This window comes from Streptomyces sp. NPDC001536 (assembly GCF_042894505.1).
GTDB lineage: Bacteria > Actinomycetota > Actinomycetes > Streptomycetales > Streptomycetaceae > Streptomyces.
Genome location: NZ_JBIAVQ010000004.1, coordinates 113,513 through 224,834 on the forward strand (window position 1 = coordinate 113,513; position 111,322 = coordinate 224,834).

107 protein-coding genes, 2 tRNA genes and 5 pseudogenes (2 of these 114 cut by a window edge) are annotated in these 111,322 nt (G+C 70.0%); 55 read left to right on the forward strand and 59 right to left on the reverse strand.

Features of this window, described 5'->3' with window-relative positions:
• The 4 genes from ACFY0U_RS13355 to rsmI form a co-directional block, all read right to left on the reverse strand.
• On the reverse strand, positions 1-844 hold the 5' portion of the coding sequence (locus tag ACFY0U_RS13355; protein ID WP_388634599.1) for a ubiquitin-like domain-containing protein. Its footprint begins 500 nt before the window's first position; 844 of the gene's 1,344 nt are visible here — the first part of the coding sequence; its start codon is at positions 842-844; the stop codon falls past the left edge of the window.
• A 96-nt stretch (positions 845-940) separates the two neighbouring features.
• The gene (locus ACFY0U_RS13360) at positions 941-1,831 is read right to left on the reverse strand and encodes a TatD family hydrolase (protein ID WP_388634601.1); all 891 of its coding nucleotides are present in this window, start codon (positions 1,829-1,831) and stop codon (positions 941-943) included.
• A gap of 51 nt (positions 1,832-1,882) precedes the next feature.
• The gene (locus tag ACFY0U_RS13365) at positions 1,883-2,284 is read right to left on the reverse strand and encodes a hypothetical protein (protein ID WP_388634603.1); all 402 of its coding nucleotides are present in this window, start codon (positions 2,282-2,284) and stop codon (positions 1,883-1,885) included.
• A gap of 242 nt (positions 2,285-2,526) precedes the next feature.
• Positions 2,527-3,381 carry a 16S rRNA (cytidine(1402)-2'-O)-methyltransferase gene (rsmI, locus tag ACFY0U_RS13370; protein ID WP_388634605.1) on the reverse strand — a complete coding sequence of 285 codons (855 nt, stop codon included), beginning with the start codon at positions 3,379-3,381 and terminating at the stop codon, positions 2,527-2,529.
• A gap of 62 nt (positions 3,382-3,443) precedes the next feature.
• Here rsmI and ACFY0U_RS13375 point away from each other — a divergent pair, with 62 nt between their 5' ends.
• Positions 3,444-5,195, forward strand: coding sequence for a dolichyl-phosphate-mannose--protein mannosyltransferase (locus tag ACFY0U_RS13375; protein WP_388634607.1), 1,752 nt, complete (start codon positions 3,444-3,446; stop codon positions 5,193-5,195).
• 51 nt (positions 5,196-5,246) lie between these two features.
• Here the strand turns inward: ACFY0U_RS13375 and ACFY0U_RS13380 are convergent, their stop codons facing one another.
• A complete protein-coding gene (locus tag ACFY0U_RS13380) occupies positions 5,247-5,681 on the reverse strand; it encodes a hypothetical protein (protein WP_388634609.1) in 435 nt (144 codons plus the stop codon).
• 204 nt (positions 5,682-5,885) lie between these two features.
• Here ACFY0U_RS13380 and ACFY0U_RS13385 point away from each other — a divergent pair, with 204 nt between their 5' ends.
• Together ACFY0U_RS13385 and ACFY0U_RS13390 are read left to right on the forward strand one after the other, a co-directional pair.
• Positions 5,886-7,514 carry a penicillin-binding transpeptidase domain-containing protein gene (locus ACFY0U_RS13385; protein WP_388634611.1) on the forward strand — a complete coding sequence of 543 codons (1,629 nt, stop codon included), beginning with the start codon at positions 5,886-5,888 and terminating at the stop codon, positions 7,512-7,514.
• 97 nt (positions 7,515-7,611) lie between these two features.
• Positions 7,612-9,285, forward strand: coding sequence for a penicillin-binding transpeptidase domain-containing protein (locus tag ACFY0U_RS13390; protein ID WP_388634613.1), 1,674 nt, complete (start codon positions 7,612-7,614; stop codon positions 9,283-9,285).
• Here the strand turns inward: ACFY0U_RS13390 and ACFY0U_RS13395 are convergent.
• Complete coding sequence (locus tag ACFY0U_RS13395; protein WP_388634615.1) at positions 9,282-9,632, reverse strand: SsgA family sporulation/cell division regulator; 351 nt, start codon at positions 9,630-9,632, stop codon at positions 9,282-9,284. The genes ACFY0U_RS13390 and ACFY0U_RS13395 overlap by 4 nt on opposite strands.
• Positions 9,633-9,799: 167 nt before the next feature.
• On the opposite strand from ACFY0U_RS13395, the gene ACFY0U_RS13400 reads away from it, so the two are divergent.
• The 3 genes from ACFY0U_RS13400 to ACFY0U_RS13410 are packed head-to-tail and all read left to right on the forward strand — an operon-like array spanning position 9,800 to position 12,367.
• A complete protein-coding gene (locus tag ACFY0U_RS13400; RefSeq protein ID WP_388634617.1) occupies positions 9,800-10,849 on the forward strand; it encodes an energy-coupling factor ABC transporter permease in 1,050 nt (349 codons plus the stop codon).
• A 1-nt stretch (position 10,850) separates the two neighbouring features.
• Positions 10,851-11,612, forward strand: coding sequence for a cobalt ECF transporter T component CbiQ (gene cbiQ / locus ACFY0U_RS13405; RefSeq protein WP_388634619.1), 762 nt, complete (start codon positions 10,851-10,853; stop codon positions 11,610-11,612).
• Positions 11,600-12,367 carry an energy-coupling factor ABC transporter ATP-binding protein gene (locus ACFY0U_RS13410; protein WP_388634621.1) on the forward strand — a complete coding sequence of 256 codons (768 nt, stop codon included), beginning with the start codon at positions 11,600-11,602 and terminating at the stop codon, positions 12,365-12,367. Before cbiQ ends, ACFY0U_RS13410 begins: the two co-directional genes overlap by 13 nt.
• A gap of 78 nt (positions 12,368-12,445) precedes the next feature.
• On the opposite strand, the gene ACFY0U_RS13415 is transcribed toward ACFY0U_RS13410, so the two are convergent.
• Positions 12,446-12,646 (reverse strand): helix-turn-helix transcriptional regulator, encoded by a 201-nt coding sequence (locus ACFY0U_RS13415; protein ID WP_388635344.1) that lies wholly within the window; start codon positions 12,644-12,646, stop codon positions 12,446-12,448.
• Here ACFY0U_RS13415 and ACFY0U_RS13420 point away from each other — a divergent pair.
• From ACFY0U_RS13420 to ACFY0U_RS13435, 4 genes are all read left to right on the forward strand, one after another.
• Positions 12,614-13,201: an RNA-guided endonuclease InsQ/TnpB family protein gene (locus ACFY0U_RS13420; protein WP_388635346.1), complete on the forward strand. Its 588-nt coding sequence runs from the start codon at positions 12,614-12,616 to the stop codon at positions 13,199-13,201. The two genes, ACFY0U_RS13415 and ACFY0U_RS13420, sit on opposite strands and share 33 nt — an antisense overlap.
• A 111-nt stretch (positions 13,202-13,312) precedes the next feature.
• Entirely contained in the window at positions 13,313-13,780 is a 468-nt protein-coding gene (locus tag ACFY0U_RS13425) for a MarR family winged helix-turn-helix transcriptional regulator (RefSeq protein WP_388634623.1), read from the forward strand.
• A gap of 106 nt (positions 13,781-13,886) precedes the next feature.
• Positions 13,887-14,333: an organic hydroperoxide resistance protein gene (locus ACFY0U_RS13430; RefSeq protein ID WP_388634625.1), complete on the forward strand. Its 447-nt coding sequence runs from the start codon at positions 13,887-13,889 to the stop codon at positions 14,331-14,333.
• Positions 14,334-14,369: 36 nt separating this feature from the next.
• On the forward strand, positions 14,370-15,524 hold the full coding sequence (locus ACFY0U_RS13435; protein WP_388634627.1) for a serine hydrolase domain-containing protein: 1,155 nt from the start codon (positions 14,370-14,372) through the stop codon (positions 15,522-15,524).
• Positions 15,525-15,581: 57 nt separating this feature from the next.
• Here the strand turns inward: ACFY0U_RS13435 and ACFY0U_RS13440 are convergent, their stop codons facing one another.
• From ACFY0U_RS13440 to ACFY0U_RS13450, 3 genes and pseudogenes are all read right to left on the reverse strand, one after another.
• The gene (locus ACFY0U_RS13440; protein WP_388634629.1) at positions 15,582-15,857 is read right to left on the reverse strand and encodes a DUF1876 domain-containing protein; all 276 of its coding nucleotides are present in this window, start codon (positions 15,855-15,857) and stop codon (positions 15,582-15,584) included.
• Positions 15,858-15,912: 55 nt separating this feature from the next.
• A complete protein-coding gene (locus tag ACFY0U_RS13445; protein ID WP_388634631.1) occupies positions 15,913-17,376 on the reverse strand; it encodes a toll/interleukin-1 receptor domain-containing protein in 1,464 nt (487 codons plus the stop codon).
• A gap of 57 nt (positions 17,377-17,433) precedes the next feature.
• Positions 17,434-17,556, reverse strand: a pseudogene (locus ACFY0U_RS13450) (EamA family transporter); the annotation flags it as partial.
• Positions 17,557-17,608: 52 nt separating this feature from the next.
• Here ACFY0U_RS13450 and ACFY0U_RS13455 point away from each other — a divergent pair.
• Positions 17,609-19,030: a recombinase family protein gene (locus ACFY0U_RS13455; protein WP_388634633.1), complete on the forward strand. Its 1,422-nt coding sequence runs from the start codon at positions 17,609-17,611 to the stop codon at positions 19,028-19,030.
• 91 nt (positions 19,031-19,121) lie between these two features.
• Here the strand turns inward: ACFY0U_RS13455 and ACFY0U_RS13460 are convergent, their stop codons facing one another.
• Both ACFY0U_RS13460 and ACFY0U_RS13465 read right to left on the reverse strand, forming a co-directional pair.
• Complete coding sequence (locus tag ACFY0U_RS13460) at positions 19,122-20,492, reverse strand: exopolysaccharide biosynthesis polyprenyl glycosylphosphotransferase (protein ID WP_388634635.1); 1,371 nt, start codon at positions 20,490-20,492, stop codon at positions 19,122-19,124.
• Entirely contained in the window at positions 20,489-21,124 is a 636-nt protein-coding gene (locus ACFY0U_RS13465) for a hypothetical protein (protein WP_388634637.1), read from the reverse strand. Before ACFY0U_RS13465 ends, ACFY0U_RS13460 begins: the two co-directional genes overlap by 4 nt.
• A gap of 170 nt (positions 21,125-21,294) precedes the next feature.
• On the opposite strand from ACFY0U_RS13465, the gene ACFY0U_RS13470 reads away from it, so the two are divergent.
• Positions 21,295-21,981 carry a maleylpyruvate isomerase family mycothiol-dependent enzyme gene (locus ACFY0U_RS13470; RefSeq protein ID WP_388634639.1) on the forward strand — a complete coding sequence of 229 codons (687 nt, stop codon included), beginning with the start codon at positions 21,295-21,297 and terminating at the stop codon, positions 21,979-21,981.
• Between the two features lie 130 nt (positions 21,982-22,111).
• Here ACFY0U_RS13470 and ACFY0U_RS13475 read toward each other — a convergent pair whose 3' ends face one another.
• From ACFY0U_RS13475 to ACFY0U_RS13505, 7 genes are all read right to left on the reverse strand, one after another.
• The gene (locus ACFY0U_RS13475; protein ID WP_388634641.1) at positions 22,112-22,912 is read right to left on the reverse strand and encodes a glycosyltransferase; all 801 of its coding nucleotides are present in this window, start codon (positions 22,910-22,912) and stop codon (positions 22,112-22,114) included.
• A gap of 2 nt (positions 22,913-22,914) precedes the next feature.
• Positions 22,915-23,406, reverse strand: a complete 492-nt coding sequence (locus ACFY0U_RS13480; RefSeq protein WP_388634643.1) for a hypothetical protein — start codon at positions 23,404-23,406, stop codon at positions 22,915-22,917.
• A gap of 330 nt (positions 23,407-23,736) precedes the next feature.
• On the reverse strand, positions 23,737-24,513 hold the full coding sequence (locus ACFY0U_RS13485; RefSeq protein WP_388634645.1) for an EamA family transporter: 777 nt from the start codon (positions 24,511-24,513) through the stop codon (positions 23,737-23,739).
• Entirely contained in the window at positions 24,510-25,049 is a 540-nt protein-coding gene (locus tag ACFY0U_RS13490; protein ID WP_388634647.1) for a YbaK/EbsC family protein, read from the reverse strand. Before ACFY0U_RS13490 ends, ACFY0U_RS13485 begins: the two co-directional genes overlap by 4 nt.
• Before the next feature lie 28 nt (positions 25,050-25,077).
• Positions 25,078-25,653: a cysteine hydrolase family protein gene (locus ACFY0U_RS13495; protein ID WP_388634649.1), complete on the reverse strand. Its 576-nt coding sequence runs from the start codon at positions 25,651-25,653 to the stop codon at positions 25,078-25,080.
• A 121-nt stretch (positions 25,654-25,774) separates the two neighbouring features.
• Positions 25,775-27,985 carry an MMPL family transporter gene (locus tag ACFY0U_RS13500; RefSeq protein ID WP_388634651.1) on the reverse strand — a complete coding sequence of 737 codons (2,211 nt, stop codon included), beginning with the start codon at positions 27,983-27,985 and terminating at the stop codon, positions 25,775-25,777.
• Positions 27,986-28,109: 124 nt separating this feature from the next.
• On the reverse strand, positions 28,110-28,712 hold the full coding sequence (locus ACFY0U_RS13505; protein WP_388634653.1) for a TetR/AcrR family transcriptional regulator: 603 nt from the start codon (positions 28,710-28,712) through the stop codon (positions 28,110-28,112).
• A gap of 164 nt (positions 28,713-28,876) precedes the next feature.
• Between ACFY0U_RS13505 and ACFY0U_RS13510 the strand changes: the two genes are divergently transcribed.
• Positions 28,877-32,116: a S41 family peptidase gene (locus ACFY0U_RS13510; RefSeq protein ID WP_388634655.1), complete on the forward strand. Its 3,240-nt coding sequence runs from the start codon at positions 28,877-28,879 to the stop codon at positions 32,114-32,116.
• Between the two features lie 170 nt (positions 32,117-32,286).
• Here the strand turns inward: ACFY0U_RS13510 and ACFY0U_RS13515 are convergent, their stop codons facing one another.
• From ACFY0U_RS13515 to ACFY0U_RS13530, 4 genes are all read right to left on the reverse strand, one after another.
• Entirely contained in the window at positions 32,287-32,478 is a 192-nt protein-coding gene (locus tag ACFY0U_RS13515) for a hypothetical protein (RefSeq protein ID WP_388634657.1), read from the reverse strand.
• Positions 32,479-32,567: 89 nt separating this feature from the next.
• Positions 32,568-33,452 carry an SDR family oxidoreductase gene (locus tag ACFY0U_RS13520; protein WP_388634659.1) on the reverse strand — a complete coding sequence of 295 codons (885 nt, stop codon included), beginning with the start codon at positions 33,450-33,452 and terminating at the stop codon, positions 32,568-32,570.
• A complete protein-coding gene (locus ACFY0U_RS13525) occupies positions 33,449-34,366 on the reverse strand; it encodes an alpha/beta fold hydrolase (RefSeq protein ID WP_388634661.1) in 918 nt (305 codons plus the stop codon). The genes ACFY0U_RS13520 and ACFY0U_RS13525 overlap by 4 nt, the downstream gene beginning before the upstream one ends.
• On the reverse strand, positions 34,363-35,877 hold the full coding sequence (locus tag ACFY0U_RS13530; RefSeq protein ID WP_388634663.1) for a flavin-containing monooxygenase: 1,515 nt from the start codon (positions 35,875-35,877) through the stop codon (positions 34,363-34,365). The genes ACFY0U_RS13525 and ACFY0U_RS13530 overlap by 4 nt, the downstream gene beginning before the upstream one ends.
• A gap of 159 nt (positions 35,878-36,036) precedes the next feature.
• Between ACFY0U_RS13530 and ACFY0U_RS13535 the strand changes: the two genes are divergently transcribed.
• Positions 36,037-36,657, forward strand: a complete 621-nt coding sequence (locus tag ACFY0U_RS13535; RefSeq protein ID WP_388635348.1) for a MerR family transcriptional regulator — start codon at positions 36,037-36,039, stop codon at positions 36,655-36,657.
• A gap of 246 nt (positions 36,658-36,903) precedes the next feature.
• Positions 36,904-38,124 (forward strand): recombinase family protein, encoded by a 1,221-nt coding sequence (locus ACFY0U_RS13540; RefSeq protein WP_388634665.1) that lies wholly within the window; start codon positions 36,904-36,906, stop codon positions 38,122-38,124.
• A 58-nt stretch (positions 38,125-38,182) separates the two neighbouring features.
• Here the strand turns inward: ACFY0U_RS13540 and ACFY0U_RS13545 are convergent, their stop codons facing one another.
• Positions 38,183-38,986, reverse strand: a complete 804-nt coding sequence (locus ACFY0U_RS13545; RefSeq protein WP_388634667.1) for an exodeoxyribonuclease III — start codon at positions 38,984-38,986, stop codon at positions 38,183-38,185.
• A gap of 66 nt (positions 38,987-39,052) precedes the next feature.
• On the opposite strand from ACFY0U_RS13545, the gene ACFY0U_RS13550 reads away from it, so the two are divergent.
• The gene (locus tag ACFY0U_RS13550; protein WP_388634669.1) at positions 39,053-39,529 is read left to right on the forward strand and encodes a GNAT family N-acetyltransferase; all 477 of its coding nucleotides are present in this window, start codon (positions 39,053-39,055) and stop codon (positions 39,527-39,529) included.
• Between the two features lie 14 nt (positions 39,530-39,543).
• On the opposite strand, the gene ACFY0U_RS13555 is transcribed toward ACFY0U_RS13550, so the two are convergent.
• The gene (locus tag ACFY0U_RS13555; protein WP_388634671.1) at positions 39,544-40,203 is read right to left on the reverse strand and encodes a response regulator; all 660 of its coding nucleotides are present in this window, start codon (positions 40,201-40,203) and stop codon (positions 39,544-39,546) included.
• On the reverse strand, positions 40,176-41,456 hold the full coding sequence (locus ACFY0U_RS13560) for a sensor histidine kinase (RefSeq protein WP_388634673.1): 1,281 nt from the start codon (positions 41,454-41,456) through the stop codon (positions 40,176-40,178). The genes ACFY0U_RS13555 and ACFY0U_RS13560 overlap by 28 nt, the downstream gene beginning before the upstream one ends.
• A 176-nt stretch (positions 41,457-41,632) precedes the next feature.
• Here ACFY0U_RS13560 and ACFY0U_RS13565 point away from each other — a divergent pair, with 176 nt between their 5' ends.
• Complete coding sequence (locus tag ACFY0U_RS13565; protein ID WP_388634675.1) at positions 41,633-42,430, forward strand: ABC transporter ATP-binding protein; 798 nt, start codon at positions 41,633-41,635, stop codon at positions 42,428-42,430.
• Positions 42,424-44,808, forward strand: a complete 2,385-nt coding sequence (locus ACFY0U_RS13570; protein WP_388634677.1) for an ABC transporter permease — start codon at positions 42,424-42,426, stop codon at positions 44,806-44,808. Before ACFY0U_RS13565 ends, ACFY0U_RS13570 begins: the two co-directional genes overlap by 7 nt.
• Positions 44,809-44,825: 17 nt before the next feature.
• Here ACFY0U_RS13570 and ACFY0U_RS13575 read toward each other — a convergent pair whose 3' ends face one another.
• Positions 44,826-45,560: an SDR family oxidoreductase gene (locus tag ACFY0U_RS13575; RefSeq protein ID WP_388634679.1), complete on the reverse strand. Its 735-nt coding sequence runs from the start codon at positions 45,558-45,560 to the stop codon at positions 44,826-44,828.
• A 144-nt stretch (positions 45,561-45,704) separates the two neighbouring features.
• Here ACFY0U_RS13575 and ACFY0U_RS13580 point away from each other — a divergent pair, with 144 nt between their 5' ends.
• Entirely contained in the window at positions 45,705-46,529 is an 825-nt protein-coding gene (locus ACFY0U_RS13580; protein ID WP_388634681.1) for a helix-turn-helix transcriptional regulator, read from the forward strand.
• 92 nt (positions 46,530-46,621) lie between these two features.
• Here the strand turns inward: ACFY0U_RS13580 and ACFY0U_RS13585 are convergent.
• From ACFY0U_RS13585 to galU, 7 genes are all read right to left on the reverse strand, one after another.
• Positions 46,622-46,695, reverse strand: a tRNA-Ala gene (locus tag ACFY0U_RS13585).
• Positions 46,696-46,899: 204 nt separating this feature from the next.
• Positions 46,900-48,198: a gephyrin-like molybdotransferase receptor GlpR gene (gene glpR, locus ACFY0U_RS13590; RefSeq protein WP_388634683.1), complete on the reverse strand. Its 1,299-nt coding sequence runs from the start codon at positions 48,196-48,198 to the stop codon at positions 46,900-46,902.
• Positions 48,199-48,408: 210 nt separating this feature from the next.
• A complete protein-coding gene (locus ACFY0U_RS13595) occupies positions 48,409-49,077 on the reverse strand; it encodes a GNAT family N-acetyltransferase (RefSeq protein WP_388635350.1) in 669 nt (222 codons plus the stop codon).
• Entirely contained in the window at positions 49,074-49,580 is a 507-nt protein-coding gene (locus ACFY0U_RS13600) for a molybdenum cofactor biosynthesis protein B (protein ID WP_388634685.1), read from the reverse strand. The genes ACFY0U_RS13595 and ACFY0U_RS13600 overlap by 4 nt, the downstream gene beginning before the upstream one ends.
• Positions 49,577-50,056 carry a cyclic pyranopterin monophosphate synthase MoaC gene (gene moaC / locus ACFY0U_RS13605; protein ID WP_353695155.1) on the reverse strand — a complete coding sequence of 160 codons (480 nt, stop codon included), beginning with the start codon at positions 50,054-50,056 and terminating at the stop codon, positions 49,577-49,579. The genes ACFY0U_RS13600 and moaC overlap by 4 nt, the downstream gene beginning before the upstream one ends.
• A gap of 86 nt (positions 50,057-50,142) precedes the next feature.
• Positions 50,143-51,465: a gephyrin-like molybdotransferase Glp gene (gene glp, locus ACFY0U_RS13610; RefSeq protein WP_388634687.1), complete on the reverse strand. Its 1,323-nt coding sequence runs from the start codon at positions 51,463-51,465 to the stop codon at positions 50,143-50,145.
• 5 nt (positions 51,466-51,470) lie between these two features.
• A complete protein-coding gene (gene galU, locus ACFY0U_RS13615; protein ID WP_388634689.1) occupies positions 51,471-52,373 on the reverse strand; it encodes a UTP--glucose-1-phosphate uridylyltransferase GalU in 903 nt (300 codons plus the stop codon).
• A 132-nt stretch (positions 52,374-52,505) separates the two neighbouring features.
• Here galU and ACFY0U_RS13620 point away from each other — a divergent pair, with 132 nt between their 5' ends.
• Positions 52,506-53,090 (forward strand): 5-formyltetrahydrofolate cyclo-ligase, encoded by a 585-nt coding sequence (locus ACFY0U_RS13620; RefSeq protein WP_388634691.1) that lies wholly within the window; start codon positions 52,506-52,508, stop codon positions 53,088-53,090.
• Between the two features lie 118 nt (positions 53,091-53,208).
• On the opposite strand, the gene ACFY0U_RS13625 is transcribed toward ACFY0U_RS13620, so the two are convergent.
• Positions 53,209-56,001, reverse strand: a complete 2,793-nt coding sequence (locus ACFY0U_RS13625; RefSeq protein ID WP_388634693.1) for a penicillin acylase family protein — start codon at positions 55,999-56,001, stop codon at positions 53,209-53,211.
• Positions 56,002-56,231: 230 nt separating this feature from the next.
• Here ACFY0U_RS13625 and ACFY0U_RS13630 point away from each other — a divergent pair, with 230 nt between their 5' ends.
• The 6 genes from ACFY0U_RS13630 (at position 56,232) to mscL (ending at position 62,052) form a co-directional block, all read left to right on the forward strand.
• The gene (locus ACFY0U_RS13630; RefSeq protein WP_388634695.1) at positions 56,232-57,767 is read left to right on the forward strand and encodes a potassium/proton antiporter; all 1,536 of its coding nucleotides are present in this window, start codon (positions 56,232-56,234) and stop codon (positions 57,765-57,767) included.
• A 401-nt stretch (positions 57,768-58,168) separates the two neighbouring features.
• Positions 58,169-59,431 carry an MFS transporter gene (locus tag ACFY0U_RS13635; RefSeq protein WP_388634697.1) on the forward strand — a complete coding sequence of 421 codons (1,263 nt, stop codon included), beginning with the start codon at positions 58,169-58,171 and terminating at the stop codon, positions 59,429-59,431.
• 67 nt (positions 59,432-59,498) lie between these two features.
• Positions 59,499-59,804 (forward strand): FmdB family zinc ribbon protein, encoded by a 306-nt coding sequence (locus ACFY0U_RS13640; protein WP_388634699.1) that lies wholly within the window; start codon positions 59,499-59,501, stop codon positions 59,802-59,804.
• Between the two features lie 99 nt (positions 59,805-59,903).
• Positions 59,904-60,737, forward strand: a complete 834-nt coding sequence (locus ACFY0U_RS13645) for an S-methyl-5'-thioadenosine phosphorylase (RefSeq protein WP_388634701.1) — start codon at positions 59,904-59,906, stop codon at positions 60,735-60,737.
• Between the two features lie 157 nt (positions 60,738-60,894).
• A complete protein-coding gene (locus ACFY0U_RS13650; RefSeq protein WP_388634703.1) occupies positions 60,895-61,440 on the forward strand; it encodes a hypothetical protein in 546 nt (181 codons plus the stop codon).
• 138 nt (positions 61,441-61,578) lie between these two features.
• Positions 61,579-62,052: a large conductance mechanosensitive channel protein MscL gene (gene mscL / locus ACFY0U_RS13655; protein WP_388634705.1), complete on the forward strand. Its 474-nt coding sequence runs from the start codon at positions 61,579-61,581 to the stop codon at positions 62,050-62,052.
• Positions 62,053-62,095: 43 nt separating this feature from the next.
• Here mscL and ACFY0U_RS13660 read toward each other — a convergent pair whose 3' ends face one another.
• From ACFY0U_RS13660 to ACFY0U_RS13670, 3 genes and pseudogenes are all read right to left on the reverse strand, one after another.
• Positions 62,096-62,272: a hypothetical protein gene (locus tag ACFY0U_RS13660; protein ID WP_388634707.1), complete on the reverse strand. Its 177-nt coding sequence runs from the start codon at positions 62,270-62,272 to the stop codon at positions 62,096-62,098.
• A 25-nt stretch (positions 62,273-62,297) separates the two neighbouring features.
• Positions 62,298-62,783: pseudogene (locus tag ACFY0U_RS13665) on the reverse strand (4Fe-4S cluster-binding domain-containing protein); the annotation flags it as partial.
• Positions 62,774-62,965 (reverse strand): annotated as a pseudogene (locus ACFY0U_RS13670) (glycine radical domain-containing protein); the annotation flags it as partial. The pseudogenes ACFY0U_RS13665 and ACFY0U_RS13670, both read right to left, overlap by 10 nt.
• A 114-nt stretch (positions 62,966-63,079) precedes the next feature.
• Between ACFY0U_RS13670 and ACFY0U_RS13675 the strand changes: the two are divergent.
• From ACFY0U_RS13675 to ACFY0U_RS13690, 4 genes are all read left to right on the forward strand, one after another.
• Entirely contained in the window at positions 63,080-64,309 is a 1,230-nt protein-coding gene (locus ACFY0U_RS13675; RefSeq protein WP_388634709.1) for a low temperature requirement protein A, read from the forward strand.
• Positions 64,310-64,349: 40 nt separating this feature from the next.
• On the forward strand, positions 64,350-65,378 hold the full coding sequence (locus ACFY0U_RS13680) for a P1 family peptidase (RefSeq protein WP_388634711.1): 1,029 nt from the start codon (positions 64,350-64,352) through the stop codon (positions 65,376-65,378).
• A 270-nt stretch (positions 65,379-65,648) separates the two neighbouring features.
• Entirely contained in the window at positions 65,649-66,869 is a 1,221-nt protein-coding gene (locus ACFY0U_RS13685; protein WP_388634713.1) for an Ig-like domain-containing protein, read from the forward strand.
• Between the two features lie 233 nt (positions 66,870-67,102).
• Positions 67,103-67,849, forward strand: a complete 747-nt coding sequence (locus ACFY0U_RS13690; protein WP_388634715.1) for a DUF6227 family protein — start codon at positions 67,103-67,105, stop codon at positions 67,847-67,849.
• 45 nt (positions 67,850-67,894) lie between these two features.
• Here ACFY0U_RS13690 and ACFY0U_RS13695 read toward each other — a convergent pair whose 3' ends face one another.
• The 5 genes from ACFY0U_RS13695 to ACFY0U_RS13715 all read right to left on the reverse strand — a co-directional run bounded on the left by ACFY0U_RS13695 (position 67,895) and on the right by ACFY0U_RS13715 (position 74,333).
• The gene (locus ACFY0U_RS13695; protein ID WP_388634717.1) at positions 67,895-68,146 is read right to left on the reverse strand and encodes a hypothetical protein; all 252 of its coding nucleotides are present in this window, start codon (positions 68,144-68,146) and stop codon (positions 67,895-67,897) included.
• Between the two features lie 203 nt (positions 68,147-68,349).
• Positions 68,350-70,485, reverse strand: coding sequence for a fructose-specific PTS transporter subunit EIIC (locus tag ACFY0U_RS13700; RefSeq protein WP_388634719.1), 2,136 nt, complete (start codon positions 70,483-70,485; stop codon positions 68,350-68,352).
• Positions 70,486-70,771: 286 nt separating this feature from the next.
• Complete coding sequence (gene pfkB / locus ACFY0U_RS13705; protein ID WP_388634721.1) at positions 70,772-71,719, reverse strand: 1-phosphofructokinase; 948 nt, start codon at positions 71,717-71,719, stop codon at positions 70,772-70,774.
• Positions 71,716-72,477, reverse strand: coding sequence for a DeoR/GlpR family DNA-binding transcription regulator (locus ACFY0U_RS13710; protein WP_171145537.1), 762 nt, complete (start codon positions 72,475-72,477; stop codon positions 71,716-71,718). The genes pfkB and ACFY0U_RS13710 overlap by 4 nt, the downstream gene beginning before the upstream one ends.
• A gap of 278 nt (positions 72,478-72,755) precedes the next feature.
• The gene (locus tag ACFY0U_RS13715; protein WP_388634723.1) at positions 72,756-74,333 is read right to left on the reverse strand and encodes an MFS transporter; all 1,578 of its coding nucleotides are present in this window, start codon (positions 74,331-74,333) and stop codon (positions 72,756-72,758) included.
• Positions 74,334-74,395: 62 nt separating this feature from the next.
• Between ACFY0U_RS13715 and ACFY0U_RS13720 the strand changes: the two genes are divergently transcribed.
• Positions 74,396-75,361: a helix-turn-helix transcriptional regulator gene (locus ACFY0U_RS13720; RefSeq protein ID WP_388634725.1), complete on the forward strand. Its 966-nt coding sequence runs from the start codon at positions 74,396-74,398 to the stop codon at positions 75,359-75,361.
• A 443-nt stretch (positions 75,362-75,804) separates the two neighbouring features.
• Here ACFY0U_RS13720 and ACFY0U_RS13725 read toward each other — a convergent pair whose 3' ends face one another.
• Positions 75,805-76,800, reverse strand: a complete 996-nt coding sequence (locus ACFY0U_RS13725; protein WP_388634727.1) for an RNA polymerase sigma factor RpoD/SigA — start codon at positions 76,798-76,800, stop codon at positions 75,805-75,807.
• Positions 76,801-76,984: 184 nt separating this feature from the next.
• On the opposite strand from ACFY0U_RS13725, the gene ACFY0U_RS13730 reads away from it, so the two are divergent.
• Positions 76,985-77,503, forward strand: coding sequence for a GNAT family N-acetyltransferase (locus ACFY0U_RS13730; protein ID WP_388634729.1), 519 nt, complete (start codon positions 76,985-76,987; stop codon positions 77,501-77,503).
• Positions 77,504-77,524: 21 nt separating this feature from the next.
• On the opposite strand, the gene ACFY0U_RS13735 is transcribed toward ACFY0U_RS13730, so the two are convergent.
• Positions 77,525-78,310 (reverse strand): dioxygenase, encoded by a 786-nt coding sequence (locus ACFY0U_RS13735; RefSeq protein WP_388634731.1) that lies wholly within the window; start codon positions 78,308-78,310, stop codon positions 77,525-77,527.
• Positions 78,311-78,410: 100 nt separating this feature from the next.
• Between ACFY0U_RS13735 and ACFY0U_RS13740 the strand changes: the two genes are divergently transcribed.
• The gene (locus ACFY0U_RS13740) at positions 78,411-78,935 is read left to right on the forward strand and encodes a MarR family winged helix-turn-helix transcriptional regulator (protein ID WP_388634733.1); all 525 of its coding nucleotides are present in this window, start codon (positions 78,411-78,413) and stop codon (positions 78,933-78,935) included.
• A gap of 115 nt (positions 78,936-79,050) precedes the next feature.
• On the opposite strand, the gene ACFY0U_RS13745 is transcribed toward ACFY0U_RS13740, so the two are convergent.
• Positions 79,051-80,592 carry an MFS transporter gene (locus tag ACFY0U_RS13745; RefSeq protein WP_388634735.1) on the reverse strand — a complete coding sequence of 514 codons (1,542 nt, stop codon included), beginning with the start codon at positions 80,590-80,592 and terminating at the stop codon, positions 79,051-79,053.
• A 120-nt stretch (positions 80,593-80,712) separates the two neighbouring features.
• The gene (locus tag ACFY0U_RS13750) at positions 80,713-81,354 is read right to left on the reverse strand and encodes a TetR/AcrR family transcriptional regulator (RefSeq protein WP_388634737.1); all 642 of its coding nucleotides are present in this window, start codon (positions 81,352-81,354) and stop codon (positions 80,713-80,715) included.
• A gap of 273 nt (positions 81,355-81,627) precedes the next feature.
• On the opposite strand from ACFY0U_RS13750, the gene ACFY0U_RS13755 reads away from it, so the two are divergent.
• The 3 genes from ACFY0U_RS13755 to ACFY0U_RS13765 all read left to right on the forward strand — a co-directional run bounded on the left by ACFY0U_RS13755 (position 81,628) and on the right by ACFY0U_RS13765 (position 84,793).
• Positions 81,628-82,908 (forward strand): M6 family metalloprotease domain-containing protein, encoded by a 1,281-nt coding sequence (locus tag ACFY0U_RS13755; RefSeq protein WP_388634739.1) that lies wholly within the window; start codon positions 81,628-81,630, stop codon positions 82,906-82,908.
• 55 nt (positions 82,909-82,963) lie between these two features.
• Entirely contained in the window at positions 82,964-84,637 is a 1,674-nt protein-coding gene (locus ACFY0U_RS13760; RefSeq protein ID WP_388634741.1) for an IclR family transcriptional regulator C-terminal domain-containing protein, read from the forward strand.
• An 80-nt stretch (positions 84,638-84,717) separates the two neighbouring features.
• Positions 84,718-84,793 (forward strand) — tRNA-Arg (locus tag ACFY0U_RS13765).
• A gap of 54 nt (positions 84,794-84,847) precedes the next feature.
• Here the strand turns inward: ACFY0U_RS13765 and ACFY0U_RS13770 are convergent.
• The 3 genes from ACFY0U_RS13770 to chvE all read right to left on the reverse strand — a co-directional run bounded on the left by ACFY0U_RS13770 (position 84,848) and on the right by chvE (position 88,187).
• The gene (locus ACFY0U_RS13770; protein ID WP_388634743.1) at positions 84,848-86,071 is read right to left on the reverse strand and encodes a PP2C family protein-serine/threonine phosphatase; all 1,224 of its coding nucleotides are present in this window, start codon (positions 86,069-86,071) and stop codon (positions 84,848-84,850) included.
• Positions 86,072-86,170: 99 nt separating this feature from the next.
• A complete protein-coding gene (locus ACFY0U_RS13775) occupies positions 86,171-86,932 on the reverse strand; it encodes an IclR family transcriptional regulator (RefSeq protein WP_388634745.1) in 762 nt (253 codons plus the stop codon).
• Positions 86,933-87,095: 163 nt separating this feature from the next.
• Positions 87,096-88,187, reverse strand: coding sequence for a multiple monosaccharide ABC transporter substrate-binding protein (chvE, locus tag ACFY0U_RS13780; RefSeq protein WP_388634747.1), 1,092 nt, complete (start codon positions 88,185-88,187; stop codon positions 87,096-87,098).
• A 329-nt stretch (positions 88,188-88,516) separates the two neighbouring features.
• Here chvE and ACFY0U_RS13785 point away from each other — a divergent pair, with 329 nt between their 5' ends.
• The 5 genes from ACFY0U_RS13785 (at position 88,517) to ACFY0U_RS13805 (ending at position 91,433) form a co-directional block, all read left to right on the forward strand.
• Positions 88,517-88,738, forward strand: coding sequence for a hypothetical protein (locus ACFY0U_RS13785; RefSeq protein ID WP_171145551.1), 222 nt, complete (start codon positions 88,517-88,519; stop codon positions 88,736-88,738).
• Positions 88,739-88,810: 72 nt separating this feature from the next.
• Positions 88,811-88,954, forward strand: coding sequence for a hypothetical protein (locus ACFY0U_RS13790; RefSeq protein WP_388634749.1), 144 nt, complete (start codon positions 88,811-88,813; stop codon positions 88,952-88,954).
• 240 nt (positions 88,955-89,194) lie between these two features.
• The gene (locus tag ACFY0U_RS13795) at positions 89,195-89,875 is read left to right on the forward strand and encodes a glycoside hydrolase family 11 protein (RefSeq protein ID WP_388634751.1); all 681 of its coding nucleotides are present in this window, start codon (positions 89,195-89,197) and stop codon (positions 89,873-89,875) included.
• Positions 89,875-90,549 (forward strand): polysaccharide deacetylase family protein, encoded by a 675-nt coding sequence (locus ACFY0U_RS13800; protein ID WP_388634753.1) that lies wholly within the window; start codon positions 89,875-89,877, stop codon positions 90,547-90,549. The genes ACFY0U_RS13795 and ACFY0U_RS13800 overlap by 1 nt, the downstream gene beginning before the upstream one ends.
• 119 nt (positions 90,550-90,668) lie before the next feature.
• Positions 90,669-91,433 carry a hypothetical protein gene (locus ACFY0U_RS13805; RefSeq protein WP_388634755.1) on the forward strand — a complete coding sequence of 255 codons (765 nt, stop codon included), beginning with the start codon at positions 90,669-90,671 and terminating at the stop codon, positions 91,431-91,433.
• Positions 91,434-91,517: 84 nt separating this feature from the next.
• Here the strand turns inward: ACFY0U_RS13805 and ACFY0U_RS13810 are convergent, their stop codons facing one another.
• The 3 genes from ACFY0U_RS13810 to ACFY0U_RS13820 are packed head-to-tail and all read right to left on the reverse strand — an operon-like array spanning position 91,518 to position 92,770.
• On the reverse strand, positions 91,518-91,901 hold the full coding sequence (locus tag ACFY0U_RS13810) for a peptidase inhibitor family I36 protein (protein WP_351682887.1): 384 nt from the start codon (positions 91,899-91,901) through the stop codon (positions 91,518-91,520).
• A gap of 45 nt (positions 91,902-91,946) precedes the next feature.
• Entirely contained in the window at positions 91,947-92,408 is a 462-nt protein-coding gene (locus ACFY0U_RS13815) for a hypothetical protein (RefSeq protein ID WP_388634757.1), read from the reverse strand.
• On the reverse strand, positions 92,405-92,770 hold the full coding sequence (locus tag ACFY0U_RS13820) for a hypothetical protein (RefSeq protein WP_388634759.1): 366 nt from the start codon (positions 92,768-92,770) through the stop codon (positions 92,405-92,407). The genes ACFY0U_RS13815 and ACFY0U_RS13820 overlap by 4 nt, the downstream gene beginning before the upstream one ends.
• 125 nt (positions 92,771-92,895) lie before the next feature.
• Here ACFY0U_RS13820 and ACFY0U_RS13825 point away from each other — a divergent pair.
• From ACFY0U_RS13825 to ACFY0U_RS13835, 3 genes and pseudogenes are all read left to right on the forward strand, one after another.
• Positions 92,896-93,010 (forward strand): annotated as a pseudogene (locus ACFY0U_RS13825) (cold shock domain-containing protein); the annotation flags it as partial.
• A gap of 259 nt (positions 93,011-93,269) precedes the next feature.
• A complete protein-coding gene (locus ACFY0U_RS13830; RefSeq protein WP_388634761.1) occupies positions 93,270-93,626 on the forward strand; it encodes a hypothetical protein in 357 nt (118 codons plus the stop codon).
• 7 nt (positions 93,627-93,633) lie between these two features.
• On the forward strand, positions 93,634-93,873 hold the full coding sequence (locus tag ACFY0U_RS13835; protein WP_388634763.1) for a hypothetical protein: 240 nt from the start codon (positions 93,634-93,636) through the stop codon (positions 93,871-93,873).
• Positions 93,874-93,939: 66 nt separating this feature from the next.
• Here ACFY0U_RS13835 and ACFY0U_RS13840 read toward each other — a convergent pair whose 3' ends face one another.
• Entirely contained in the window at positions 93,940-95,178 is a 1,239-nt protein-coding gene (locus ACFY0U_RS13840) for a DegT/DnrJ/EryC1/StrS family aminotransferase (RefSeq protein ID WP_388634765.1), read from the reverse strand.
• A gap of 111 nt (positions 95,179-95,289) precedes the next feature.
• Positions 95,290-96,399: a GNAT family N-acetyltransferase gene (locus tag ACFY0U_RS13845; RefSeq protein WP_388634767.1), complete on the reverse strand. Its 1,110-nt coding sequence runs from the start codon at positions 96,397-96,399 to the stop codon at positions 95,290-95,292.
• 184 nt (positions 96,400-96,583) lie between these two features.
• On the opposite strand from ACFY0U_RS13845, the gene ACFY0U_RS13850 reads away from it, so the two are divergent.
• The 4 genes and pseudogenes from ACFY0U_RS13850 to ACFY0U_RS13865 form a co-directional block, all read left to right on the forward strand.
• Positions 96,584-97,570 carry a TIR domain-containing protein gene (locus tag ACFY0U_RS13850; RefSeq protein ID WP_388634769.1) on the forward strand — a complete coding sequence of 329 codons (987 nt, stop codon included), beginning with the start codon at positions 96,584-96,586 and terminating at the stop codon, positions 97,568-97,570.
• Between the two features lies 1 nt (position 97,571).
• On the forward strand, positions 97,572-97,991 hold the full coding sequence (locus ACFY0U_RS13855; protein ID WP_388634771.1) for a hypothetical protein: 420 nt from the start codon (positions 97,572-97,574) through the stop codon (positions 97,989-97,991).
• Between the two features lie 149 nt (positions 97,992-98,140).
• Positions 98,141-98,974, forward strand: a complete 834-nt coding sequence (locus ACFY0U_RS13860) for a Scr1 family TA system antitoxin-like transcriptional regulator (RefSeq protein WP_388634772.1) — start codon at positions 98,141-98,143, stop codon at positions 98,972-98,974.
• A pseudogene (locus ACFY0U_RS13865) lies at positions 98,971-99,081 on the forward strand (DUF397 domain-containing protein); the annotation flags it as partial. The gene ACFY0U_RS13860 and the pseudogene ACFY0U_RS13865, both read left to right, overlap by 4 nt.
• On the opposite strand, the gene ACFY0U_RS13870 reads toward ACFY0U_RS13865, so the two are convergent.
• On the reverse strand, positions 99,046-100,284 hold the full coding sequence (locus ACFY0U_RS13870) for an MFS transporter (RefSeq protein WP_388634774.1): 1,239 nt from the start codon (positions 100,282-100,284) through the stop codon (positions 99,046-99,048). The pseudogene ACFY0U_RS13865 and the gene ACFY0U_RS13870 overlap by 36 nt on opposite strands.
• A 70-nt stretch (positions 100,285-100,354) precedes the next feature.
• Between ACFY0U_RS13870 and ACFY0U_RS13875 the strand changes: the two genes are divergently transcribed.
• The 3 genes from ACFY0U_RS13875 to ACFY0U_RS13885 all read left to right on the forward strand — a co-directional run bounded on the left by ACFY0U_RS13875 (position 100,355) and on the right by ACFY0U_RS13885 (position 102,786).
• Entirely contained in the window at positions 100,355-101,338 is a 984-nt protein-coding gene (locus tag ACFY0U_RS13875) for a winged helix-turn-helix domain-containing protein (protein WP_388634776.1), read from the forward strand.
• A gap of 9 nt (positions 101,339-101,347) precedes the next feature.
• Positions 101,348-101,854, forward strand: coding sequence for a glutathione peroxidase (locus tag ACFY0U_RS13880; RefSeq protein ID WP_388634778.1), 507 nt, complete (start codon positions 101,348-101,350; stop codon positions 101,852-101,854).
• Positions 101,855-101,937: 83 nt separating this feature from the next.
• Positions 101,938-102,786, forward strand: coding sequence for a MerR family transcriptional regulator (locus ACFY0U_RS13885; protein WP_388634780.1), 849 nt, complete (start codon positions 101,938-101,940; stop codon positions 102,784-102,786).
• A gap of 6 nt (positions 102,787-102,792) precedes the next feature.
• Here the strand turns inward: ACFY0U_RS13885 and ACFY0U_RS13890 are convergent, their stop codons facing one another.
• Positions 102,793-104,652 (reverse strand): MFS transporter, encoded by a 1,860-nt coding sequence (locus ACFY0U_RS13890; protein ID WP_388634782.1) that lies wholly within the window; start codon positions 104,650-104,652, stop codon positions 102,793-102,795.
• Positions 104,653-104,857: 205 nt separating this feature from the next.
• Positions 104,858-107,482, reverse strand: coding sequence for a D-alanyl-D-alanine carboxypeptidase (locus ACFY0U_RS13895; RefSeq protein WP_388634784.1), 2,625 nt, complete (start codon positions 107,480-107,482; stop codon positions 104,858-104,860).
• A gap of 217 nt (positions 107,483-107,699) precedes the next feature.
• Between ACFY0U_RS13895 and ACFY0U_RS13900 the strand changes: the two genes are divergently transcribed.
• From ACFY0U_RS13900 to ACFY0U_RS13910, 3 genes are all read left to right on the forward strand, one after another.
• Positions 107,700-108,455, forward strand: a complete 756-nt coding sequence (locus tag ACFY0U_RS13900; protein ID WP_388634786.1) for a GPP34 family phosphoprotein — start codon at positions 107,700-107,702, stop codon at positions 108,453-108,455.
• Between the two features lie 348 nt (positions 108,456-108,803).
• Positions 108,804-109,661 (forward strand): helix-turn-helix domain-containing protein, encoded by an 858-nt coding sequence (locus ACFY0U_RS13905; RefSeq protein ID WP_388634788.1) that lies wholly within the window; start codon positions 108,804-108,806, stop codon positions 109,659-109,661.
• A gap of 230 nt (positions 109,662-109,891) precedes the next feature.
• Complete coding sequence (locus ACFY0U_RS13910) at positions 109,892-110,083, forward strand: DUF397 domain-containing protein (protein WP_266825761.1); 192 nt, start codon at positions 109,892-109,894, stop codon at positions 110,081-110,083.
• A 120-nt stretch (positions 110,084-110,203) separates the two neighbouring features.
• Here the strand turns inward: ACFY0U_RS13910 and ACFY0U_RS13915 are convergent, their stop codons facing one another.
• The gene (locus tag ACFY0U_RS13915) at positions 110,204-111,043 is read right to left on the reverse strand and encodes a hypothetical protein (RefSeq protein WP_388634790.1); all 840 of its coding nucleotides are present in this window, start codon (positions 111,041-111,043) and stop codon (positions 110,204-110,206) included.
• Between the two features lie 93 nt (positions 111,044-111,136).
• Between ACFY0U_RS13915 and ACFY0U_RS13920 the strand changes: the two genes are divergently transcribed.
• Positions 111,137-111,322, forward strand: the beginning of a protein-coding gene (locus ACFY0U_RS13920; RefSeq protein WP_388634792.1) for an SDR family oxidoreductase. It continues 600 nt past the right edge of the window; the window shows 186 of its 786 coding nt (coding positions 1-186); the start codon lies at positions 111,137-111,139; the stop codon falls past the right edge of the window.

Consider the following 111,322-nt stretch of genomic DNA (forward strand, 5'->3'; position numbering starts at 1 on the left):
GCAGCACGGTGACGGTCTGCCCGTCGCGCGGGAAGCTCCCCGGCGGGACCGACGTGGTGTCCTGTCCGCGCAGGGTGATGCCGGCCTCCTCGACGACCTCCCCCACGGTCGCCGCGTTCGTGCGCACGACGCGCGACCGGCCGTCCGCCATGACCGTGACCGCGCGCTCGGTGCGCACGTCCAGGGTGAGCCCCTCGCGCCCGATCGGCCGGGAGCGCGAGGTCGACACATACGCGCCCTCCGCGCGCACCCCCAGCTGCTTGAGCGCCCCGTCCACCGTGCGCGCCGTCGTCCACACCTCGCGCCGCTCGCCGTCGAGCGTGAGCCGCACCGGGCGCCCGTAGTGCACCGCGATCTCGTCGCCGCTGGAGAGCGCCGTCCCGGGCGCGGGCGCGACCACGTCGTGCGCCCCCACGTCGACCCCCTCGTCGGCGAGCAGCTCGGTCACGTCGTCGGCGAAGGTGTGCAGGGTGCGCGGCTTGCCGTCGACGGTCAGCTCGATCGCCTTGTCCTTGGCGACGAACGCGGTGGTGCCGCCGGCGAGGAACGCGACGACCAGCGCCTGCGGCAGCAGCCGGCGCATGGCGCTGTCCGCGCGCTCGGCGCCCCGCGCCTTCCGCCGGCGCGCGGCCCGCCGGTTCGCGCCGGGGTGCGGGGCGGGCGCGGGCGCCTCGGCCAGGTCGTAGGCCGGCCGGTACGTGTCCTCGTACGACACGGGCATCGGCAGCGTCGGCGCGACCTGGACGCCGTACGCCACCGTCTCCGCGGTGTGCGGGTCGTAGGCCGCGCCGTACGGATCGTCCGGGCCGTACGTCTCGTACGTCTGGTACTGGGAGTTGCTCACGCCGACACGCTCCAGGGTCCAGAGAGACCCAGAACCTAGCGGAGCGGCCGTCACTCTCCAAAGCGACGCGACTACGGGGGGTGACAGCCGATCGGGTCAGTAACCGAACGCCCGCGCGGTGTTCGAGGCGAGTGCGGTGGCCAACGCGTCCTCGTCGATCCCGCGTACGGCGGCCATCGCGCGCACGGTGACCGGAATGAGATAGGGCGCGTTGGGCCGTCCGCGGTACGGCGCGGGCGTCAGGAAGGGCGCGTCGGTCTCCACGAGGAGCAGCTCCGACGGGGCCACCGCGACCGCGTCCCGCAGGTTCTGGGCGTTCTTGAAGGTGACGTTGCCGGCGAAGGACATGAAGTATCCGGCGCGGGCGCAGATCTCCGCCATCTCGGCGTCGCCGGAGTAGCAGTGGAAGACGGTGCGCTCGGGGGCGCCCTCCTCCTTGAGCACGCGCAGGACGTCGGCGTGGGCGTCGCGGTCGTGGATGACGAGGGCCTTGCCGTGCCGCTTGGCGATCTCGATGTGGGCGCGGAAGGAGCGCTCCTGCGCCTCCTTGCCCTCGGGCCCGGTGCGGAAGTAGTCGAGGCCGGTCTCGCCGACGCCCTTGACCTGCGGGAGCGCGGCCAGGCGCTCGATCTCCGCGAGCGCCTCGTCGAGCGCCTGCGTGCCCCCTGGCTGCCGCGCGCCCTGCCGGGACCAGCCGTCGGGGTCGCCGTGGACGATGCGCGGCGCCTCGTTGGGGTGCAGGGCGACAGTCGCGTGGACGGCGTCGTACCGTGCCGCCGTCTCCGCGGCCCACCGGGAGCCCCGTACGTCGCAGCCGACCTGCACGACCGTCGTCACGCCCACCGACGCGGCCTTCGCGAGGCCCTCCTCCACCGTCCCGGACTGCATGTCGAGGTGGGTGTGGGAGTCGGCGACGGGCACCCGGAGGGGTTCGGGCAGCGGCGGCGCCGCGTTCTTCTCGCGAGCGCTGGAGCTTGAGGAGGGCATGCCCCGATCCTACGAAAGGGGCATGCCCTTTCCCCGGGGGGAGGCGGGGCTTCAGCCGGCCTTGCGGTGGTGGAACGGGTGCAGGAGATCGGACAGCTGCCAGTGGTGGCGTTCCCCGGCCTGCGCGGGCACCTCGGGCGCCTCGGCCAGCGGGGCGCGGCGCTGCTGTCGGTGCACGGCGTCGAGCACCGAGGACACCTGCCCCGGCCGCATGATCCGCACCACGTGCCCGTCGCAGTTGTGGCACGTGGGCCGGCTCAGCGGCGACGGCACGACCTGGCCGTCGGCGACGTAGATGACGAAGTCGTGGCCGTCGGCACCGGTGTGGTGCTCGATCTCGTACGACTGCTCCCAGCCGTGCCCGCAGCGCATGCAGGCGAAGGAGTACGACTCGTGGACGACGGCGGTGGCGCCGCTGCGCAGTGCGGCGGTCTGCCCTGCGATCTCGCTCATGCCAGCTCCTCTGGTCCGCTGGACACCGGGACGGGTGCGTCCCTTCCACCAGTGGACGCCTCCGCGGGAGCGAATGCATCAGCCCTGTCGAGTGTTGGCACCGTCTTGGACTTTCCTTGCCGAAACGGCCCTTACGGCAGGGGCTGCGCTTTGCCGTCGGCCCTCCCCCTTTGCCTGCCCGTGGGGCGCACGCTCAGAAGACATGCGCCCTGCTCAGAGGGCATGTGCGCTGGGTCACGCTCCTACTTCTCGGAGGCCGCGTTCTTGGCCGCCACCACCGCGTCGAAGACCTCCCGCTTGGGCAGCCCCGCCTCCGCCGCGACCGCCGCGATCGCCTCCTTGCGCCGCTCGCCCGCCTCCTCGCGCACCCGGACCCTGCGCACCAGTTCGGCGGCGTCGAGCTCCTCGGGCCCCTTGTCCGGCGCGCCCTCGACGACGACGGTGATCTCACCCCGTACGCCCTCGGCCGCCCACGCGGCGAGCTCCGCCAGCGGACCGCGCTTGACCTCTTCGTACGTCTTGGTCAGCTCGCGGCAGACGGCGGCCCGCCGCTCCGCGCCGAACACCTCGGCCATCGCGGCGAGGGTGTCGTCGAGCCGGTGCGGGGCCTCGAAGTACACGAGGGTGCGCCGCTCGCCTGCGACCTCCCGCAGCCGGGTCAGCCGTTCGCCCGCCTTGCGCGGCAGGAACCCCTCGAAGCAGAACCGGTCGACGGGCAGGCCGGAGAGGGCGAGCGCGGTGAGGACGGCGGAGGGGCCGGGTACGGCGGTGACGCGGATGTCCTTCTCCACCGCGGCCGCCACCAGCCGGTAGCCGGGGTCCGACACCGACGGCATCCCGGCGTCCGTGACGAGCAGCACGCGCGCGCCGCCGACGAGCTCCTCGACCAGCTCCGGCGTACGGGCGGCCTCGTTGCCCTCGAAGTACGACACGACCCGCCCCTTGGGCGTCACCCCGAGCGCCTGGGTGAGGCGCCGCAGCCGTCGGGTGTCCTCGGCGGCGACCACGTCCGCACCGGCCAGTTCCGCGGCGAGCCGGGGCGGGGCGTCCGCGGTGTCGCCGATGGGGGTGCCTGCCAAAACTAGGGTTCCTGTCACGTTTCCATCCTCGCAGGACCCATCCACGGGACTCCCACAGCCGTGTTCCCTACGATGGCGCGGTGACCAGTACAGCGTCGTCCATGGACTCCACGGACACCCGGCAGGCCCAGGCACCGCAGGACCAGCGGCCGTCGTGGCAGCAGCGGCTGCGCCGTTTCGGCTATACGGCGGGGCCGGGAAGCGACGTGCGCGACCGGCTCGTACCGCCGTACACACGGCCCAACCCGCGGATGTGGGCGGCGCTCGGGCTGCCGAAGGCGCTGGTCGACCGGATCGTGCGCTGGTCCGGCTGGGGCGGTCCGCTGCTCGTCACGCTGTTCGCGGGCGTCATCCGGTTCTGGAACCTGGGCAGCCCGAAGGCGGTGATATTCGATGAGACGTACTACGCCAAGGACGCTTGGGCGCTCGTCCACCGCGGCTTCGAGGTCAACTGGGACAAGAACGCCAACGACCTGATCCTGGACGTCGGCGGCAAGGTGTCGATCCCGACGGACCCGTCGTACGTCGTGCATCCGCCGGTCGGCAAGTACGTCATCGGGCTCGGCGAGCTGATCTTCGGGTTCGACCCGTTCGGCTGGCGGTTCATGACGGCGCTGCTCGGCACCCTGTCGGTGCTGATGCTGTGCCGTATCGGCCGCCGGATCTTCCGCTCGACGTTCCTGGGCTGTCTGGCCGGCGCGCTGATGGCGGTGGACGGGCTGGCCTTCGTGATGGCCCGCACCTCGCTGCTCGACGGCGTGCTGATGTTCTTCGTGCTGGCCGCGTTCGGCTGCCTGGTCGTCGACCGGGACAGGGCCCGGGAGAGGCTCGCGGCCGCGCTGCCGCTCGACGCGGACGGCCGGGCCCGCCCGGACGCGCGCGTCGCCGAGACGACCCGCTTCGGATGGCGCCCCTGGCGCTGGCTGGCCGGTCTGATGCTGGGCCTGGCCATCGGCACCAAGTGGAACGGCCTCTACATCCTGGCCGCGTTCTGCGTCATGGCCGTCCTGTGGGACGTCGGCTCCCGCAAGGTCGCCGGCGCCCGCCACCCGTACGAGGCGGTCCTCAAGCGCGACCTGGGCCTGACCTTCCTGGCGACCGTGCCGGTGGCGATCGTCACGTACCTCGCCTCGTGGATCGGCTGGATCCTCTCCCCCACCGACGGCACCGGCGGCTACTACCGCAACTGGGCCGCGACGGACGGCAGGAACAGCGACTGGTCCTGGCTGTTCCCGGACTGGTGGCGCAGCCTGTGGCACTACGAGCACCAGGTCTACGAGTTCCACGTCGGCCTGCACTCGCCGCACACGTACCAGTCCAACCCGTGGAGCTGGATCGTCGACGGCCGCCCGGTCTCGTTCTTCTACGAGTCCCCCGCGCCCGGCAACGACGGCTGCCCCGTCGACGCCGGCGAGAAGTGCGCCCGCGAGGTCCTCGCCATCGGCACCCCGCTGCTGTGGTGGGCGGCCGCCTTCGCGATCGCCTACGTCCTGTGGCGCTGGCTCTTCCGCCGGGACTGGCGCGCGGGCGCGATCGCCTGCGGCATCGCGGCGGGCTACCTCCCCTGGTTCATGTACCAGGAGCGCACGATCTTCTTCTTCTACGCCGTCGTCTTCCTGCCGTTCCTGTGCCTGGCCGTCGCGATGATGCTCGGCGCGATCATCGGCCCACCGGGGTCGAGCGACACCCGGCGGGTGGCGGGGGCCACGGGGGCGGGCGTGCTGGTGCTGCTGATCGCCTGGAACTTCATCTACTTCTGGCCGCTGTACACCGGGACGGCGATCCCGATCGACGACTGGCGGTCACGGATGTGGCTGGACACCTGGGTCTAGCCGCGAGCCCCCGCCCCCCTGTGAGCGGGGGGACAGGGGCTCGCCGGCGGGTCAGGCCACGCCGCGCTGGCCGCCCTGCGTGAAGTCGCAGTCGTGGCCGGTGCCGAGGTAGCCGTCGCCGCTGTTGGAGTAGTTGTCCTCCACGCTGCCGCAGGCCCGCACCCACACGGACGCGCCCTCGGGGATGTTCCACGGGTGCCGGGTGTCCTCGATGTTGCACCCGGACGTGTTGCGGACCGTCCGGTAGTGCCAGCCCTCACCGGACTTGTACCAGGTCAGCTGGGCCCAGACGGTGTCGCCGTCGCACTTGCCGTCGTAGACGATGAAGTTGTCGCCGTCGGCCACGAAGTACGCGTAGCCGTCACCGTTGCTCGCGTTGGAGATGGGCGAGTTGGTGCCCGCGCTGGCAGTCGTGGCCGTTCCGATCACCAGGCATGCCGCCGCGGCGGCGACTGCCGTAAGACGACCCCGTGATATTGCATTCATCTCGGTGATTTTCCGATCTGGAGAATGTCAAGGAGCGCGCAGGCTCTCACGCAGAGTCCGTAACGATCAAGAGAAATATATGATTCCGGTTACGGTCGGCCCGGGACCCGATCTCCCTTCGGTCAACAAAAGGAAACAGGTCTCACAGGATTCCCCCACGCCCCATACAGTGCGAGGACTGATAACGGGGAGGGGTTCGGTTCCATGGGCAAGGGGGTCAAAACCGCCGTCATAGGCAGCGTGTTCGCCGTGATGGTGGGTGGTGCCGGTTACGGCGCGTTCAACATCGTGTCCGCGCTGAACGGTGACGGGGGGTCGGGCGGGTCCGAGGTGAAGTCGGGGCCGCCGAGCGGTGACGAGGTGAAGGAGACCTCGGAGAAGTTCTTCGCCGCCTGGGAGAAAGGCGCCGCGGCCTCCGCGGCGGCGTACACGAACAACGACGGCGCGGCCCGGATCCTGCTGACGGCCTACGCCGACGAGGCGCACATCACGGACGTGAAGATCACGCCGGGGGCCGCGCAGAAGACCACCGTGCCGTTCACGGTGAAGGCGAAGGTGTCGTATCAGGGCGACTCCAAGCCCCTGACGTACAAGAGCAGTCTGAGAGTCGTGCGCGGTCTCACCACGGGCAAGGCGCTGGTCGACTGGAAGCCGACCGTGGTCCATCCCGAGCTGAGGACGGCTCAGGACACCCTCGTCACCAGCCAGTCGGCGACCCCGCCCATCGAGGCGGTGGACCGCGACGGCAAGGTGCTGACGAAGGACAAATACCCCTCGCTGGGCCCGATCCTGGACGCCCTGCGCGCCAAGTACGGCGCGAAGGCGGGCGGCACCCCTGGCGTCGAGCTGTTCGTCCGGCACGACGGCGACGGAGCGCCGGACACCCCGCTGCTGACCCTCTCCCAGGGCAAGGCGGGCAAGCTGCAAACCACGATCAGCGCGAGCGCGCAGGCGGCGGCCGAGACCGCGGTGACGAAGTACGCCAACTCCTCGGTGGTGGCGGTCAAGCCGACCACGGGCGAGGTGCTGGCGGTCGCCAACCACCGCGACGACGGCTTCAACGCGGCCTTCGAGGGCGCGCAGCCGCCCGGTTCCACGATGAAGATCATCACCTCGGCGATGCTCATCGACAACGGCGTGACCTCGATGAACGGCCCGGCGCCCTGTCCGGACGACGCGATGTGGCAGGGGCAGACCTTCCGCAACATCAAGAACATGGAGCCCAACGAGAGCGCCACGCTCGCCAACAGCTTCATGCGGTCCTGCAACACGGCCTTCATCAAGCTGATCGACGAGAAGCCGCTCACGGACGAGTCACTGACCACGGAGGCGCAGACCCGCTTCGGGCTCGGCCGGGACGACTGGAAGACCGGCATCACCTCCGTCGACGGCAGCGTGCCCGCCGAGGCCGGTCCGGACCGCGCGGCCAACGCCATCGGCCAGGGCAAGGTCACCATGAACCCGCTGAACATGGCGTCCGTGACGGCGACCGCGATCACCGGCACCTTCCGCCAGCCCTATCTGGTCTCGCCGAAGCTGGACGGCCGGAAGCTGGCGACGGCCAAGGGACTGCCGTACAACACGGCCTCCCAGCTGAAGCAGATGATGCGGCTGACGGCCACCCAGGGCACCGCGGCACCGGTCATGCGGGGGCTCGGCGGGGACATCGGGGCGAAGACCGGTTCGGCCGAGGTGGACAATGTGGCCACCTCGAACAGCTGGTTCACCGGGTTCCGCGATGATGTCGCCGCGGCGGCCATGACCGAACAGGGCGGCCACGGCGTCGACGCGGCCGGCCCGATCGTGAAGGCCGTCCTGGCGGCGGGAGGCTGAACTCACCCGCACAGGACGGGACTCTAGGGTGGTTGCCGTCGTTGAGGTGAGGGACGAGGGCAACGGGGACCCTGGGAAGCGCGGAGGACAGAGGGCTGTGGGCAAGAGAAGGCGCGTCGCCGAGCGACGGAAGACGAATCGTCCCGCCGTGATCGGCGGGATGATCGCCGTGGTCGTCGGCGGCGCGGGCTTCGCCGGGTACGCCCTGTACGGCGGCGGGGCGGCGGCCGAGGACCGCACGTCCGCCGTCGCCGACGAGAAGCCGAAGGTCAAGACCGGCCCGCTGTCGGCGACGGAGGTCGACACAGCGGCGCGGACCTTCCTCACGTCCTGGCAGTCGGGCAAGGTGACGCAGGCCGCGGCCGTCACGGACGACACCGAGGCGGCCGCGAAGCTGCTCACCGGCTACACCAAGGACGCCCACCTCAAGGACGTCACCCTCACCCCCGGCGCCCTCACCGGCGACAAGGTCCCCTTCTCCGTGAAGGCGAAGGTGTCGTACAAGGACACCGTCAAGCCGCTGGCGTACGACAGCTCACTGACCGTCGTGCGCGACACCGCCACCGGCAAACCGCGGGTCGACTGGCACTCCTCCGTCGTCCACCCCGACCTCAAGGACGGCGACACCCTGGTCACCGGCGAGTCCGGGACCCCGCCGATCAAGGCGCTCGACCGGGACGGCGGGGAGATCACCGAGAAGAAGTACCCGTCGCTGGGCTCGGTCCTGGACGGGCTGCGGGAGAAGTACGGCAAGAAGGCCGGCGGCAAGGCGGGGGGCGAACTCCAGGTCGTGCGCGGCAAGGAGGCCAAGGCGGACAAGCTGTCCGACAAGACCCTGCTGACGCTGAGCAAGGGCACGCCGGGCACGGTGAAGACCACGCTCAGCCCGGCCATGCAGGCGGCCGCCGAGGCGCAGGTCGCGAAGAAGGCGAAGTCGTCCGTGGTGGTGCTGCGTCCCTCGACCGGGGAGATCCTGGCCGCCGCGAACGCCTCCCACGGCTTCAACGTCGCCTTCCAGGGCTCGCTGGCCCCGGGTTCCACGATGAAGGTGATCACCTCGTCACTGCTGATCGAGAAGGACCTCGCGTCGGCGGACAAAACGCACCCGTGCCCGAAGTACTTCACGTACGGCGGCTGGAAGTTCCAGAACGACGACAAGTTCCAGATCAAGGACGGCACCTTCAAGGCGAGCTTCGCCCGCTCCTGCAACACCGCCTTCATCAGCCAGGCGCCCGAGCTGGACGACGACTCGCTGACCAAGCAGGCCCAGCAGGTCTTCGGCCTGGGGTTGAACAACTGGGCGGTCGGCGTGCCCACCTTCGACGGCGCGGTGCCGGTGCAGTCGCAGGCCCAGATGGCGGCCTCGCTGATCGGCCAGGGCGGGGTGCGGATGAACCCGCTGAACATGGCGTCGGTGTCGGCGACCGTCGAGTCGGGCGTCTTCAGGCAGCCCTATCTCGTCTCACCGGACGTGGACGGGCGGACGCTGGCGAAGGCCTCGCGCACGATGTCGTCGGGCACGCTCTCCCAGCTGCGTGAGCTCATGTCGTACACGGCGGCCTACGGCACGGCGGCCGAGGCGATGCAGGGGGTCTACGGCAACGTCGGCGCGAAGACGGGCTCGGCCGAGGTCGACGGGCAGAAGAAGCCCAACGGCTGGTTCACGGCGTACCGCGGCGACCTGGCGGCGGCCGGTGTGGTCCAGGCGGGCGGGCACGGCGGTGACACCGCGGGACCGATCGTGGCGGCGCTGCTGAAGCTGGGCGGCTAACCCCGTACGGGAGTGGCCGTGTACGTCCGGCGCAGGAACCTCAGCAGGGCCTTCGACTCGAACTGCACCACGGAGACACCCTTGGCGGAGTGGAACTCCACGACGGCCTGCACCCGGCCGCACGGCCACACCCGGACGTCCCCGGCCTCGACGGGCGCCCGCAGGCCCTGCTCCAGCAGCTCACGCTGGAAGGTCCACTCGTGCGGGCCGGGAAGGCCGACGCGTACCGCGCGCGGGTCGGTGTCGGGGTCGTAGCGCAGCACGACCGGGACGGCCTCGGGTTCCGCCACCGCGATGTCGGTGTCCGTGACGATGTGGGCTCGCGCGTACTGCTCGACTACGGACATCGGTTCGGCCCCTTACGCTCCGTGACCTGTGCGGAAGCTGTGCGCCCGCTTCCTCTCCAATGTCGCATATTTTTCCGATCGCGCCCCCGGGCGTAGAACATCTCGCTGCACGATGCACGAGAGACTCGCTCTTGCAAAACATTCGCATTAAGCCACATCATCGATGCGTGCATGTGCCTGACGGATTCATCGACGCCCCCACATCCGCCGCCGCCGGAGCAGTAGCCGCGGCGGCCGTCGCGGTGTCCCTGCGCGGCGCCCGCCGCGAGCTCGACGAACGCACCGCGCCGCTGGCCGGCCTGGTGGCGGCGTTCATCTTCGCCGTACAGATGCTGAACTTCCCCGTCGCCGCGGGGACCAGCGGCCATCTCCTGGGAGGTGCGCTGGCGGCGATACTCGTCGGCCCCTACACAGGGGTCCTGTGCGTCTCCGTCGTCCTGCTCATGCAGGGCATCCTCTTCGCGGACGGCGGTCTGACCGCGCTCGGCGTGAACATCACCGTCATGGGCTGTGTGACGACGGTCGTGGCGTACGCCGTCTTCCGCGGCCTGGTGAAGGTGCTGCCGCGCACCCGCCGGTCCGTCACCGCCGCCTCCTTCGCCGCCGCCGTCCTGTCCGTGCCGGCCGCGGCCCTCGCCTTCACCCTCATCTACGGGATCGGCGGCACCACCGACGTCGCCATCGGCAAGGTCGCGACCGCCATGGTCGGCGTGCATGTCCTCATCGGCATCGGCGAGGCCGCGATCACCGCGCTGACCGTCGGCGCCGTCATCGCCGTACGCCCCGACCTCGTGTACGGGGCGCGCGGCCTCCAGCAGAAGCTCAAGCTGCGGGTCAACGGCGAGTTGGTGGACGTTCCGGCCGCCGAGCCCGTCCCGGCCGCCGCCCGCTCCTCGCACCGCACGGTGTGGCTGGCCGGCCTCGCCACCTCCCTCGTCCTCGCGGGTGTGGTCAGCTTCTACGCCTCCGCCAGCCCGGACGGCCTGGAGAAGGTCGCCGCGGACAAGGGCATCGACGCCAAGGTCGAGGACCACGCCGCCGCCGACTCCCCGCTCGCCGACTACGGCGTCAAGGACGTCGACAACGCCCGGCTCTCCGGCGGTCTCGCGGGCGTGATCGGCGTGGGCGTCACGGTCGTCGCGGGCACGGGGATCTTCTGGGCGGTGCGCAGGCGCCGTACCCAGGACGCCTCTCCGGTGAGCACCACGGTCGCCTGACGTGGGGGCCGGGCACGCGCACAAGCTGTACCGGCACGGGCACTCGCCCGTGCACGGCCTGCCGCCGCACACCAAGCTCGCCGCGGTCTTCTGTTTCGTGGTGGTCGTCGTCTCGACACCGCGCGAGGCGATGTGGGCCTTCGGGCTGTACGCCGTGCTGCTGGGCGTTGTCGCCCGCCTCGCGCGCGTGCCGGCCGGGTTCGTGCTGAAGCGGCTGCTCATCGAGGTGCCGTTCGTCGCCTTCGCGGTGCTGCTGCCGTTCGTGGCGGAGGGCGAGCGCGTCGACGTGCTCGGGATGTCCCTCAGCGAGAGCGGGCTGTGGGGCGCCTGGAACGTGCTCGCCAAGGGCACCCTCGGCGTCGCCGCCTCCGTGCTGCTCGCCTCCACCACCGAGCTGCGGGAACTCCTGCTGGGGCTGCAGCGGTTGAAGCTGCCGCCGCTGCTCGTGCAGATCGCGTCCTTCATGATCCGCTACGGCGACGTCATCACCGACGAGATGCGGCGGATGCGGATCGCGCGGGAGTCACGCGGGTTCGAGGCGTCCGGCGTGCGCCACTGGGGCGTGCTCGCGAAGTCGGCGGGCGCCCTGTTCATCCGCTCCTACGAACGCGGTGAGCGCGTCCACCTCGCCATGGTCAGCCGCGGGTACGCCGGTTCGATGCCGGTCATCGACGAGGTGACCGCTTCCCGGGCGCAGTGGACGTACGCGTTCGCGCTCCCCTTCGCCGCCCTCGTCGTATGTCTGCTGGGATGGACCCTGTGACCGCATCTCTGGAGGTCTCCGGCCTCGCCTACGCCTACCCCGACGGCCACCAGGCCCTGTTCGGCGTGGACTTCTCCGTCGCGCGCGGCGAACGTGTCGCGCTGCTCGGCCCGAACGGCGCCGGCAAGACGACCCTCGTGCTCCACCTCAACGGCATCCTGTCCGGCGGCACGGGCACGGTGAAGGTCGCCGGGCTGCCCGTCGGCAAGCAGCACATGGCCGAGATCCGGCGCAAGGTCGGCATCGTCTTCCAGGACCCGGACGACCAGTTGTTCATGCCGACGGTCCGCGAGGACGTGGCGTTCGGTCCGGCCGCGGCGGGTGTGAAGGGCGCGGAACTGGAGGCGCGCGTCGATCATGCGCTGGCGCAGGTCGGCATGGCGGAGTTCAAGGACCGCCCGCCGCACCACCTCTCCTTCGGACAGCGGCGCCGGGTGGCGGTCGCGACCGTGCTCGCCATGGAGCCGGAGATCCTCGTCCTGGACGAGCCGTCCTCCAACCTCGACCCCGCCTCCCGCCGCGAACTCGCCGACATCCTGCGCTCCCTGGACGTCACGGTCCTCATGGTCACGCACGACCTCCCGTACGCCCTGGAGCTGTGCCCCCGCGCCCTGATCCTCAGCGAGGGCGTCATCGCCGCCGACGGCAAGACGGCCGAACTGCTCTCCGACGACGACCTGATGCGCGCCCACCGGCTGGAGCTGCCCTACGGCTTCGATCCGCGTTCGGTCTCCGGCGCGGCCGGGCGTCCGTGACCGGGCTCTTAGGCGCAGGCCCCGTCCTTCAGGGTGGGGTTAGCCCCTCCTGAAGGACGGGGCGCGCAGCGCCGGGCCTCACTCCGCAGTCTTGCGGCGGCGCGCCGGATGAGCGGCGCGCCATGCGTCGATGCCTTCAACGGGCCACAGCGAGGCGCGGCCCACCTTCACGGGCTCGGGGAAGTCCGGGGCACGGTTGGCGAGGTTGTAGACGCTCTGCGGATTGATGCCGAGGCGTTCGGCGGCCTGGTCCGTCGTGAGGTAGCCGGGGATGTCCATGGGTTCACAAACTTCTTCGCCTCCGTCACCGGCCGCCGCAAGGGCCCCAAGGTGGCAGCGCCACGGTTCCGGTCCCGCAAGGACAACCGGCACACGATCCGCCTCACCCGCAACGGCTTCTCCATCCGACCGAACGGCCGCCTGTATGTGGCCAAGGTCGGCGAGATCCCCGTCCGTTGGTCCCGCTCACTCCCGTCGGCCCCGTCCTCGGTCACCGTGGTGAAGGACGCGGCCGGGCGCTACTTCGCGAGCTTCGTCGTCCAGACCGGCCCGTCCGAATTCCTGCCGGAGACGACACCCGAGATCGGTATCGACCTGGGGCTGACGCACTTCGCCGTCCTCTCCGACGGCCGCAAGGCGTCTTCCCCGAAGTTCCTGCGCCGGGCTGAACGCAAGCCCATGAAGGCCGTCGCCCGTGTGGCGCGGCTGCACGCCCGCGTCGCCGACACGCGACGGGACCACCACCACAAGCTCTCCACGCAGATCATCCGCGAGAACCAAGCGGTGTACGTGGAGGACCACGCCTGCGGAGGGACCGTAAGCCCTCCCGTCTGACGGAAGGCAGGACCCGATGAAACAGGAACCCAACTCAAGGCGAGCCGCTACGGCAGACGCCAGGGAGGGAATCCCCCTCGTTCACGAGGGGGAGGACGTCAAAATGGGCGCGTGACGAACAACAACCACGACGACGCCGGGTCGCTGCTGCTGGACGAGCAGCTGTGCTTCGCGCTCTACGCCGCCCAGCGCGCCGTGACAGCCGCCTACCGGCCGGTGCTGGAGGAGCTCGGTCTCACCTACCCGCAGTACCTCGTTCTGCTGGTGCTCTGGGAGCGCGGTGAGACGACGGTGAAGGAGCTCGCGGAGGCGCTGCGGCTCGACTACGGGACGGTGTCGCCGCTGCTCAAGCGGTTGGAGAGCGCGGGGGTGGTGCGCCGGGAGCGCGCGGCCCACGACGAGCGCTCGGTGCTCGTCGCGTGCACGGGGCGCGGCGAGGAACTGCGGGAGCGCGCGGCGCGCGTGCCGGGCGCGCTGCAATCGGCGACCGGACTGGGCGGCGCGGAGGTCGCGCGGTTGCGCGAGGAGTTGTGGGAGCTCACACGCCGGGCGCACGCGGCGGCCGAGCGCCTTCTCTGAGCGACTGTTACCCACGGTTCCTACCCCCTGGTAGCCCAACCTCTCCCTACCGGCCGGTACCTTGTGCACGATGTGTTTGTGCGCACCTGTTCTGGGGGAGCCAGTCATGAGTGAGGACACCGCCGTCGACACCCGTCCGACGAAGATCATGTACGTCGCCGAGGCCACCGCGCACGGCGGCCGGGACGGCTATGTCACCAGCCAGGACGGCCAGATCGAGCTGAAGGTCGCCATGCCCCCCGCGATGGGTGGCGACGGCAACGGCACCAACCCGGAGCAGCTGTTCGCGGCGGGCTACAGCTCCTGCTTCCACAACGCGCTGGTGCTGGTGGGCCGCCGTTCCGGCTTCGACCTGACGGGCTCCACGGTCGCCGCGAAGGTCGGTATCGGCCCCAACGCACAGCGCGGCTACGGCCTGGCGGTGGCCCTCAGCGTCTCGCTCCCCGTGCTCGACCAGGACGTCGCGACCAAGCTGGTGGACGCCGCCCACGAGGTCTGCCCCTACTCCAACGCGACCCGGGGGAACATCGACGTGACCATCCTGCTTGGGTAGAGGGGAGCACCCAGCAGCGCGAACAGGAGTACGGGCGTGGACGTGAACGGCACCATCGCCGAGGGCTTCGAGCCGGTGAGGGACGCGTTCGTCAGGAACTTCGAGGCGCTCGGGGACCGGGGCGCGGCGGTCGTCGTGTACCGGGACGGGCACAAGGTCGTCGACCTGTGGGCCGGCACCAAGGACGTCGACGGAACGGAGCCCTGGCAGCACGGCACGGCGCAGATCGTGCGCTCGGCGACCAAGGGCGTCGCCGCCGCCGTACCCCTGCTGCTCGCCCAGCGCGGACTGCTGGACCTGGACGCGCCGGTGGCCGCGTACTGGCCGGAGTTCAAGGCGTTCGGCAAGGAGCGGGTGCTGGTCCGGCAGGTGCTGAACCACCGGGCCGGGCTGCCGGTGCTGGACCACCCGATCACTCCGCAGGAGGCCCTGGACCCGCTGAAGGGGCCCGAGGCGGTCGCGGCCCAGGCGCCCGTGTGGGAGCCCGGCACGGACCACGGCTATCACGCGCTGACGTACGGCTGGCTGCTGGACGGACTCGTGCGGCGCGTGACGGGACGCGGCACCGGGGAGTGGATCGCGGCGGAGATCGCCGGGCCGCTGCGGGCGGACCTATGGCTGGGGCTGCCGGAGGCGGAGGCGTACCGGGCCGGGCGGGTCGGCCGCGTCGAGGCGCCCGAGGCCGCGGGCACCCTGCGCGCCCGCCCCAAGCGTTCGGTCACCGAGGCCTACACCGACCCGGACTCCCTCACCAACCGCGCGTTCGGCGCGATCACCCCCTTCCCGGACCAGAACGACCCGGCGTACCGCGCGAGCGCCCTGCCCGCGACGAACGGCATCGCGACGGCGGACGGGCTGGCCCGTGTCTACGCCGCGCTGATCGGCGAGGTCGACGGCGTACGGCTGTTCGCGCCGGAGACCGTCGAGCTGGCGCGCGCAGAGGAGTCGGCCGGGCCCGACCGGGTGCTGGTGATCAACACCCGTTTCGGGCTCGGCTACATGCTGCACGGCAGCGCCTCGCCGTTCCTCGGCCCCGGCTCCTTCGGCCACCCGGGCCGCGGCGGCGCCCTCGGCTTCGCCGACCCGCAGACGGGCATCGCGTTCGGCTATGTGACCAACGGCCTGCGCAAGACGGTGACGGCGGACCCGCGTGCGCAGGCGCTGGTACGGGCGGTGCGGGCCGCCCTGTAGGGGTGAGCGGTTCTCGGACCGGGGGCGACGTCCGCCCTCGCCGCCCCGAGCCGTGCGCTACACGTGGATCGGATGCGACGTCCGCCCGGACGCCGAGTCGATCTCCCCGTGCGCCTTGGTCAGCATCTGCATCGCGAGGTCGTTGAGCGCGCGGGCGCCCGCGATCTCCTCCCCCACCCTCGGCTGGTTGGAGTCGGTGTGGTGGCGGCTGGCCTGCCCATGGGCCCGAATCTCGGAGCCGTCGGGCAGGCGCACCATCGCGACCGCCCTCGTGTGTTCGTCGTCCTCCTGGAACTCCATCTCGACGTGCCATCCCACAGCGGTGTGCATCATGACGATCACCTCCGGAAGAACTCCTTCCAGAGTGCTCCTCGTGGGGTGTCCGCGCCTAGTCGGGTTCGGCGTACTCCTCGGGCCGCGGGGCCGGGGCGGTGGGCTTGGTGCGTGGCGGCAGGCTCAGCTCCGCGACCCGGCGCAGCAGCCCGTCGCGGAAGCCGGTGACCTGTCGGGCCAGCTCACGGCGTCGGCGTCGCTGGTAGCGGTGGGCGGTCTCCAGGGTGCCCAGCGCCAGGGCGGTGCCGATCAGGACGGCGACCCCCATCACCACGTACCGGCGGACCGTGCCCTGGCCCGCTGCGGCGTAGGCGAGCCCCGACGCCACGAACAGCGCGGCCGTCAGCGCCAGCCACAGGACGTACCCGGCGAACAGCCAGGGATGGTCCTGGCTCAGCCACGCGCGGCGCGTCCGCTCCGCCTCGCGCTCCGTCCGCCGCACCGCGTCGGCGATGTCGTCGAGCTCCCAGGCCGCCTTCTCCCGCTGCTCCAGCGAGAGCGGGGGCGTCATCCGGTCCAGGCGGACGTGGAGCCGGGCGACCGCGCGGCGCAGTACGGCCCGGTTCACCCGGTCGGGCAGCCGGTGGGGCCAGCGCGCCCACAGGTCGTCGTCCCGCTTCTTGAGGCGCAGGTGGGTGACGGCCGCGCGGGCGACGGCGACCCCGAGGACCAGCAGCAGCGGAAGGGCCACCGCCATGCCCTGGTCGCCGCGCAGCGCCCCATAGCCGCCGAGGAGGACGATCCCCAGGCCGATGGGCCAGGTGTGCCGGATGTAGGTCCGGTGCCGGACCGCGTGCAGTTCACGCTCCAGGTCGTCGACGGACCGCCGCACGAGCCGGACGGCGGCGACCGCGACGAACGGCGCGCACAGCAGCGTGGTGGACATCAGGGCGGCGCTCAGGGTGTACGGCAGGACGTCCGTGCCCGCCCAGCTGTCGTCCTGCGGCAGCGCGGGCACCCCGGCCAGCACCGCACAGGCGAGCACCGCGGTGAGCACGCCGAGCCACCGCCCGGGGCGCGTCCCGCGCTCCTCGGGCGCCGGGACGGGCCTCCACTCCGGGCGCACCAGCCCTTCCAGCACGGCGATCAGTTCCGCGAGGTCCGACGCCCAGTGGGTGCGGCGCAGCGGCTGGCCGTTGCGGCCCACGAGGTCACGGATCGAGGCCGGCAGTTCCGCGGGCCGCGGCGCGGTGACCCCGTCCAGGAACACCGGGATCAGCACCTTGCCGCTCGCCAGCGCCTGTTCGATCTCCCGGCGGACCCAGTCCTCCTCGTCGTCCAGCCGCCGCGCCCCGGACACGTCCCGTACGTCCGCCCACCCCGGGTGGATCACGGCGAGCAGCACCTCGCAGTCGTCGACGCGCGCCCGCAGCGTGTCGGAGAAGCGCTGGCCCGGCACGATGGACGGCCGGTCCAGGAACACCTGGCCCCTGCCGAAGTGCCGGTCGAGTTCCGCGTAGAGGTGCTCCACCGTCTCGGTGTGGTCGCCTCTGCGGTAGTTGATGAAAACGCCGCCCATGGGGCCGTTGCTACCAGAGAAACGGCCGCGTCCGTGCGCGCTTCACCCGTACGGGCCCTATCCGGCGTGCAGCATCAGCCCGATCCCCACCACCAGCAGCCCCGCCGCCGCGATCCGCGGCATCCCGAACCGCTCCTTGAAGAACACCGCCCCGATGGCCGCGCCCACGATGATGGATGTCAGACCCTGCTCATACGGTGTTTGTATGAGTCGATCGAAGTTAGATAGGCCCGTGATCACACCGGGCGAGCCCGCAGCGATCTACTGCCGGATCTCCCACACCAGGGACGAGGATCAGACCGGAGTCGATCGTCAGGAACGCATCTGCCGGGAGATAGCTCAGCGCCTTCAGCTCCGCGTCGAACCGGCTCACGTCTACGTGGACAACAACCGTTCAGCGTGGCAGCGCAACCGCAAGCGGCCGGGGTGGGAAGAGATGCTGCGGGCGATGGGGGACGGAGAGATCCGGCACGTCATCGTCTACCACCCCGATCGACTCATGCGGCAGCCCAAGGATCTCGAAGAACTTCTGTCGATCGCCGACGACAAGCGTGTACTCCTGCACGGCGAGGCGAACCGACGCGACCTTTCGGACCCCGACGACCGGTTCATCCTCCGTATCGAAGTGGCCCACGCGTGCCGCTCTTCTGACGACACGTCACGACGTCTCAAGGACGCGCTCAAGGAGAAGGCGCACGAGGGCAAGCCGCATGTGGGCAACCGTCCCTACGGCTACACCAGCAACGGTCAGGCGATCATTGAAGAGGAGGCGGAGATCGTCCGCGAAGTCTTCCGGCGGTATCTGGACGGTGAGTCGCCCCAGGGCATAGCGCAGAACCTGACCGCGCGGGGAGTGCCGACGTCCAAGGGCAAGACGTGGCAGCCGGAGAACGTGCGGCACCTACTGTCGTCCAACTTCGTGGCAGGTGTCCGCATCCACCAAGGTGAAGAGGTGGGTACCGGGGCGTGGCCCGCCATCATCGACCGGGGGCAGTGGGACGAAGTCCAACGGCTCAGGCGGTACAGGGCCGCCCAGTCCAGGGACAAGCAGAAGCGACCGACCCGGTTCTACGTGCTGCGTGGAGTGGTGACGTGCGCGTGCGGGGCCCGCATGGCTGGCACGAACAGCGTCCGATACGCCTACTACCGCTGCACCCGATCCGACGACGTAGACCAGCAGAAGTGCGGACGATCCGTCTCCGCTGTTCCCTTGGAAGCCTTCGCACGAGACGTTGCAATCCGGGTCCTGACCAAATTGGGAACTTCCGGCTACGAGCCCACCGCGACTACGCGCCCTGAGGCCGACGTTCTTGCCGACGAAAAGGACCGGGCGAAGCTGGACGAGCTCAAGCAACTGTGGCTCACTGAAGACGACTTCACCACCGCCGAGTTCCACGCCATGCGCGCCGTCGTCCTCAAGCGGATGAAGGAGCGCCAGCGGAAGACCGTGAAGCGGCCGATCATCGTCCTGGAGGGAATCGCCGGACCGGACGCGGAAGCGAACTGGGAACGGCTGGAGAGGGCCGAGGACTACGCACGCCTGAACGCGATCTATCGGTTTCTTTTTGCTGCTGTAGTCGTGCGCCCACCAACGAGGAGGGGCAGGGGTTTCGACACCGAGCGGGTGAATATCAAGCCGAACTCACTGGACTAGATGCCCATGGTTAATACATCAACGATAAGAGCCGCGCCAGTCACATCAAATACCAGAAACGCAACTGGAAATTTCCGAAGCGGCTCCGCTTTCAGTATGCTCCGGTGCCGCGCACGACAGCCGAGGCGGTGCGCATCAGAATCCTCAGATTTAGACCGAAAGACCAATTGTCAATGTACGAGAGATCCAAGCGCACCGACTCCTCCCAACTGAGGTCGGAGCGGCCACTGATTTGCCATAGGCCGGTGAGTCCGGGCTTTACGAGAAGGCGCCGACGCACCTCGGGTGGGTATTCCTCAACCTCCTCCAGAAGAGGCGGTCGCGGCCCAACCAGAGACATGTCCCCCTTGAGCACATTGATCAGTTGAGGGAGTTCATCCAGGGAAGTGCGCCGCAGAAATCTCCCCACCGAAGTAATGCGCGGGTCACGACGCACCTTGAACAGAAGTCCATCGCCGCTGTAATTCAGCTGAGTCATTTCGGCTTCAAGGGTCGCCGAATCGGCAAACATGGTACGGAACTTGTACATAGTGAACTGCTCCCCGTAACGGCCTACCCTGCGTTGACGAAAAAGCGCAGGCCCAGTACTTGTTAGCCGGACGAGCAGCACAATTAGAAGCAAAGGCCACAACAGGAGGATAATCAAGGTTGCGGCCAATGTGCGGTCAACAACTGCCTGAAGGCGGGCCTGTAGCCCATCACGCTTATGTCGGTTCACCTTGATCAATGACAATCCAGCCACCGACGCTGTTGATTGCCGGGAAGTACCCAGATCCAAAATGCTTTGCGAAAGAAACAGCTCAGTGTCAACGTCATCCAGCGTCCAGACCAGCCGACGAAGATCAGACACGGACAGCCCGCTGTGAGGGATAACGATCACCGTATCGGCTCCGCTCGCTGTGACGACCTCACGAACGTTAGCGAGAGTCCCCATCACGCCGATCCTGAGCTTCCTCCAGGGGTCAGCTTCGGCGCCTGCGTCAGACGGCACGCATACACCAATCACCGAGATCTTCGCCCATGACGGCTCCCAGATTCCCATGAATTCCGCAGCGCGCTCGCCTGATCCAACCAGGACGACACGACGCCCACGATCCGCCCTCGACGAGGATTTCGGCCAGGACCGCGTGCGGACTAGTTCGTTGAGACACAGCACGCCGAAGCTGGCACCGATCCAGGCCCAGGATTCGATTCTCCCCTCAGGCCGCACCATGATGGCCAGGATGACCGAAACCAGCAGCCCTCTAAAAACTGCGGAAGCAATGCGCTTGACTACGCGTCGACGCCGTCGCCTCCGGTAGGTCACCGTCGACTGCGATGGAGTGGGTAGTTGACTGTATTCGCCAAATCGGGAACGCAGCAGGGCAGAGTCCGAGGACGCGCCGATCAGGCCCAGACGCCGGGCCATTTCCTGCTCTACGCGACCCGCGTAGTCCTCTTGGTCCGCCGCCGTGTCTTTCACGACGCCTCCGTAATTCGCGCCACCTCGGGAAAGGAAAATCCTGTCAGAGCCAACTGGTCGCGGATAGGGGTTACCACGCGCTGCTCCAAGATGGCGCGGATTCCAGGCCGCCGCAGATCAGAAGTCGCCGGCGGCCGACGGTCTTCGAGTACGAGCACTGCGCGCACTGCACCGACAGCATCGATGAGCGGGAAAGCGGTCGCGGTCATGGACTTTCCTGCGATCGCGCGACGCTGATCGTCAGTAAGTTGCCACAATGCTGGATCCCCGAGGAGATCGGTTGGTAGCCCCATCTCCTCTGGCGCCGACACTACGGTCTTCTTCTCCCATGCCTTCCCGGCCAGTCCTTGACCCTCATGCCAGCGCAGCTCTTGTTCCAAACGCGAGTAGGCGCCGAATGCGTAGGCGATTCGCAGCGCTCCATCATCCGCAAAGGTCAGCACGCAAGCGCGCAGATTACTAGTGACCGGGACTTCCTCCTCAAAATTCTCGATTACTGGAAAAACTGTTTGCAGCACGCTGATAACGCTCAGCTCAGCCTGGGCAGCTTGCAGGCGCAGCGCGTCTTCTCGTGACAAGCGTGTCGCACTGAAAGATGCGGCACCAGCAACCAGGAATCCGGATATCAGCATCGGTGCCGCGACAGACGACGGGAGAATCGTGAGCGAGCCAACCGCTGTGAGGCCAGGCGCAGCCCAGTGACGCCAGATCAGTCCCAGTAATTCTCTACTCCATGGGCCGCACGACCGTAATCTATCTGCGGAGGTACGGTTTCCCATCCAGACCGGGTAGCTTGACCGGCATGGATCAGGGGCGGGTAGTCGAAGCGTTTCGTGCGGAGGCGGGGCAACTCGGGCGGACGATGGCTGAGGTATCGGCGGCTGAGTGGCGTCTGCCGACGCGGTGCGCGCCATGGACGGTGAGCGCGTTGCTGGCGCATGTCCGAGTGGTAATTGCCTGGTTGCCTGGCATGCTTGCCGCGCCGGCGCCAACCCGAGCCGGGGTCTCGGCGGTTGAGTACTACCGGCCCGACGATCGTTTCGCTCCGGACACCAACGCGGTGCGGATCACTCTGGCCCAGGATCATGCGGCCGAGCAACTCAGCGGTGCTGCGCTTGCCGAGGACTTCAACGCCACTTGGCAGCAGGTGGACCGATTGTGCCAGGCCGAGCCTGAGGGGCGTGTCGTTCGTACCCGACACGGCGATTCGATGCTTCTGTCGGAGTTCTTGCTGACGCGAGTGGTCGAGGTCGCCGTGCACGGCCTAGACCTAGCCGACGCCTTGGGGCGCGAACCGTGGCTGACTTCCGAGGCCGCAGATGTGGTGCAGGATCTTCTGCTAGGTGGCCCGGAGGGGGCGGCGTCGCTGGAGAAACTGGGCTGGGGACAGCTTCGTTTCCTACGTAAGGCGACGGGGCGCGAGGCGATCACCAAGGCGGAATCGCTGGACGTCAGCCACCTGGGCATCCGATGGCTCACGCTGGCTTAAGCACATCGCAAGTTCCGTGCTCATCGTCGGTTCAATGGCTGCGCGTACGGTTTAGCGGTGACAGCAAAGATCAGGCTGTCGACAGATCAAGCGTTTCCTAATATCCGGTTCACTGAGACGAAAAGGCGTATCAGACCGCTGGCAGATCGAGAGTTTTTCCGGTATTCCGAGTCCGCCAAAGCCTAAAGCGCATTCGAGCCACATCCCACAGCATGAGCACCAATACTCGGCAGACCCGCAAATGTGACACATGAGACCTCAGGTCGAACCAGAGGACTGGAATTTCCGAGCATTTCACCCCTAGCCTTCTGGCAATTAGAATGATCTCTACGTCGAAGGCGTAAGAGTCGAGAGTTAGCCAAGGGAGGATTCTTTCTAATGAACTAGCAGTGAATCCTTTGAGGCAGCATTGCGTGTCCGTACATCCGGGAACCGCCATTACGCGAGCTCCAACGTTAAATATTCTACTGACAACCCTCCTGCACACAAAAGACTCACCCAGCGTACGAGATCCGCGCAGCCGACGATTACCCATCACAAATTCAGTTCCACCTTTGAGAAGCTGATTAACACAGTTATCGAACGAACTTAGATCGACAGGCATATCGATATCCGTAAAGAAGACGAGATCTTTCTGCGACAGCTGCAGGCCTGCCCGAACTGCGGCCCCCTTCCCTCGATTTGAAGGAAGTCGCAGGTATATCGCATTATGCCTTTTGGAGTATTCACTCCAGGGCAACAAATGAGTCCCATCCGTGCTTCCGTCATCTACGACAATTATCTCGTAATCCATCCTCCTGGTCTGAAAGTGGAGGGCTAAGCGCTCTAGTGCTGTCTCGACTGCCGCAACCTCATTAAAGGTCGGAAGCACTATGGACGCAGACGCGAAGCCTCTTCCGAACTCCAATTTGCTCCGATTCACGCTACTCATGACTAGAAAGGCACATTCTGATTGAAGGATTCCAGTCCTATATCTTCCCTGACCAAGGAACGCAAATTATGCAACGCTTCAGCATAACGTGCGGAGTTCTGCCTGTAGAGTTCACTGTTCGGATTGTTACCATTGGCCACTATGTATCTGTGATCGCGCAAGATCAGAAAAAGCGAGTTAGCCGCATGCACGACCCCTTCTGGGGCCAGAAGAATCAAGCGTTCCAGCGTTTCGTATACGCCACTACCGCGAAAGGCCTGCCTGGCTTTCGCCCCTCGCTCACTTTCATCGATGCGTTCGATTTCCAGTGCTACCGTGCGTATATTCCCTTTCGCGTGGTGCATGGCTGTGATGAACGCGACGTATGCATCCATTACGACTATCGCACGCTCACGCTTAACGACATCTCGCGCCCTTATCCGCTCGGTAAATAACGTGCTGGTGATGCCGAGTGCTGTACCGAGCAGGGTTGAAATCATGGTGAACCAACTCATGGGCACCCCCGGTCCCATGCGGCTCTCAACCGCTGGCGTCCCCTCATACCGGACTTGCATGCCATTGCTTCCCCGGGCGGGCGATCGATAGTCACGTGGCTCAGTCGCCCACGGGCCTTGTCGAACGAGCTCGAGCCAGGGCCGCATGCGGCGTTCTCCGGACTCGCCAGCCGCCAGTCTCACGCGCCCGCACTCTCCTGAGCGTTCTGCATTGCACTGGGCGGGCCACCCGGGACTCTGCCGACACGGTTCAGCTACGCAGTGATCTCGGCAAAGGGCTGGTCTGACGTGCTGATGAACGTGCGCTCGGGACCTGCGGCTTGGGACGGCTCAGCACGCCTGAGCAGCGAACTTATTACCGTATGAGCAGAGCTTGACTGACGACTCGCGCAGGGCCGCGATGGGTGCCAGTTCCGCCTTGGTCTGGGCCCACAGGACCAGCCCGTACGCGGCGACGGAGAGCGCGGCGCCCACGAGCCCCAGGACCGCGAACGGCCGCAGCGTGGGCACCAGTTGACCGCGCCAGCGGTGGGCCGCGTATGCCGGGAGCACCACGCCCTGCACCGCCATCAGCCAGGCGATGTACCCGAGGGAGGACCCGGAGGCGCGCACGCCGAGCCCGTCGACGACGGTGTACGCCGCTATGGTCAGCCCGGTCGCCAGCGCCGCCCCGATCGCCGCCCAGTCGGGCCGGTGCCCGCGAAGTCCCCACAGCGCCACGCCCGTCAGCCCGGCACAGGACACCGCGATACCGGCCGCCGCCCAGCCGTCCGGCACCTCGTGGGCGAACAGCGCGGCGAGCACGGTGACCACGAGCGGCGCGGTGCCGCGCGCGATCGGGTACGCCTGGCCGAAGTCGCCCAGCCGGAAGGACTTCATCAGCAGCGCGTAGTACGCGATGTGGATGCACGCCGAGGAGAGCAGATACGGCCACGCCCCGGCCGCCGGGAACGCCACGAACGGCGCCATCGCCAGCCCGATCAGCATTCCGCCGCCCGCGATGAGCGTGAACCCGACCAGCTTGTCGGTGATCTTGTGCGCGATGGCGTTCCAGCTGGCGTGGGTGACCGCGGCGAACAGGACGGCCGTGGTGACCAGCGGGGTCACGCGGTCTGCTCGCGGACGTCCACCAGCGTGGCGCCCGCGTGCGCGATCAGCGTCTCGGGCTCCATGGGGAAGACGGTGTACGGCGTGCCGGCCGCCGCCCACACGACCGCGTGGTCGAGCAGCGAACGGTCCGCGAGGACGCGTGTCCTGGTCCGGTGCCCGAAGGGCGGTACGCCGCCGATGGCGTACCCCGTGGTCTCCCGTACGACGTCCGCCTTGGCCCGCGTCACCTTCCCGGCGCCGAGTTCCTGCCGCACCCGCTCCACGTCCACCCGGGACGCCCCGTCCATGAGCACCAGGACCGGCACCCCGTCCGCCGCGAAGATCAGGGACTTGCAGATCTGGCTGAGCTCGCAGCCGATCGCCGCGGCGGCCTCGGCCGCGGTCCGTGTGGCGTCCGGGAAGCGGCGGATCTCGGTGTGCAGCTCACCGAGGCCGAGGGTGTCGAGGGCCGCGGCGAACAGGGGGTGGGCTCCGGAGTCCGGGGCGTCGGTGGTCGTCATGCACGGCACGCTAGCGGTCGGTGTAGAGGGCATGCGACCGAGTTCCCGGCACGGATGCGGCTCAGGCCTTGTCCGCCGGTGCGGGCCCCTCGAACGTCACCGCCTTCGTCTCCACCACTCCGGCCGTGCGCCCCGGTGCCGCCTGCCAGCGCCAGTAGAGGTTCGTGTGGGCGATGACCTGCTCCGGCGGCGGGGCGCCCCACGCGCTCTTGTCGCCGGCGGTGTGGGCATCGGCGACCAGCGTCACGTCGTAGCCGCGGACGAACGCCCCGTGGATCGTGGAGCGGATGCAGGCGTCGCTCTCCGCCCCGCTGACGACGAGGCGTCCGACGCCGGCGCCGGCGAGGACCTCCTCCAGGTCGGTGCCCTCGAAGGAGTCGCCGTAGCTCTTGTGGACCAGCGGCTCGGAGTCACGGCGGGGCAGCTCCGCGGCGTACTTCCAGTCCTCGCTGCCCTTCGGCAGGTCCTCGTCGGAGTGCTGCACCCACACGACCGGTATCTCCTCGGCGCGGGCCCGGTCGACGAGGGCCGCGATGTTGGCGACGACCTCGTCGCGCCGGTGGGCCTCGGCCACGACGCCGTTCTGGACGTCGATGACGAGCAGTGCCGTACGGGAGCGATCAGGCAGTGTGGTCATGGCCGCAAGGCTAGACCCGGGCACTGACAACGGCCCATGGGAGTGAACTGCCGAAGCCGTGGTGCGGCGGACCGCACCACGGCTTCGGGTCAGAGGATCAGGACAGATCAGGACCTGTACGTCAGACCCGTACGAGCTCCCGGTCCTCGTCCTTCTTGTCGTCGTCGTCCAGGGTGCGCAGCCCCTCGCCCTCGACGTCCACGTTGGGCAGGGCGCGGTCCAGCCACTTCGGCAGCCACCAGGCCTTCTTGCCGAGCAGCGCGAGCACCGCCGGGACGATCGCCATGCGGACCACGAACGCGTCGAAGAAGACGGCGATCGCGAGGCCGAAGCCGATCATCTTGATCATCGACTCGCTGGAGCTGATGAAGCCGCCGAAGACGGCCATCATGATGATCGCGGCGGCCACCACGACCCGGGAGCTGTGCCGGAAGCCGGTCACGATGGCCTGGCTCGGGCTCTCGCCGTGGACGTAGGCCTCCCGCATCCGGGTCACGAGGAACACCTCGTAGTCCATCGCGAGACCGAAGACCACGCCGACCATGAAGATCGGCATCATCGACATGATCGGCCCGGTCTCCTCGACACCGATCAGGCCGCTCAGCCAGCCCCACTGGAAGACCGCGACGACGGCGCCGAGCGCGGCGAGCACGCTGAGCAGGAAGCCGAGGGCCGCCTTCAGCGGGACCAGGATCGAGCGGAAGACCACGATCAGGAGGAGGAAGGCGAGGCCGACCACCAGGGCCAGATACGGGACCAGGGCGTCGTTGAGCTTCTGCGAGAAGTCGATGTTCATCGCGGTGGTGCCGGTGACCAGGACGTTCGCGTCCGTGTCGGCCTTGATGTCGGCGCCCTGGTCACGGATGGCGTGGACCAGGTCCTCGGTCTGGGTCGAGGACGGCTTGGAGTCCGGGATCACGGTGATCATCGCGGTGTCGCCGGCCTTGTTGAACGTCGCCGGGGTCACCGTCACGACGTCCTTGAGGCCCTTGATCCCGTCGGCCACCGCGGTGGCCGCGGCCTTCGGGTCGTCGCTGCTCTTGGCGTCGACCACGATCATCAGGGGGCCGTTGAAGCCGGGGCCGAAGCCGTCCGACAGCAGGTCGTAGGCGCGGCGCTGGGTCGTGGACGTCGGCTGGGAGCCGTCGTCGGGCAGGCCCAGTTCCAGCTGGGTGGCCGGGACGGCGATCGCGCCGAGACCGAGCACACCGAGCAGCAGCACGGCGGCGGGGCGGCGGATGACGAAGCTCGCCCAGCGGACACCGAGGCCGGGCTTGGCGTCCCGCCCCTGAGAGGCCTTCTTCGGCTTGCGCTTCTCCCCCGCGGGGCGGACCTTCCGGCCCGCGTACCCGAGCAGCGCCGGAACCATCGTCAGCGCGATGAGGACGGCGACCACGACCGTGCCGGCCGCCGCGAGGCCCATCTTGGTGAGCATCGGGACGTTGACGACCGCGAGGCCGGCCAGGGCGATCACGACGGTGAGTCCCGCGAAGACCACGGCCGAACCGGCGGTGCCGGTGGCCCGGCCCGCCGCTTCCTCGCGGTCGCGGCCCTCGGCGAGTTCGCCGCGGTAGCGGGAGACGATGAACAGCGCGTAGTCGATGCCGACCGCGAGGCCGATCATCAGCGCGAGCGTGGAGGTGGTGTCGCCGAGGTCGAGCGCGTTGGCGAGGGCGGTGATGGTGGAGACGCCGATGCCGACGCCGATGATCGCGGTGAGCAGCGGCAGTCCGGCCGCGACCAGCGAGCCCAGCGTGATGACGAGGACGACCGCGGCGATGGCGATGCCGACGATCTCGCCGGCCGCTCCCGGCTCGGCCGCGGCCTGGAGCGCGTCACCGCCGATGTCGACGGTCAGTCCGGTGGCACGGGCCTCGTCCCCGGCCTTCTCCAGGGCCTCCCGGGTCGAGTCCGCCAGCTCCATGCCGGGGGCGTCGTACTTCACCGACGTGTAGGCGACCGTGCCGTCCTTGCTCACGGCGTTCGTCGTGAACGGGTCGGAGACCGAGACGACCTCGGAGCCGTCGCCCAGTTCCTCGACGGTCTTGGCGACGGTCGCCTTGTTGGCGGCGTCCGTCATCTTCTCGCCCTCGGGCGCCTTGAAGACGATGCGTCCGGTCGCGCCGTCGGCGCTGGCACCGGGGAAGCGCTGTTCCAGCAGGTCGAAGGCCTTCTGCGCCTCGGTCCCCGGGATGGAGAAGGAGGTGGATCCGGCACTGGGGGCGCTGGCCGCGCCGACGCCCGCGAGCGTCAGCAGGGCGACCCATATCAGGGCGACGAAATGCCGTCGCCGGAAGGCGAGCCGGCCGAGTTTGTAGAGGAACGTGGCCACGTGGGCGTACTCCCGGTCAGGTCGTTGAGGCGTGCAGGGAAGGGGTGATCGACCCGGTGGGGACATGGGTGATCGTCCCGACGACTTGAGCGGTGACGTCAGGTGCTACGGGGGAGAGGGGAACTCAGGTGGTGGACGCGCCGAGGGCAGGGAGGACCACGGCGTCGATGTACGAAGTGAGGAACGCCTGCGTCGGAGGCAGCTGGTCGATCATCGTGCGGGTCGCGAACGCCCCGACCATCATGTGCATGATGTAGTCCAGCGCCGGGCAGTCGGCCCGGACCTCGCCGCGGTCGACCGCGCGCTGCATGACCTTCTTGAACTCGTCCATCTCGGGTTCGACGAGGAGTTCCCGGAAGGCCTTCATCAGCTCCGGATTCCCGTGCACGGCCATGGCCATGGCCCGCATCAGGTCGGAGTTCCGCTCCATGGTGCAGTCGTTCTCGCGGGTGACGAGGGTATGGAGGTCACCCCGCAGGGTTCCGGTGTCGACGTCGGAGATGCTGCCGCCCGGCTTCTGGCTCTTCATCGCCCTGACCACCAGCTCGGGCTTGCCGCCCCACTGACGGTAGAGCGTCGCCTTGCTGGACTTGGTGCGGGCCGCCACGGCGTCCATGGTGAGAGCGTCATAGCCGACCTCGCGGAGCAGTTCGAGCACGGCGCCGTACAGCTCGGCCTCGCGCTCGGGCGTGATCCGACTGCGACGCGCCGTTGCGACCTCGGTCATGATGTCCGCCTCCCACTCCGAACGACACGGTTTCGTACATGACGAATGTAGCGCATCCCCATACGAAACGAAACCGTTTCGTACGTGTCGTGGCTCACGCTGGATCGTGACTCGACCATTTGTCATAAGTTGCTCCGGCCCATCCCCCGGAAAAGCATGGGGAGGTGAGCTATCTGCGCCTTCCGCATCTGAGCGGCGACCTGCTGTGCTTCGTGGCCGAGGACGACCTGTGGCTGGCCCCCCTCGACGGGAAGGGACGCGCCTGGCGTCTGACCGTCGACCGCACCAAGGTGGGCCACCCCCGCTTCTCCCCCGACGGCCGCCACCTCGCCTACACGAGCTGGCGGAGCCTGGTCCCGGAGATCCATCTGGTGGACGTGGAGGGCGGCCCGGGCAGACGGCTCACCTACTGGGGCTCGCAGGACACCCAGGTGTGCGGCTGGACCCCGGAGGGCCAGATCCTCGCGGTCGCCTCCCACGGCGAACCCTTCTCCTACTTCACCTGGGCCTACAAGGTCCCCACCGACGGCGACCCCGGCCGCAAGCTCCCCTGGGGCCCGGCCTCCGACATCCAGGTCGCCGACCTCGACGGCGACCGCAGAACCCTCCTGCTCACCGGCACCCCGCCGCACGAACCGGCCGCCTGGAAACGCTACCGGGGCGGGGCCACCGGCAGACTGTGGCTGCACGGCCACCGCCTCCTCGAAGGCCTGGACGGCCACCTCCACTCCCCCATGTTCGTCGGCGGCCGGATCGCCTTCCTCTCCGACCACGAAGGCGTCGGCAACCTCTACTCCTGCGCCCACGACGGCTCCGACCTGCGCCGCCACACCGACCACGACGCCTTCTACGCCCGGCACGCGGCGAGCGACGGCACCCGGGTGGTGTACCAGTGCGCGGGCGACCTGTGGATCGTCGACGACCTCGCCGGCGAACCGCGGAAACTCGACGTACGGCTGAGCGGGCCGCGCACGGGACGGCGTACGTACCAGGTGCCGGCCGCCCAGCACGTGGACGGCGTCTCGGTCGACGAGACGGGCCGCGCGAGCGCCGTCGTCGTCCGCGGCAGCCTGTACTGGCTGACCCACCGCGACGGCCCCGCCCGCACCATCACCGACACCCCGGGCGTACGGGTCCGGCTCCCGGAGATGCTCGGCTCGGTCGGCCAGGTCGCCTACGTGACGGACGCGGAGGGCGAGGACGCGGTGGAGATCGCCTACCTCCCCCGGGCCTCGGGCGACCGCGCCCTCCGGCGGCTGGCCTCGGGCGAGCTGGGCCGGGTCCTGGAGATGGTCGCCGACCCGCAGGGCGAGCGCCTGGCCATCGCCTCCCACGACGGCCGCCTCCTCCTCATCGACGCGACGGAGGACTCCAACGGCGAGGTCACGGAACTGATCCACTCGATCAACGGCCCGGTCCGCGACCTCGCCTTCTCCCCGGACGGGGCATGGCTGACGTGGTCGCACCCGGGCATCGGCAGATCGCTGCGCCAGATCAAGATGGCCCGTATCGCCCCGAAGGCCGGCGGCGACCGGCTGATCGTCGACGTCACCAACGGCCGCTTCGAGGACGAGAACCCGGTGTTCACGAGGAACGGCCGCTATCTGGCCTTCCTCTCCTGGCGAGGCTTCGACCCGGTCTACGACGTCCACACCGGGGACCTGTCCTTCCCGCTCGGCTGCCGCCCGTACCTGGTCCCCCTCTCCTCGGCGACCCCCTCCCCCTTCGCGCTGACCCCCGAGGGCCGCCCGGCGGCGGGCGGCCTGGACCCGGCGGAGGACGACGAACCGGACGACGGCAGCACGGTCACAGTCGAGGTGGAGGGCCTGGAGAGCCGCGTGACCCCCTTCCCGGTCACCGCCTCCAAGTACTCGGCGCTGTACCCGGTGGCGGGCGGCGGACTGGTCTGGCTGCGCTGGCCGATCTCGGGGGCGCTCGGCGAGACGTTCGCGAACCCCGACGACACGACCGGCCGTCCCACCCTCGAATACTTCAACATCACCAAGGCGAAGAAGTCCGAACTGATCGAGCACCTCGACTGGTTCGCGGTGAGCGGCGACGGCTCCCGCCTGGTCGTCGTCGACGAGGGCGAACTGCGCGCGGTCCCCGCCACCGAGTCCGGCGACAGCGACTCCACCGTCTGGATCGACGCCCGCCGCATCCTGCACGAGGTCGACCCGGGCGCGGAGTGGCGGCAGTCGTACGAGGAGGCGGGCCGGCTGATCCGCGCCTACTTCTGGGAGCCGCAGATGTGCGGCATCGACTGGGACGAGGTGCTGGCGCAGTACCGCCCGCTGGTCGAACGAGTCGCGACCCCCGACGAGTTCGCCGACCTGCTCCGCGAGGTCCTGGGCGAACTGGGCACGTCCCACGCCTACGTCACCGCCGCCCGCCGCAACGAGGGCCCGCCCCACTACCAGCGCCGGCAAGGCCTCCTCGGCGCCAACTTCGTACGCCGGGAAGCCGGCTGGACGGTGAAGCGCATCCTCCCCGGCGACTCCTCCGACTCCAAGGCCCGCTCCCCGCTGGCCGGCACAGGCATCCGCGAGGGCGCGGTCCTGACCCACGTGGACGGCCGCCCGGTGGACGAGGTGACGGGCCCGTATCCGCTGCTGGCCGGGGCGGGCGGTACGACGGTGGAGCTGACGTTCACCCCGGCGGAGGGCGAGGGCCGGGCGCGACGGGTCGCGGTGGTCCCCCTCACCGACGAACGCCCCCTGCGCTACCAGGACTGGGTGGCCAAACGCCGAGAAGTCGTACGGGAGTTGAGCGGCGGCCGCTGCGGCTACCTCCACATCCCCGACATGGGCGGCTCGGGATGGGCCCAGTTCAACCGCGACCTGCGCCTGGAGGTGTCGAGGCCCGCGCTGATCGTCGACGTCCGGGGCAACGCGGGCGGCCACATCAGCGAGTTGGTGGTGGAGAAACTCACCCGCACGATCCTCGGCTGGGACCTCACGAGAAACGCCCAGCCGGTGTCGTACGCCTCGAACGCCCCCCGGGGCCCGGTGGTCGCCCTCGCCGACGAGGCGACCTCCTCGGACGGCGACATGATCACAGCCGCCTTCAAACTCCTGAAGCTCGGCCCCGTCGTGGGCCAGCGCACCTGGGGCGGAGTCGTCGGCATGACCGGCCGCCACTCCCTCGGCGACGGCACGGTGATCACGGTCCCGATGAACGCGGCCTGGTTCGACGCGTACGGCTGGACGGTGGAGAACCGGGGCGTGACCCCGGACTTGGAGGTGCTACGGACTCCCCTGGACTGGGCGGAGGGCAGACACGCGCAGCTCGACGACGCCGTAAAACTGGCGGTGGACCTACTGACGACAACGCCCCCGGCAACACCTCCGGACTACGCGAACGTACCGGACAGGTCGAGGCCGAAGTTGCCGCCCAGATCTTGAGAAGCGCCGGGTGAACCCACCCAGGGGCGCGGGGCTGTATCAATGTGCGGCTCCGCCGCGTGGGCGCGACAAGCCCCCACCGACCCGCACCCGACAACGCACCCAAAGAACGTGGGGTGCCCGAAAATTCAGGGCACCCCACGCTCAATGACTGAAGCCCGACGCAGCAGCTACGCGTCGTAGTCCATGTCGATACGGTCCTGCTCCTCGCGCTGGAGCCGCTCCGTCTCCTCGTCCCGCGGCTTGCCGCGCTCGCCGCGCTGCTGGCCGCGCTGACCCTGCTCCCTGGCCTGCTGGGCCTTCTGCTTGGCCTGCTCCTGCCACTGCTCCGACTTGTCCTGGAACTGGTCCTTCATACCCATGTGGGTTCACTCCCGAAGTGGGTGAGGGGATGAGCCCCGTACCGGGGCCTCGACCAGATTCACACGCCAGGACACAGTGCGCATTTCGATCAGTTACGGCGCGTAGCGCGCGCCTCCTCATCAGCCGCCCCACCTGCACCGACGAGCCCCGAACGGACCCCCGCCAACCGGTCCCCGAACCGCCGCATCTCCCGCTGCCCGACCGTCCCGATCAGCCCCGGCAGATACCCGCGCACCCCCTGCATCCCGCGCAGCCACCCCTGCCCGTACACATGGCTCGACCGCCGCTCGATACCGGCCACGATCCGGTCGACCGCGGGCCCCAGCGGATACGTCTTGTTGGCCGGCCACGGCAGCCGCTGCCGCAACTCCCGCATGACGTCCTCCTGATCGGCCCCGCGCACCATGTCGGTGTCGGTCCACGACAGGTAACCGACCCCGACCCGCACGCCCTTGTACCCGACCTCGGCCCGCAGACTGTGCGCGAACGCCTCCACGCCGGACTTGGACGCGCAGTACGCGGTCATCATCGGCGCCGGGGTGATGGCGGCCAGCGAGGCGATCTGCAGCAGGTACCCCCGGCTCTCCATCAGCACGGGCAGGAAGGCGCGGGCGGTCACCGCGGACCCGATCAGGTTCACCTCGATCACCCGCCGCCACGCCTCCGGATCGGAGCCGACGAAGGGACCGCCGCTGGCCACACCGGCGTTGGCCACCACGATGTCGACCTTCCCGAACCGCTCCTTGACCTCCGCGGCGACCCGGGCCATCGCCTCGTGATCCGTCACATCGGCGAACCAGTGGCCGCTGTCGGTGTGCAGCCGCTCGCAGACCTGCTTGAGGGCGTCCGGCTCCAGGCCGACCAGCGCCACCTTCGCCCCGCGCGCGGACAGCTTGCGGGCGAGCAGCTCACCGACTCCGCGCGCCGCTCCGGTGACGACGGCGACCTGCCCTTCGAGGCTGACCCTGCTCATGCACCCTCCTTGATCGTTGCGTACGTCGTCACGAGGTCCCGGATCTTCCCGGTGACCAGCTCGGGCGCCTCCACCGGCGTCATGTGCCCGACTCCGGGCAGCTCGGTGAGCCCTACGCACCGGGGCAGCGCCGCCACCAGCGAACGCGCGTGCACGGGCGGCGTCAACCGGTCGGCCGTGCCGACGACGACAGCCGTGGGAACGTCCAGGGAGCGCACCCCGTGGTCGAGGTCGAGCAGATCCAGGACGTGCGACCAGGCGTACCGCACCTGGCGCGGACACGCGTGCACGATCCGCGCGCACGCCTCGACCATGTGCGGGGCCGAACCGGGGCCCATCGTCCCGTACTTGAGGATCCGCCGGGCGACCGGCGTGACCGGCCCGAGCGGTGCCCGCGAGCCGAGGATGTGCTTGGTCAGCCAGGTCCGCAGCCGTCCGGGCCGCATCGGTACGACGGTCGACTGGGCGACCAGCCGCGAGGAACCGGTGCTGCACAGCAGGACCGCGGCGGCGTGTTCCTGGAACTTCGCGCGTGCGGCTGCCGCCATCACCGTCATCCCGCCCATGGAGTGACCGGCGATCACGGCCCTCTCGCCGGGTGCGAGCGTCGCCTTCAGTACGGCTTCGAAGTCGTCGGCGAGCGCGTCGGTGCTGCATGCCGGGCTCGCGGGGCTGCGTCCGTGGCCGCGCTGGTCGTAGGCGATGACCCGGTGGTCGACGGCGAGGTCGCGGATCTGCGCCGCCCAGAAGGCGGTCGAGCAGGTCCAGCCGTGCGCGAGGACGACGGGGGGCGCGTTCTCGGGCCCGTGCACCTCTACGTGCAGACGTGCGCCGTCGGCGGAGACGGCCGTCAGCTCGCGCGCGGGGACGGGTGGGGCGTACGGCCCGGAGGAGACGTGCAGGAGCCGGCTCACGCGTTCACCTCTTGCCCGGTCGCCTCGCTCGCTGTGAGCGCCCCGCTGCGGAGCACCTCGTACTCGGCGAGGTCCACGCGCCGGGTCGCGCGCCGGAACTCGGTCGTGGTCCCCGGCCAGATGGTGGTGTTGCGGCCGTTGGCGTCGAGGTACCAGCTGGTGCAGCCGCCGGTGTTCCACACCGTGCGCTTCATGCGCTCCTGCACGCGCCGGTTCCAGGCGTGCACGGCGCTCGGCCGGGCGTCGAGGGCGGCGCGGCCGCCGAGGACGTCGAGCTGGCGTACGAAGTCGGCCATGTAGTTCAGCTGGGACTCGATCATCAGGATCATCGAGGAGTTCCCGAGCCCGGTGTTGGGCCCGATGATCGTCATCCAGTTGGGGAACCCGGCCGCGGAGGCGCCGCGCAGGGCTTCCATCCCGCCCTTCCAGGCCTCGGCGAGGGTGCGCCCGTCGGCCCCCACGACCCGGTCGGCGATCGGCATGTCGGTGACATGGAAGCCGGTCCCGAAGACGATCGCGTCGACCTCGGCCTCACTGCCGTCGGCGGCGACGAGGGTGGAGCCGCGGACCTCGCTGAGCCCGCTCGCCACCAGGTCCACATTGGGCTTGGCGAGTGCCGGGTAGTACTCGCTGCTCAGCAGGATCCGCTTGCAGCCGATGCGGTAGTCGGGGGTCAGCTTGGCCCGCAGGGCGGGGTCCTTGATGGCCCGCGCCATGTTGCCCTTGGCCAGCTTCTCGACCAGACCGAGTTCGTTGGGCCGCTTAGTGAAGGCCTGGACCTGCAACTCCCGGATGCCCCACAGGAGTCCGCGCCGGGCGTGGGCGGTGAAGGGCAGCTGCTGGTGCAGCCGGCGCTCGAAACCGGTGATGGCCCGGTCGACGCGCGGCATGACCCAGGGCGGGGTGCGCTGGAAGAGGGTGAGTTTCTCGGTGAGGGGCTGGATGGCGGGCACGATCTGGATCGCGGAGGCGCCCGTCCCGACCATCGCGACCCGCTTGCCGCGCAGGTCGTAGTCGTGGTCCCAGCGGGCGGAGTGGAAGACCTTGCCGGGGAAGGAGTCGAGCCCCGGGATGTCGGGGATCTTCGGGTCGGAGAGCGGCCCGGTGGCGGAGACGACGACGTCGGCGGAGAGCCGCCCGCTGCTGGTCTCGATGTCCCAGCGCAGCCGGTCCGCGTCCCAGGTCATCATCTTGACCTCGGAGTCGAAGCGCAGGTGGGGGCGCAGCCGGAAGACGTCGGCGACGTGCTCCAGATAGGCCCGGATGTGCTCCTGCCCGGAGAAGGTGCGCGGCCAGTCGGGATTGGGGGCGAAGGAGAAGGAGTAGAGATGGGACGGCACGTCACAGGCGCACCCCGGGTAACTGTTGTCCCGCCAGGTGCCCCCGACGCTGCCGGCCCGTTCCAGGACGACGAAGTCGGTGACACCTTCGCGCCGCAGCCGCACGGCGGCCCCGAGCCCGCCGAACCCGGACCCGATCACCGCCACCCGCACATGCTCGTGCTCGGTCATCCCGAAGCCTCCACGCATCGCTTTTTCGGACTCTGCCAGTGAACACTGGCGCAATGGGAGGGTAGGACAGCTCCTTACCGATGGGTAGGGGGCGGGGCCAGGAAAGTTACCGGAGGTACAACATAGGCTGCGGGCGTGACCGAGAAGCGCGAGTACCGCATGGAGGAATTGGCCCGCCTGGCCGGCATCACACCGCGCACCCTGCGCTTCTACCGCGAACGCAAACTCATCCCTCCGCCCCGCCGCGAGGGCCGTATCGCCTGGTACGACGACCACCACCTGGCCCGCCTCCGCACGATCGCGGCCCTCCTGGAACGCGGCCACACCCTCACCGGCATCGCGGAACTGGCCGAAGCCCTCGACCACGGCCGCGACGTCGCCGACCTCCTGGGCGTGACCACCCCCACCGAGGAGGAACCGGTCCGCCTCACCCCCGAGGAACTCGCCGCCCGCTTCGAGGGCCAGGTCACCACCGAGAACCTCGCCGCGGCCCTGGACCTCGGCTACCTCGGCACCGACGGCGACGAGATCGTCCACATCAGCCGCCGCCTCCTCGACGTCTCCTCCGCCCTCGTCGCCGAAGGCATCCCGCTGGCCGAGGTCCTCGCGGCGGGCAAACGCGTCCGCGAACACGTCGACGACCTCGCCGAGATGTTCGCCGAACTCGTCCTCCGCCACGCGACCGAGGACGACATACAACGCCTGCGGCCGCTCGCGAGGAGCGTGGTGGAGGCGGAGCTCTCGCTGGCGCTGGACCGGCGGCTGCGGAAGCGGGACTAGAGCCTCAGGGCTCCCGTCTCCCCAAGTGCCCGGTTTTTCATGAGCATTCACTCCATCGAGGCACTTTCCCGGCAGTAACGGACGAAGTCACGTTCGTACCCCGAGAGTGAGATCGAAAAGGCCCCGGCGACTGTGCGACCAGTCCCGGGGTGTGGCCGACACTTCACGGAGCGCCGACATGCCCAAGCCTAGCCCCACCGAACACCGCGAGCTCTTGGAGCCGTGCGTCTCAGCAACCTGACTGGAGTGACCACCTCGCCAGACAGACAGCGCGCCTGCATCCGAATGCGCGCCGAGCAGCTGGGCTTCACCTTGCTCGCCGAAGCCGCAGACCTTGGGGTCTCCGCACGCAAGATGTCTCCGTTCGAGAGGCCGTCACTGTCGCCTTGGCTGCAACGCCCGGACGACTACGACGCCATCGTGTGGTCACACGTGGACCGTGCCGTGCGCTCCGTCGCCCACATGTCCGAGCTGATCGAGTGGGGCCAACAGCGTGCGACGACGCTGGTCTTCGGAATGCCTGAAGAGCGTCAGCCAATCGTTGTGACGCCACAGGCAGGCGGCGACGCCATTCGCCGCTGCATGAACCTGGCCTACGTCGCCGAGCAGGAGGCTCGAGCCCTTTCCGCCCGACTCACCGGCGCCCACGAAGCGCTACGCGCGAAGGGCCGATACGGCGGCGGCCTTGTGCCGTTCGGGTACCGGAAGGCGCCCCATCCCTCCGGCGTCGGCTGGTGTCTCGCCCCCGACCCGGAGACCGTCCCCGTTGTGCGGGCGATCGTGGACGACGTTCACTCTGGGCTGTCCCTGGTCGCCATCGCCCACAAACTGGAAACCGCTGGCGTTCTGGTGCCACGCGACCGCCACGCCCAACTTCAGGGGCGCCCCACGGGTGGGCGACGGCACGGACGCGACTTCGACCGGTTCCGCTGGACAGTCGGCAGTCTGTGCAAAATCCTGCGCACCCCGGCACTGATGGGCCACCGGGTGCACAAGGGCCAGACGGTCCGTGACACCACGGGCGCACCCGTGCTGATCGGCCCTCCGGTGCTCACCGAAGAGGAGTTCCAGACTCTTCAGGACGTTCTCAACGCCCGCTCGAACGGCACCCACTTCAAACGCCGGGAGACGTCGCTGCTCATCGGAGTCGCACACTGCGCCGGGTGCGGTGGCCGCATGTACTTCGCCACACGGAAGACCTATGCGTACGGCGACTACGTCTGCCGCGCCTCTGCTCGTGGCGCGACCTGCCCCGCACCCGCAGCCATGCGCGCCAGCTGGCTCGACGAATACACCGTCAGCCGCTACCGCGAGGCGTTCGCCGTGGACGGCGAAGTGACCCGGGAGCAACTCCTCAGGGACAGAGTTCACGTCACAGTCGCCAAGGGGCGATCAGGCGGCGGACCCGAGCGGCTGGCCGGACCCGACACCGCCCGCTTGACGTTCACAGTCCGGTCGCATTCCTGATCCGCCCTGCAACACGTGTGGGGGTGAGAAAGATGTCGGCACACCCCCACACCCCATGTCACTTGTCGAAGACGACCGTCACAGGAGCATGATCTGACCACCGCTCGTCATGGCTCGCGGCCCGCTCCACGAATGCCTTGACCGCCTTGTCGGCAAGCCCCGGGGTCGCGACGGCGAGATCGATCCGCCAACCCGTATCCCGCTCGAAGGCCCGCCCCCGATACGACCACCACGAGTACGGCCCCTCGACATCGGGATGCAGCGCCCGCACGACATCGACGTACCCCCCGTCGGCCGCGTCAAAGACCCGCGTCAGCCACTCCCGCTCCTCCGGCAGGAACCCGGAGTTCTTCTGGTTGGCGCGCCAGTTCTTCAGGTCGGCCGGCTGGTGGGCGATGTTCCAGTCGCCGCAGACGACGACCTCGCGGCCGTCGGCGGCGGCGCGCTCGCGCAGGTCCTTGAGGTAGGCCAGGAACTCGTCCATGAAGCGGACCTTCTCGTCCTGGCGCTCGGTGCCGACCTCGCCGGAGGGGAGGTAGAGGGAGGCGACCGTCACACCGGGGAGGTCGGCCTCGACGTAGCGGCCGCTGGTGTCGAACTCGGACGAGCCGAAGCCGATCCGGACGCGGTCGGGCTCGCGGCGGGTGTAGAGGGAGACGCCGGCGCGGCCCTTGGCGGCGGCGGGCGCGTGCACCACGTGCCAGCCGTCGGGGGTGCGGACCTCCTCGGGCAGCTGCTGCGGCTCGGCGCGCACCTCCTGGAGGCAGAGCACATCGGCGGAGGTGTCCGCGAGCCACTCCACGAAGCCCTTCTTCGCGGCGGCGCGCAGTCCGTTCACATTCACAGAGGTCACAGTGAGCACTCCGGCACGATACCGGCAGACTGGACTGGATCCCGTTCTGGAATGTATTGATATACGGTAGGAAGCATGGATATCCGTCGCGTCTCCTTCGACCACCCCGACGCCGTGAAGCTCAACGACCAGGTCCAGGCCGAGTACGCCGTCCGCTACGGCGACGACGGCGACGCCACGCACATGGACCCGGCGCATTTCGAGCCTCCGAACGGCGCGTACCTCATCGCCTACGACGAGAGCGACGCCCCCGTCGCCACCGGCGGCTGGCGGGTCCAGGACGCCAACGAGGAGGGCAACCGCGACGGAGACGCCGAGGTCAAGCGGATGTACGTCATAGAGCAGGCGCGCGGCAGAGGGCTCGCCCGGCGCATCTTGGCGGCGCTGGAGGAGGACGCGCGGGCGGCGGGCCGGGTCCGCATGGTCCTGGAGACCGGCGACAAGCAGCCGGAGGCCATCGCGCTGTACACCTCCAGCGGCTACGAGCCGTGCGAGAAGTTCGGCTACTACCGGCACCACGAGTCGAGCCGCTGCTTCGCGAAGGCCCTCTGAGAAGCCCGCGGGGATCAGCTCCTGAGGTACGCGAGCACCGCCAGCACCCGCCGGTGGGTGTCGTCCGCCGGCGGCAGGTCCAGCTTGGTGAGGATCGAGCCGATGTGCTTGCCGACGGCCGCGTCCGACACCACCAGCGCCTTGGCTATCGCGCCGTTCGACTTGCCCTCGGCCATCAGCGCCAGCACCTCCCGCTCGCGCGGGCTGAGCCGGGCGAGCGGATCCCGGCGGCGGCGCAGCAGTTGCCGTACGACCTCGGGGTCCACGACCGTGCCCCCGGCCGCCACCTCCCGCAGCGCGTCCACGAACTCCTCGACCTGGCCCACCCGGTCCTTGAGCAGATAGCCGACACCGGTCCCGTCGCCGGAGTCGAGGAGCTCGGCGGCGTACGCCCGCTGTACGTACTGGCTGAGCACCAGCACCGGCAGCCCGGGCCGCTCCTCGCGCAGTTTCACGGCCGCGTGCAGCCCCTCGTCCTGGAAGCCGGGCGGCATCCGGACGTCCGTGACGACCACGTCGGGTGTGTGCTCGGTGGCGGCCGCGAGGAGCGCGTCCGCGTCGCCGACGGCCGCGACCACGTCGTACCCGAACCGCGTGAGCAGCCCGACGAGTCCGTCGCGCAGCAGCACGCTGTCCTCGGCGAGGACTAGGCGCGGGGCTCGGTCGGCCGGCAAGGGATCTCCACTCGCAGCAGGGTCGGTCCACCCGGCGGGCTGGACAGGGAGAGTCTGCCATCGAGCACTGACACCCGGTCGGCGAGACCGGTGAGCCCGGTGCCGTTCGCGCTGGTGGCGCCGCCGTGTCCGTCGTCGCGGATGTGGAGCGTCAGCCGTCCGTCCTGGTGTCCGCCGCCGATGGTCACCCGGCTCGCCCCGCTGTGCTTGGCGGCGTTGGCGAGCGCCTCGCAGACCACGAAGTACGCGGCGGTCTCGACGGGTTGGGGCAGCCGCTCCGGGAGGTCCAGCTCCACGTCCACCGGGACCGCGCTCCGGTCGGCCGCGTCCGCGACGGCGGCTTCGAGGCCGTAGTCGGCGAGGACCTTGGGGTGGATGCCGTGGATGAGCTCGCGGAGCTCGGCGAGGACCTTCTCGGCCTCACCGTGCGCCTTGGCGAGCTGATCGGCGAGCGGACCACCGGGCGGGGCGTCCAGGCGGGCGAGGCCGAGCGTCATGGTGAGGGCGACGAGGCGCTGCTGGGCGCCGTCGTGCAGATCGCGCTCGATACGGCGCCGTTCCGCCTCGAAGGCGTCCACCAACCGGACACGGGAGCGCACGAGTTCGGTGACCCGCTCACTGTCCCCAAAGGCGCCCAGCAGCGCCTTCGCGACCTCGGCGCGGGCCCCGGCGCCCAACCCGAGCACGTACGCCCCCACCACCAGCAACGCCACCCCGGCCGCCGCGACCCCGAAGGCGGCCGGCCAGGTGTCGACCGTCCACAGCTTGACGACCTTCGCCTCGCCGTCGACGGCGACCAGCAACGGCGTGGCCAGCAGGAACAGCGGCACTCCGGCGGCGAAGGCCACGACGAGCGCGTCCAGCGGCCACAGCACGAGTCCGAGCAGCACGGCGTACGCCAACTCCCGCCAGGTGGCGGCCTCTGTGAGCCGCACGGTGAGCCACCTGGTGAGCCCGGGCGCGTCGGGCACCCGGTGCTCCGCGAGCGGCACCGGCCCCACCCCCGCCAGCCGCAGCCGCCACCGCTCGACGGCGGCCACCGGGATCCCGCACAGCGCGGTAAGCACAAGCAGCGGCAGCCCGACGAGTGCGACGGCCGTCGCGCCGCCCACGACGGCCCCCGCGACGATCACCACCAGCACGACCGCCCCGAACACCGCCCCGCTCGCCAGGAACGCGACCGCACGCCACGGCCATGCCGACCCGAGATATCCACGCCTGCTCAGCGCCTGCCACACCGTCATGGAGATCACGGTAGGAGGCGGGTACGGGCGGACGTAATCCGTCCGGACAGACATCCGGGGGTATGCCTGGCCCTACCCCAAGTCTCGGTCCTGCCGCACTGATTCGGGGGGTGCCGGCGCGGTTTCGTGGAGCTCGCTTCGACTTAATGAGGGCCGTCGGCCTTCTGCGGACTTGATGAGGGCAGATGACAGACCACGCGATCCGGCTGACCTCCGTCGTCCGGCGGTACGGCGAGGGCGACGGCGGTGTGACCGCGCTCGACGGTGTCTCGCTCGGCTTCGGACGGGGCACCTTCACCGCCGTCATGGGCCCGTCCGGCTCCGGCAAGTCGACGCTGTTGCAGTGCGCGGCCGGACTGGAGCGGCCGACGTCGGGCTCGGTGCGGATCGGCGGCACGGAACTGACCGGGCTGAGCGAACGACGGCTGACCCTGCTGCGCCGCGAACGCATCGGCTTCGTCTTCCAGTCGTACAACCTCCTGCCCTCCCTGACCGCCGAACAGAACGTCGTCCTGCCGCTGCGGCTGGCCGGTCGGCGCGTATCGAAGGCACGCGCGCGTGAGGCGTTGCGGCGGGTGGGGCTCGGCGAACGGACCCGGCACCGGCCGGCCCAGCTGTCCGGCGGCCAGCAGCAGCGCGTCGCCCTGGCCCGCGCGCTGATCACCCGCCCCGAAGTGCTGTTCGCGGACGAGCCGACGGGTGCGCTGGACTCCGCCACCGGGCGTGAGGTGCTGTCCCTGCTGCGCTCACTGGTCGACACCGAGGAGCGCACGATCGTGATGGTCACGCATGATCCGGTGGCCGCGTCGTACGCCGACCGCGTGGTCTTCCTGGTCGACGGGCGTGTGCACGGGGAGGTGGTGGGGGCGCCGGCGGGGGAGATCGCGGCGCGTATGACGGCGCTGGAGACGGGGGCGTCGGCGGCCGGTGAGACGGAGGCCGGTGCCTCGGAGGCTGGTGCTTCGGAGGCTCTCCCGTGCTGATGCTCGCCCTGCGTACCCTGCGCTCCCGTTGGACCGCCTTCATCGGCAGCTTTGTCGCGCTGTCCCTCGGGGTCGGCCTGATCGCCGTGATGGGCCTGGCCCTCGCCTCCTCCCTGGACGCCCCCGAGCGCGCGCCGGAACGCTTCGCCGCGGCCCCGGTCGTGGTGAAGGGCCAGGACACACTGCACGTACCGACCCCCATCGGCGACCGCACCCAGAGGCTGGCCCACCCGCGGTCGGTGCCGGCGGGAACGGTGGCGGCGCTGCGGAAGCTGGGCAAGGTCACGGAGGACCGCACGTTCGTCGTACGCGGCGACCTGGTGGGGCACCCATGGTCGACCGCGGCCTTCGCACCGTACGAACTGACCGCGGGCCGCGCGCCCCGCGCCGCGGACGAGGTCGTGGCCACGGACGGCGGGGCGACGGTGGGACAGCGCCTGCGCACGGGGCGCGGGGTGGTGCGCGTGGTCGGCACGGTGAGTGCGGTGGGCGCGCGGGGCTTCGAGAACGCGCTGTTCTACACGGATGCGCGGGCGGCCGCGCTGGCTCCGGTGAGTACGCAGCTCGTGGTGGAGGCGGACGCGTCGGCGGTACGGCGCGCGGTGGACGGCCGCGCGCGGGTGCTGACCGGCGACGAGCGCCGGCTCGCGGACGCCGATCCCGAGCGGGACGCCGAGGCGCTGACGACGCTGAACGCGCTGTTCGGCACGGCGGGTGGGGTGGCCGGGTTCGTGTCGGTGTTCGTCGTCGCGTCGACCTTCGCCTTCGCGGTGGCCCAGCGCCGCCGGGAGTTCGGCCTGCTGCGCACGGCGGGCGCGACGCCGGGCCAGATCCGGCGCGCGGTGCTGACGGAGGCGCTGCTCGTCGGCGGACCGGCGTCCGCCGCGGGCTGCGCGCTGGGGGCGTACGCCGCCCCGTGGCTGGCGGCGCGCGTGGTGGACGACGGTCTCGCACCGGCCTGGTTCGCGATCGGCGACCATGTGTGGCCGTACCATCTCGCCTTCTGGACCGGTCTTTCGGTGGCGCTGTGCGGGGCGGTGGCCGCGTCCTGGCGGGCGGGCCGGACCGCGCCGACCCAGGCACTGCGCGAGGCGGCGGTGGACGAACGCGCCCTGACGCGCGTCCGCCTGCTGTGCGGGGCGGCCCTGCTGATCACCGCCGCGGTCACCCTCGTTCTCGCGCTGCTGACGGACCCGGGCGACCTGCTGCACCGCAAGACGTACGTCAGCCGCCCGATGCTCCTGATCACGGCGACGGCCCTGCTGGCCCCCGCCCTGGTCCGCCCGCTGACCAGGATCCTCGCCCCGTGCGGCATGCTGGTCCGCTCGAACGCGGGAGCCGCTGTGCGCCGTACGGCCGCCGTCGCCGCCCCCGTCCTGATCACGGTGGCCCTGACGGGCTCGCTGCTGGGCGCCACGGCGACCCTGAACGAGGCGAGGGCGACGGAGGCGCGGGAGCGGACCGCTTCCGACTTCGTACTGACGTCACCGACCGGCTTCGCCCCGGACACGCTCCGCCGGCTGCGCGCGCTCCCGGGCACCGAGGTCTCGGCTACCGCGTCGAGCGCCGTGTACGTCCTGGAGGAGGGGGTCGCCCTCATCAAGTCCGAGGCGCGCGCGGCCGATCCGGGGGCGCTCGCGGCGACCGCGCGCCTCCCTCTGACGGCGGGCCACGTCACCGGCCTCGACGACGACTCGATCATCGTCAACGAGGAGTGGGCGCAGCACGACGTCGGCCGCCGGGTCACCGTCTGGCTCGGCGACGGCACCCGCAGGTCGCTGCGCATCGCCGCGGTGATGCCGGTCGGCACGGGCGACAACGGGGTGTACGTCACGCCGGCCAACGCGCGCGGGGCCGCTGTCGACCGGGTCGAGGTGAAGGGAGGGACGGCGGCGGGGCTACGAAGGGCCCTGGGAGCCACGGACGTCTCCGTCCTCACCCGCGACGAGTGGCTGCGCACCGCTTACCCGACAGCCACCTTCACGGACGCCGACGAGAAGACCCGCCTCGGCTTCCTCCTCGTCCTGGGCATCGCGCTGCTGTACTCGGGCATCTCCCTCGCCAACACCCTGCTCATGGCGACGTCCGACCGGAAGCGCGAGTTCGCGTCCCTGCGTCTGACGGGCGCCACGACCGGCCAGGTGCTGCGCCTCGTCGCCGCGGAAGCCCTGGTGGTGGTCGCCGTGGGCGCACTCCTCGGCCTCCTGGTGACGGCCCTCAATCTCGGCGGCATATGGGGCGCCCTCGACCTTCAGTCAGCGCGCTCCGCCATCCGCTTGCCCTGGCCCGAACTCGGCGCGGCCACGGGCGCGTGCGCGCTCCTCGCCGTCGTGTCGGCGGTGCTTCCGGCAGCACATGCCCTGCGCCGGCAGTCCTAGCCACGGCCGGGGCTCCGTCACTGGGCGCTCGCCGCCGGGCGCACCACGATCTCGTTGACGTCGACCTCCGCCGGCTGCGCGACGGCGTAGGCGATGGCCTCGGCGATGGCGGAAGCGGGCAGCGCCACCGCGCGGTAGGCCTTCATGGCCTCGCGAGCGGTGGGATCGGAGATGCTGTCGGCCAGCTCGGACTCGGTCACTCCCGGGGAGACGAGGGTGACCCGGACGTTCCCGGTGGACTCCTGGCGCAGTCCCTCGGAGATCGCGCGGACGGCGAACTTGGTGGCGCAATAGACGGCCGCGGTGGGAGAGACCTCGTACGCGCCCACGGAGGCGACGTTCACGAAGTGCCCGCCGCCCTGCGCACGCATCACCGGCAGGGCGGCGGCGATGCCGTGCAGGACTCCTCGCACGTTCACGTCGATCATCCGGTCCCACTCGTCGGTCTTGAGCGCCTCCAGCGGCGAGAGCGGCATCACGCCCGCGTTGTTGACCACCACGTCCACCCGGCCGTGGCGCTCGCGGGCGGCGGACACGAAGGCCCGGACGTCGGCGGCGTCCGTGACGTCCAGCCGCCGGAACTCCGCGGTACCGCCCGCCGCGGTGATCTCCTCGGTCAACGTCGCGAGACGATCGGTGCGGCGCGCGCCGAGGAGCAGACGGTGCCCGTCGGCGGCGAGCCGGCGGGCGGTCGCCTCCCCGATCCCGCTGCTCGCTCCGGTGACCACCACGACCTTGGCTGTATCGGTCATGCCTCTACTCCCTTTCATGGAGCGGGACCGGATCCGTCCCGCCCGACCGAGTCTGGGGAGGCCGCGGACCGCCTACCAGGACGTGTGCTGCCTGGGTGTGGTGCACCCAGGCAGCACACCCAGGCCGGGACCTAGCCTGAGGACATGACCGACAACCACCTGGGAGAGTTCCTCCGCGCGCGCAGGGCGGGGCTGCGGCCCCAGGACGTCGGCGTGGTCAGCCATGGCGTACGCCGGGTCAGTGGTCTGCGCCGTGAGGAGGTCGCCGTCCTGGCCGGAGTGAACGCGGACTACTACACGCGCCTGGAACAGGGGCGGGAACGGCACCCCTCGGCCCACGTACTCGACGCCCTCGGCCGCGCCCTGCGCCTGGACGCCGACGCCCACGCACATCTGCACCAGCTGGCCGGGACCGTACCCGGCAACCAGTTCACCCCCACCACGGACCGCGTCGGCCCAGCCCTGCGCCAACTGATGGACGGCTACCCGGGCGCCCCGGCGTTCGTCATCAACCGGACCCTGGACGTCCTGGCGGCCAACGCCCTGGCAGAGGCCCTGCACTCGCCCTTCGCGCCCGCGGACAACCTGGCCCGCATGGCCTTCCTGGACCCCGCGGGCCGTCGGTTCTACAGCCGGTGGAACCACACGGCCGAGGCCACGGTGGGTCATCTGCGCCAGGCGGCCGGCCTCGACCCGGACAACCCGCGCCTGCGGGACCTCGTCCGCGCCCTCACCGAGCACAGCCCGGACTTCACCCGCCTCTGGAACACCCACGCCGTCCAGGGCAAGACCCAGGACACCAAGCACTTCCTTCACCCGGCCGTCGGCGCTCTGTCCCTCACGTACCTGACCCTCGACGTCCGCGACGCCCCCGGCCAGCAACTGGTCGTCTACCAGGCCGAACCCGACAGCCCCAGCGCCCACGCCCTCACCCTGCTCGGCTCCCTCCACGCCACCACGATGTCCTGACGCGGGATCAGCCGACGCCCTTGCGGTACGTCACTGCCGTACGCATGGCAAGGGGCCCGTTCCTGATATCAGGAACGGGCCCCTATGCTGCGTGGACCTGTGGGGATTTGAACCCCAGACCCCCTCGATGCGAACGAGGTGCGCTACCAGACTGCGCCACAGGCCCTTGCAACGAGTGAAACCTTAGCACCCCGATCGGGGTGCTTGGAAATCCGTTCCCTGTCCCCGGCGACGCAACAGCCACAGGTGGGACGGGTGGCCGCGGCGGTGGGGCGTACCGGGCGCCCGAGGAGGCGCCTGGGTCGAGCTGAGCGCTGGGGAGTGAGCGCCCGAGGCGGCGGGAGGGCGCGGCCGCGTGCGGCCGCCGCGCCTACTCGTTGGCCGCGCGCGGCCGCTCGCCGTCCTCGTACTGATCGAAGAGGGGCGTACGTCCCCGCTCGCGCGCCCGTCGCGCGGACGCGGCCCGGCGGGCATCACTGCGCCCGCCCTCCTCCGTCTTGTCCTCGGCGTGAGACGGCTCCCCCGCCTCGGCGTCCTCCGCCGCACCGCCCTGGCCGGCACCGGACTCGGCACCGGCGCCACGCGCCTCCCGCTCCCCGCGCTCCCCGGCGACCGAGCTGGACCGCGCCGAACTCCACGCGTCCGGCGCGCCGAGGTCCACGTCCGACGTGGCCCGTGGAGCGACCGGCGCCGTCACATACGTCGGAAGAGGAACCGGCACCGGCTCCCAGCTGTCCCCGTGCCCCGGCCTGCGCTGCCGCTCGCGCTGCTGGTCGACCCACTCCGCGTGGTCGGTCTGCTCGACGAGGGCGCGCCGGTCGGCGGCGAGCGCCGACAGCCCGGGGTCCTGCCCCGGCTCTGGTCCTTCGTCCGGTTCGTCCGCGTCGATCACTTCGGCCGCCGGGCGCCGGCGCGGCTGGCGCGCGCGCTCCTTCAGTCGCTGCGCCGCCGCCTCGGCCCGCTGCCGGTCCATCTGGTAGGCGAAGCGACGGCGCTCCTGGGAGCGCAGGTAGGCGATGTACCCGCTGAGCAGCACGGCGGGTACGCCGGGCGCCCACAGGAACGCGAGCCCCCCGACGGCCGCGACGATCGCGCCGAGCGTGAAGGCGATGAAGAGCACCACGGTGGTGCGCCTCCGGCGTGCGAGTGCCTTCGTGCGCCGGGCGCGCGCCGCGGCGGCTTCTGCTGCGGGCGTGCGCCGGGCCGCTGGCACCTGCTTGCGCGCCGGAGCGGATCCGGATGCGGGCGCCGAGGCGGAGACGGATGCCGGGGCGGGCGCGGCCGAGGCGTGCGCGGCCGGGTCGGCCGCCCTCTCGCGCGCCGGTTCACGTGCCGCTTCCCTGCGCGCCGGCGCCTGCGCCTCCGCACGCACGTCCGCGCGCACTTGCGGGCGCGTCGGAGGCATGGCAAAGGCCCGGACGTCCACCGAGTCGGTGACGGCATCCGGATCGACGGCGCTGGGCTCCCCCTCCTCGGTGGAGCGCGCCCGCAGGTCCTTGGCGTACCGGCGCTCCATCCCCGCCCGTCCGGACAGCAGCCGGATGGCGGTGCTGAAGCGTTCCGTCGGACGGGCCTCGTTCAGCTCGTCCTGCCTACGGAGCCACATCGGCACCAAGTAGGCGGCCCAGGCCCCGACAATGACTGCGTAGATGAGGCCGCTGCTGCTCACGCCTCACACGGTAGAGGGATTCGCGTGAGGCCATCCGCCAATTGGGCCGGTGTGTCGCACGATCTGGCTGATATTTCGAGCTTTTTTTGTGACCGATGCGATCAGCAGGCCGCCGAAGCCGCGAATTTAATGCCCGGAGACGATCGCCACCCGATCATTTTCGAACATTTATTCAATTCTCCGAGTCGCATCCCGAGGCCTCTTCCCTGGCTACGCGGGATTCCCCGGCGTGTTCTGCGGGTTCCGGGGCGTGTTCTGCGACGCCTTCTGTGAGCGTGCCCGCCGCCACCGCCCGAGCAACCCTTCCGGTACCTCTTCCGCGGTGAGCGCGAAGACGAGATGGTCGCGCCAGGCCCCGTCGATGTGGAGATAACGGGGCCGCAGCCCCTCCTCACGGAATCCGAGTTTCTCCACGACCCGACGGCTGGGCCCGTTCTCCGGGCGAATACAGACCTCGATGCGGTGCAGTCCGACGGTCCGGAAACAGTGGTCCACGACGAGCGCCACGGCCGTCGGCATCACTCCACGGCCGGCCACCGACTCGTCCACCCAGTAGCCGACGTGCCCCGAACACATCGAGCCCCAGGTGATCCCGGCGACGGTCAACTGCCCGACGAGCCGTCCCTGGTACTCGATGACGAACGGCAGCATCCGGCCCGCGTTCGCCTCGGACCGCAGGTGGCGCACCATCTGCCGGTACGTCGGCCGGTGCGCGATCGGCCCGCTGGGCGTGGGCGGCGGAATGGTCGCCTCCCAGGGGCGCAGCCAGTCGCGGTTGCGCCGGTTGACCTCGCGCCACGCCCGCTGGTCGCGCACCTTTATGGGCCGGAGGACGACATCGCCGTCCGCCAGTACGACGGGCCAGGATGGGCTGTTCAGCTCGCACCCCCACTGCCGGCCCCGGGTCTGGGGTGGTCGCCTCCGCGGATCTGGTCGACGGCGTGGACCAACAAGGGCTCCAGGACGGCGAGTCCGTCCTTCACTCCGCCGGTGGAACCCGGCAGGTTGACGATCAGGGTCCGTCCCGCCACTCCGGCCAGGCCCCGCGAGAGCGCGGCGGCCGGCACCTTCTCCCGTCCGAACGCCCTGATGGCCTCGGCGATGCCGGGCACCTCGTGGTCGATCACCGCGCGGGTCGCCTCGGGGGTGCGGTCGGTGGGCGAGATGCCGGTGCCGCCGGTGGTGACGACGACGTCGTATCCGGCGTCGACGGCGGCGCGCAGGGCCGCCTTGACCGGGTCCCCGTCGGGCACGACCTGCGGCCCGTCGACGTCGAAGCCGAAGCCTTTCAGACCAGCGGCGATCAACGGACCGCCCTTGTCCTCGTAGACCCCGGCGGCGGCCCGGTTGGAGGCGGTGACCACAAGAGCGCGATACGTCATGCCCGGCTCCAGTCGCCCGACTTGCCGCCCGTCTTCTCCTCCACCCGTACGTCCGTGATGACCGCTCCCTTGTCGACCGCCTTGACCATGTCGATCACGGTGAGCGCGGCGACGGAGACCGCGGTGAGGGCCTCCATCTCGACGCCCGTGCGGTCCGTCGTCCTGACGGTGGCGAGGATCTCCACGGCGTCGTCCGCGACCGACAGATCCAGTTTCACACCCGAGACCGACAACGGGTGGCACAGCGGGATCAGGTCCGGGGTGCGTTTGGCGCCCATGATGCCCGCGATCCGCGCGGTGGCGAGGGCGTCGCCCTTGGGGACGCCCTCGCCGCGCAGCAGCTCGATCACCCGGGGCGAGACGAGGACCCGGCCGCTGGCGCGGGCGGTGCGCGCGGTGACGTCCTTGTCGGATACGTCGACCATGCGGGCGGCGCCCGCCTCGTCGATGTGGGTCAGTCGGTCCTGCGTACTCATGCTGTGCGGCGCTCCCGGGTCCCGGCCCTTCGCGGTGCGGCGCGCGGGCCTGTTGTGCGCGACACGGTACCGCCAACCAGGAGCACTCAGCCGAGCAGGACCACCTCGATCTCGGTGCCGGGCTCGACGGACTCCACGTCCTCCGGGACGACGATCAGCGCGTCCGCGTGCGCCAAGGCCGCCACCAGGTGCGAACCGGCGCCGCCGACCGGGGTCACCGTGCCGTCGGAGTAGGCCCCGCGCAGGAACTGCCTGCGCCCCTTCGGCGAGGTCAGCGCCTTGTCGGCGGTCAGCTTCGCGGTCACGCGCGGCCGGTGCACGTCCTCCAGGCCCATGAGAGCTCGGATCGCGGGACGGACGAACAGCTCGAAGGAGACGTACGACGACACAGGGTTGCCCGGCAGCGCGAGGAGCGGCGTGTGGTCGGGGCCGATGGAGCCGAAGCCCTGGGGCTTGCCGGGCTGCATGGCGAGCTTGCGGAAGTCGATGCCGCTGCCGGCCTCGTCCTCGTCACCGACGGACGACAGCGCCTCCTTGACGACGTCGTACGCCCCCACGCTCACACCGCCCGTCGTGACCATGAGGTCGGCGCGGACGAGCTGGTCCTCGATGGTGTTGCGGAGGGTCTCGGCGTCGTCGGCGACGGCGCCGACGCGGTAGGCGATGGCGCCGGCGTCGCGGGCGGCGGCGGTGAGGGCGAAGCTGTTGGAGTCGTAGATCTGGCCGTGGCCCAGTTGTTCGTCGGGCTGGATGAGCTCGCTGCCGGTGGACATGACGACCACGCGGGGGCGCGGGCGCACGCGTACGGTGCCGCGGCCGATCGCGGCGAGCAGGGCGATCTGCGGCGGACCGAGGACGGTGCCGGCCTCGAGGGCACGGTCGCCGGCCTTCACATCGCTGCCCTTCGCGCGTACGTGCGCGCGTGCCTCGGCCGGCCGGTACACGTGCACGTGCCCCTCGGCGCCCTCGGGAGCCAGCGCGCGGGCGCGCATCCCGGTCGCGGGCCCCTCGCCGAGGCCCCCGTCGGTCCATTCCACCGGTACGACGGTCTCAGCGCCGGGCGGCATGGGGGCGCCGGTCATGATGCGGGCGGCCTGGCCGGGGCCCACGTGGAGCAGCTCGGCCTGGCCCGCCGCGACATCCCCGACGACGTCCAGGACGGCGGGGAACTCCTCGCTCGCGCCCGCGACATCCGCGACCCGCACCGCGTACCCGTCCATGGAGCTGTTGTCGAACGGCGGCAGCGAGACCGGCACCGTGACGTCCTCGACCAGGACACAGCCCTGGGCGTCGAGGAGTTGCAGCTCGATGGGTTCGAGGGGGCGGACGGTCGCGAGGATGTCCTCCAGGTGTTCGTCCACCGACCAGAGGTGGTCCTGGCCGGTGGTGCGGGGCGCGGCGCTGCTCAACGTTGCTACATCTCCTCGGCTACGTAACTGCGAAGCCAGGTCCGGAAGTCCGGGCCCAGGTCTTCACGTTCGCACGCGAGTCTGACAATGGCACGCAGATAGTCACCACGGTCGCCGGTGTCATAGCGGCGGCCCTTGAAGACGACGCCGTGCACCGGGCCGCCGACCTTCTCGTCCGCCGCGAGCTGCTGGAGGGCGTCGGTGAGCTGGATCTCGCCGCCGCGGCCGGGCTCGGTCTTGCGCAGTATGTCGAAGATGTGCGGGTCGAGGACGTAGCGGCCGATGATCGCGTAGTTGGACGGGGCGTCGGCCGCGGACGGCTTCTCGACGAGGTCGTGCACCTTGACGACGTCGCCGTCATCGGTGGCGTCGACAGCGGCGCATCCGTAGAGGTGGATCTGCTCGGGCTCGACCTCCATGAGCGCGATGACGCTGCCGCCGTGGCGCTCCTGGACCTCGACCATCCGCTTGAGCAGCGGGTCGCGCGGGTCGATCAGGTCGTCGCCGAGGAGGACGGCGAAGGGCTCGTGACCCACGTGCGGCGCCGCGCACAGGACGGCGTGACCGAGACCCTTGGGGTCGCCCTGGCGGACGTAGTGCATGGTGGCGAGGTCGCTGGACTCCTGCACCTTCGCGAGCCGGCTCGCGTCACCCTTCTTCTGAAGGGCCGATTCCAGCTCGTAGTTGCGGTCGAAGTGGTCCTCGAGAGGCCGCTTGTTGCGGCCCGTGATCATGAGGACGTCGTCGAGGCCCGCGGAGACGGCCTCCTCGACCACGTACTGGATCGCCGGCTTGTCGACGACCGGCAGCATCTCCTTGGGAGTGGCCTTGGTGGCCGGCAGGAACCGGGTGCCGAGACCTGCTGCGGGGATGACAGCCTTGCTGATCCGAGGGTGAGACTGAGTCATGCCCGCAACCTTATCCGGTGCCTTTGCAGGGAATCTGAGGCTCCGGTTAATTAGCTCTGATATGAGCGTATTAGAAGGGTACGGGAGCGACCTTTGAGTCACATCGGACGTCCTGGAGAGCCTGACAAGCGAATGTTGCGGCGAGAGTTCCTCGCGGTGAGGAACAGGTTGACGGCCGATGACGTGCGAGAAGCCGCGACCGCGCTGGCCGGACAGGCGCTCGGGCTGCCCGAGCTGGCGCGGGCGCGCACGGTGGCGGCGTACGTCTCGGTGGGGAGCGAACCCGGCACGCTCGCGCTCCTGGACGCGCTGCGCGCGCGGGGCGTGCGCGTCCTGCTCCCGGCGCTCCTGCCCGACAACGATCTGGACTGGGGCGCGTACACCGGAGCGGGCTCCCTCGCGCGCGTCCAACACGGCGGCAAGATGGCCCTCTTCGAGCCGTCCGGGGAGCGGCTGGGCCCGGACGCCGTGACCGGCGCCGACGTCGTGCTGCTGCCCGGTCTGGCGGTCGACGCGCGCGGGATGCGGCTGGGGCGCGGCGGAGGGTCGTACGACCGGGTGCTCGCGCGCCTGGACCGCGTGGGCGCACACCCCGCGCTGGTCGTGCTGCTCTACGACTCCGAGATCGTCGAGCGTGTACCGGAGGAGGCGCACGACCAGGCGGTGCACGCGGTGGTGACGCCGTCGGGCGTGCGCCGCTTCCGGGACGACGCGTGAGCCGCGGCACGTGAGCGGCGGCTCCTGAACACTCGGCGGGTGCACAGCGCCCCTCGGCATGCGAACGGGCCCTCCACGCGCGCGTGGAGGGCCCGTTCGACGGTTCGCCGTCAGTGGCTCACGGTTTCAGCACGAGTGTGTCGCTCGTGCTCTTGTCGACCGCGTCCTTCGAGAAGGACCAGTCCAGCAGCTCGCCCTTGACCCACTTGCTGGTCTGGTCGGTGTAGTGGGCGCTGTAGGCGTGCCCGGAGGCGCCGGTGAGGTTGATCCACTTCGACTTGTCGAGGTCGGCGAGGTTGACCACCATCCGCATCGACGGCACCCAGATGACGCCGTAGCCGCCGGCGGCGTTCCAGCCGGTCGCGTTGACGGTGGCCTCGCCGCCGCTGAGCTTCCAGGGGCCGCGGTTGAGGACGTACTTCACGATGCCGGGGCCGTCGGTGCCGAGCGTCTGGTTCTTCAGGAACAGGCGGTGCAGCCGGCCCCAGCTCCAGGTGTCGATGTCCTTGCCGAGCTTGGCGGTCAGTTCCCAGCGGGCGTCGATCATGGCGCGCTTGAACAGCTGGTCGCGGTTCTCCGCCTTGGGGCGGTCGCCCACACCGGCGGGCGTCTTCCACCAGTCGCTCTTCTCGTCGTCCATGAGGTTGCGCACGACCTCGAACCAGCGGTCGCCGCCGTCCGGCTGCGCCTGGTCGGCGTCGCGCTGGCCGCACTCGCGGACCTTCTCCGTCTCGTCGGCGGGGCCGGTGGTGTTGACGGGGTCGACCCACAGGCACTGGCCCTTGACCCGCAGTTCCTTGGGCAGCTTGTTGCCGAAGGCGAGCTTGAGGATGTTGCGCCAGACCGAGTTGAAGTAGGCGGCGGCCGCCGAGTCGGCGTCCTGGGTGTAGTCCCAGCCCTCCAGCAGCTTCTGCGCCTCGCGGACGTCCTCGTCCTCGATGTCGATCTTCAGCAGCTGGGGCACGAGCAGCTTGGCGATCTCGCTGCTGTTGTCCAGCTGCATCTGGCGCATGTCGTCGGTGGAGACCTTGCCGCCGTCGTCGATCTTCGACTTGATCAGGTCGGTGATGCGCTGGCTGCGGGCGCCGTATCCCCAGTCGGTGGTGAGCGTGTAGGGGTACTTGTTCTTGTCGATCACGGCCTGGTTGGCGGTGACGATGTACCCGCGCGCGGGGTCGTACTCGTAGGGGAGCTGGTCCTGCGGGATGTAGCCGGTCCAGCGGTACTTGGAGTCCCAGCCGGGCTGCGGGATCGAGCCGTCGACGCCCTGCGCGCGCGTGGGGATCTTGCCGGGGAGGGTGTAGCCGATGTGGTTCTTGGTGTCGGCGTAGACCAGGTTCTGCGACGGCACGTCGAAGAGGGCCGCGGCCGCGCGGAAGTCGTTCCAGTCCGCCGCCTTGTCCATCGCGAACACGGCGTCCATGGAGGTGCCCGGGTCCAGGGCGGTCCAGCGCAGGGAGATGCCGTAGCCGTCGCCGCGGTCGGGGGCGGCGGCGTCGACGGTGGCCTTCTTGCCGACCTTGACCAGTTCGTCGTCGCGGTCGGACAGCAGCGGGCCGTTGTTGGTCTCGCGGACGACGATCGTCTTGGACTCGCCGCCGGCGACCTTGATGGTCTCCTCGCGCGTGGTGAAGGGCTTCACCTTGTCGTCGTACAGGTAGCCGTCGCTGCTGAGCTTCTCCAGATAGAGGTCGGTGACGTCGACCCCGGAGTTGGTCATGCCCCAGGAGATGTCCTGGTTGTGACCGATGACCACGCCGGGCATGCCCGCGAAGGTGTAGCCGGAGACGTCGTACTGGCACTTGCTGGAGACGGTGCGGCAGTGCAGGCCCATCTGGTACCAGACGGACGGCAGCGAGGCCGACAGGTGCGGATCGTTGGCCAGCAGCGGCTTGCCGGTGATGGTGTGCGAGCCCCCGACGACCCAGGAGTTCGAGCCGATGCCGTTGCCGTTCACGCCGACGGCGGCGGGAAGGTCCTCCAGGACTCCGTAGAGGCCCGAGAGCTGGCTCTGGAGGCCTGTGGCGTCCGAGGCGGACGCGGTGCCCGTGGTGCCGCCGGCGCCCGCCGTGGAGGTGCCCGTACCCGTGCCGGTGCCGGTGCCGGTGCCCGAGGTGCTGCCGCCCTGCTCGAACGTCTTGGTCAGCTCGTCGTACTGGCCCTCCTGGACGATCGCCTTGTTGCGGCTGTACGGGTAGTCCGGGTACAGGTCCTCGATCTGCTTGGGGCCGAGGCGGCTGGTGAGCAGGGCACGGTCGATCTCGTCCTGCATGTTGCCGCGCAGGTCCCAGGCCATCGCCTTCAGCCAGGACACCGAGTCGACCGGGGTCCACTGCTCGGGCTTGTAGTCGTTGGCGAAGCCCAGGGCCGCGTACTCGAGGGAGATCTCCTCGCCGTCCTTGCCCTGCAGGTAGGCGTTGACTCCCTTGGCGTATGCCTGGAGGTACTTCTTGGTGGAGGCCGACAGCTTGGTGTCGTACTCCTTCTTCGCGACCCGGTCCCAGCCGAGCGTGCGCAGGAACTCGTCGTTCTTGACCTGGCCCTTGCCGAACATCTCCGACAGGCGCCCGGAGGTCATGTGGCGGCGCACGTCCATCTCGTAGAACCGGTCCTGCGCCTGGACGTAGCCCTGCGCCATGAACAGGTCCTCGTCCGAGGAGGCGTAGATCTGCGGGATGCCGTAGCCGTCGCGCTGCACGTCGACCGGTCCGGACAGGCCCTCGAGCGTGATCGAACCCTTGGTCTGCGGGAAGGAGGCACGGACGGTGCTGATGGACCAGTACGCCCCGTAGGCGACGCCCCCGATGATGGCCAGCACCAGGACAAGGACGATCAGACGGGCTTTGCGCCCCTTTTTCCTGCCGGACTTGCCGGGCTTCTGACCCGATGAGGCGGTGGTGTTGGGGGGCATCGCTGTCCTTGCTGTCCTAACGCGAGCGGCAGGCGGTCCTGGAGTGCTGGAGCAACCATAGGCGCAGGGCCCGACGCCACTTGACGCGGAGTCGGGTACCAGCGCGGACGGACGTTCGATCTTGCCTCAGGAGTGTCAAGAAATCGTCAAGAGTTAGGTAAGGTAACGAAGTACTTGGGTGCGGAGGACCGCCTCTTCGTGTCCTATGTACGTGAGCCCACGCGCGCGTGATGCCCGTGAGCCAGGGAAGGGAACAGCCGCTGACCGTCCACGACCTCAACCAGCTTCTGCTCGTCTGCTCGCTCGTCCTCTTGGTCGCCGTCGCAGCGGTCCGGATCTCCTCGCGCAGCGGGCTCCCCAGCCTGCTCGTGTATCTGGGCATCGGCGTCGCCATGGGCCAGGACGGCGTCGGCGACATCCACTTCAACAACGCCGAGCTGACCCAGGTCATCGGATACGCGGCCCTGGTCGTGATCCTGGCCGAGGGCGGACTGGGCACGAAGTGGAAGGAGATCAAGCCGGCGCTGCCGTCCGCGACCGCGCTGGCGCTGGTCGGGGTCGCGGTGAGCGTGGGGGTCACGGCGACGGCCGCGCACTATCTCATCGGGCTGGATTGGCGTCAGGCGCTCATCATCGGGGCGGTCGTGTCCTCCACGGACGCGGCGGCGGTCTTCTCCGTGCTGCGCAAGATCCCCCTCCCCGCGCGCGTGACGGGCACGCTGGAAGCCGAGTCCGGTTTCAACGACGCCCCCGTGGTCATCCTGGTCGTCGCCTTCTCCACGGCGGGCCCGGTCGAGCACTGGTACGTACTCCTCGGCGAGATAACCCTGGAACTGGCCATCGGCGCCGCCATAGGCATCGCGGTCGGCTGGCTGGGCTCCTGGGGCCTGAGGCACGTGGCGCTGCCCGCCTCCGGCCTCTACCCGATCGCCGTCATGGCGATCGCCGTGACGGCGTACGCGGCCGGCGCGCTGGCGCACGGCAGCGGCTTCCTCGCCGTCTACCTCGCCTCCATGGTGCTGGGCAACGCCAAGCTGCCGCACTGGCCGGCCACACGCGGTTTCGCCGAGGGGCTCGGCTGGATCGCCCAGATCGGCATGTTCGTCCTGCTCGGCCTGCTGGTCACCCCGCACGAGCTGGGCGACGACGTGTGGCCCGCCCTCGTCATCGGCCTGGTGCTGACCATGGTCGCGCGCCCCCTGAGCGTCGTGCTGTGCCTCACGCCGTTCCGGGTGCCATGGCAGGAGCAGACCCTCATGTCCTGGGCCGGGCTGCGCGGCGCCGTACCCATCATCCTGGCGACGATCCCCATGGTGAACGGCGTCGACGGCAGCCGCCGCATCTTCAACATCGTCTTCGTCCTGGTCGTCGTCTACACCCTGGTCCAAGGTCCGACGCTGCCCTGGCTCGCCCGCCAGCTGCGGCTGGGCGGGGACGCGGAGGCCGCCGACCTCGGCATCGAGTCGGCGCCCCTGGAGCGGCTGCGCGGGCACCTGCTGTCCGTCGCGATCCCCGACGGCTCGAAGATGCACGGCGTCGAGGTCAACGAGCTGCGGCTGCCGGCCGGGGCCGCCGTCACCCTTGTCGTCCGCGATGGAAAATCGTTCGTTCCGCTGCCCACCACGGTGCTGCGGCGCGGGGACGAGCTGCTGGTGGTCGCCACGGATCCCGTGCGGGACGCGGCGGAGCGGCGGCTGCGTGCGGTGGGGCACGGCGGAAAGCTGGCCGGGTGGCTGGGCACGAACGGGGAGACGCCGCGGCACTGACGGGGGTGGCGTGACCGCGAGGGTGGGGGCGCGGGTGCGCCCGGCGGCGTGTGCCCTGGGGGCGCGCACGGCTTGCGTGGGGGCGCGCGATCTCGATGTGCGCCGCGCGCTCCAGGGCCCCTGTGTCGTTAAGGGCGCGTTTCGTACGGTTCACACCCGCGACAATCGCAGGTGAACGAGGCTCATGGTGCTCGTTTTCACAGGCGCATCAGACGTTGCTCCCTGTACGATGAAGGCGCATTCTGATCGAACCAACTCTGCCTGACGCATTGCTGGCGCGACCGTATGGCGGCCGAGACGCCCCTCCGCAGTGGGCCCGGTATCTACCGCAGTGCGCGCAAGAGGACAGCTCTCGGCGCCCCCGCACAGGCGCGCTACCAGGCGGCAGAAAGGCACGGGCCGTGGCATCCACGGTCACCGCACGCCCGGGATACGGGCGGCTGCTGCGCACGCGCGGCGCCTGGACGTTCCTGCTCCCCGGCTTCGCGGCGCGTCAGCCGTTCGCGATGCTGACGATCTCCATCGTGCTGCTCGTGCAGCACACCACCGGCTCGTACGGCGCCGCGGGCGCCGCCGCGGCCGTCACCGGCGTCTCCATGGCGCTGTTCGCGCCCTATAGCGGGCGCCTCGCCGACCGCTACGGGCAGCGCGCCGTGCTGATCCCCGGCGTGCTCGTGCACACGGTGTCAGGTCTGACGCTGACGGCGCTCGCGCTTTCGCACGCCCCGCTGTGGGCGCTGTTCGCGGCGGCCGTCCCCACCGGCGCCTCGGTGCCTCAGGTCGGTCCGATGGTGCGCGCCCGCTGGGGCGTGAAGCTCCAGGGCTCGCCCCTCATGACCACCGCGGCGGCGTTCGAGTCCGTCACGGACGAGCTGACCTTCGTCTTCGGCCCGCTGCTGGCCACCGCGCTGTGCACCGCCGTCGACCCGGCCGCGGGCCTGCTGACGGAGTCGGCGCTGACCCTGCTCGGCGGTCTGCTGTTCGCCGCACAGAAGAGCACGCAGCCGCTGGTCACCCTCGACAAGCACGCGCGCGTGGAGCACGGTTCCGCGCTGCGTGTGCCCGGCGTGCGTGTGCTGATCGTGACGTTCCTGGGCATCGGCTCCGTCTTCGGCGGTATGCAGGTCTCGCTGGCCGCGTTCACCGAGTCGATCGGCGAGCCCGGTCTGAACGGTGTCCTGTACGGCGTCTTCGCCGCGGGCAACATGCTCTCCGGGATCGTCTGCGGTGCCATCGCGTGGAAGGCGGCTCCGCAGCGGCGCCTCGTGGTCGGATACGGCGCGCTCGCGCTGGTGGCCTCCGGATTGTGGGCCGCGCACTCGGTGCTCGCGCTGGCCGGGCTGGGTCTGCTGGTCGGCATGTGCATCGCGCCCGCGCTGATCACCGGTTACACGCTGGTCGAGAGCCTGGTGCCGGCCGGCGCCCGTACCGAGGCCTTCACCTGGCTGACCGGCGCGGTGGCGCTCGGCCAGGCGGCCGCCGTCACGGCCGCAGGACAGCTGGAGGACCGCTTCTGGAACGGTGCGGGTTTCCTCGTCCCGATGGTCGGCACACTGCTCGCCCTGGCGACCTTGCTGGCCCTGCGGTCACGCCTGACGACGCGCCCCCGGACCCGGACCGTCGCACGTGGCGTCGGTCACCGCGTGCCGGTGACGGTGGACTGATCCTCGGGAATACGTCACTATGGACCCTCGTTAGCACTCAATGAGTGAGAGTGCCAGGAGGAAGACAGTGCCGACCTACCAGTACCAGTGCACCGAGTGCGGCGAGGGCCTCGAGGCGGTGCAGAAGTTCACCGACGACGCCCTGACCGAGTGCCCCAACTGCCAGGGCCGCCTCAAGAAGGTGTTCTCCGCAGTCGGCATCGTCTTCAAGGGCTCCGGCTTCTACCGCAACGACAGCCGCGGCTCCTCGTCGAGCAGCTCGCCGGCGTCGTCGAAGCCGTCCACCTCCTCTTCGTCCACCTCGACGTCGTCGTCCTCGGACTCGAAGTCGTCGAGCACCGGCACCTCCTCCAGCAGCACCTCCGCCGCTTAAAGACACACTCACGGGACCCTGTCGTCGTACGACGACGGGGTCCTCGGTGTTTCCGGAGCCCGTCTCTGCCCGCCCCTGCGTCCAGCTAGTGTGCGGGGCATGGCGAACGCAGAGATCGGCGTAATCGGCGGCTCGGGCTTCTACTCGTTCCTCGACGACGTGACCGAGATCCAGGTGGACACCCCGTACGGGCCGCCCAGTGACTCCCTGTTCCTCGGTGAGATAGCGGGCCGTCGGGTCGCCTTCCTGCCCCGGCACGGACGCGGCCATCATCTGCCGCCGCACCGGATCAACTACCGCGCCAACCTGTGGGCGCTGCGGTCCGTCGGGGCGCGCCAGGTCCTCGGTCCGTGCGCGGTGGGCGGTCTGCGCCCCGAGTACGGGCCGGGCACGCTGCTCGTGCCGGACCAGCTGGTCGACCGTACGAAGTCCCGCGCGGGAACGTACTTCGACGGGCTGCCGCTGCCGGGCGGCGGCGTGCCCAACGTGGTGCACGTGTCGCTGGCCGACCCCTACTGCCCCGTCGGGCGGGCGGCCGCGCTGAAGGCCGCGCACGGCCGGGACTGGGAGGCGGTGGACGGCGGGACCCTGGTCGTGATCGAGGGGCCGCGCTTCTCGACGCGTGCCGAATCGTTGTGGCACCGGGCGCAGGGCTGGTCCGTGGTGGGTATGACCGGCCACCCCGAGGCGGCGCTCGCCCGTGAACTCGAGCTCTGCTACACGTCGTTGACCCTGGTCACGGACCTGGACGCGGGCGCCGAGACCGGCGAGGGCGTCTCGCACGACGAGGTGCTGCGGGTGTTCGCGGCGAATGTGGACCGGCTGCGGGGCGTGCTGTTCGACGCGGTGGCCGCGCTGCCGGCGACCGAGGAGCGGGACTGCCTGTGCACAACGGCGCTGGGCGGCATGGACCCCGGGTTCGAACTGCCGTGACGCTGTGGAGAACAGCACCCCTGCACGGGCGGAACTGCTCGTTCGGGTGAGGGAGTTGTCCACAACCGGTCGGTGATCCACCTGTCTCGGCGGGCGGCGCCGCGAGGCCTCATCGTGGCCTTGCAAGCCGATCCCTCGTGACAGGTGGTGGTTCCCCGTGTCCTTCGCTCCGTCCCCTCCCCCCTTCTCTCCCGTTGCTCCGCGCCCGCCGGGCACCGACGCTCCCGCCACGTGCGAGGTGCCGCACTTCGCTCCCGTGCGGGTACGCGGCGGGCGGTATCAACTGGCCCGGCTCGTACGGAGTCGCCGACGGGCCGTGGCTGCGGGCCTGGCCGTCACCGCGGCCGCGCTGGTGGCCGTCGGTCCGGGCGATGCCGACGGGGCGCGCGGGCATCCCGTGGTCGAGCCGGTGCGGGAGCGTCGCGCCGTGGAGATGGTGACGGCGCCGGTGCGGATCGCCGACGGGGCCACGGTCCTGCTGTTGCGGCCCGGTGATCGGGTCGACGTGATCGCCGCCGAGACGACGGCGACGGGTGGCGACGCCCAGGTCGTCGCGCGCGGGGCGCGGGTGAAGAAGGTGCCGGAGCCTTTGGAGGGTGCCGCGGAGAGCGGTGCGCTGGTCGTGCTCTCGGTGCCGCGTTCGATCGCGGCGCGTCTCGCGGGCGCGAGCGCGACGGCACGTCTGGCGGTGACGCTGTGCTGAGCCGTCTGGTTCGCCTGGTGCGCGGATTTCTGTCAAGTCCCTCGTTCGAGCTACCCAATTGGACAGTGTCGCCTGGCATTGACGTAGGTTGCGGAGCTGTTTGTTCCACAACCTGTGCCTGCGAGGAGAGTCCCCTAGGTGAGCGAGAAGAAGCCGAGCCTCTGGGAGGGCTTCAAGGCCTTCCTGATGCGCGGGAACGTCGTCGATCTGGCAGTCGCGGTGGTCATCGGCGCCGCCTTCACCAACATCGTCAACTCGGTGGTGAAGGGCGTGATCAACCCGCTGGTCGGGGCGATCGGCACGAAGAACCTCGACAGCTACAGCTCGTGTCTGAAGGACCCGTGCACGGTGTCGGCGGACGGCACCGTGCTCAGTGGCATCCCGATCAGATGGGGCACCGTGCTCGGCGCGACGCTCAGCTTCGTGATCACCGCCGCGGTCGTCTACTTCCTGATGGTCCTGCCGATGTCGAAGTACCTGGCCCGGCAGGAGGCCCGCAGGAAGGCCAGGGAGGGCACGCAGGAGGTCATGGAGGTGACCGAGCTGGAGGTCCTCAAGGAGATCCGCGACGCGCTGGTCGCGCAGCGGGGGTCCGGGCACGACGAGCGGTAACGGCCACGGCCCGCCTCCTGTGCCGGGCGGCCGTGCGGCTCGGTCACAAGTGGTGGGGCGGCTTCTCGTCGAGGAAGCGCTTCAGGTCGGCCGCGCTGTCGGCGCCGGGTCGCTCGCCCCAGCCGCGGTCCGTGTCGTCAGAGGACTGCTGGTCCAGCGGGTCGTCGAAGACCAGCGACGGCTTCGGGGCGCGCGGCTCGGGGTCGGGGGCTGTGCTCATGCGTCCAGGGTACGGCCCCGGGGGCGACGTTCTCCGGGTAGTCCGTGAGGCCCGGCACGAGGACGAAGCGGACGTGGACCTCCTTGCCCAGGCCGGCCTTGCGTCGGGCGAAGTCGAGGGTCGGGTCCAGCGGCCGGCCGGTGACCCTGCGGTAGGTGGCGCGGTCCCGGGACTTGATGTCGAGCAGGACCAGGTCGGTGTCGCGCAGCAGGGCGTCGGAGGCGCGGTCGCCGAGGAAGCCCGAGGTGTCCAGGGCGGTGTGCAGGCCGAGTTCGTGCCTGAAGCGGTGCAGCGGCTCGCCCGTGAACACGGGCTGGAGCAGCGGCTCTCCCCCGACGAGCTCGTCCGTCATGGTCCGCTTGCCGTCGCGCATCCGCCAGGTGTCGGGGTTGTGGCAGTACAGGCAGGTCAGCGGGCAGCCGGACAGGAAGGTGACGAACCGGGTGCCGGGACCGTCGCCACCGGTCGACAGGTCCCACGCGTGGTCATCGCCCTGCTCCCTTACAGCGATCCGTGAAAGCTGCGGTTGATGACGTCGAGCTGCTGCTCGCGCGTGAGGCGGATGAAATTGACCGCGTATCCCGAGACCCGGATCGTCAGCTGCGGGTACTCCTCGGGGTGCTCCATCGCGTCCTCGAGGGTCGCCTTGTCGAGCACGTTGACGTTCATGCGGAAGCCGTCACTGGCCATGAAGCCGGCAGAGGTTCACTGCGGCTGAGTCGGCGTTTCCTTCGGGCCTTTGGACCCCTGTTCGCTTGTGAATCCGTTCACAAGAATTTCCGGCCGGGATCTGCTGTGCTTGGACGCATGACGTCCAGTTCGACTCCCTCCCCGACGCCCTCCGGTGCGCCCACGAGCCGCAGACCGCTGCGCAGGCTGACGGCCCGCGGCCGTGACGAGGCCCACAGGGTCGCCTCGCCCCTGGAACTCTTCTTCGACCTGTGCTTCGTCGTGGCCATCGCCCAGGCGGGCGTCCAGCTCGTGCACGCCGTGGCCGAGTCGCACGCGGGCGAAGGGATCCTCAACTACGCGATGGTCTTCTTCGCCATCTGGTGGGCCTGGATGAACTTCTCCTGGTTCGCCTCGGCGTACGACAACGACGACGTCCTCTACCGGGTCGTCACCCTGGTCCAGATCGCCGGCGTGCTGGTGCTCGCGGCCGGGGTCTCCCGGGCCTTCGAGGACCACGAGTTCCTGTTCGTCTGGCTGGGCTACCTGATCATGCGGCTCGCCATGGTGGCGCAGTGGTTGCGCGTGGCGCGGTCGAGCGAGGGCGCGGAGCGAACGACAGCGCTCCGGTACGCCGGTGGCGTACTGCTCTGCCAGGTCGGCTGGCTGGGGCTGTTCCTGGACGAGAGCGCGCGGCCTTGGGTTTTCCTGGTGATGGCGATCCTCGAGATGTGCGTGCCGCGGTACGCGGAGAAGGACTTCGCCACCTCCTGGCATCCGCACCACATCTCCGAGCGCTACGGACTGTTCACGATCATCGTGCTGGGCGAGACGATCGCCGCGGCCACGATCGCCGTGAAGACCGGCGCCGACGAGAACGACGCGCTCGGCGAACTACTGCCGATCGCCACGGGCGGGCTGCTGATCATCTTCTCGGCGTGGTGGATCTATTTCGCGGTGCCGATCCATGGCCATCTGCGCTCCAACAAGCAAGCGTTCCTGTGGGGCTACGGCCACTACCTGATCTTCGCCTCGGCGGCCGCGATCGGCGCCGGCCTGGAGGTGGCCGTCGAGCAGACGGTCGGCAAGGCGCACATCTCCACGCTGGCCGCATCGGCCGCGGTGACCCTGCCGACCGCGCTCTACCTGCTCACCGTCTGGGCCCTGCACTCGCGCCACTTCAAGGTGGGCATCGCCCAGCAACTGGTGCTGCCGACGACGGCACTGCTCGTGATCCTCTGCACGTTCCTGGGCGACTGGGCCGTGCTCGCGGCGGGCATCGTCTCGGCGCTGGCGGTGGCGACCGGGGTGACGCTGACCGCGCGCACGGCGACCCGGGAGAGCAAAGAGGCGACTGCGGTCGTGTGACCTGCTGGGGCGGCGCCGGTGCCTGGACGAGACTGGACCCATGACAGTTGACGCTCTGACCGACGTCACCGGCGTGCGCGTGGGACACGCGACGCGCGTCGGCGACGGTTGGCTCACCGGTACCACCGTCGTGCTCGCCCCGGAGGGCGGCGCCGTCGCCGCCGTCGACGTGCGCGGCGGCGGCCCCGGCACCAAGGAGACCGACGCCCTCGACCCGCGCAACGTCGTGCAGAAGGTCGAGGCGATCGTACTGACCGGCGGCAGCGCGTACGGGCTGGACGCCGCGTCCGGCGTGATGGCGTGGCTGGAGGAGCAGGGGCGCGGAGTGCCGGTCGGAGTGGATCCGGCGCACGTCGTTCCCGTCGTGCCCGCCGCCTGCATCTTCGACCTGGGGCGGGGCGGTGACTTCCGGGCCCGGCCCGATGCGGCCATGGGCCGGGCCGCGGTCGAGGCGGCCGCGGCGAGCGCGGTCGGTGCGGTGGTGCGGGAAGGGGGCGTGGGCGCGGGTACGGGCGCCGTGGCCGGGGCGATGAAGGGCGGGGTCGGTACCGCTAGCACCGTTCTCGACTCGGGGATCACGGTCGCCGCGCTGGTGGTGGTGAACGCGGCGGGCTCGGTGACGGAGCCCGAAACGGGCATCCTGTACGGGGAGTTGCTCCAGGGGCGCGTGGACCGTCCGGATGCGCGCGTCCACGAGGCCGCGCGCCGGCGCCTCGCCGAGACCGCGGCGAAGAACGCGGCGCCCCTGCTGAACACCACGCTCGCGGTCGTCGCCACCGACGCGGAGCTCTCGAAGGCGCAGGCGCAGAAGCTCGCCGGCACGGTGCACGACGGCATCGCGCGCGCCGTGCGGCCGGTGCATCTCCTCCACGACGGCGACACGGTGTTCACGCTGGCGACGGGGCGGCGCGCGCTCGACGCCGGGCACCCGCTCGCGCTCAACCCGCTGCTCGAGGCCGGCGCCGACGTGGTGACGCGCGCGATCGTGCGGGCCGTGCGCGCGGCCGAGTCGGTGGACGGGCCCGGCGGGATGTGGCCGTCCTACGGGGAGTTGTACGGGGGGCGGTGATGGGGCGCGCCGCCGCGCAGGGTCCGGAGCCGGTGGTGGAGCGCCGGGCGTGGGGTGCGAGGCCGACCGCCCCGACCGGGGTACACGCCCCGGCGCGCGCAGGCCCGGCACCCTCCGGCCCGCGTGTGGCGCATTTCATGCGGACGATTGTCCCGGTTGTGTCACGTGATGGCGTTCACGGCTGTCGGAGGGAACCCGACCGGTCATGGATGCGCTCTTTCTTCACGCATGGGAGCGGATCACGCACATCACACGAACCTGGAGAAGCTCGTGACAACGCCGGACATATCAGCGCGGCGCGCACTCGGGGCCTGTGCCGTCCTGACGATCGGCGCCCTCACCCTCACCGCCTGCGGGGGCGGCGGCGACGCCGGGAAGGACAACGGCAAGGGGGGCGGGGAGTCCGCCAAGACGTCCGAGGCGAAGATCGCCATATCGGCCAAGGACGGTTCGACGGGTGCGTCGATCAACACGACGGGGGTGAAGGTCAGCGACGGCGAGCTGACCGACGTGAAGATGACCGTGGCGGGGACGGGTCAGTCGGTGCCGGGGTTCATCTCGGCGAACGGCGGGAGTTGGGCGCCGAAGGAGCAGCTGGAGCGCGGGACGAAGTACGAGATATCGGCGACCGCGAAGGACTCCGACGGACGGACCACCGCGGCCGATTCGACGTTCACGACGGTCAGCAAGGCGAACAGCTTCATCGGGACGTACACGCCGGACAACGGGACGACGGTGGGCGTCGGGATGCCGGTGTCGTTCAACTTCGACAAGGCGATCAGCGACAAGAAGGCCGTGCAGTCGCACATCACGGTCTCGTCCAGCAGTGGGCAGAAGGTGGTCGGGCACTGGTTCGGCTCGCAGCGGATCGACTTCCGGCCCGAGGAGTACTGGAAGGCCGGCTCCAAGGTCACGATGAAGATCGACCTGGACGGCGTCGAGGGCACGAACGACGTCTTCGGGGTGCAGAAGAAGACCGTCACCTTCACGATCGGGCGGTCACAGGTCTCCACGGTCGACGCCGACACCCAGACCATGACGGTCGTGCGGGACGGGAAGACCCTCAAGAAGGTGCCGATCTCGACGGGCGACGCGCAATACACCACGTACAACGGCCAGATGGTGATCTCCGAGAAGTTCCCGAAGCTGCGCATGGACAGCCGGACGGTCGGCCTCGACAACGCCTACGACATCCCGGACGTGCCGCACGCGATGCGGCTCACGCAGTCGGGGACGTTCATTCACGGCAACTACTGGTACAACAAGGGCAACCCGCCCTTCGGCCGGCAGGGCACCAGTCACGGCTGCGTCGGACTGCAGGACGTCCAGGGCGGGCAGGGCGACACGAACGCCAAGTGGTTCTACGACAACTCCGTCGTCGGGGACGTCGTGATCGTCAAGAACTCCCCCGACAAGACGGTGTCGCCGGACAACGGGCTCAACGGCTGGAACATGCCGTGGACCCAGTGGGTCGCGGGAAGCGCCGTATGAGCGCCCCCTGAGCGCCGGGCGCGCGCGGAAAGCGGTGCGCCGTCCGGGGCGACATGACGCGGCAAGTGCCTTCTGACCGGCGGGTTTTGACGGATCCTCGGGTCGCGTGGGAACTTCTCACGCGGCCCGAGCGTTTTCTGTGCGCACGTTTTCTCGGTTCCCGGACATGATGTCCGACCGAGGGGCTACGGTATGCACCCACAAGGTGACATGCAGCAACGCCGGGAGAAACCTTGAGCGTTCCGTACGAGACAGCAGCGTACGAGCCACGCGAGTCGCCCGAGTCTCCGGAGGAGCACCTCGCGCGACTCCTCGGCCGCGCGCTGAACTCCTTCGAGCTGCCGGACGAGACGATACGGCGACTCGACTGCGCGCTCGCGCACGACAGCTCGCTGCACTCCGCGCACCACAGCGCGGGGCTGCACCGCGAGACGTACCGCCACACCTGGCTGCTCGCCGACGGCTCGGCGCTCACACTGTGGGAGCTCGTTCACAACACCGCGCCGGGCAGTGTCCCGCAGCACGAGGTGTACATCGACGAGGAGGAGCTGCGGGCCGCCACCGCGCGGTTGCCGCTGCCGCCGGACGCGCCGGACTTCGAGCTGCCGGTACTGGTACAGCTGTCGCCGGTCCCCGCGCCCCGGCACGCGTACGTGCCCGACGACTCGGCGGATCACGCGCGACGGCTCCTGCGCCGCGCGGAGAACCCGGACCAGCCGGGCGCCGAGACGGCGACGCTGTTGACGACGGCGTTCGCGCACCAGATCACGCAGGCCTTCGGGCGGCCGTGCCGGGCAGGGCGGATCGGGTTGTGCTTCTCGCTCTACGAGCACGCGTTCCTGCTGCGCGACGGCAAGGAGATCTCCCTGTGGGAGGTCGAGCACACGGCCACGCCCGACGGGCGGCACATGTGCGAGGTGTACGTCTCCGAGGACGCGGCGCGCGATGCGATGGAACGGCGCGCGGCACGGGTTTCGTAACGCGCCGCACGCGCACGAGGCCGCTGCCCCGCCCCGGCCGCTCGGTCAGCGGCCGTCGCTGAGCTGTCGTACCAGTCCCGCGAACGCGTCGTGCTCCGCAGGAGTCAGCTGGACGGACTCCAGTTCGGGGCCGGCCTGCCGCTGGTACGGAAGGGCCGGGAGCGTGGTGGAGGTCCGCCACAGGGCGGCCTCGCGGCTGCGGCGCAGGATGCGGGTCAGGCCGATGGCCCAGACGACGGTCGCCAGGGCGAGGACGGCCATGCCCGTCAGCTGGTAGATCGAGACGTGCTCAGGCATGCGCCCCAGTAGACACCACGGTCCGGGACTTTGGCCCCGGACCGTGACGTATCTCGCAGGTGCCGTGAACAACTCACAGCCGCCCAAAGGGACATAGGGCCGATGAAACGGCTGAGGCCGGTCGCAGCCCCGTCCCGCCAGGGCTGCGACCGGCCTCTCCTGCCGGAGCGGGCCGATGTGCGCCCGCCCCTGCTTCTCGCCTCTTACGCCGCCACGGGCTGCTTCGCCTCGGCCGCCGGAGCCGCCGCGGACGCGTCGGAGCCGGTGGCCGCGCCGTCAGGGGCCGTCTTGCGCAGGCCCTTGAGGACGATGACCAGGCCTGCCGTGATCGCCGTGCCGATGGCGATGGCCAGCAGGTACAGGAACGGCTTGCCGATCAGGAAGGTGACCCAGATGCCGCCGTGCGGGGCGCGCAGGGTCGAGCCGAAGGCCATGGTCAGCGCGCCGGTGACCGCGCCGCCCGCCATGGAGGCGGGGATGACGCGCAGCGGGTCGGCCGCGGCGAACGGGATCGCGCCCTCGGAGATGAAGGAGGCGCCGAGGACCCAGGCCGCCTTGCCGTTCTCGCGCTCGGTGGTGGTGAAGAGCTTCTTGCGGACGGTCGTCGCGAGGGCCATGCCGAGCGGGGGCACCATGCCGGCGGCCATCACGGCGGCCATGACCTTCATCGCCGAGTCGCTCGGGTCCTGTACGGCGATGCCCGCGGTGGCGAAGGCGTACGCGACCTTGTTGACCGGGCCGCCCAGGTCGAAGCACATCATCAGGCCGAGGAGGACGCCGAGGAGGATGGCATTGGTGCCGGAGAGGCCGTTGAGCCAGTCCGTCATCGCCTTCTGGGCCTCGGCGATCGGCTTGCCGATCACGATGAACATCAGGAAGCCGACGACGATCGACGAGACCAGTGGGATCACGACCACCGGCATGATGCCGCGCAGCACCGGCGGGATCTTGATCCGCTGGATGGCGAGGACGACCGCACCGGCCAGCAGACCGGCGACCAGGCCGCCGAGGAAGCCGGCGGCGATGTTGACGGAGATCATGCCGCCGACGAAGCCGGGCACGAGGCCTGGCCGGTCCGCCATGCCGTAGGCGATGTAGCCGGCGAGGACGGGGATCAGGAAGCCGAACGCGACGCCGCCGATCTGGAAGAGCAGCGCGCCCCAGCTGTCGACCTGACCCCAGTCGAAGTGCTCCATGACCGGCTTGGCCTCGTTGATCTGGTAGCCGCCGATCGCGAAGCCGAGGGCGATGAGCAGACCGCCGGCCGCGACGAACGGGACCATGTAGCTGACGCCGGTCATCAGCCACTTGCGCAGCTTGGTGCCGTAGCTGTCGCCGGCGTCGCCCGCGCGCTCGACCGGCGTGGAGCCGGTGCCGGGCGCCCCGGTCACCTCGCCGCGCGCCGCCTTTCCGCGCACGTCGCTGATCAGTTCCGCGGGACGGTTGATGCCCGCCTTCACGCCGACGTCCACGGTCGGCTTGCCGGCGAAGCGGTCCTTGTCGCGTACGGGGACGTCGTGGGCGAAGATCACGCCGTCCGCGGCGGCGATGACGGCCGGGTCGAGCCGGGTGAAGCCGGCCGAGCCCTGTGTCTCGACGACGAGTTCGACGCCCGCCTCGCGGCCCGCGTTCTCCAGCGATTCGGCCGCCATGTACGTGTGGGCGATGCCGGTCGGACAGGACGTGACCGCGACGATACGGAAGGGGCGCTCGCCCTCGCCGGACCCGTCGCCCGTGGCACCCGGCGCCGGAGCGCTCGCGCCGCCCGGCGCCGGGGCCGCACTACCCGTGGCGGCATCGGCGGAGGCCGCCCCCGACGCCGCCACGGAGTCTGCAGAGGCGCCCACGGCGCTCTTCGCGCCCTCAGAGGCGCCCGCGCCCTCGGCGTCCGCCGCCGGCGCATCGCCCCGGATCAGCGCCGCGGCACCGGCCGCATCCCCCACCGACCGCAGCGCGTCGGTGAACTCGGCGTTCATCAACTGCCGCGCCAGCGAGGACAGGATCGTCAGATGGGCGTCGTCGGCACCGGCAGGCGCCGCGATCAGGAAGATCAGGTCGGCGGGACCGTCCGGCGCACCGAAGTCGATCCCGGCCGCGCTGCGCCCGAAGGCGAGCGTCGGCTCGGTGACGTGTGCGCTGCGGCAGTGCGGGATGCCGATGCCGCCGTCGAGGCCGGTCGGCATCTGTGCCTCGCGGGCGGCCACGTCGGCGAGGAAGCCCTCCAGGTCGGTCACCCGGCCCAGGGTCACCATGCGTTGGGCGAGGGCGCGTGCCGCCGCTTCCTTGGTGTCGGCGGACAGGTCGAGATCGACCAGGTCCGCGGTGATCATGTCGCTCATCGCGGGCTCCTTCGCACGCGTATCGCCCGGGGGGAGAGGTGGGCGAGGACGGGGGTGGGGACGGGGGTGCGGGGGGTGGTGGAACAGGGGGTGGTGGGGGCGGAACCGGGGAAGCCCCGCCCCCACCGGGCGACAGGGCGGCTCAGGTGGCCCTGCCTCCCGCAGGCCGCGACGAGTAACGGGGAGCCTCGCCGCTTCATGGCCGGTTCATCGGGGAGTGCGTCGCACGCCACCGGCGCCGACACCGTCGTAGAGGTGCAAACCGAGGTGCAAACCGTCGAGTCCCTCATGACACCGGCTCCTTCAGTACTCGGTCCACCGGTACCTCGGCCGTCACCGAGACCGCCGCCGGGTCCAGGTCGCCCGGCGTCGGCATCACGCTGCCCGGCAGCTGGACCGCCGCCGCGCCGTGTGCGACCGCCGAGGCCAGTGCCTCCGGGCCGCTGCCGCCGGCGATGAGGAAGCCGGCCAGGGAGGAGTCGCCGGCGCCCACATTGCTGCGGACGACGTCCACGCGCGCGCTCGCGAACCAGGCGCCCGCGTCGTCCACGAGCAGCTGTCCGTCCGCGCCCAGGCTCGCGAGCACGGCGCGTGCGCCCATCTCGCGCAACTCCTCGGCCGCCTTCACCGCGTCGCCCACGGTCGACAGGGGGCGCCCGACGGCTTCCGCGAGCTCCTCCGCGTTCGGCTTCACCACGTCGGGCCGCTCGCGCAGCGCCTCCAGCAGCGCACGCCCCGAGGTGTCCAGGGCGATCCGCGCGCCCCCGGCGTGCGCCCGCGCGACCACATCGGCGTACCACGAGGGCGCGAGCCCCCGCGGCAGGCTCCCGCAGCACACGATCCAGTCCGCGTCGCGCGACTGCGCGCGCACCGTCTCCAGGAGCAGCTCCTGCTCCTCCGCCGACAGCTCGGGCCCCGGCGCGTTGATCTTCGTGAGCACCCCGTCCGCCTCGGCGAGCGCGATGTTCGAGCGGGTGGCGCCCGCGACCGGGACCGGCGCGACCTCGATGCCCTGCGCGTCGAGCAGATCCGCCACGAGCGCCCCCGGCGCACCGCCCAGGGGCAGTACCGCGACCGTGCGCTGCCCGGCGGCCGCCACGGCGCGCGAGACGTTCACGCCCTTGCCGCCGGGGTCCATGCGCTCCCCGGTCGCGCGGATGACCTCGCCGCGCTCCAGGGAGGGAACCTCGTACGTGCGGTCCAGGGACGGGTTCGGGGTGACGGTGAGGATCATGCGCGCACTACTTCCGTGCCGCCGCGCTCGATCGCGGTGGCGTCTTCGGGGCTCAGCCCGCTGTCGGTGATCAGCAGGTCCACGTCGCTCAGGTCGCCGAAGCGGGCGAAGTGCTCCTGGCCGTGCTTGGCGGAGTCGGCGAGCAGCACCACGCGGCGGGCGGCGGCCACGGCCGCGCGCTTCACTGCGGCCTCGGCGAGGTCGGGGGTGGTCAGGCCATGGTCGGCGGAGAAGCCGTTGGCCGCCACAAAAAGGACATCGGCCCGGATTTCGCCGTACGCGCGGAGCGCCCAGGCGTCGACGGCGGCGCGCGTACGGTGCCGTACGCGGCCCCCGACGAGGTGGAGCTGGATGCCGGGGTGGTCCGCGAGGCGGGCCGCGATCGGCAGGCTGTGCGTGACGACGGTGAGGGAGGCGTCCAGCGGGATGGCGGCCGCGAGGCGGGCCACTGTCGTGCCGGCGTCGAGGATCAGGGTGCCCTCGGTCGGCAGTTCCGCGAGGGCGGCCTTGGCGATGTGGTCCTTCTCGTCGGCGGCCGTCGTCTCGCGCTCGGCGAGATCCGGCTCGAAGTCGAGGCGCCCGGCGGGGATGGCTCCGCCGTGCACCCGGCGGAGCAGGCCCGCTCGGTCGAGGGCCTTGAGGTCCCGGCGGATCGTCTCCGCGGTCACCTGGAACTCCTCGGCCAGCGACACCACGTCCACCCGCCCGCCGTCACGCGCGAGCCGGAGGATCTCCTGCTGCCGCTCCGGTGCGTACATGTCCGTTCGCCTCCGACTCACCGTCCGGTCGTTCCCGACCGATGCCCGAACTTGTGGTTTCGCTGGGAGGCTACGCCCGGATTTCCGGAAAGTAAACAGGTTCGGGCATAGGTCGGACATGAACGGGCCTGAACGACGGACATGAACGGACTTCCGGCCCGCCCCGGGACGGCCCATCGGGCCACCTCACGGCATGCGGAAGGCCCGGCGCCCCGGGCGGAACCCAGGTGCCGGGCCTTTCTCCATACGTTCGGACGACTGCGTTCAGACGACCGCGCTCAGACGAGCTCCGGCTCCTTCTCCCCCACAGGACCCACAGGACCCGCAGACCCCGCAGAAGCCTCCCCCACCTCAGCCCCCTCCAGATGCTGCACCGCCCGCTTCGGCAGCGCGAACATCAGCAGGAAGATCACGCCCATCACCGCGACCACCCACCACAGCGCCCCCTGGAACGCGTCCACGAACGCCGGCCCCACCTCAACAGGGCGCAGATCGTCGGCGATGGCGCCGAAGAAGACCACCGAGACCAGCCCCAGCCCCAGCGCGTTGCCCATCTGCTGAACGGTGTTGATGAGCCCGGACGCGGACCCGGCATGCTCCCGCGGCACCCCCGAGAGCACCATGTCGGTCAGCGGGGCGAAGATCAGGCCCATGCCGACGCCCATCACGACCAGGGGCAGGGCCATCTGCCAGGGGGCGATGGACATGCCGTAGCGGTCGGCCTCCCAGAGGTAGAGCAGGACGCCCGCCGCCATGGTGAGCGCGCCCGCCTGGAGCACCTTGCGGCCGAAGCGCGGAACCAGTTTCTGCACGGACAGCCCGGCCGCCACGGAGACCGCGATCGAGAACGGGACGCCGGTCAGACCCGCCTTCAGCGGACGCCAGCCCAGTCCGGTCTGCATGTAGAGCGTCCACACCAGGAAGAAGATGCCGAGCCCGATCCCGAACACGGTCTGCACCGCGATGCCCGCCGCGAAGCTCTTCACCTTGAACAGCGACAGTTCGACCAGCGGGGAGCCGTCCCGCGCGCTCTTGCGCCGCTCGTACGCCACCAGCGCCCCGAAGACGACGAGCGCGCCGCCCATCGACAGATACCCCCACAGCGGCCAGTCCAGCTCACGGCCGCGGGTCAGCGGGTAGAGCAGCATGAGCAGACCCAGCGTCACCAGGGCGACGCCCACCAGGTCCAGCTTCAGCGCGCGCGGCGCCTTCGACTCGGTGATGTAGCGGCTGCCGAGGATCAGGCCCGCGATGCCGACCGGCAGGTTGATGAGGAAGATCGGGCGCCATTCCAGACCGAACAGGTTCCACTCCGTCAGCAGCGCGCCGAGCAGCGGTCCGGACACCGCGCCCAGGCCCACGATCGCGCCGAAGAGCCCGAACACCTTGCCGCGCTCGTGCGCCGGGAACGTCGCGTGCACGATCGACAGCACCTGCGGCACCATCAGCGCCGCCATGCCGCCCTGGAGGATCCGCGCGGCGACCAGCATCTCCGGGTTCGCGGCGAAGCCGCACAGCGCGGAGGCGACGGTGAAACCGCCGATACCGATGAGGAAGATCCGCTTGCGGCCGTGGATGTCGCCGAGCCGTCCGCCGGTGATCAGACCGGCGGCGAAGGCGAGCGCGTAGCCGGCGGTGATCCACTGGATCTGGCTGACGGACGCGCCCGCCTCGGCCTGGATGGACGGAATCGCGATGTTGACGATCGTGACGTCGACGAGGTCCATGAAGGCCGCGGTCATCACGATCGCGAGGGCGAACCAGCGACGACGGTCGGGCTGCGACGCCTGGCCTGTCTGGCTCACCTGGCTCGCCTGGCCTGTCTGGCTGTCCACAAAGGGTTCGGTGGAGGTCATGTCTCGAAGCTATGACCCCATTAGGTCAGATCATGTCCTAGTTCTACGGCATCCTCGAACTCATGACGACGGACACCCCGGCACGGCTCCTCCAGCTCCTCTCCCTCCTCCAGACCCCGCGGGAATGGCCGGGAGGTGAGCTCTCCGAGCGCCTCGGCGTCTCCCGCCGTACCGTGCGGCGGGACATCGACCGGCTGCGCGAGCTGGGCTATCCCGTGCAGGCGACGAAGGGGGCCGACGGCGGTTATCGGCTGGTCGCGGGCAAGGCGATGCCGCCGCTCGTCCTCGACGACGAGGAGGCGGTGGCGATCGCGGTGGGGCTGCGGGCCGGGGCCGGGCACGCGCTGGAGGGCGTCGACGAGGCGTCGGTGCGGGCACTGGCGAAGCTGGAGCAGGTGCTGCCGTCCCGGCTGCGCCACCGGGTGTCGACCCTCCAGGCCGCGACCACTCCGCTGACCAGCGGGGACGGGGCGAGTATCGCGCCGGAGACGCTGACCGTGATGGCCTCCACCGTGGCCGGTCACGAGCGGCTGCGGTTCGCCTATCGGGCGAGGGACGGGGTCGACTCGCGGCGCGTGGTCGAGCCGTATCAGCTGGTGTCGACGGGGCGGCGGTGGTACCTCGTCGCCTACGACCTCGATCGCGCCGACTGGCGGACCTTCCGGGTCGACCGGGTGAACGAGCCGTTCGCGACCGGGGCGCGGTTCGCTCCACGGGAGTTGCCGACGGGGAGCGCGGCGGAGTATCTGCGGCAGTCGATGTACCGGCGGCAGGAGACGTACGGGGTCGACGTGACCTTCGAGGCGCCGGCCGCCTTCATCGCGGCGCGGCTGCCCAAGTGGCTCGGGGAGCCGGAGGAGTTGGGGGAAGGGCGGTGCCGGCTGCGGGCGACCGTGGGGGACGCCGTGGAGTGGATGGCGGTACGGCTGGCCATGGTGGACTGCGAGTTCACGGTACGGGAGCCTGAGGAACTCGTGCGATGCGTACGGGAGTTGGGCGGGCGGCTCAGCCGGGCGGCGGGCGGGTGAACCGGCCGGGCCGAGTCCGGGGTGGCGCCGGACGGCTTCGGGCATGCTGGACGGCGGGCTTCCCCGTACCTGAACTCCGGGGATGCCCGCCGGATGGCAGATTGTGTCACATGGGCATACCTTGCCGATGTGAGCGGTCCCACGCGAAGGGCGGGACCCCAGGCATACCCACACCCCACCCAGAAAAGGGCAGAGCCGGACCCCGGCACCCGGGGGGAGAGCGCCGAAGTCCGGCTCGCGGAGAGTCCCGGCGCCGGGGGGGATTGCGTCGGGACTTGGTCTAGGGGGTCCGGACTCTCGCCCGGGACCCGAACTCATGGACCCTGAAGTCTTTTTCCCAGGGCCCTGCCTGTTGAAGCGGTCTGAGACCGCCGTGTTTGCGCCGCTTTCGCGACCCGGCGCACGCGGGCACGCGGCCCGTGAGGCACGCCGTGCCCCAGCCCTTACGCCGCCGCGTCGAACCCGGTGTCCCGGGCGAGCTTCTTCAGCTCCATCAGCGCGTGCTTCTCGATCTGCCGGATGCGCTCGCGGGTGAGGCCGTGCTCCTTGCCGACCTCCGTCAGCGTGCGCTCCCGGCCGTCCTCGATGCCGTACCGCATCTTGATGATGGAGGCCGTGCGCTGGTCGAGGCGGCCGATCAGGTCGTCCAGCTCCTCGCTGCGCAGCAGCGTCAGCACCGACTGCTCGGGGGAGACCGCGGAGGTGTCCTCGAGCAGGTCGCCGAACTGGGTGTCGCCGTCGTCGTCCACCGCCATGTTCAGCGAGACCGGGTCGCGGGCCCAGTCCAGGACGTCGATCACGCGGTCGGCGTTGGAGCCGAGCTCGGCGGCGATCTCCGCGGGCTCCGGGTCACGGCCGTGCTCGCGGTTGAACTCGCGCTGCACACGGCGGATCCGGCCCAGCTCCTCGACCAGGTGGACGGGGAGACGGATGGTGCGGGACTGGTCCGCTATCGAGCGGGTGATGGCCTGACGGATCCACCAGGTCGCGTACGTCGAGAACTTGAAGCCCTTGCGGTAGTCGAACTTCTCGACGGCGCGCACCAGGCCGGCATTGCCCTCCTGGATCAGGTCGAGCAGCGGCAGACCGGCGCGGGGGTAGCGGCGCGCGACCGCGACGACCAGACGCAGGTTCGAGCGGATGAAGACGTCCTTGGCCCGTTCGGCCTCGTCGACGAGCGCCTCGAGCTCCTCGCGGGTGGCGTCCGCCTTGGACTCCTCGAATCCGTCGAGGACCTGTCGGGCGAACACACCCGCCTCGATGATCTGTGACAGCTCGACCTCCTTGGCGGCGTCGAGCAGCGGTGTACGCGCGATCTCGTCGAGGTACATGCCGACCAGGTCGCGATCGGCGATCTCGCCGCCATGGGCGCGAACACTGCTTGCCGCGTCGGTCCCGCCGGTGGCGGACTTACGACGGGCGACGGCACGGGTTGCCATGCGTGCTCCCTTGCGATGGTGGGCTGGCGGGTGGTCCTGTCGGAGCCTGGACACCGTCTTGGCACTGTCCCTCGGGTGCCCTGCTTCCGATGGAAACAACGACTGGAATCAGGACAGAATTCCCAACCCGCTCCCCTATTTTTCTGATCATGCAGTACCCTGTGCGGCCACACGGGGAGGTCGGATGGCGACGGAGCGTACAGAGGTGCAGGTCAGGCCAGGAGTCGAGGGTGACCTCAAGGCCCTCACCGACATCTACAACCACTACGTACGTGAGACGCCGATCACCTTCGACACGTCCGTCTTCACCCCGGAGGAGCGCCGCCCTTGGCTGCTCTCCCACCCTGAAGACGGTCCGCACCTCCTAAAAGTTGCCGCGGACGCGGACTCACAGGAAATTCTGGGATACGCCACATCCAGCCCGTTCCGAGCGAAGCCCGCCTACGCGACCTCGGTCGAGGTGACGGTCTACCTCGCCCCGCACGCCGGCGGCCGCGGCGTCGGCACGCTCCTCTACGAGGCCCTGTTCGAGGCGCTGGCCACCGAGGACGTCCATCGCGCCTACGCCGGTATCGCCCAGCCCAACGAGGCCTCGCGGCGGCTGCACGAGCGTTTCGGCTTCCGGTACGTCGGCACGTACAAGGAGGTCGGAAGGAAGTTCGGCCGCTACTGGGACGTGGCCTGGTACGAGAAGGAGCTCTAGCGAGCCCTCCTCCTGATGCCGTCAGCCGAACTGCACCGACCGCTTCGCCAGCCCCAGCCAGAACCCGTCGATCACCGACTTCTGGTCGCCCAGCTCACCGGCCGCGTCCGCGGCCCCCATCGTCACGAACAGGGGTGCGAAGTGCTCGGTGCGCGGGTGGGCGAGACGGCCGGCCGGGGACTTGCGGAGGAAGTCGAGCAGGGAGTCCACGTCGCCCTTGTCCAGCGCGTGGTGCCCCCAGTCGTCGAACTCCGCCGACCAGGCGGGGATGCCGCCCTGGCGCAGCGCGGCCAGGTTGTGGGTGAAGAACCCGGAGCCCACGATCAGCACGCCTTCGTCGCGCAGCGGCGCGAGCTTGCGGCCGATGTCCATGAGCTTGACGGGGTCGAGGGTGGGCATGGAGATCTGGAGGACCGGGATGTCGGCCTCGGGGAACATCTCGACGAGCGGGACGTAGGCGCCGTGGTCGAGGCCGCGGTCGGGGATGTCCTGGACCGGGACGCCGGGGGCGCGCAGCAGCTTGCGTACGGACTCGGCGAGCCGCGGGGCGCCGGGAGCCTCGTACTTCACCTTGTAGTAGTGCTCGGGGAAGCCCCAGAAGTCGTAGACGAGCGGGACGGTCTCCACCGCGCCGAGGGCGAGGGGGGCCTCCTCCCAGTGGGCGGAGACCATGAGGATCGCCTTGGGGCGCGGGAGGTCGGCGGACCAGGCGGCGAGTTCGCCGGGCCAGATCGGGTCGTCGGCGAGGGGCGGGGCGCCATGGCTGAGGTAGAGCGCTGGCATGCGTTCCTGGGTGGCGGCGGACATGACGGCGGCTCCCTCCGGAGGGTGTTGCTTGAAGTCTAAAACGTCTGATGAAAAAAGTGTACGTCGAACTTGTTTAACATTCAAGGAGAGCTCTCGTACGATGGGAAACATGAACACGGCATCCCCATCTCCGACCACCGAAGAGCCGCGCTGGCTCACCGCCGAGGAGCAGCTCGTGTGGCGCTCCTACCTGCACGCCACCACTCTTCTCGAAGACCACATGGACCGCCAGCTCCAGCGTGACGCGGGCATGCCGCACATCTACTACGGCCTTCTCGTCAAGCTCGCCGAGTCCCCGCAGCAGCGGCTGCGCATGACCGAGCTGGCCATGCACGCGAAGATCACCCGCTCCCGGCTCTCACACGCCATCGCCCGCCTGGAGAAGAACGGCTGGGTCCGGCGCGAGGACTGCCCCTCCGACAAGCGCGGCCAGTTCGCGGTGCTCACGGAGCAGGGCCGGGAGATGCTCGCGCAGGCCGCGCCGGGCCATGTGGCCGTCGTACGCAACGCCGTGTTCGACCGGCTCACCCCGGAACAGCAGAAGTCCCTCGGCGAGATCATGCAGATCGTCGCCGAGGGACTTCAGCCCAACGAAGCGGGTGCGGACCTGCCCTGGCTCCGCTGAGCCGCTCACTCAGCGGAACCAGGGCAGATCCTGGGGTTCGTACGTGCGGAGCGTCCCCATCCCCGTACGTACGAACGGCCCGAAGGGGTACGACCCGGAGGCCGTCGTCAGTGACTCAGTGAGCCACGACCGGCACCGGCAGCTCGTCCTCGGCGCCTTCGCCGGAGCCGGTGACCACCGAGGTGTCGGGCTTGCCGGAGTTGACGAGGACCACCACGATGACCGCGGCCAGCGCCAGCATGCCGACGGCGAACCAGATCGCGTTGGTGTAGCCGTGGACCATGCCCTCCAGCTGGACCAGCTGCTGCTGCGAGCGGGAGCCCGCCGAGCCGATGTGGTCGGCGATGTAGGAGGTCGTGGCCGACGCGGCGATCGTGTTCAGCAGGGCCGTACCGATCGCGCCGCCCACCTGCTGCGAGGTGTTGACCATCGCGGAGGCGACACCGGCGTCGCGGGGCTCGACGCCCAGGGTGGCCAGGGACATGGCGGGCATGAACGCCGTACCCATGCCGAGACCGAGCAGCAGCATCGCGGGCAGGATGATCGAGGCGTACGACGAGCCGATCTCCAGCTGCGTCATGAAGAGCATGCCGATCGCGGCGACCAGGAAGCCGGGGCCCATCAGCGCGCGGGCCGGCAGCCGGGTCATCAGGCGGGTGCCGATCTGGGTCGAGCCGACCATCATGCCGACGATCATCGGCATGAAGGCGAAGCCGGTCTTGATCGGCGTGTAGCCCTTCACGATCTGGAGGTAGTAGGTCAGGAAGAGGAAGGTGCCGAACATCGCGATGATCGCGATACCGAGCGAGAGGTAGACACCGCCGCGGTTGCGGTCGGTGACGACGCGCAGGGGCAGCAGCGGGGCCTTGACCTTGGCCTCGGTGATGACGAAGGCGATCAGCAGCACCGCGGAGGCGACGAACATGCCCACGGTCACGGAGTCGCCCCAGCCCTCGGACTCGGCGCGGGTGAAGCCGTAGACCAGCGCGACCAGGCCCAGGGTGGAGAGCAGGACGCCGGGGATGTCGAGCGGGTTGCGGTTGCGGCCGCCCTCGGGCTCACGGATGACGAAGTACGCGCCGAGCGCGGCGACGATCGCGAACGGGATGTTGACGAAGAACGTCCAGCGCCAGTCCATGTACTCGGTCAGCACACCACCGAGGATGAAGCCCACGGCGCCACCGCCACCGGCGATCGCACCGTAGATGCCGAACGCCTTGGCACGCTCCTTGGCGTCCGTGAACATCACGGCGAGCAGGGAGAGCGCGGCGGGCGCGAGCAGGGCACCGAAGACACCCTGGAGGGCGCGGGCGCCGAACATCATCGCCTCGTTGGTGGCGGCGCCACCGAGCGCGGAGGCCGCGGCGAAGCCGATCAGACCGACGACGAAGGCGTTCTTGCGGCCCCACAGGTCGGCGATGCGGCCACCGAAGAGCAGCAGACCACCGAAGGCGAGGGCGTAGGCCGTCACGACCCACTGCCGGTTGCCGTCGGAGATGCCCAGGTCGGTCTGGGCGGAGGGCAGGGCGATGTTCACGATGGTCGCGTCGAGGACGACCATCAGCTGGGCGAGCGCGATGAAGATGAGCGCTTTCCAGCGGTTGGGGTCGCCGGTGACGGCGGCCGAGCCGGGAGCCTTGGCGGCTGTTTCAGACATGGAGGTACCCACTTCGGGACTTCGTGACGGAAAGAAGGAGTGTCAAGGGGACGGTCCGTCGTCAGTGACGGCCGGTGAAGGTCGGTGCTTTTGACTGCTGTGGAGCTCTGAACTGATCGGTCAGGCCTGGCGCAGGTCCTCCATGGTCATGGCCGTGCCCGGCAGGACGGATCGGGCCGGGGCCCGCAGTCCGTCGAGGAACAGCTGGAGATGGCGGTGGACGAAGCGGTCGGTGTTCTGGCACGCGGCACCGAACGGGGGCCGGCTGAGCTGGGCCACGACGATCATGAGGTCGCCGGACTCCACGTCGGTGCGGAGCTGTCCGGCCGCCTTGGCGCGGTCCATGAGCTCCACGATCAGCTCCTCGCAGCGCAGTCGCGCGGCCTCCAGGTCCGGGTGGTTCTGGTCGAAGGTGCTCTGGATCATCGGGCACAGCGCGCTGACCCGTTCGTCGGCGGAGGTGTGCACGAAGCGTTCCAGGGCTTCGAAGGCGTCCCCGGTCTCGGCGAGCGCGAGCTCGGCCGCCTCCGTCGTGCGGTCCATGACCGAGCAGACGACCTCACGGACCAGCGCGTCGCGGTCCGGGAAGTTGCGGTACACCGTGGCGTTTCCGACGCCGGCGCGGCGCGCGATCTCGTCGAGCGGCACGTCGGGGCCGAACTCGGTGAACATCTCGCGGGCGGCGGTGACGATGCGCTCCCGGTTGCGCAGGGCGTCGGCGCGGGGCCGGGTCGCCTTCTTCTGCACAGTGGTCGCGGTCACGGTGTGCTCCTCGGGCAGATGGTTCGCGATCCGGGGAGGCTCTCCCCGCTTCGCGCGGACACAGGTCTAAACGGGGAGACGCTCCCCGGTTATTTCAGGTTGAGGGAGAGTTTTCATGTGACCTGAGTCACAAGCCCTGATCCAAGAAACCCACGTTCGGTCTCCTCCAGCGCGCGCCCTCGCATCCCTCGACACAGGGTGATCGAAAGGGTGCAGCCCGTGGCCCCACGGTCCCCGTGGACCTGCGGCTGCCGTGGACGGAGAGGGCCGTGCATGCAGCAGACCAGCCGTCGGATACGCCCGCGCCGTGTGGCCGCCCTCGTGTCCGTGACCGCGCTGACGCTCGGGGTGTGCACCTCGGCCGGCACCGGACACCTCACGACCCTGCCGACGCCCGCGGGAGCCGGACCGATCGCGCTGGCCCGCAGCTCCGCCCACGGCCCCTGCATGATCCGCGGCGGCAGCGCGGTCCAGATGTCGGAGGGCGTGCCCACCCCCGGCGGCTACTCCCGCTCCACCGGCACCGTCCGCGCCCTCACCCTGATGATCGACTTCTCGGACGCGCCGGGCCGGGGCAGGGCCCAGAGCCGCTTCGACGAGTTCTTCCCGCAGACCCAGGACTGGTTCCGCACCAGTTCCTACGGCCGTCTCGACTACCGCGCCGAGACCCCGATCCCCGGGTGGCTGCGCATGCCGAAGCCCTTCGCGTCGTACGGCATAGAGCGCGGCGCCCCCTTCGACCCCGGCTACCGGGATCTGGTCCAGGACATCGTGGCGGCCGCCGACCCGAAGGTGGACTTCCGGTCGTACGACTTCGTGAACGTGCTGGTCACCCCGAACGCCGGGCCCTCCGCGCTGGACACGGTCCTGTCGGTGACCTTCGCCGGCAACCCCGACGCCCCGGTCGCCGACGGCGTCCCGGTCGCCAACGCGTCCTTCGTCTACTCCCGCCAGGACGACGGCTCCGGCTCCTACGCGCAGACCGGCTACCGGGTCCTGCCCCACGAGAACGGCCATGTCTTCGGCCTGCCCGACCTCTACACGGCACAGGGCGGCGGGTCGGTCGGCCACTGGGACATCATGAGCGAGGACTGGGGCGCCAACAACGACCTCCTCGGCTGGCACAAGTGGAAGCTGGGCTGGCTGGACGCGTCCCAGGTCAGCTGTGTGACGACGCCGGGCACGACCGAGTACACCCTGACCCCGCTGGCCCGCGCGGGCGGCGCCAAGCTGCTCTTCGTCCCGGTCAGCGGCCGCACCGGGTACGCCGTCGAACTGCGCACCCGCGAGGGCAACGACGAGGCGGTGTGCCGGCCCGGCCTGCTGATCTACAAGGTCGACGCGGACGTGGACACCGGCATGGGCCCGGTCACGGTCTACGACTCCGAGCGCGACAGCGGCGGCTGCACCCGCAGCCCGAACGTCCACGCGGAGCTCTCCGACGCCCCCTTCGTCCCCGGCGAGGACTTCGAGGACCGCCGGAAGGGCATCCGGATCACGGTGGCGGGGGCGGATCTGGCCGGGGACTACCGGGTGCGGGTGACGCGGCGGTAAGGACGGGCAGGTCGGGATTACGGTAGGCCTCCTGCGACCGCCGTACGGAGAGCCGATGCCCGCGAAGACGACCATGGACGCTGTGCCCGGCTCCGCCGCCGTACCCGCGGAGGCGGTCACGCCGCTGATCCGCGGTGTCGCCGTGCTGCGGGAGCTCACCGAGGCGGGCGGCACCCTGAGCCCCAGCGCACTGGAACGCGCCACGGGCCTCGCCCGCTCCACGGTCGACCGCATCACCTCGACGCTGGCCCGCATGGGATACGTCCGCCTGGACGGCCGTGACGTGCTCCTGGCCCCCCGTCTGATGGAACTCGGCAACGCCTATCTGGCCGCCCTGCGTCTGCCTGAGCTGCTGTCCGGGCGGGCGGACGCGCTCGCCGACGAGCTGGACGAGTCCGTGTCGCTGGCGGTCGCCGACCGCGACGGCATCCGCTTCATCCACCAGGCCACCCGCCGCCGCGCGATGTCCCTGAGCTTCCGCATCGGCGACCTGCTCCCGGCCGAACGCACCGCGCCCGGCGCGCTGTTCGCGGCGGAGTGGGACGAGCCGCAGTGGCGGGCGTGGCGCGCCCGCCGGGCGGCGGACCCGCGCGACCAGGGCTTCCCGGCCGTACCCCCGCGCGAACACGGCGATGTCGAGGGGGAGTTCGAGCGACGGGCGCGGGAGACGGAGTCCACGGGCTGGGCGCTGGACGACCAGTTGATCGAACCGGGTCTGGTGGCGGTCTCGGTTCCCGTACGGGATCCCCGCACCGGACGGATCGCGTGCGCGGCGAGCGTGGTGAGCCACACCAGCCGGCACACCGCGGCCGGCCTGCGCGACACGCTGCTGCCGCGGCTGCGGGCGGCGGTGGCGGACATGGAGCGGGAGCTGCGGGAGGCGGAGCCGTCCGTCACCGGGGCCCCGTCGGGGCTGGCGACCTGGACCGGGGCGTCCAAGCAGGAACTCGGCAGGGAGTTCATCGAGTCCCTGGCCCGGGGTCTGACGGTCCTGACCGCCTTCGGCGAGGGCCGGGCCTCCCTGACCCTCACGGAGGTCGCGAAGGCGACGGGCCTGGCGCGGGCGACGGCACGCCGGGCGCTGATCACGTACGAGCACCTGGGCCTGGTGACGGCGACCCCGCACCGCACGTTCACGCTGACCCCGCGGGTGCTGTCGCTGGGCTTCCCGCCGCTGTCCCGCACGTCCCTGCCCGAGATCGCGACACCGCACCTGGTGGGACTGGCGTCCCGGATCCACGAGTCGGCGTCGCTGGCGATGCTGACTCCTCCCGGCGAGGAGATCCAGTACACGGCGAGGGTGGCGACGAACCGCGTGATGAGCGTGAACCTGACGGTGGGCACCCGCCTCCCGGCGTACGCGACCTCCATGGGCCGCGTACTCCTGGCCGACCTCCCCGCCCCCGAGCGCGCACTCGGCGACCTGCGCCCCCTGACCTCCCGCACCCTGACGGACCCCGAGGCCCTCGCGGAGGTCCTCGCCGACGTACGGCACCAGGGCTACGCCCTCGTCGACGAGGAACTGGAGGAGGGCCTGCGCTCGATCGCGGTCCCGGTGCGGGACCGTACGGGCCGGGTGGTGGCGGCCCTGAACACGGCGATGCACACGACGCGGCGCACTCCCGCGGAGTGCGTGAGCGACCTGCTGCCGGAACTGCGCGCCACGGCGACCGCGATCGAGCGCGACTTCCACACCGCCGGGAGGTTCACCCGCGTACCGACGTCCTGAGCCCCGCCAGGCACCAGCCGAACCACCCCGGCCACCCGCTACACTGACCGCGGTGCCACAGACCTGCCGGTCGGCACCATGCCTTCGTAGCTCAGGGGATAGAGCACCGCTCTCCTAAAGCGGGTGTCGCAGGTTCGAATCCTGCCGGGGGCACCACGCATGGCTCTGCTCGGCCTCGGACTCCTCGTCCGGGGCCGTTCGCATGAGTGCTCAGCGGGCACCGCGTACGACCGAACCCGAGCTGGGGTTCGTCTCCCAGGGGGACGCCGGTTCGGGGACGGTGGCTTCGTCCGGGGAGACGGCCGGTTTGCGGAGCAGGAGCAGGGCCGCGTCGTCGTGCAGGCGTCCGCCCACATGCGCCAGCAGCTCGTCGTGGAGCGCGGTGAGGGTGTCGGCGGGCTCCTCGTGGATGTGGCGGGCCAGACCCTCGGCGAGCGGGTAGAACTCACGGCCGTGGTCGCGGGCCTCGGTGACCCCGTCGGTGTAGAGCAGCAGTTGATCCCCGTCGGCGAAGGGCAGCACCTGGAGGCTGGGGGTCTCGCCCGTGAGGGCGCGCAGTCCGAGGGGCGGGGCAGGACGGGCGGGCTCCACCGCCACCACGGTGCCGGAGGCGCGCACCAGCAGCGGTGGCGCGTGTCCGCAGTTGACCACCTCCAGATGGCCTGCCCGCGGGTACCCGGCGACCACGGCGGTGACGAAGTCGTCGGAGCCGAGGTTGCGCGCCAGGCTCCGCTCGATCCTGTCGACGACGGCGAAGAGATCGGGCTCGTCGTAGGCGGCCTCACGGAAGACACCGAGTACGAGTGCGGCGGTGCCCACGGCCGGCAGTCCCTTGCCGCGTACGTCGCCGACGATCAGCCTGACCCCGTACGGGGTGGGCACCAGCGCGTAGAAGTCCCCGCCGATACGGGCCTCCGCCGCCGCGGCGCTGTAGCGGACGGCCACCTGGAAGGGGCCGACAGTCGCCGGGACGGGCTTGAGGAGCGCGTGCTGGGCGGTCTCCGCGACCGAGCGGACGGCCGCGAGCACCCGTTCACGACGCCCCCGCAGCGCGCTGGCGAGGCCGCTGGCCAGTGTGACGGCGGCCAGAGCGGACAGTACGGCCGTCAGCTCATGTCCCGGAACACCGTCCCGGGTTCCGAGCGTAAAGCCCAGCACGGCGGCGAGAAGGCCGACGCCGAGGACTCCGCGCGGCGCGCTGGTGGTGGCGGCCAGCGCGGGCCCTGCCGCGAGGAGCGGCAGCCAGATCGTCCCCGCTCCGCACGCGATGTCGACGAGCACGACGACGCAGACGATCAGCACGGGCAGTACGGGTGCGGCGGCGGCCAACTGCGCGGCGGCACGTTTCCGGGCCGCCGACCCGGCACCGGACGCCCGGTTCCTGAACGGGCGTATCGGCCAGTGGTCGCCACCACGGTCTCGGGCGTGACTCATGCTTCGTCCGTAGTCCTCACCTGCGCGCGGGGCGCACTCCCGAAATGTCTCTTTCATTCAGGAAACGGGTTCGGCTCGGGCGCCACAAGGAGAGGATTTTCAGATAGTGAGCGAGAGGCCCCTGGTCACGCGATTCGCGGTCGGGATCAGCCGCTCCAGGATCTCCTCGAGTCGGGAGAGCTGGTCCGCCCGCAGGGAGACGCCGAGTGAGCCGAGGGTGTCCCCGCTGTAGACGGGCACGGCGACACAGACCGTACCGAGGGCGTACTCCTCCAGGTCCGTGACGGCCGGCGCCACGGGTGAGGAGTCGAGCCGCCGCAGCAGTTCCGGAGGGCTGGTGATGGTCCGTGGTGTGAGGTCGGCGAGGTGGTGCCGGGAGAGGTAGTCCTTGCGGGCCTCGTCGTCCAGTTCTCGCAGCACCGACTTGCCGAGCGCGGTGGCGTGCCCGGCGTCCTCGAATCCCACCCAGAGGTCGACACGGGGCGCCCGGGGGCCGTCGACGATCTCGGCGACCCGGATCTCGCCCTCCTCGTAGAAGGTGAGGTAGGCGGCGGTCGCGAGCTCGTCCCGCAGAGCGGCGAGCGTGGGGCGGACACGGCTGAGCAGCGCCTGCCCGCGGCCCGTGGTGTGCAGCGTCTGCAGCTTGTCGCCCAGGACGAACCCGCCGTCGTCCAGCTTTCGTACGTATCCGTCGTGGACCAGCGTCCGCAGCAGGTGATAGGCGGTGGCCAGCGGCAGCCCCGTCTCGCGTGCCAGCTGCTTCGCCGGCGCGCCGTTCTCGTGTGCGCTCACCGCCTCCAGCAGGCGGAAGGCCCGCTGCACGGAAGTGATGAGCGTAGGGCCACCCTCGTGAGCACCCATACGACCAGCCTGCGCCGAGCACACGACGCAGGCAAGCCGCGCGGCGGTTGTGGTCCGGTGCTGCCGTCCGGGCAACGGCAGCCACGCGCCGGATCAGGAATCAGGCCGCGGAAAGGCCCCGCGTCGATCATGGTCCGGGGCCTTTGCCGTCAAGGCGGCGCCGCTATTTGAGCTCGGCGGCCGTGAAGTACTCGTCCGAGATCAGCACGTCGTAGTTGGACTTGTCGACGCTCGTCGGCTGGAGCAGGACGGCGGGCACGGGCTTGACGCCGTTCTTGTAGGTGACGGAGTTGTCGATGGAGACCACGCGGTCGTTGAGGATCTCGTCGACCATGTTCGCGGCGGCGTCCGCGAGCCGGCGGACGTCCTTGTAGACGGTCTGCGACTGGCCGCCCGCGATGATCGACTTCACCGAGGCCAGTTCGGCGTCCTGGCCGGTGACGATGGGCAGGGGCTTGAGGTCGGTGCCGTAGCCGTCCAGGTTCAGCGCGGCCAGGACGCCCCGGGAGATGCCGTCGTAGGGCGAGAGGATCGCGTCGACCTTCTTGCCGCTGTAGGACCCGTTGAGGATGTCGGTCATGCGCTTCTGCGCGGTGGGTCCGTCCCAGCGCAGGGTGGTGATCTTGTCGAGTTCGAGCTGGCCGGACGGGACGACCAACTGCTTGCTGTCCAGGAACGGCTGGAGGAGCGCCATCGAGCCGTCGAAGAAGTACTTGGTGTTGTTGTCGTCGGGGGAACCGGCGAACAGCTCGATGTTGAACGGGCCCTCGCCGTCCTCCAGGCCGAGCTTCTCGATGATGAAGTGGGCCTGCATCCGGCCGACCATCTCGTTGTCGAAGGAGACGTAGTAGTCGACGTCCTTGGTGCCGAGGATGAGCCGGTCGTAGGCGATCACCGGGATCTCCGCGGCGGCGGCCTTCGCCAGCACGCTGTTCAGCGACTTGTTGTCGATGGCCGCGATGATCAGTGCGTCGACGCCCTGCTGGATCAGTTTCTCGATCTGTGCGACCTGGGCCTTCGGGTCGTCGTCGCCGTAGACCAGCGTGGACTTGTACTCCATGGTCTTCAGGCCCTGGACGAGGGTCTTGCCATCGGTGAGCCAGCGCTCGGAGGCGCGGGTCGGCATGGCGATGCCGACGGTGCCGCCCCCGGAACTCCCCCCTGAAGTGCCCCCGGAGGTGCCCTCGTCCTTGCCGCAGGCGGACAACGGGAAGGCGAGTAAAGCTCCGGCGAGCACGGCTCTTCGATTGAGCATGGTGATCGTTCCTTGTTCTTCTCGTCGTTGAGGAGATGGCGGCACATCGCGGTGTGGACAGTCAAAGGCGAGTGCAGCCGGCGGACCTCACTCAAAGCCGTTCGAAATGTCGTCGCATGATCGGAATATTGGCGAGGACAGTAAGGGGAGGGGCACGAGGTGTCAACGGTACGAACAGGAACGGTTACAGAAAGGCGCGACCAGAGGGGCTGGTGAAGGGGACAGGGGCCCTGGTGGCGACCGGGCCGTCCGCAGGAGTCATCAAAGCGTCGTCACTCCGATATGGACGACCGCCCCGCGCGACCGCGCGCGGGCGCATACTAGGCACAATGACAAAGCCATCAGCACCGAAGCGTCACTTGCCCACCAGCCCCTTCAAGGCCCCGGTCGCGCCACCGCTCAAGGTGTTCGCGGTCGGTGACCAGGTCACCCATGACATGTACGGTCTCGGCCGCGTGATCGGCATCGAGGACGGAATCGCGGCGTTCGTCGATTTCGGTTCGGTGCAGCAGCGGATCCTGAGCCCGTACACCAAGATGAGCAAGCTGTAGGACCGCGGTGCCCACTCAGGGCACAGCGGCTCTCTTCATGGCTCCGCACCGAACGGAACATCTCTCATCGACGTGAACTCGCTGTTCTCCGCCCCGGAAGGGTCGCCCAGCTCCACCGCCGCGGCCTCGCCGCCCCCGGCGACGAACCCCTTCCAAGCCCCGGACTTCGGGGAGGACGAGACCTTCCTGATCGAGGACGTACAGACCTCCTCTTGATCGGAAAATCTTCGAAACATTCGTAAAGTCGAAGCCCTGCCGTGATCTTGCCCAGGCAGGCACTGTCGATCAGTCTCGGTGCGACACCTTCAACAGGGGCACTGAGCAGGCAAGACGGCCGTACCGGCATCCTCCTCCTCGCTCGAACGTTTCGAAACAATTACCGAAACCATTGACAGTTGTCAGGGTCACTCCAAAGCTGTCGATGACCGAGCTACTCGACGAGGAGGAAGCAGGCACATGACCGACGCACCCGCACCCATGAGCCGCAGGACGTTCGTCAGCGGTGTCGGTACCACCGCGCTCGCCGTCGCGGCCGGAGTGGCCCTGCCCGGGACCGCGCACGCGGACACGGTGATCACCACGAACCAGACCGGGACGAACAACGGGTACTACTACTCGTTCTGGACCGACGCACCGGGCACCGTCTCCATGACGCTGAGCTCCGGTGGGAACTACCGCACCTCCTGGAGCAACACCGGCAACTTCGTCGCCGGAAAGGGATGGAGCAACGGCAGCCGCAGGACCGTGAGCTACTCGGGGTCCTTCAACCCGTCCGGCAACGCCTACCTGTGCCTCTACGGCTGGACGTCGAACCCGCTCGTCGAGTACTACATCGTCGACAGCTGGGGAACCTACCGGCCGACGGGGACGTACAAGGGCAGCGTCACCAGTGACGGCGGGACGTACGACATCTACCAGACCACCCGGTACAACGCCCCGTCCGTCGAGGGCACCCGCACCTTCAACCAGTACTGGAGCGTGCGGCAGTCCAAGCGGACGGGCGGCGCCATCACCACCGGGAACCACTTCGACGCGTGGGCCCGCGCCGGGATGACCCTCGGCAGCTTCCGCTACTACATGATCATGGCGACCGAGGGCTACCGGAGCAGCGGCAACTCCAGCATCACGGTGGCCTGATGAGGACCCGGGCGCACCTCCCGTTACTGGCCGCCGCCGCTCTCGCCGCCGCAGGCACCCTCACCGTCCCCACCGCCGCCTCCGCGCGGGCCGCCGCCTGCACCGGATACGTCGGACTCACCTTCGACGACGGCCCGGGCAGCGGCACCACCGCCCTGCTCAACTCCCTGACCCAGAACGGCCTCAGGGCCACCATGTTCAACCAGGGCCAGTACGCCGCCGCCTCCCCGGCTCTGGTCAGGGCGCAGGTCAGCGCGGGGATGTGGGTCGGCAACCACAGCTACACGCACCCGCATCTGACCCAGCAGAGCCAGGCCACGATCGACTCGGAGATCTCCCGCACCCAGCAGGCGATCGCGAACGCGGGCGGTGGCACACCGAGACTGTTCCGGCCGCCGTACGGCGAGACCAACGCGACGGTGAGGGCCGTAGCGGCCAGATACGGGCTGACCGAGATCATCTGGAACGTCGACTCGCAGGACTGGAACAACGCCAGTACCGACGCGATCGTCGCGGCGGCGGGCCGGCTCACCAACGGGCAGGTCATCCTCATGCACGACTGGCCCGCCAACACCCGCGCGGCGATCCCGCGCATCGCCCGGACCCTGGCCGCCAAGGGGCTGTGCGCCGGGATGATCTCCCCGACGACCGGCCGCGCCGTGGCCCCGGGCTGAGCGGACGACCCGCGGCGGCTGACCGCCGTACGCGGGGATGTCGTATCCTCACCGCACCTGCCGTGCCGTGACCTGGGGGGTTCCAGGGTCGGCGGCCGGCTCGAAGCAGATGGGGATCCATGCGTGCAGCAGTCATGGGCGCCGCTCTCGGCGGCGCCCTCCTCCTTGCCGGTTCCGCGCTCACCGCGCCGGTCGCGTACGCGGCCGAGACGGGGGTGGTGATCGAGAAGGTGTCGGTGAACGGTGGCAAGTCCATCGTCTTCGGTACGTCCCGCACGGAGTCGTTCACGATCGCGGTGACCGTCTCCGACGACTCCGGCATCAGCAAGGACCTCGCGTTCCTGGCGATCGAGCGCGAGAAGGGGGACGACTACTGGTCGTTCCACGGCAAGCCCACGTGCACCGTCACCAGCGCCACGACGTCGAACTGCAAGCTCGACGTCGAGCTGGAGAAGGACATCGACCTGCCCCGCAACACCCTCGCGGGGCCCTGGGACGTGTACGTCCAGTTCCAGGCCAAGGACGGTGACTACTACGGGGGCGTCTACCAGACCCACCCCGTGAAGCGGCGGGCCACGCTCGGTGTCGACGCCTCGCCCGAGCCCGTCGCCAAGGGCAAGACGATCACGGTCACGGGCAAGCTGGCCCGCGCCAACTGGGACAAGTACGTGTACGCCGGCTACACCTCGCAGCCGGTCAAGCTCCAGTTCCGCCCGAAGAACAGTGCCACGTACACCACGGTCAAGACCGTGACGAGCGACAGCACCGGCAAGCTGCGGACGACCGTCAAGGCCGCCCAGGACGGCTACTGGCGCTGGAGCTTCAGCGGGACCTCGACGACCGCCGCGGTCAAGGCGACCGGCGACTTCGTCGACGTGCGCTGACGTATCCCGTACGGCCGAGGGCCGGTCCGGCGGGTCGGGAGACCTGCCGGACCGGCCCTTGCCGTTGCCGTTGCCGTTGCCGGTTCAGCAGCCCATGGACCACACATGGGCGTCACCGCGGTCGTTGGCCGTGGCGTTGTAGCCCACCTCGTCGCCGGGGCGCAGGCAGATCGTCATGGCGCCGCCGGTGGAGGGGAACTGGATGGCGGACTCGTAGACCTTGACGTGGTCCTTGACGCCGGGTCCGGAGATGCCGTGGTTGGCCCAGGAGGAGTCGGTGTCGGCGATCCAGCTCTCCCACCACTCGTCGTCGCCCGAGGCGTTCATGCGCTGGCCGCCGAAGTTGGCGTCGGTCCAGACGCAGAAGTTGCCGCTGGGGCAGCTCGCCGCGGAGGCCGGGGTTGCGGTGGTCAGGCTCGCCGCGGCGGCGAGCAGGGCGGCCGCCACGAGGGCTGCGGACTGCTTCATGAAAGGTGCCTTTCCTTGGGTTGCTTGTGGTCGGTCTCGGGTGGTTCAGCGGTGGTGGGCGGCGCTGAGCAGTGCTCGTGCCTCGGTCAGCGCGTGCGCGCGCAGCTGCCGGTAGGCCGTGCGATCCCGTGGCGGGGCCTGGGACTTGAGGTTGTTGACGAGCGTCACGGCCCGGAACCAGCGGCGCTGGTCGCCGTAGAGGCGGCGCTCGGCCTGGGCGAGGCAGCCGTCGGTGTGGTGGGCGACGACGAGACCGCCGGGCAGCTTGACCGACAGCTCGGGCCGGCCGGTGCCGAACAGGGCGCTGTCCACGCGGGTGCTCGGGGGCGGGCCGCCGGGGCGGGGCGGGGTGAGGCCGCGGTCGGTCAGGCAGCGGTCGGTGAGCAGGAGTTGGGCGGCCTTGAGGGTGTCGTCCGGGGTGAGCGAGACGGCCGGTTCGCGGGGCGTGCCGCAGGCCGTCGTGAGCGTGGCCAGCAGACACGCCACGGCCGCGGTCCGTCCCCTCACCCCGGCTCGCAGTCGGCGTGCGAGGTGGTGTCGACCGCGTCGAGCTTGTCCCACCACTCCCAGTTCTCGGAGTAGTCGCCGCCGCGGATCACACGCTGGAGACAGGGGCCCTGGGCGGGGAAGTGGAGGGCGTACACGGTCGTGTCGACCTGGGAGCTGAACGACCGGGCGTGCCGCAGCACCCGGTCTTCGGGTACGGCGAAGCCGCCGCGCGCGGGGTCGTAGCACCAGCCGCCGCCCGGGCCGGTCTCCCCCGGCTCGGGCCAGAAACAGACGTGGCCGGGCAGGGCGGAGGCGGGGGTGGGGGCGATGGCGGGCACGAGCGCCGCGCACAGCAGGGCGAGGGCAGCCGAACGTCTCAAGGGGACCTCTGGGGACGGGTGTTGGACGGTGCACGCGCTGCCTTCCCGGCCACCTGCCCCACTACACACCGTGAACACGAGCACCACTCGTTACGGTGAGTAGTCGTATCGCGCGTACTCGACACCCCGGCTTCCGCACCCTCACCCCCGGCCAACAGGTCGAACTCCAGTGGGAGGCCCGGGCTTGAAACAGGACGGCCACGACTACCGCGCGGTCAGCATCCACCTCGCCCCGCCTGACACACCGCAAGGTTTGACGCTGAACGTTCCTGCAGGTCAGCCCACCTATCCCTTGATCACCTGTGGAGGTGAATCACCCGCAACCACTCCAACTGGTTCGACCGAGCGGCGGTTGTCCCGGTACTTGTCGGAACACCAGAAGGCGACCGCCTTGGTCACGCAGTACTTAACCCGCCTCATCACCGCTCTTGCCACCGCAGGGGGACTCGTTCTCGGCGCCTCAACGAGTGCACACGCCACGGCGATCGGATCGACTCCCGTGCGTACCTTCGAGTACAGCGTGGGAGGCGTGACAATGAAGGTTCCGACGGGATGCATGTTCACGCATGTCATCCGCGGAAGCGGCAAGAAGATCACGTACCAGAACGCAGGTGTCGACTGCGCGTTCGTCGCGGCACTCAGCAGCGGTTTCTGCAATTGGCGCATCGATTTCACCGACTCCGACACGAACAATCGCACCTACCGCACGTCCCGCGGCAGGACGCACAGCGAATGCAAGATCGACCCGATGCGGAACAACTCGCCGCAGAGGCTGCCTCGTTATGGAAAGGCGTGCGCACACCTCTACGTCACAGGTGTGCGGCGAGTGAGTCAATGCCACCACATCACGAAGTGAGCCGGTCATGATCGAGCACCAGAGGCAGCAAGCGGGCCATGTGGACGAGGCGCGACGGCGCAAAGTCGGGATCGTCGGGTTCATCGTGGGGTTCGTGGCCGCACTGGCCTTCTTCGCGTTCTTTCCCGGGCTGCCGCACGTGATCGACTGGGGCGCCATTCTCGTGTCCCTGGCAGCGGGGCTTCTCGTGCGGTGGGGCTGCCAGTCCTGGGTGGTGAGGGCGGCCGGGCGCCCTGACAGCGACTGAGGGGACCTGGGCCTTGGGGCCGTGGTCGTCGGGGCCCGGGCCGATCGCGGTCCGGGCCCCGCCTGTTCACTGTCCCAGCGGTGCCGGGGGTGTGGTGTCCGGGATTGGGGTCGGGGGTGCTGGGGTCGGGGGGTGGGCTGTTTTGGTGCGTTCCTTGGTCAGGGTCTTGGTCAGTTTGCGGGCCAGGAGGGGGTCTGCCGGGAGGACGTGGGTGGCGAACCAGCGGGCGGCGGTGGGGTCGGGGGACGGGTCGACGAATTCCGGGCCCGCGTAGTCGTCCAGGGGTGGGTCGTAGATGTAGCCGGAGACGACTCCGTGGGTGACGAGGCGTTCCGCGAGGGCGTCGCGGTCCTCGACCAGGAGGGGGACGCGGAACAGGGGCAGGGGGCCGTCGTGGGCCGCTCGGTCGCTGAGGGCCGGGGAGGCCCAGGGGGTGCCGGAGAGCAGGGTGACGCCCTCTCTGCGGCGGGAGAGGTTCTCGTCCAGCAGGTTCATGCGCACGTTCAGGCCTGCCCGGACCAGTCGCCCGTGGCGGGCGCGGTAGTCGTGCAGGTCGACGCGGATCCAGGGGTCGTACGGGAGCAGGCTCGGGGCCTGGTGGGCCGAGAGCGACAGCCTCGGTGCGTGCAGGGGCATGCGGAAGTCGTCGCGTTCCAGGAGCCCCAGGCGTTGCATGGTGCGCCAGGTGGGACGTACGAGACGCAGCGCGCGGACCGCCGAACGGGCCAGGGGGCGCAGGGCCGTCGACAGGTCCGTCCTCAGCCGCGCCGGCGTCAGCAGATCGTCCCGCAGGAGCTCCAGCTCCCTGCGCGTCCGCGCGTCCTCGACCGCCAGGAAGCCGCCCGCCATCCCCGCCACATGCTTGGAGAGACTGAAGGCCGCCGCCTTGCCGAACGTCCCGATCGGCTGCCCGTCCACATGCGTGCCGATCGCATGCGCCGCGTCCTCGATCAGCGGAATCCCCAACTGCTCGCAGCGCTCACGCAGTTCGACGATCCGGTCCGGCATCCCGTACAGGCTCGTCGTCAGCACCGCGTCCAGACCGCGCCAGGTGGACTCCGGTACCGCCGCCGGGTCGATGTTGCCGTCCCAGGGCGACACCGGCGCCTGCACCGGGCGCAGGCCGGCCGCGAGGACGACGAAGAGGATCACGTCGTCGTTCACCGGGGACATCAGGACCCGGCCGCCCGGGCGGCACCAGCGCCGCAGGGCCAGGTAGAGGGCCAGTCGCGCCGAGGGCGTGTAGACGCATTCCCGTCCGAGCCGCCGAGTCATCGTCGCGGCGAGCCGCGATCCGTACGGCATCGTCACCTCTTCCAGCAAGGAGTCATGAAGGGGTCGGAGCCCGCGAGAGGGATCTCCGAAGGGGCATCCGGGAGCGCCGTACGCGCTCGGATGCCGTGCTGGACGACCGGTTCAGCGCGTCTTCGCGCGCAGCCCGCCGACCGTCTTCAGCAGACGGTCCGCCGGCTCCCGCAGCCGTGGATGCGCCAGAACCGTGTTCCGCAGGCCCCTCACCGGTCTGCGCCACAGCCGGTGGGTCGCGGCGACCGGGTGGGGCCGGTACGCGAAGCCCTCGCCGACGCGCAGTTCACGGGTCTTGAGCCAGTCCTTGTACTCCTTGTCGCCGCGCCCCAGATCCATCACGCGCACACCCCGCCGGCCCGCCGCCTCCGCCATGCGCAGATGCATGATCAACCCCGGTGAGTAGTAGCGCAGTTCGGGGTCGTACGCCGTGAACCAGGCCGCGAACACCGTGCGCGAGGTGGGGCCGAAGTGGGCCGCGACCGGGCGGTCGCCGGCGTAGACGACCGACAGGACGCCGGTGAAGTGCTCCTCGCGCACCTGGAAGAAGTGGTCGGTGAGACCGACGATCCAGGGGCGGGCGAAGCGGTCCATACGGCCCGTGCGGCGGTACTGCGCCGACTTCCACCGCATCAGCTGCCGCAGCATCCCCGGGTCCCGCTCGTCGAAGACGAACCGCAGCTCACCGAGGTCGCGGGCCAGCCGGCGTTCCTTCTTCAGCACGGTCTTGGCCAGCCCCGGATAGGTGCCGCGCAGCCACTCCGGATACGTGCCCTCGGCAACCTTCAGGTCGACGACCGGGGAGGCGAACGTCCCGGTGACATACCGGCCGAGGGGTTTCTGCTCGTCGACCAGATGGTCGAACTCGAAGACCGACAGACCGCAGGCCCGCAGCAACTCCCCCGTGTCCCAGGTGACTCCGGGCCGGTGGACCAGCGCCTGACAGTCCGAGAGGCCGAGACCGATGGCCCGGCCGACACCGAAGGCGTTGCGTTCGTACGGGAAGAAGCCGACCGGCTCCCCGTGCTCGTGCAGGACCGCCACCCGGGCCCCGCCGCGATACTTTCCGACCCCGGCCGCGAACTCCGGTGCCAGGAAAGGGTTTCCGAAGTCGGGCGACTCGTCCGTCACCCGGTGCCAGGCCTCGCGGAGCTCTCTGCCCAGCTCCTCGGGTCTGTGGATCGTGATCTGGTCTCTCATGGAGTTGCTCATGGATCGCATGGGCGACCGCTCCCCCCAGTTCCCCCCATGACGCGTCTACCGCGTCCTGCCACGCGCACATGTGCGGTGAGGCTCAAACGTCGCGAAACAGTACGCAGGCTGTCAAGGGTGCCTGTCGTAACGGAACCGCACGGAGTGGGAGGTTCCGTTCCCTTCGCGTTTCCGCGGCCCTTACATTGATCTCATGGCCGCGCCCGTTCCCGATGTCCGTGTGCTCATCTCGTACTCGCACGACGGCGACGCACACCGCAAAGCGGTCCTCAACCTCGCGAACCGGCTCCGTCATGCCGGCATCGACGCCTGGATCGACCAGTTCGAGGAGCACTCGCCGCCGGAGTCCTGGCCGGACTGGATGCGGCGGGAGCTGACCAAGGCCGACTTCGTGCTGGTCGTGGTCACCGAGGTCTATCTGGAGCGGTTCAACCGGGACTCCGCGGAGGGCGTCGGGTCCGGGGTGAGATGGGAGGGCGGGCTGATCACCGCCGGGCTGTATCACGGGCGGCGGGACAAGGCGCGGTACCTGCCGGTCGTGCTGCGGGAGGAGGACCGGCGGCTGATCCCCGTGCCGCTGAACCTGACGACGTCGTACGTCGTCGGCGAGACCGGTGACGGGGATCTCGCACCGCTTCTCCGGGTGCTGCGCGGGAGCCCCAATGCTGTTCCCGTGACGCTCGGTTCACTGCCGGAGGACGCGGCCCGGGACTGGCAGGTCGATCTGTATCTGGGAAATGTGCGGGAGGTCTGGAAACGGCTCTCCCCCGATCTCCGCCTCGCGCTCGCTCAGGACTGGCTCCTCGCCAACTCCGGTCATCCCGAGGTCCGGGGACATGACCGGGACGAGCTCGCGGAGGCACTTGCGGAGGAGCAGCCGCAGCACGTGCTGTCCGCGTTGTTGCTGGAGGGCAGGGTGGAGGTGCTGCGTGGTCACTACGCCGCCATGAACCCGTCCTCCTGGGGCCCCGTCGCGCATCCGCGGCGGATCGGGCTCGACCACGCGATCGTGGAGATGACCTCTTCCGACGGCGGCTCACCTTCGCCGGAACGGTCGTTGCTGATGAGGAAGGTCGGTCGTGAATGGGTCGTGGCCAACTTCCGGGCGGCGTATGTGATTCCGGGGTGGCCGCCGCGGCAGGAGGAGATACCCGGAGCGTTGTCGGACGGGGGGATGTGACATGGCGGAAGCCGAGTTCGTGCAGGGGATGACGCCGTTCCTGAGGGAGTCGCTCGGGGTGTACGGCGATGGGGTGCTGACGGGTGAGGCCGCGGTCGGCGCCTCGGGTACGGCGGCGGAGGTCGGGCGGGGGTTGCTGCGGGCGACGTATCGGCGGGTCGACGAGCGGGGGCGCGAGGGATTGTCGGAGGCGGTCCAGGAAGCCTCGGCGGAACCGGGGAACGAGGACGCGCTGGGGGTTCTCCGCCAGGAGATCCGACGGGCGCTGCGGAACCATCCCGAGCTGGAGCGGGAGTTGGCGGCGCTGTTGCCAAACGGGGGTACGACCACGGTCATCGCGTCGGGGGATCGGTCGATCGCGGCGGGTGGGAACATCGGGGTCGCCATCACCGGTGATGGGCACGGTTCATCGAAGCGATGAGCGAGGAAGGGGGCCGGGACGTCCGCGTCAGCGGGTGAGTCGATCCACGCGCGGGTCGTCGTGCTGTCGAGACCGGCGGCGACCCGTACAAAATTCTTGTACGGGTGACAACGGGTGAACGTACGCCGCTCAGTGGGGAGTTCATCCGCATGAGCAACAAGAGCCGCAGCTCGCGGATGAGGAAGAACGCGTCCGCCGTGAAGATGGTCGGGAGTCTCGTCGGCACGTTCCGGCGGGCGGCGGGGATGACCCAGGTGGCGCTCGCCGAGCGGGTGGGTGTCGATGAGGAGACCATCGCCTCCATCGAGCAGGGGAGGCGGACGCTCAAGGAGGACCTGGCTGCCCTGCTGGACGAACTCCTCGACACCAAGGGCGCGTTGGTCGTTGCGCTGGCGCACCTGCCAGAGGTCGATCTGTTCCCACGGTGGGCCGAGGAGTACATCGACCTGGAGCGAGAAGCCCTGGCGCTCTCCTGGTACGACAACCAGGTGCTGCCGGGTCTGCTCCAGACCCCGGCCTACGCGCGGGCCGTCTTCCTCAACGACGTCCCCGCGCTCACCGACGACGAGATCGAGCAGCGGGTCGTGGCACGGATGGAACGCCAGGAGATCCTCCACCGCAGGGTGCCACCGACCATCTGCTTCGTCATCTCCGAGGTGACCGTGAGGGACCGGCTCGGCGGTGACGAGGTCTACTACGAGCAGGTGCACCGCCTGCGTGAGTGGGCCGACCTGGCCGGCGTCACGCTCCAGATCATGCCTGTCGGGCGCGACTTCCACGCCGGTCTCGTAGGACCCTTCACCGTCATCGAGACCGTCGACCACCAGCGCATCGGCTACACAGAGGCACCGCGCCGAGGTTGGCTGATCGCAGACCCCGACGAGGTGTCCTCTCTGGATCGGAGGTATGCGATGCTGCGATCCCAGGCTCTCAACCCCCAAGAGACCAAGAGCCTGTTGGACCGTCTGGCAGGAGAGCAATGAGCACCGCACTTCACTGGTTCAAGTCGAGCTACAGCAGCGACCAGGGCGGTCAGTGCCTCGAAGTCGCCACCTCACCCCACACCATCCACATCCGCGACTCCAAGCACACCAGCGGCCCCACGTTCACCGTCGCCCCCGACACCTGGACGTCGTTCCTCGCGCTTGCCCGCCGCTGAGAGTCCCAGCGTCACCACGACCGACCCGGCCGCCATCAGCGCCATCGCCGCGGCCGGGTACGTCAGTTCCGCCACCGTGCCCGCCAACGCCGCCGCCACCCCCTGCATCGTGAGCATCCCCGCCGACCGCAGCCCGAGCGCATGCCCCGCCATGTCATCCGGCGTGAGGGACATCAACCGCTCCTGCTGGACCAGGCTCGCGGCGAAGCCGACGTTGGAGAGGCAGACGGCCACGGCCGCGACGGCCACCGGGGGCTCCAAAGCGAACAGCAGGTACGGCGTCGCCAGCAGCAAGAGAAGCGGGGTAGCGAGGCCGGCGCGCCGCGCGGGGCTTACGAAGCGGCCCACCCACACGTCACCCACGAACATCCCCAGCGCCCCGCTCGCGAACAGCGCGCCCGCCGCCTCCGGGGCGTAGGAGACGTAGAGGGAATCGCAGCCCACGACCAGGCCATTGGGGATCCACAGGCCCAGGTAGGTGAGGCGGCGGGGGCGGGAGGACCACAGGACGGCGTTGTTGCGCCAGGTCGCCCTGACCGAGAGGCGGCCCGCGGAACGCGGTGGGCGGGCGGTCAGGCCCAGGCGGTAGCCCAGGGCCTGTGTCAGGTACAGCGCCGCCGCCAGGAGCAGACACGTACGCGGGGACAGCAGCGCCAGCAGCGCGCCGCCCATCGCGAAACCCAACACCTGCATCAGGCCCGAAGCCATGTTGAACATCGAACGCCCCAGCACGAAGCCGGACTTGGGGAGGATCTCGTTCAGCAGCCCGCCGGTCACTCCCCCGCCCAGCGACGCGATCAGGCCCTGTACCAGCACCACCGCGAAGACCGCCCAGACTGGCAGCCCGGGCACGGCCAGCACCGCCGTCAGGGCCGCGAAGGCGACTCCCATCCCGGCCAGCGTCGCCCTCGGAGGCAGCCGGTCGGCGCCCGAGAGGAGAAAGGTCGCGCCCAGGACCTGCGCCAGTTGCGGGCCGAACATGCTCATCGCCGCCAGCAGGGGCGAGTCCGTAGCTCGGTAGACCAGCGTGGCGAGGGACAGGCCGCCGATGGTCAGGGCCGCGTTGAAAGCGGCGTAGGAGAGGAAGAACGGGGTGAACTCCGGGGTGCGGAAGAGCTCGCGGTAGCTGCGCATGCGGGGAGTCTCGGAGCGATCACCGGCCGGTCGATAATCTTTCGCGCAGACACGAAAGGTCGTACGACGCATGGGCTTATGGCTGATCGATGCCGACACCCTCGCCCGCAGCCGCTTCCTGCTCTCGCCGTTCGCCGAGACGTTCGCGAGCCTGAGGCTGCTGCACACCGGCACCGGCGCCCACCCCGGCGAGGAGGCCTGGCTGCGCGCGCATCTGCCCGGCTACCGCTCGCTCCTGGCGGCCGACCCGGTGGCGGGACCGCTCGTCGACGCCGGGCTCAGGTCGTGGATCGCCGACTTCATCTGTCCCACGCCGTGCGCCGGGGAGACCTTCGAGGAGACGGTGGCACGGGTGCGGGCGGCCGCCCCCGAAGCGGCCCGCGCCAACCTCCGGGTGTCCCTCGCCGGACCGCTCCCCGCGCTCCTGGAACGGGACGACCTGCCCGAGCGGGCGACCGCGCTCCTCACGTACGTCTGGGAGGAGACCGTACGGCCGTACTGGGAGCGTCGGCGGCGCGTCCTGGAGGCCGACGTGGTCGCACGGACCGCGCAGGTGAGCCAGGGCGGCTGGGCCGCCGTTCTGGACTCGCTGCGGCCCTGGACCCGCTGGCTCGGTGGCAGCCGGTTCCAGGTCAACCTGCACGACTATCCGCCGCGGGAGATCGCCTCCGGCGCGGAGCTGGCCTTCATCCCGGTGACGACGGGGCGGGGCTGGGTGTCGTGGGAGGGGCGGGAGCGGTACGCCGTGGTCTACCCGTGTGCCGGGGTGCTCGCCGAGGACCACGACCGGCGGCCCGTGCCGGCCGGTCTCGGGGCGCTCATCGGCACCGCGCGGGCGGGCACGCTGATGCTGCTCGGCTCCCCCATGAGCACGACGCAGTTGGTCGCCGTCACCGGGCAGAGTCTCGGCTCGGTCGGTCGGCATCTGCGGGTGCTCCTGGACGCGGGGCTGGTGGAGCGGCGGCGGGCGGGGCGGTCGGTGCTGTACGAGCGGACGGCGGCCGGGAGTGTGCTCGTGGAGGCCTCACGGCGGCCCGACACTTACCGGAGTTAGCATCCGGTTATGACCACTGCTGACAGCACCTCCCCCCTCTCCGTCGACATCGACTCCCTCCAGGGCGGCGCCGCCGACCTCTCCCAGTACGCGGGCCAGGCCGTCCTCGTCGTGAACGTGGCCTCCAAGTGCGGGCTGACCCCGCAGTACAACGGGCTCGAGAAGCTCCAGGAGCGGTACGCCGAGCGCGGCTTCACCGTCCTCGGGGTGCCCTGCAACCAGTTCCTCGGGCAGGAGCCCGGCAGCGCCGAGGAGATCGCGGAGTTCTGCTCGGCGACGTACGGCGTGACCTTCCCGCTGACCGAGAAGGTCGAGGTGAACGGCGAGGGCCGGCACCCGCTCTACGAGCGGCTCGTCGGCTTCGCGGACGCCGAGGGGCACAGCGGGGACATCCGCTGGAACTTCGAGAAGTTCCTCATCGGCCGCGACGGCACGGTCGTCGCCCGTTTCTCGCCGCAGACCGAGCCGGAGTCGGACGAGCTGGTCGCCGCCGTCGAGGCGCAGCTGGCCGGTTGAGCCGGTTGACCTTGCCCCTGGGGCAGGGCTGAGCCTCCTGGTCACCGGGCGGACGTCGCCGTCCGGTGACGGAGGATGAACCGGTGACCGACGAACTGCTCACCATCGGCGCGTTCGCCGCGCGGGCCCGCCTGTCGGCCAAGGCCCTGCGGCTGTACGACCGGCTCGGCCTGCTGGCCCCGGCCCATGTGGACGAGGCCAGCGGCTACCGCTACTACCGCGCCGGCCAGGTCGAACGCGCCCGGCTCGTGGCGATGCTGCGGCAGCTCGACATGCCGCTCGCCCGGATCGCCGAGGTGGTCGAGGCGGGCGGGGCCGCGGGCGCGGACGCGCTGGCCGCGTACTGGGCGGACGTCGAGGCGCGGGTGGCGGGGCAGCGGACGCTCGCCGAGTACCTCCGTGGACGACTGTCGGGGAGGAGCTCCGAGATGTACGGGAAGTTCGTGGTGGAGACGGTTCAGCTGCCGGAGCGGGTGGTGATCACCCAGAAGCGGCACACGCTCGCGGACGAGCTGCCGGCCTGGATCGGCGCGTCGCTGGGGCGTCTGGAGGCGGCCTCGCGGGAGTGCGGGGGCGTGACGGCGGCGCCGTTCGTCGTCTACCACTCCGAGGTCTCCATGGAGAGCGACGGCCCCGCCGAGTCCTGTGTGCCGGTCGCCGACGAGGCCGCGGCACGGGCGTGGGCGGCGGAGCACGGACGGGCCTGGGAGACGCGGGTCCGTGTCGACCCGGCCCAGCGGTTCGCGTACACCCGCATCAGCAAGGCGCAGGTCGCCCATCCCCAGATCATGGCCGCCTTCGAGGCCGTCGAGGAGTGGATCACCGCGCAGGGCCTGGAACAGGCCGGACCCTGCCGGGAGATCTACTTCGCGGACTGGGACGCGGCGGGACCGGACGACGCGGTGTGCGACGTGGCGTTCCCCGTCAGGTAGCCGGCCTCACTTCAGCTCGTCGGGGCACGGCGTCCCCCGCGGCAGCTGATAGGGCGCCGCCAGCCGGTACGTCCCGGCCTTCGGTGCCAGCAGCTCCGTCCACTTGTCGCCGTGGACGTCCTCCTCCGTCTCCGTCAGACAGCCGTTGACGTTGTCGTACGACTTCGGCTCGCCGTCGGGCCGGTCCTTGGACGCCTCCGTCTCCTGGGGGCCCTTGAGGCTCTTGCCGTCGGCGTCGACGATGCTCAGCCACGGCGAGTAGGGGATGCGGATGAGGATCCGGCCCGGCTTGGACACCTGGAGGGTCCACTCGCCCTGCTCGGCGCGCTCCACGACCGCGTTGGGCTCGGCGAGCGGGGCCGGGTCGGTCACCGCGAACAGCTGCCAGTTGGCGTCGCCCCAGACCTGCTTGAGGTACGGCATCCCGCGCTGCACGAGCTCCCGCTCGCGCTCCCCGCCGTCGCCGTCGGGCGCATCCTTCGGCAGCACCACGAAGTGCACGGCCCAGCGCTCCAGCCACTCGTGGTAGTTCGCCGAGTTGAGGGTGTCGTCGTAGAAGAGCGGGTTGCGTTCCATGTCGGCCTGGCGGTTCCAGCCGCGGGCCAGATTGACGTACGGGGCGAGCGCGGAGGCCTCGCGGTGGGAGCGTGCGGGCACGACTTCGACGCGGCCCTTCTCCGCGCCGACCCCCTGGAGTTCGTTGACGAGCGGCGCCAGTTCGCGGGCCCAGGAGGCGGCCGGGGTGGTGTGGACGACGTCGTCGACCGACTTGAACCCGATCCAGCCGGTGAACACGGCGATGGACAGGACGATCGCGTACCACTTGCGTGAGCGCGGCACCGCGAAGGGCAGCGCCGCCACCAGCGCGACCCCCGCGAACAGCATCGGCAGCCGCGAGATGTTGGTCCCGATCTGCGAGCTGATCAGCCAGACGAGGACGACACCGAGGGCGTACACCGCCGCCGTCAGCCGGACCGTCTTCCACTCCTTGGGGACGAGCGCGCAGACGAGGACGCCGTAGGAGAACGGCAGGATCACCGAGCCGAACCCCATCGGCTGCGTGCCCGAGAACGGGAAGAGCCAGGCCGACACCGCGACCACCGCGGTCGGCGCGATCCCCAGCGCCCACGCGCCCGGCCGCCGCTTCTGGAGGAACAGCGCCGCGGCCACCAGCCCCACGAACAGTCCCGCCACCGGCGAGGACATCGTGGCGAGCGCGGCCAGCGGGGCCGCGCACAGCGCCTTCGCCCAGCGCTTGTAGCGCCAGCGGTACGGCCAGCAGAACACGACGGCGACCGCGCCGAGCGCGAACACCGTGCCCAGACCGAAGGTGACCCGCCCCGAGGCGGCGTTGCACAGGAACGCGAAGACCCCGGCGAGCGCCGCCCACAGCGGGTTCTTCACCGAGCGGCTGCGGATGAGGATCATCGTGAGCAGCCCGGCGGAGACCGTCCCCGCGATCATCATCGTCGTACGGACACCGAGCACCGACATCAGATACGGCGACACCACGCTGTACGACACCGGGTGCATCCCGCCGTACCAGGCCAGGTTGTACGCCGAGTCCGGGTGCCGGCCGACGAACTCGGCCCAGGCGTCCTGGGCGGCCAGGTCGCCGCCGCTGTTGGCGAAGGTGAAGAACCAGACGACGTGGAGCACACCGGACAGCGCGGTGAGGGACAGGACCGGGTGTCTCAGCAGGCGCTCACGCAGAGCGAGGAAGGCGGAGTGCGCGGCCGACGGCTGCTTCTCCGCAGGACTGTTCGTGCGTTCCCCGCCGTCACGCGGCGCGGGCACGCGTATTCGCGGGCCGGTTCCCGGGCCCGGATCGGCGTCGTCGGCGCGTGTCGGCTCGGCTGTGGCCACCTTCAGGCACTCCCCGTGTCCCGTCTTCTGTTCTCGGCCCCGTCCCGTTCCGGCCATGTTCACGGCTGTGTCTCCGGGAGCGGCGACCTGCCCCGATTCGTGACGCTAGCACGCACCCCGCCGACGGGCGCCCTGACGGGTACTCGGTCGACGGGGTGCATACAGGATCTTCGCTCCACTTTTGCCGTACGAGCCGCTCTACGCGTCAGCTGACGCGCGTCAGCTTGTCCGTGAAGCCCGGCTCGACGAGGTCGTTCTGGAGCGCGACCGGTACCTTCACCGCACCGGCGGAGGCGTCACCCACGGTGAGCGTGCCGACCTTGGTGCCGGCCTTCGCGGTGTGCGGTACGTCGTCGGCGGCGAACGTCAGCTTGACGGTGAGCCCGGACCAGCCGACGGCAGTGACGTCCTTGGTGGCGACGACGGGGGTCTTGCCGCCGAGGCCGTCGTCGACGTATCCGACGACATCGCCCTTCTTGAGGATGGTCGCGGACTCCAGCGCGCCCTGGGCGGCCCGGATCAGCTTGTCGCCGCCGGTGAGGGCGGCGCTGAGGATGGTGTTGTCCACACCGCCGGCGGGCTGGCGGACGACGGCTCCGACGATGGTGCGGGTCTCTCCGTTTACCTCCTTCTTCGCCGCGAAGAGGAGGTTGCCGAGGGCGGAGGTGGTGGTGCCGGTCTTGATGCCGACGACGTTGTTCTTGCCGACGATCTGGTTCCAGTTGGGGTGGTTGACGCCCTTGTAGTCGTCGTACGACATCATCGCGGCGACCTCGCGGAAGGCCGGGTACTCCATCGCCTTCTTGCCCAGCTTCACCTGGTCCACGGCGGTGGACACGGTGGTGTTGTTCAGGCCGGAGGGGTCGGTGTACGTCGTGTTCGTCATCCCGAGGTCCTCGGCGGCGGCGTTCATCTTCTCGACGAACGCCTTCTCCGAGCCGGCGTCCCAGCGGGCGAGGAGCCTCGCCACGTTGTTCGCGGATGCGATGAGGATGCTCTCCAGGGCCTCGCGCTGGCTGATCGAGTCACCGGCCGTCACGTTCACGGTCGATTCCTGACCGGCCTGGGACTGCTTCTCGGCGGTCTGGTCGATCTTGATCTTCGGGCCCTCGGCGCCGCTCTTCAGCGGGTGGTCGCGGAGGATGACGTACGCCGTCATGACCTTGGCGACGCTGGCGATCGGGACGGGCTTCTGGTCGCCGGAGGAGCCGAAGCTGCCGATGCCCTGGACGTCGAGGGCGGCCTGGCCCTCGGTGGGCCACGGGATGTCGACCTTGCCGCCGTCGAAGGAGTAGGTGTCCTTCGCGGTGAGTTCGAGGGTGGGGGTGGGGAGGGGGCGCATTGCCTGTGCGACCGCGAAGACGACCGCGAGGAGCAGGACGAGGGGGGTCCAGATCTTGACCCGGCGGAAGGTGGTCCGCAGGGGGGTCTGCGGGGGCGGCGGGGTGTTGGTGAGCTCGGCCAGCAGGTCCAGCGGGGGCTTGGGCGGGAGGGGCTGCTGGGTGGTGCGCTCGGGGCCGATCTGGGGGATGGCGGTGGTGACGTCGGGCTTGAGGGCGACGAACTTGCTGGGCAGTTTGAGCATGGTGGTGGGCTGGTCCACACGGGCCTCGGCTTCGCCTTCGGCCTTCGTGTTCCCACCCGCACCACCCGTGCGGCTCTCGTCGTCGGCCGCGGGTGGCCCCTGTGGGGCGTCCTCGCCGTCGGCGGCCCGCGGCGCGGGGGCGGCGGGCTCGCCGACCGTCTTCCCGGGCTCACGGGGCGCCTGCGCGGCCTTCCCGGAGCCTTCGCGGGCGCCACGGGCGTCGCGGGCGCCACGGGCGTCGCGGGCGCCACGGGCGTCCACGGAATCGCCAGGGGTCGCGCGGGGGTCCGCCGCGGCGGCCGCCTCGGCAGATTCGTCGGCGTCCTCGTCGGCGTCGCCATCCGCCTCGGGTGCGGCGTCGGCGTCCGCGGCAGCCGGAGAATCCCCGGACCGCACCCAGGCGGCCACGGCAGCACGCAACCTCGCGTCGCCTTCGCCACCCTGAGCACCGTCGGTGGGCTTGGCGTCCTGGACGTCCCCGGCAGCGTCGGCCGGCTCGGCGTCCCGGACGTCCTCGGTGGGCACCGCGTCCTCGGGCGCCTCCGAGGCCTCGGCCCCGGTCTCGGCGCCATCGGCGTCCTCTGCCCCGGCAGAAGCCTGCTCGCCGGTTGCCTCCGAAGCGTCCGCGTCCCGCGAATCCTCGGCGGCGTCGGTCGGCTTGGCGTCCTGGACGTCCTCCGCCGCCGAGTCGTCCTCCGCGGCGTCCTCGGGCGCCTCCGAACCTCCAGCACCGGCCTTCGCGGCCTCGCGGCCGCCCTCGGCCCCGGCAGATGCCGGCTTGGCGTCCTCGGCCGCATCGGACGGCTCGGCATCCCGGACATCCTCGGGCACCGCGTCCTCGGGCGCCTCCGGGGTCTCGGCAGCGGCCGTGGCGTCCTCGACCTCCTCGGCCGCGGCGGGCGTCCGCTCGTCGGGATTCACGGCGTCCTGGGGGCCCTCGGGCGCCGTGGCGTCCTCGGTGCCGGCGGGCGGCGTGCCGGGAGCCTCCTCGGTCCCGGTCGGATTCACCTCGTCGTCGGTTTCGCCCCGCGCCGCGGCCCGTGCCTTCGCCACGTCCCGGGCCGAGAAGACCCGCGTCGCCGTGTCCACGCCACCGCGGGCCGCGGGCGGCTCGGTGTCGCGGGCCACCGCCAGGCGGGGGTCGCGCACCTCACCCCGGGCTTCGGGAACCGGATTCGCGCTCCCCGACGTCGGTTCTGCCGACGACTCGCGCTGCTTCGACCTGTCGGGGGACTCGCCCGCCACCGATGCCTCCTAAAACGTGAACCCGCCTGGATCGCCTCGCCCTGACACCGCTCCCCCGCAGTGTCCGAACCATGTACCAGTGTCCTGTGTGAGGGCTTGGCTCCTGCGGTAGACGAGAACGACATACCTACCGGTTCCACTACAAACAGGTCACGCACCCTCGACAGACCAATGTGAGAGGGGTCACCCTGTCTTTCATCCACGCGGGGAGGCATGGATGGGCAGGAGCCGCAGAACACTTCCGGAGGAGCTTCTGCTGCTGGCGCTGGACCCGGCCACGGGTACCACCGCACAGCCGCAGTCGCTCGACCTTGGTCTGGCCGGAGCACAGCTAGTGGAGCTGGCGCTGGCCGGACGGATAGCCCCAGACGGGGATCGTATCGCCGTGGTGTCCCCACGGCCGACTGGAGATCCGACACTCGACTGCGCGTTGGAGTTGCTGCGAAGGCGTGGCGCTCCGGTCCGGGCGGTCAACTGGATCGGCGGGCCGCGCCTTGGGCTTCGCCAGACCTACCTCTCGCATCTGGAGCGGTGCGGCATGGTGCATGCCGTGGCGGGCCAGATGTGCGGAGTACTGCCGACGACTCGCTACCAGGCGAGTCAGACCGAGATCAGCCGGGAGATCAGAGCCCGACTGGACTCCGCGATCCGCACCGGCGTACCGCCGGACCCGCGGACCGCGGCGCTCGCCGCCCTGGCGCACGCGGTCGGCCTCGGCAAGCACCTGTATCCGGGTAACGAGGGACGTTCGTCCCGCTCCCGGCTGCGGGATCTGATCAGGCACGACCCCATGGGCGGTCTCGTCGCGCACGCCGTGATGGACGTCCAGAACGGTGTGGCCGCACAGCCACGCCGTAGCCCGGCCCCGACCGGCCGTCCGGCCGGACCAGGTGCCAGGCAGGCACCGGAGCCCGCCCGCGGCGTTCCGGTGCAACCGCGCCGCGGTTCCATGGCGCGTGTCGTGGCTCACTGAGCCGCAGTCCCACGACACGTCCGACGGAGACCGCACCACGCACCACACGCACCTCCGGCGTACCCCAGACCCGGTATCGGGAGCCGCTGGTCCGCGCGGGGCGGCGGGACCGTGTGTCCGAGACGACACCACGGTCCTGCCGTCCCGCGCGGCCTTTTTTGTGCCCCCGGGTCATGGCCGGATCGCGCCCGCGGGGCGCCAACTGCCCTGTGATCATGGCGATCTGGCGTGTACCCAGCGCATATCCACCGTTTCCCAGCGGTAGAAACCACCTTGGTGGCAGTCTGCTCAACAGCAGATACGCAAAGTGGCAATTTTCGAAGGCACGCAGCCGGAGGTGCACGTCCCGTGGCGTCCAATGTCAATCCCACCGTCAGGCGACGCCGGCTCGGCCAGGAGTTGCGCCGGCTCCGTGAACTCAAGGGCATGACGGCCGAAGAGGTGGCCGAACGGCTTCTGGTGTCGCAGTCGAAGATCAGCCGGCTGGAGAACGGCCGGCGCAGTATCAGCCAGCGCGACGTCCGCGACCTGTGCGGAGTGTACGAGGTCGAGGACGTCCGGATCGTCGACTCCCTGATGCAGATGGCCAAGGACAGCCGCCAGCAGGGTTGGTGGCACTCCTTCGGCGACATCCCCTACAGCGTCTACATCGGCCTGGAGACGGACGCGGCGAGTCTGCGTGTCTACGACCCCCAGGTCGTCCCCGGTCTCCTGCAGACCCGCACCTACGCCGAGTCCCTCATCTCCGGCGCGCTGCCCGAGGCGACGCCCACCGACATCGACAAGCGTGTCCAGGTGCGGCTGCGCCGACAGGAACGTATCTCTGCCACCGACAACCCGCTCCGGCTCTGGGCCGTCCTGGACGAGGCGGCGCTGCGCCGCGAGGTCGGCAACCGGCAGGTGATGATCGAGCAGTTGGAGCATCTGATCGAGATGTCCCAACTGCCGCACGTGACGGTGCAGCTGATCCCCTTCACGATGGGTGCGCATCCCGGGGTGAGCGGGCAGTACGCGATCCTGGAGTTCCCCGACGCCGCCGATTCCAGCGTGGTCTACATCGAGGGCGTGACGAGCGACCTGTACCTGGAGAAGGCGCAGGACGTACAGAAGTACAGCGTCATGTACGAACATCTGCGGGCACAGGCCCTGAACGTGGACCAAAGCAGGGAATTCATCTCAGGCATCGCGAAGGACTACGCACGCTGACCCACTCTGTAAGGCGAAGCGCCGCAAGGTACACCTTCGCCCGGTCGCAGCGGAAGACCCCCATGGAATATGCCACCCGCCCGGGTGAATACTTCCTCCGCTCCCCGATGTTGGCGAGTAGCGTCGATCACGCCATCGGATAACAACGTTGGCGCAAACCCGTGCCGTGCAGACGGAGACAAACGCACGCCACGGCGACAGCAACTCAGCAACTGGCTATCGGAGCGAAAATGGCAATCAAGCAGGGCGCCGCGGACAAGTGGGTCAAGTCTTCGTACTCCCAGGGCAATGGCGCGTGCGTCGAGATCAAGTCCCCTGTCGTGTCGGCGATGGCCGTCCGGGACTCGAAGATCCAGAACGGCCCTACGCTGGCCTTCCCCGCGGACGCGTGGAACGCCTTCGTCGGCTCGGTCAAGGCGTAATTGATCGAGTGATCGAGCAGCACCACACAACTACACAAGCATCACCGAAGAGCCCTCTCGTCCAGCTCGCCGTCCTTGCCGAGGGGGCTCGGCTTGTGTCCCGACCCAGGCCTGTCGGACCTACCGGAGGCGGTCCACGTAGGTGTCCGTCCCGGGCACGGTCGGGATGAACGGCGCCACCAACTCCACCCTTCCCAGGCCGGCCTCCTCCACCGGCTTCTCCAGTCCCGTGAAGTACTCCTCCCAGCACTCCCGCGGATCGGCCTCCAGGAACCACAGCAGTGTCAGCCGGGTGTCGACGCCCTCGACCTGCTTCACATACGTCATCCGGTCCCCCGGCAGCGGCGTCGGCCGGAAGACCGTCACCATCGCCGCCGGTGACCCCGCGATCCGCTTCGGCAGCTGCCGGGACCGCAGCCACTCCAGCAACTCCGCGCGCCGCGCGGCCGACTCGGCGTCGATCACCTCGACGACCAGGCCCTTGTACGGGTGGTCGAGGGCGTGGAAGTCGCGGGGCCCGGCCGCCCCGTCCCGGTAGACCGTGACCTCGTGGTCCTGGAACGCGGTGAAGACATGCGTCCGGTCCTGGTAGACCCGGGCGTCCCGGTTGAGGCGCTTGTTGATGCCGACGGTCCACTTCATGTGGTCGTCGTAGCGGCCGTCGGTGATCCAGTACGTCGAGATGTAGCACCCGGCGGTGACCGGCTGGGCGATCGCCGACTTCTCGGGGTAGCGCAGGAGTTGGAGGTCCCGGGTGGCGACCCAGCGGCGCCCGGCGTACATCCAGGGCATCGCCATCGCGCCGGCGTAGTAGTGGTCGTCCTCGTACCAGCGGTTGTACGCGTACTCGTGGCCCGGATGCGGCTCGACCATGGTGATGAGCGCATGGCCGGGGCGGACTCCGTACGGGCCCACGGCGGCCAGTTCGGCGTACGTCTGACTGCGGGTCTCTTGGCTCATTCCCTTCCCCTTCCTGGGTGGCTCGCCCATACTCTGACGCCCCGTCAGATATAGCGCCAGGGTCGTGAATCAGCGGATTCAGGGAGGGGTCTCATGCCACTGCTCACAGGCAAGACGGTGGTCGTGTCGGGTGTCGGCGCCGGGCTCGGTCACCAGGTCGCCGCGGCCGTCGTACGCGACGGCGGGAACGCCGTGCTCGGGGCGCGCACCGAGGCCAACCTCGCCAAGAGCGCCGCCGAGATCGATCCGGACGGGGCGCACACGGCGTACCGGCCCACC

What these genes read in the sequence shown, in the direction of transcription:
- ACFY0U_RS13360 (WP_388634601.1), bottom strand. Translation starts at nt 1,831, where the DNA reads ATGCCCTCCTCAAGCTCCAGCGCTCGCGAGAAGAACGCGGCGCCGCCG.
- ACFY0U_RS13365 (WP_388634603.1), bottom strand. Translation starts at nt 2,284, where the DNA reads ATGAGCGAGATCGCAGGGCAGACCGCCGCACTGCGCAGCGGCGCCACC.
- ACFY0U_RS13380 (WP_388634609.1), bottom strand. Translation starts at nt 5,681, where the DNA reads ATGAATGCAATATCACGGGGTCGTCTTACGGCAGTCGCCGCCGCGGCG.
- ACFY0U_RS13385 (WP_388634611.1), top strand. Translation starts at nt 5,886, where the DNA reads ATGGGCAAGGGGGTCAAAACCGCCGTCATAGGCAGCGTGTTCGCCGTG.
- ACFY0U_RS13395 (WP_388634615.1), bottom strand. Translation starts at nt 9,632, where the DNA reads ATGTCCGTAGTCGAGCAGTACGCGCGAGCCCACATCGTCACGGACACC.
- ACFY0U_RS13410 (WP_388634621.1), top strand. Translation starts at nt 11,600, where the DNA reads ATGGACCCTGTGACCGCATCTCTGGAGGTCTCCGGCCTCGCCTACGCC.
- ACFY0U_RS13415 (WP_388635344.1), bottom strand. Translation starts at nt 12,646, where the DNA reads ATGGACATCCCCGGCTACCTCACGACGGACCAGGCCGCCGAACGCCTC.
- ACFY0U_RS13430 (WP_388634625.1), top strand. Translation starts at nt 13,887, where the DNA reads ATGAGTGAGGACACCGCCGTCGACACCCGTCCGACGAAGATCATGTAC.
- ACFY0U_RS13440 (WP_388634629.1), bottom strand. Translation starts at nt 15,857, where the DNA reads ATGATGCACACCGCTGTGGGATGGCACGTCGAGATGGAGTTCCAGGAG.
- ACFY0U_RS13445 (WP_388634631.1), bottom strand. Translation starts at nt 17,376, where the DNA reads ATGGGCGGCGTTTTCATCAACTACCGCAGAGGCGACCACACCGAGACG.
- ACFY0U_RS13465 (WP_388634637.1), bottom strand. Translation starts at nt 21,124, where the DNA reads ATGCTGATATCCGGATTCCTGGTTGCTGGTGCCGCATCTTTCAGTGCG.
- ACFY0U_RS13470 (WP_388634639.1), top strand. Translation starts at nt 21,295, where the DNA reads ATGGATCAGGGGCGGGTAGTCGAAGCGTTTCGTGCGGAGGCGGGGCAA.
- ACFY0U_RS13475 (WP_388634641.1), bottom strand. Translation starts at nt 22,912, where the DNA reads ATGAGTAGCGTGAATCGGAGCAAATTGGAGTTCGGAAGAGGCTTCGCG.
- ACFY0U_RS13480 (WP_388634643.1), bottom strand. Translation starts at nt 23,406, where the DNA reads ATGAGTTGGTTCACCATGATTTCAACCCTGCTCGGTACAGCACTCGGC.
- ACFY0U_RS13490 (WP_388634647.1), bottom strand. Translation starts at nt 25,049, where the DNA reads ATGCCCTCTACACCGACCGCTAGCGTGCCGTGCATGACGACCACCGAC.
- ACFY0U_RS13495 (WP_388634649.1), bottom strand. Translation starts at nt 25,653, where the DNA reads ATGACCACACTGCCTGATCGCTCCCGTACGGCACTGCTCGTCATCGAC.
- ACFY0U_RS13505 (WP_388634653.1), bottom strand. Translation starts at nt 28,712, where the DNA reads ATGACCGAGGTCGCAACGGCGCGTCGCAGTCGGATCACGCCCGAGCGC.
- ACFY0U_RS13515 (WP_388634657.1), bottom strand. Translation starts at nt 32,478, where the DNA reads ATGGGTATGAAGGACCAGTTCCAGGACAAGTCGGAGCAGTGGCAGGAG.
- ACFY0U_RS13520 (WP_388634659.1), bottom strand. Translation starts at nt 33,452, where the DNA reads ATGAGCAGGGTCAGCCTCGAAGGGCAGGTCGCCGTCGTCACCGGAGCG.
- ACFY0U_RS13530 (WP_388634663.1), bottom strand. Translation starts at nt 35,877, where the DNA reads ATGACCGAGCACGAGCATGTGCGGGTGGCGGTGATCGGGTCCGGGTTC.
- ACFY0U_RS13535 (WP_388635348.1), top strand. Translation starts at nt 36,037, where the DNA reads ATGGAGGAATTGGCCCGCCTGGCCGGCATCACACCGCGCACCCTGCGC.
- ACFY0U_RS13550 (WP_388634669.1), top strand. Translation starts at nt 39,053, where the DNA reads ATGGATATCCGTCGCGTCTCCTTCGACCACCCCGACGCCGTGAAGCTC.
- ACFY0U_RS13565 (WP_388634675.1), top strand. Translation starts at nt 41,633, where the DNA reads ATGACAGACCACGCGATCCGGCTGACCTCCGTCGTCCGGCGGTACGGC.
- ACFY0U_RS13575 (WP_388634679.1), bottom strand. Translation starts at nt 45,560, where the DNA reads ATGACCGATACAGCCAAGGTCGTGGTGGTCACCGGAGCGAGCAGCGGG.
- ACFY0U_RS13580 (WP_388634681.1), top strand. Translation starts at nt 45,705, where the DNA reads ATGACCGACAACCACCTGGGAGAGTTCCTCCGCGCGCGCAGGGCGGGG.
- ACFY0U_RS13600 (WP_388634685.1), bottom strand. Translation starts at nt 49,580, where the DNA reads ATGACGTATCGCGCTCTTGTGGTCACCGCCTCCAACCGGGCCGCCGCC.
- moaC (WP_353695155.1), bottom strand. Translation starts at nt 50,056, where the DNA reads ATGAGTACGCAGGACCGACTGACCCACATCGACGAGGCGGGCGCCGCC.
- galU (WP_388634689.1), bottom strand. Translation starts at nt 52,373, where the DNA reads ATGACTCAGTCTCACCCTCGGATCAGCAAGGCTGTCATCCCCGCAGCA.
- ACFY0U_RS13620 (WP_388634691.1), top strand. Translation starts at nt 52,506, where the DNA reads ATGTTGCGGCGAGAGTTCCTCGCGGTGAGGAACAGGTTGACGGCCGAT.
- ACFY0U_RS13625 (WP_388634693.1), bottom strand. Translation starts at nt 56,001, where the DNA reads ATGCCCCCCAACACCACCGCCTCATCGGGTCAGAAGCCCGGCAAGTCC.
- ACFY0U_RS13630 (WP_388634695.1), top strand. Translation starts at nt 56,232, where the DNA reads ATGCCCGTGAGCCAGGGAAGGGAACAGCCGCTGACCGTCCACGACCTC.
- ACFY0U_RS13645 (WP_388634701.1), top strand. Translation starts at nt 59,904, where the DNA reads ATGGCGAACGCAGAGATCGGCGTAATCGGCGGCTCGGGCTTCTACTCG.
- ACFY0U_RS13660 (WP_388634707.1), bottom strand. Translation starts at nt 62,272, where the DNA reads ATGAGCACAGCCCCCGACCCCGAGCCGCGCGCCCCGAAGCCGTCGCTG.
- ACFY0U_RS13675 (WP_388634709.1), top strand. Translation starts at nt 63,080, where the DNA reads ATGACGTCCAGTTCGACTCCCTCCCCGACGCCCTCCGGTGCGCCCACG.
- ACFY0U_RS13680 (WP_388634711.1), top strand. Translation starts at nt 64,350, where the DNA reads ATGACAGTTGACGCTCTGACCGACGTCACCGGCGTGCGCGTGGGACAC.
- ACFY0U_RS13695 (WP_388634717.1), bottom strand. Translation starts at nt 68,146, where the DNA reads ATGCCTGAGCACGTCTCGATCTACCAGCTGACGGGCATGGCCGTCCTC.
- ACFY0U_RS13700 (WP_388634719.1), bottom strand. Translation starts at nt 70,485, where the DNA reads ATGAGCGACATGATCACCGCGGACCTGGTCGATCTCGACCTGTCCGCC.
- pfkB (WP_388634721.1), bottom strand. Translation starts at nt 71,719, where the DNA reads ATGATCCTCACCGTCACCCCGAACCCGTCCCTGGACCGCACGTACGAG.
- ACFY0U_RS13710 (WP_171145537.1), bottom strand. Translation starts at nt 72,477, where the DNA reads ATGTACGCACCGGAGCGGCAGCAGGAGATCCTCCGGCTCGCGCGTGAC.
- ACFY0U_RS13715 (WP_388634723.1), bottom strand. Translation starts at nt 74,333, where the DNA reads ATGACCTCCACCGAACCCTTTGTGGACAGCCAGACAGGCCAGGCGAGC.
- ACFY0U_RS13720 (WP_388634725.1), top strand. Translation starts at nt 74,396, where the DNA reads ATGACGACGGACACCCCGGCACGGCTCCTCCAGCTCCTCTCCCTCCTC.
- ACFY0U_RS13725 (WP_388634727.1), bottom strand. Translation starts at nt 76,800, where the DNA reads ATGGCAACCCGTGCCGTCGCCCGTCGTAAGTCCGCCACCGGCGGGACC.
- ACFY0U_RS13730 (WP_388634729.1), top strand. Translation starts at nt 76,985, where the DNA reads ATGGCGACGGAGCGTACAGAGGTGCAGGTCAGGCCAGGAGTCGAGGGT.
- ACFY0U_RS13735 (WP_388634731.1), bottom strand. Translation starts at nt 78,310, where the DNA reads ATGTCCGCCGCCACCCAGGAACGCATGCCAGCGCTCTACCTCAGCCAT.
- ACFY0U_RS13740 (WP_388634733.1), top strand. Translation starts at nt 78,411, where the DNA reads ATGGGAAACATGAACACGGCATCCCCATCTCCGACCACCGAAGAGCCG.
- ACFY0U_RS13745 (WP_388634735.1), bottom strand. Translation starts at nt 80,592, where the DNA reads ATGTCTGAAACAGCCGCCAAGGCTCCCGGCTCGGCCGCCGTCACCGGC.
- ACFY0U_RS13755 (WP_388634739.1), top strand. Translation starts at nt 81,628, where the DNA reads ATGCAGCAGACCAGCCGTCGGATACGCCCGCGCCGTGTGGCCGCCCTC.
- ACFY0U_RS13760 (WP_388634741.1), top strand. Translation starts at nt 82,964, where the DNA reads ATGCCCGCGAAGACGACCATGGACGCTGTGCCCGGCTCCGCCGCCGTA.
- ACFY0U_RS13770 (WP_388634743.1), bottom strand. Translation starts at nt 86,071, where the DNA reads ATGAGTCACGCCCGAGACCGTGGTGGCGACCACTGGCCGATACGCCCG.
- ACFY0U_RS13775 (WP_388634745.1), bottom strand. Translation starts at nt 86,932, where the DNA reads ATGGGTGCTCACGAGGGTGGCCCTACGCTCATCACTTCCGTGCAGCGG.
- chvE (WP_388634747.1), bottom strand. Translation starts at nt 88,187, where the DNA reads ATGCTCAATCGAAGAGCCGTGCTCGCCGGAGCTTTACTCGCCTTCCCG.
- ACFY0U_RS13785 (WP_171145551.1), top strand. Translation starts at nt 88,517, where the DNA reads ATGACAAAGCCATCAGCACCGAAGCGTCACTTGCCCACCAGCCCCTTC.
- ACFY0U_RS13795 (WP_388634751.1), top strand. Translation starts at nt 89,195, where the DNA reads ATGACCGACGCACCCGCACCCATGAGCCGCAGGACGTTCGTCAGCGGT.
- ACFY0U_RS13800 (WP_388634753.1), top strand. Translation starts at nt 89,875, where the DNA reads ATGAGGACCCGGGCGCACCTCCCGTTACTGGCCGCCGCCGCTCTCGCC.
- ACFY0U_RS13805 (WP_388634755.1), top strand. Translation starts at nt 90,669, where the DNA reads ATGCGTGCAGCAGTCATGGGCGCCGCTCTCGGCGGCGCCCTCCTCCTT.
- ACFY0U_RS13810 (WP_351682887.1), bottom strand. Translation starts at nt 91,901, where the DNA reads ATGAAGCAGTCCGCAGCCCTCGTGGCGGCCGCCCTGCTCGCCGCCGCG.
- ACFY0U_RS13835 (WP_388634763.1), top strand. Translation starts at nt 93,634, where the DNA reads ATGATCGAGCACCAGAGGCAGCAAGCGGGCCATGTGGACGAGGCGCGA.
- ACFY0U_RS13840 (WP_388634765.1), bottom strand. Translation starts at nt 95,178, where the DNA reads ATGCCGTACGGATCGCGGCTCGCCGCGACGATGACTCGGCGGCTCGGA.
- ACFY0U_RS13845 (WP_388634767.1), bottom strand. Translation starts at nt 96,399, where the DNA reads ATGCGATCCATGAGCAACTCCATGAGAGACCAGATCACGATCCACAGA.
- ACFY0U_RS13850 (WP_388634769.1), top strand. Translation starts at nt 96,584, where the DNA reads ATGGCCGCGCCCGTTCCCGATGTCCGTGTGCTCATCTCGTACTCGCAC.
- ACFY0U_RS13855 (WP_388634771.1), top strand. Translation starts at nt 97,572, where the DNA reads ATGGCGGAAGCCGAGTTCGTGCAGGGGATGACGCCGTTCCTGAGGGAG.
- ACFY0U_RS13860 (WP_388634772.1), top strand. Translation starts at nt 98,141, where the DNA reads ATGAGCAACAAGAGCCGCAGCTCGCGGATGAGGAAGAACGCGTCCGCC.
- ACFY0U_RS13870 (WP_388634774.1), bottom strand. Translation starts at nt 100,284, where the DNA reads ATGCGCAGCTACCGCGAGCTCTTCCGCACCCCGGAGTTCACCCCGTTC.
- ACFY0U_RS13875 (WP_388634776.1), top strand. Translation starts at nt 100,355, where the DNA reads ATGGGCTTATGGCTGATCGATGCCGACACCCTCGCCCGCAGCCGCTTC.
- ACFY0U_RS13880 (WP_388634778.1), top strand. Translation starts at nt 101,348, where the DNA reads ATGACCACTGCTGACAGCACCTCCCCCCTCTCCGTCGACATCGACTCC.
- ACFY0U_RS13900 (WP_388634786.1), top strand. Translation starts at nt 107,700, where the DNA reads ATGGGCAGGAGCCGCAGAACACTTCCGGAGGAGCTTCTGCTGCTGGCG.
- ACFY0U_RS13910 (WP_266825761.1), top strand. Translation starts at nt 109,892, where the DNA reads ATGGCAATCAAGCAGGGCGCCGCGGACAAGTGGGTCAAGTCTTCGTAC.
- ACFY0U_RS13915 (WP_388634790.1), bottom strand. Translation starts at nt 111,043, where the DNA reads ATGAGCCAAGAGACCCGCAGTCAGACGTACGCCGAACTGGCCGCCGTG.